77 protein-coding genes, 5 tRNA genes and 1 other RNA gene (1 of these 83 only partly in view) are annotated in these 97,909 nt (G+C 41.9%); 50 read left to right on the forward strand and 33 right to left on the reverse strand.

All coding sequences use genetic code 11. From position 1 onward, the window contains the following. Together I6E83_RS02460 and I6E83_RS02465 are read right to left on the reverse strand one after the other, a co-directional pair. On the reverse strand, positions 1-799 hold the 5' portion of the coding sequence (locus I6E83_RS02460; RefSeq protein WP_197099829.1) for a YgiQ family radical SAM protein. It extends 1,682 nt beyond the left edge of the window; only the first 799 of its 2,481 coding nucleotides appear in the window; it begins with the start codon at positions 797-799; its stop codon lies beyond the left edge, outside the window. A gap of 253 nt (positions 800-1,052) precedes the next feature. Then, positions 1,053-1,727 carry a hypothetical protein gene (locus tag I6E83_RS02465; protein WP_197099901.1) on the reverse strand — a complete coding sequence of 225 codons (675 nt, stop codon included), beginning with the start codon at positions 1,725-1,727 and terminating at the stop codon, positions 1,053-1,055. Between the two features lie 617 nt (positions 1,728-2,344). Here I6E83_RS02465 and I6E83_RS02470 point away from each other — a divergent pair. Together I6E83_RS02470 and I6E83_RS02475 are read left to right on the forward strand one after the other, a co-directional pair. Further along, entirely contained in the window at positions 2,345-3,652 is a 1,308-nt protein-coding gene (locus I6E83_RS02470) for an ammonium transporter (RefSeq protein ID WP_197099830.1), read from the forward strand. 10 nt (positions 3,653-3,662) lie between these two features. After that, positions 3,663-4,286 carry a hypothetical protein gene (locus I6E83_RS02475; RefSeq protein WP_197099831.1) on the forward strand — a complete coding sequence of 208 codons (624 nt, stop codon included), beginning with the start codon at positions 3,663-3,665 and terminating at the stop codon, positions 4,284-4,286. Positions 4,287-4,434: 148 nt separating this feature from the next. On the opposite strand, the gene I6E83_RS02480 is transcribed toward I6E83_RS02475, so the two are convergent. Then, the gene (locus tag I6E83_RS02480; protein ID WP_197099832.1) at positions 4,435-4,902 is read right to left on the reverse strand and encodes an Lrp/AsnC family transcriptional regulator; all 468 of its coding nucleotides are present in this window, start codon (positions 4,900-4,902) and stop codon (positions 4,435-4,437) included. A 259-nt stretch (positions 4,903-5,161) separates the two neighbouring features. On the opposite strand from I6E83_RS02480, the gene I6E83_RS02485 reads away from it, so the two are divergent. Further along, positions 5,162-6,184, forward strand: a complete 1,023-nt coding sequence (locus I6E83_RS02485) for an EamA family transporter (RefSeq protein WP_197099833.1) — start codon at positions 5,162-5,164, stop codon at positions 6,182-6,184. A gap of 228 nt (positions 6,185-6,412) precedes the next feature. Here the strand turns inward: I6E83_RS02485 and smpB are convergent, their stop codons facing one another. Further along, complete coding sequence (gene smpB, locus I6E83_RS02490) at positions 6,413-6,889, reverse strand: SsrA-binding protein SmpB (protein WP_197099834.1); 477 nt, start codon at positions 6,887-6,889, stop codon at positions 6,413-6,415. A gap of 244 nt (positions 6,890-7,133) precedes the next feature. Between smpB and coaD the strand changes: the two genes are divergently transcribed. The 18 genes from coaD (at position 7,134) to recO (ending at position 26,224) form a co-directional block, all read left to right on the forward strand. Continuing rightward, positions 7,134-7,658: a pantetheine-phosphate adenylyltransferase gene (gene coaD, locus I6E83_RS02495; RefSeq protein ID WP_197099835.1), complete on the forward strand. Its 525-nt coding sequence runs from the start codon at positions 7,134-7,136 to the stop codon at positions 7,656-7,658. Positions 7,659-7,718: 60 nt separating this feature from the next. Beyond that, positions 7,719-7,967 carry a YfhL family 4Fe-4S dicluster ferredoxin gene (locus I6E83_RS02500; RefSeq protein WP_021814308.1) on the forward strand — a complete coding sequence of 83 codons (249 nt, stop codon included), beginning with the start codon at positions 7,719-7,721 and terminating at the stop codon, positions 7,965-7,967. Positions 7,968-8,022: 55 nt separating this feature from the next. Then, entirely contained in the window at positions 8,023-9,351 is a 1,329-nt protein-coding gene (bioA, locus tag I6E83_RS02505) for an adenosylmethionine--8-amino-7-oxononanoate transaminase (RefSeq protein ID WP_197099836.1), read from the forward strand. A gap of 50 nt (positions 9,352-9,401) precedes the next feature. Further along, positions 9,402-10,157: a dethiobiotin synthase gene (gene bioD / locus I6E83_RS02510; RefSeq protein ID WP_197099837.1), complete on the forward strand. Its 756-nt coding sequence runs from the start codon at positions 9,402-9,404 to the stop codon at positions 10,155-10,157. A 74-nt stretch (positions 10,158-10,231) separates the two neighbouring features. Next, positions 10,232-10,614: RNase P RNA component class A (gene rnpB / locus I6E83_RS02515), an RNA gene on the forward strand. Positions 10,615-10,760: 146 nt separating this feature from the next. Further along, a tRNA-Met gene (locus I6E83_RS02520) sits at positions 10,761-10,837 on the forward strand. A gap of 239 nt (positions 10,838-11,076) precedes the next feature. Beyond that, positions 11,077-11,889, forward strand: coding sequence for an ABC transporter permease (locus I6E83_RS02525; RefSeq protein ID WP_197099838.1), 813 nt, complete (start codon positions 11,077-11,079; stop codon positions 11,887-11,889). A 35-nt stretch (positions 11,890-11,924) separates the two neighbouring features. Then, positions 11,925-12,596 carry an ABC transporter ATP-binding protein gene (locus tag I6E83_RS02530; RefSeq protein ID WP_197099839.1) on the forward strand — a complete coding sequence of 224 codons (672 nt, stop codon included), beginning with the start codon at positions 11,925-11,927 and terminating at the stop codon, positions 12,594-12,596. Next, a complete protein-coding gene (locus tag I6E83_RS02535) occupies positions 12,565-13,680 on the forward strand; it encodes a capsule biosynthesis protein (protein WP_197099840.1) in 1,116 nt (371 codons plus the stop codon). The genes I6E83_RS02530 and I6E83_RS02535 overlap by 32 nt, the downstream gene beginning before the upstream one ends. 70 nt (positions 13,681-13,750) lie before the next feature. Continuing rightward, on the forward strand, positions 13,751-15,496 hold the full coding sequence (locus tag I6E83_RS02540; protein WP_197099841.1) for a polysaccharide biosynthesis/export family protein: 1,746 nt from the start codon (positions 13,751-13,753) through the stop codon (positions 15,494-15,496). 54 nt (positions 15,497-15,550) lie between these two features. After that, positions 15,551-18,103, forward strand: coding sequence for a capsular polysaccharide biosynthesis protein (locus I6E83_RS02545; RefSeq protein WP_197099842.1), 2,553 nt, complete (start codon positions 15,551-15,553; stop codon positions 18,101-18,103). A 145-nt stretch (positions 18,104-18,248) separates the two neighbouring features. Then, positions 18,249-19,493, forward strand: a complete 1,245-nt coding sequence (locus I6E83_RS02550) for a capsule biosynthesis protein (protein WP_197099843.1) — start codon at positions 18,249-18,251, stop codon at positions 19,491-19,493. 347 nt (positions 19,494-19,840) lie between these two features. Continuing rightward, the gene (gene lepA / locus I6E83_RS02555) at positions 19,841-21,637 is read left to right on the forward strand and encodes a translation elongation factor 4 (RefSeq protein ID WP_110921745.1); all 1,797 of its coding nucleotides are present in this window, start codon (positions 19,841-19,843) and stop codon (positions 21,635-21,637) included. Between the two features lie 101 nt (positions 21,638-21,738). Beyond that, a complete protein-coding gene (lepB, locus tag I6E83_RS02560) occupies positions 21,739-22,641 on the forward strand; it encodes a signal peptidase I (RefSeq protein WP_197099844.1) in 903 nt (300 codons plus the stop codon). 130 nt (positions 22,642-22,771) lie between these two features. Then, entirely contained in the window at positions 22,772-23,164 is a 393-nt protein-coding gene (locus tag I6E83_RS02565; protein WP_227680772.1) for a DUF4845 domain-containing protein, read from the forward strand. A 101-nt stretch (positions 23,165-23,265) separates the two neighbouring features. Beyond that, positions 23,266-24,063 carry a ribonuclease III gene (gene rnc, locus I6E83_RS02570; protein WP_197099845.1) on the forward strand — a complete coding sequence of 266 codons (798 nt, stop codon included), beginning with the start codon at positions 23,266-23,268 and terminating at the stop codon, positions 24,061-24,063. A 284-nt stretch (positions 24,064-24,347) separates the two neighbouring features. Next, positions 24,348-25,391 (forward strand): GTPase Era, encoded by a 1,044-nt coding sequence (era, locus tag I6E83_RS02575; RefSeq protein ID WP_413787045.1) that lies wholly within the window; start codon positions 24,348-24,350, stop codon positions 25,389-25,391. 56 nt (positions 25,392-25,447) lie between these two features. Beyond that, positions 25,448-26,224: a DNA repair protein RecO gene (recO, locus tag I6E83_RS02580; protein ID WP_197099846.1), complete on the forward strand. Its 777-nt coding sequence runs from the start codon at positions 25,448-25,450 to the stop codon at positions 26,222-26,224. A gap of 25 nt (positions 26,225-26,249) precedes the next feature. On the opposite strand, the gene I6E83_RS02585 is transcribed toward recO, so the two are convergent. Then, positions 26,250-26,843 carry a prepilin-type N-terminal cleavage/methylation domain-containing protein gene (locus I6E83_RS02585; protein WP_110922194.1) on the reverse strand — a complete coding sequence of 198 codons (594 nt, stop codon included), beginning with the start codon at positions 26,841-26,843 and terminating at the stop codon, positions 26,250-26,252. 694 nt (positions 26,844-27,537) lie between these two features. On the opposite strand from I6E83_RS02585, the gene I6E83_RS02590 reads away from it, so the two are divergent. From I6E83_RS02590 to mscL, 3 genes are all read left to right on the forward strand, one after another. Further along, positions 27,538-28,815 (forward strand): OmpA family protein, encoded by a 1,278-nt coding sequence (locus I6E83_RS02590; protein WP_110921740.1) that lies wholly within the window; start codon positions 27,538-27,540, stop codon positions 28,813-28,815. Positions 28,816-29,170: 355 nt separating this feature from the next. Continuing rightward, positions 29,171-31,021: a translational GTPase TypA gene (typA, locus tag I6E83_RS02595; RefSeq protein WP_110921739.1), complete on the forward strand. Its 1,851-nt coding sequence runs from the start codon at positions 29,171-29,173 to the stop codon at positions 31,019-31,021. A 279-nt stretch (positions 31,022-31,300) separates the two neighbouring features. Further along, positions 31,301-31,753 carry a large conductance mechanosensitive channel protein MscL gene (gene mscL / locus I6E83_RS02600; RefSeq protein WP_110921738.1) on the forward strand — a complete coding sequence of 151 codons (453 nt, stop codon included), beginning with the start codon at positions 31,301-31,303 and terminating at the stop codon, positions 31,751-31,753. Between the two features lie 129 nt (positions 31,754-31,882). Here the strand turns inward: mscL and I6E83_RS02605 are convergent, their stop codons facing one another. The 6 genes from I6E83_RS02605 to cysM form a co-directional block, all read right to left on the reverse strand. Next, on the reverse strand, positions 31,883-32,323 hold the full coding sequence (locus tag I6E83_RS02605) for a hypothetical protein (protein WP_110921737.1): 441 nt from the start codon (positions 32,321-32,323) through the stop codon (positions 31,883-31,885). Positions 32,324-32,603: 280 nt separating this feature from the next. Next, positions 32,604-33,542, reverse strand: coding sequence for a bifunctional DNA-formamidopyrimidine glycosylase/DNA-(apurinic or apyrimidinic site) lyase (mutM, locus tag I6E83_RS02610; protein ID WP_197099847.1), 939 nt, complete (start codon positions 33,540-33,542; stop codon positions 32,604-32,606). 54 nt (positions 33,543-33,596) lie between these two features. After that, entirely contained in the window at positions 33,597-36,149 is a 2,553-nt protein-coding gene (locus I6E83_RS02615) for a RelA/SpoT family protein (protein ID WP_197099848.1), read from the reverse strand. A gap of 594 nt (positions 36,150-36,743) precedes the next feature. Then, positions 36,744-38,285, reverse strand: coding sequence for a 23S rRNA (uracil(1939)-C(5))-methyltransferase RlmD (gene rlmD / locus I6E83_RS02620; RefSeq protein ID WP_197099849.1), 1,542 nt, complete (start codon positions 38,283-38,285; stop codon positions 36,744-36,746). Positions 38,286-38,358: 73 nt separating this feature from the next. Next, positions 38,359-39,183 (reverse strand): 3'-5' exonuclease, encoded by an 825-nt coding sequence (locus I6E83_RS02625; protein WP_110921733.1) that lies wholly within the window; start codon positions 39,181-39,183, stop codon positions 38,359-38,361. A gap of 107 nt (positions 39,184-39,290) precedes the next feature. Further along, positions 39,291-40,259: a cysteine synthase CysM gene (gene cysM / locus I6E83_RS02630; RefSeq protein WP_413787041.1), complete on the reverse strand. Its 969-nt coding sequence runs from the start codon at positions 40,257-40,259 to the stop codon at positions 39,291-39,293. Between the two features lie 511 nt (positions 40,260-40,770). Here cysM and I6E83_RS02635 point away from each other — a divergent pair. The 10 genes from I6E83_RS02635 (at position 40,771) to tsf (ending at position 54,604) form a co-directional block, all read left to right on the forward strand. Beyond that, the gene (locus tag I6E83_RS02635) at positions 40,771-44,340 is read left to right on the forward strand and encodes a hybrid sensor histidine kinase/response regulator (protein ID WP_197099850.1); all 3,570 of its coding nucleotides are present in this window, start codon (positions 40,771-40,773) and stop codon (positions 44,338-44,340) included. A gap of 332 nt (positions 44,341-44,672) precedes the next feature. Continuing rightward, positions 44,673-45,485: a crotonase/enoyl-CoA hydratase family protein gene (locus I6E83_RS02640; RefSeq protein WP_197099851.1), complete on the forward strand. Its 813-nt coding sequence runs from the start codon at positions 44,673-44,675 to the stop codon at positions 45,483-45,485. 355 nt (positions 45,486-45,840) lie between these two features. Beyond that, positions 45,841-47,100 (forward strand): multidrug effflux MFS transporter, encoded by a 1,260-nt coding sequence (locus I6E83_RS02645; RefSeq protein WP_197099852.1) that lies wholly within the window; start codon positions 45,841-45,843, stop codon positions 47,098-47,100. A 352-nt stretch (positions 47,101-47,452) separates the two neighbouring features. Further along, positions 47,453-48,325 (forward strand): substrate-binding periplasmic protein, encoded by an 873-nt coding sequence (locus I6E83_RS02650; RefSeq protein WP_197099853.1) that lies wholly within the window; start codon positions 47,453-47,455, stop codon positions 48,323-48,325. Positions 48,326-48,514: 189 nt separating this feature from the next. Further along, positions 48,515-50,737 (forward strand): ATP-binding protein, encoded by a 2,223-nt coding sequence (locus I6E83_RS02655; RefSeq protein ID WP_197099854.1) that lies wholly within the window; start codon positions 48,515-48,517, stop codon positions 50,735-50,737. A 63-nt stretch (positions 50,738-50,800) separates the two neighbouring features. Further along, entirely contained in the window at positions 50,801-51,163 is a 363-nt protein-coding gene (locus I6E83_RS02660) for a response regulator (RefSeq protein WP_110921727.1), read from the forward strand. A gap of 29 nt (positions 51,164-51,192) precedes the next feature. Next, on the forward strand, positions 51,193-51,642 hold the full coding sequence (locus I6E83_RS02665) for a chemotaxis protein CheX (protein WP_110921726.1): 450 nt from the start codon (positions 51,193-51,195) through the stop codon (positions 51,640-51,642). 38 nt (positions 51,643-51,680) lie between these two features. Beyond that, positions 51,681-52,130: a chemotaxis protein CheX gene (locus tag I6E83_RS02670; protein WP_197099855.1), complete on the forward strand. Its 450-nt coding sequence runs from the start codon at positions 51,681-51,683 to the stop codon at positions 52,128-52,130. Positions 52,131-52,542: 412 nt separating this feature from the next. Then, positions 52,543-53,334 (forward strand): 30S ribosomal protein S2, encoded by a 792-nt coding sequence (gene rpsB, locus I6E83_RS02675; protein ID WP_110921724.1) that lies wholly within the window; start codon positions 52,543-52,545, stop codon positions 53,332-53,334. A gap of 388 nt (positions 53,335-53,722) precedes the next feature. Beyond that, entirely contained in the window at positions 53,723-54,604 is an 882-nt protein-coding gene (gene tsf / locus I6E83_RS02680; RefSeq protein ID WP_197099856.1) for a translation elongation factor Ts, read from the forward strand. Between the two features lie 279 nt (positions 54,605-54,883). On the opposite strand, the gene I6E83_RS02685 is transcribed toward tsf, so the two are convergent. The 4 genes from I6E83_RS02685 to hflX all read right to left on the reverse strand — a co-directional run bounded on the left by I6E83_RS02685 (position 54,884) and on the right by hflX (position 59,279). Continuing rightward, positions 54,884-55,696 carry a lytic transglycosylase domain-containing protein gene (locus tag I6E83_RS02685; protein ID WP_197099857.1) on the reverse strand — a complete coding sequence of 271 codons (813 nt, stop codon included), beginning with the start codon at positions 55,694-55,696 and terminating at the stop codon, positions 54,884-54,886. A gap of 619 nt (positions 55,697-56,315) precedes the next feature. After that, the gene (locus tag I6E83_RS02690) at positions 56,316-57,005 is read right to left on the reverse strand and encodes an LrgB family protein (RefSeq protein ID WP_110921721.1); all 690 of its coding nucleotides are present in this window, start codon (positions 57,003-57,005) and stop codon (positions 56,316-56,318) included. 31 nt (positions 57,006-57,036) lie between these two features. Next, complete coding sequence (locus I6E83_RS02695; protein ID WP_197099858.1) at positions 57,037-57,462, reverse strand: CidA/LrgA family protein; 426 nt, start codon at positions 57,460-57,462, stop codon at positions 57,037-57,039. A gap of 389 nt (positions 57,463-57,851) precedes the next feature. After that, positions 57,852-59,279: a ribosome rescue GTPase HflX gene (gene hflX, locus I6E83_RS02700; RefSeq protein WP_197099859.1), complete on the reverse strand. Its 1,428-nt coding sequence runs from the start codon at positions 59,277-59,279 to the stop codon at positions 57,852-57,854. A 512-nt stretch (positions 59,280-59,791) separates the two neighbouring features. Here hflX and I6E83_RS02705 point away from each other — a divergent pair. Next, positions 59,792-60,622 (forward strand): lysophospholipid acyltransferase family protein, encoded by an 831-nt coding sequence (locus tag I6E83_RS02705; protein ID WP_197099860.1) that lies wholly within the window; start codon positions 59,792-59,794, stop codon positions 60,620-60,622. A 123-nt stretch (positions 60,623-60,745) separates the two neighbouring features. Here the strand turns inward: I6E83_RS02705 and I6E83_RS02710 are convergent, their stop codons facing one another. Beyond that, on the reverse strand, positions 60,746-61,786 hold the full coding sequence (locus I6E83_RS02710; protein WP_197099861.1) for an aldo/keto reductase: 1,041 nt from the start codon (positions 61,784-61,786) through the stop codon (positions 60,746-60,748). Between the two features lie 20 nt (positions 61,787-61,806). After that, the gene (locus I6E83_RS02715) at positions 61,807-62,304 is read right to left on the reverse strand and encodes an FKBP-type peptidyl-prolyl cis-trans isomerase (RefSeq protein WP_197099862.1); all 498 of its coding nucleotides are present in this window, start codon (positions 62,302-62,304) and stop codon (positions 61,807-61,809) included. 254 nt (positions 62,305-62,558) lie between these two features. On the opposite strand from I6E83_RS02715, the gene I6E83_RS02720 reads away from it, so the two are divergent. Beyond that, a complete protein-coding gene (locus I6E83_RS02720; protein WP_197099863.1) occupies positions 62,559-63,230 on the forward strand; it encodes a DUF1294 domain-containing protein in 672 nt (223 codons plus the stop codon). Positions 63,231-63,337: 107 nt separating this feature from the next. Here the strand turns inward: I6E83_RS02720 and lspA are convergent, their stop codons facing one another. The 4 genes from lspA to I6E83_RS02740 form a co-directional block, all read right to left on the reverse strand. Further along, positions 63,338-63,973, reverse strand: a complete 636-nt coding sequence (gene lspA, locus I6E83_RS02725) for a signal peptidase II (RefSeq protein ID WP_197099864.1) — start codon at positions 63,971-63,973, stop codon at positions 63,338-63,340. Next, positions 63,966-66,809 carry an isoleucine--tRNA ligase gene (gene ileS, locus I6E83_RS02730; protein WP_197099865.1) on the reverse strand — a complete coding sequence of 948 codons (2,844 nt, stop codon included), beginning with the start codon at positions 66,807-66,809 and terminating at the stop codon, positions 63,966-63,968. Before ileS ends, lspA begins: the two co-directional genes overlap by 8 nt. A gap of 455 nt (positions 66,810-67,264) precedes the next feature. After that, positions 67,265-67,816, reverse strand: a complete 552-nt coding sequence (locus I6E83_RS02735; protein ID WP_197099866.1) for a protein disulfide oxidoreductase — start codon at positions 67,814-67,816, stop codon at positions 67,265-67,267. 120 nt (positions 67,817-67,936) lie between these two features. Further along, positions 67,937-69,574 carry a carbon-nitrogen hydrolase family protein gene (locus tag I6E83_RS02740; protein ID WP_110921712.1) on the reverse strand — a complete coding sequence of 546 codons (1,638 nt, stop codon included), beginning with the start codon at positions 69,572-69,574 and terminating at the stop codon, positions 67,937-67,939. Positions 69,575-70,225: 651 nt separating this feature from the next. Between I6E83_RS02740 and I6E83_RS02745 the strand changes: the two genes are divergently transcribed. Continuing rightward, positions 70,226-70,855 (forward strand): BLUF domain-containing protein, encoded by a 630-nt coding sequence (locus I6E83_RS02745; protein WP_110921711.1) that lies wholly within the window; start codon positions 70,226-70,228, stop codon positions 70,853-70,855. A gap of 113 nt (positions 70,856-70,968) precedes the next feature. On the opposite strand, the gene I6E83_RS02750 is transcribed toward I6E83_RS02745, so the two are convergent. Next, the gene (locus I6E83_RS02750; RefSeq protein ID WP_197099867.1) at positions 70,969-72,411 is read right to left on the reverse strand and encodes an FAD-binding oxidoreductase; all 1,443 of its coding nucleotides are present in this window, start codon (positions 72,409-72,411) and stop codon (positions 70,969-70,971) included. Positions 72,412-72,824: 413 nt separating this feature from the next. Between I6E83_RS02750 and serA the strand changes: the two genes are divergently transcribed. After that, entirely contained in the window at positions 72,825-74,051 is a 1,227-nt protein-coding gene (serA, locus tag I6E83_RS02755) for a phosphoglycerate dehydrogenase (RefSeq protein ID WP_197099868.1), read from the forward strand. A 209-nt stretch (positions 74,052-74,260) separates the two neighbouring features. Here serA and I6E83_RS02760 read toward each other — a convergent pair whose 3' ends face one another. Beyond that, positions 74,261-75,259, reverse strand: a complete 999-nt coding sequence (locus I6E83_RS02760; RefSeq protein ID WP_197099905.1) for a rhodanese-related sulfurtransferase — start codon at positions 75,257-75,259, stop codon at positions 74,261-74,263. Between the two features lie 593 nt (positions 75,260-75,852). Here I6E83_RS02760 and I6E83_RS02765 point away from each other — a divergent pair. Then, positions 75,853-76,650, forward strand: coding sequence for a hypothetical protein (locus I6E83_RS02765; protein WP_197099869.1), 798 nt, complete (start codon positions 75,853-75,855; stop codon positions 76,648-76,650). 90 nt (positions 76,651-76,740) lie between these two features. Here the strand turns inward: I6E83_RS02765 and I6E83_RS02770 are convergent, their stop codons facing one another. From I6E83_RS02770 to metX, 4 genes are all read right to left on the reverse strand, one after another. Beyond that, positions 76,741-77,073 (reverse strand): hypothetical protein, encoded by a 333-nt coding sequence (locus I6E83_RS02770; RefSeq protein ID WP_197099870.1) that lies wholly within the window; start codon positions 77,071-77,073, stop codon positions 76,741-76,743. Positions 77,074-77,182: 109 nt separating this feature from the next. Continuing rightward, a complete protein-coding gene (locus tag I6E83_RS02775; RefSeq protein ID WP_197099871.1) occupies positions 77,183-77,764 on the reverse strand; it encodes a tetratricopeptide repeat protein in 582 nt (193 codons plus the stop codon). Between the two features lie 340 nt (positions 77,765-78,104). Next, positions 78,105-78,722 carry a methionine biosynthesis protein MetW gene (metW, locus tag I6E83_RS02780; RefSeq protein WP_110921706.1) on the reverse strand — a complete coding sequence of 206 codons (618 nt, stop codon included), beginning with the start codon at positions 78,720-78,722 and terminating at the stop codon, positions 78,105-78,107. After that, positions 78,719-80,071, reverse strand: a complete 1,353-nt coding sequence (metX, locus tag I6E83_RS02785; protein WP_197099906.1) for a homoserine O-acetyltransferase MetX — start codon at positions 80,069-80,071, stop codon at positions 78,719-78,721. The genes metW and metX overlap by 4 nt, the downstream gene beginning before the upstream one ends. A gap of 435 nt (positions 80,072-80,506) precedes the next feature. Between metX and hemH the strand changes: the two genes are divergently transcribed. Both hemH and I6E83_RS02795 read left to right on the forward strand, forming a co-directional pair. Further along, positions 80,507-81,526: a ferrochelatase gene (hemH, locus tag I6E83_RS02790; RefSeq protein ID WP_197099872.1), complete on the forward strand. Its 1,020-nt coding sequence runs from the start codon at positions 80,507-80,509 to the stop codon at positions 81,524-81,526. A 231-nt stretch (positions 81,527-81,757) separates the two neighbouring features. Then, on the forward strand, positions 81,758-82,573 hold the full coding sequence (locus I6E83_RS02795; RefSeq protein WP_197099873.1) for a BPSS1780 family membrane protein: 816 nt from the start codon (positions 81,758-81,760) through the stop codon (positions 82,571-82,573). A gap of 127 nt (positions 82,574-82,700) precedes the next feature. Here the strand turns inward: I6E83_RS02795 and I6E83_RS02800 are convergent, their stop codons facing one another. The 6 genes from I6E83_RS02800 to I6E83_RS02825 all read right to left on the reverse strand — a co-directional run bounded on the left by I6E83_RS02800 (position 82,701) and on the right by I6E83_RS02825 (position 90,223). Beyond that, positions 82,701-83,033 carry a hypothetical protein gene (locus tag I6E83_RS02800; protein ID WP_197099874.1) on the reverse strand — a complete coding sequence of 111 codons (333 nt, stop codon included), beginning with the start codon at positions 83,031-83,033 and terminating at the stop codon, positions 82,701-82,703. Between the two features lie 245 nt (positions 83,034-83,278). After that, positions 83,279-84,064 (reverse strand): SDR family NAD(P)-dependent oxidoreductase, encoded by a 786-nt coding sequence (locus I6E83_RS02805; RefSeq protein ID WP_197099875.1) that lies wholly within the window; start codon positions 84,062-84,064, stop codon positions 83,279-83,281. 269 nt (positions 84,065-84,333) lie between these two features. Next, positions 84,334-84,888 carry a hypothetical protein gene (locus tag I6E83_RS02810; protein ID WP_227680776.1) on the reverse strand — a complete coding sequence of 185 codons (555 nt, stop codon included), beginning with the start codon at positions 84,886-84,888 and terminating at the stop codon, positions 84,334-84,336. 229 nt (positions 84,889-85,117) lie between these two features. Continuing rightward, positions 85,118-86,275, reverse strand: coding sequence for a hypothetical protein (locus tag I6E83_RS02815; RefSeq protein ID WP_197099876.1), 1,158 nt, complete (start codon positions 86,273-86,275; stop codon positions 85,118-85,120). Positions 86,276-86,562: 287 nt separating this feature from the next. Continuing rightward, positions 86,563-89,553 (reverse strand): DNA polymerase I, encoded by a 2,991-nt coding sequence (polA, locus tag I6E83_RS02820; protein WP_413787042.1) that lies wholly within the window; start codon positions 89,551-89,553, stop codon positions 86,563-86,565. Between the two features lie 256 nt (positions 89,554-89,809). Further along, complete coding sequence (locus tag I6E83_RS02825) at positions 89,810-90,223, reverse strand: organic hydroperoxide resistance protein (RefSeq protein WP_197099877.1); 414 nt, start codon at positions 90,221-90,223, stop codon at positions 89,810-89,812. A gap of 410 nt (positions 90,224-90,633) precedes the next feature. Here I6E83_RS02825 and I6E83_RS02830 point away from each other — a divergent pair, with 410 nt between their 5' ends. The 9 genes from I6E83_RS02830 to I6E83_RS02870 all read left to right on the forward strand — a co-directional run. Next, positions 90,634-92,229, forward strand: a complete 1,596-nt coding sequence (locus I6E83_RS02830) for a peptide chain release factor 3 (RefSeq protein ID WP_110921700.1) — start codon at positions 90,634-90,636, stop codon at positions 92,227-92,229. A 188-nt stretch (positions 92,230-92,417) separates the two neighbouring features. Continuing rightward, positions 92,418-93,272 (forward strand): RsiV family protein, encoded by an 855-nt coding sequence (locus I6E83_RS02835; RefSeq protein ID WP_110921699.1) that lies wholly within the window; start codon positions 92,418-92,420, stop codon positions 93,270-93,272. Between the two features lie 112 nt (positions 93,273-93,384). Continuing rightward, complete coding sequence (locus I6E83_RS02840) at positions 93,385-94,632, forward strand: FHA domain-containing protein (protein ID WP_110921698.1); 1,248 nt, start codon at positions 93,385-93,387, stop codon at positions 94,630-94,632. A 282-nt stretch (positions 94,633-94,914) separates the two neighbouring features. Then, positions 94,915-96,411 carry an anthranilate synthase component I gene (trpE, locus tag I6E83_RS02845; RefSeq protein ID WP_197099878.1) on the forward strand — a complete coding sequence of 499 codons (1,497 nt, stop codon included), beginning with the start codon at positions 94,915-94,917 and terminating at the stop codon, positions 96,409-96,411. 192 nt (positions 96,412-96,603) lie between these two features. Then, a tRNA-Thr gene (locus tag I6E83_RS02850) sits at positions 96,604-96,679 on the forward strand. Between the two features lie 67 nt (positions 96,680-96,746). Then, positions 96,747-96,830 (forward strand) — tRNA-Tyr (locus I6E83_RS02855). Between the two features lie 83 nt (positions 96,831-96,913). Further along, positions 96,914-96,987 (forward strand) — tRNA-Gly (locus tag I6E83_RS02860). A 120-nt stretch (positions 96,988-97,107) separates the two neighbouring features. Then, a tRNA-Thr gene (locus I6E83_RS02865) sits at positions 97,108-97,182 on the forward strand. A 447-nt stretch (positions 97,183-97,629) separates the two neighbouring features. Next, the coding region (locus I6E83_RS02870) for a GTP-binding protein (RefSeq protein ID WP_227680777.1) at positions 97,630-97,909 on the forward strand (280 nt) is incomplete at its 3' end.

Here is a 97,909-nt window from a genome sequence, read left to right on the forward strand (position 1 = left end):
TCATGACGTAAGGGTTGATAATCGGATCAACACGACCGACCGTATCGACATCATTACTGGCGACTTCGGTCATATCGTCTTGCCAATGGCGCCGTGTTGGTGTCAATAGATATGACGTACCACGTAGCTTACTCATTTGCTCAAAGCTATAGCCTTTAGACAAACCATGTACCACATCGACGATGGCGCGTTCAGCATTACCGTACAATAAAACATCGGCACGGGCATCCATCAAGATACTACGACGGACTTTATCCGACCAGTAATCATAATGAGCGATACGGCGTAGACTGCCTTCGATACCGCCTAAGATGATTGGCACGTCAGGATATGCTTCGCGGCAGCGCTGGCTGTAAACGATAGCGGCACGGTCAGGGCGCTTATTGGCCACGTTACCTGGTGAATAAGCGTCATCGCTACGAATCTTGCGATCAGCGGTATAGCGGTTAATCATGCTATCCATGTTGCCTGCGGTCACGCCGTAAGCATAGACAGGTTTGCCCAGTTCCATAAAGGCGTCTTTGCTCTTCCAATCTGGCTGAGCAATGATACCCACGCGAAACCCTTGCGACTCTAATAGACGACCGATGATCGCCATACCAAAGCTTGGGTGATCGACATAAGCGTCACCTGAAATGATGATGACATCACAGGCGTCCCAGCCCAAATCATCCATCTCTTTGCGACTCATAGGCAGATAGGGCGCAGGCTCGTAGCAGCTCGCCCAGTGTTTGTCGTAATCGAAAAGAGGTTTTGTGCCTTGTTTAAAGGCGGTGCGGGCGATGGTATCGGCAGACATGGGCGGACCTGTTGAATAGAAAAATGGCACTAAAAAAAGCCGTTATTTATTAAAAATATTAACGGCTCATTTAAAAGCGCTCATTTTAACATGAATCCAACTCACTATGCGACCTATTCTACGATGGGCGATTAATGATAAGTTATTGATAGTGTGGAATAATCTATAAGTAAAAAGGTTCCTAAATTGTTAGAAACCTTTTTGATTTAACCTGTTATTCTTGATTTACCCTGTCATAAGTACAGAAAACTGACTACTCTAATAGCTGAAACGGAAAGGTAACCACGTCAAATGCTAGGGCAAAAGGTAGCAATACAAGCTTCTGCGCCGTATTTGCGCCGCTACTAGATACGTGGCTCTGCGTGGTTTTTGAATAAAAACTCACCATATAAGGCTTAGATAAAGGACGGTAATTTGACTGGATCATGCTTAGATTACTGACCTGCGGATAGATAGCACCTTTGACTGGGACACTGAAGCAAAAGCGTTGGGCATTGATGCGCTGATCACTGGCTGAGGTACATTCTTTACCACTGTTTTGCAAAAAGAACTGATAGTCAGAGCGCTTAAATTCGTCTTTTAACTTGGCATAAGAAAGCTTCATCTCTCCCTGAAAATAACCATCATTATTTGGCACATAAAAATTCATGTCGTTATCGACTTGGATATTTTTGGGCGTCAAGCTACCCAGTAAGCTGATCATCTCTGTCCCACCTTGGGTCAGCACGTAGCTGTTTTTTTCACCAACGATAACCATGGACGCGTTTGGCATTTTTGGTAATGCTTGAGCGGGACGACCAAAAGCAATGATCTGATCTTCAGACAACACATTTCTGGTGGTACTGGTGCTGGTATGACTGTCACTGTCTAATAATGAGCTAGTGGCACAGCCTGAGGTCGCTAGCAACGCTGCTAGTGAGGCACCCATAATCACTGCTTTTGAGTTGAATTTGGCTGGTAATGCAGTGTGACGCTTATCGCTTTTACTGGTGCTTTCTAGTTTGTCTGCAGGTGTGCCTTTAAGCTGAGTCATGCTCTATTTCCTTGTCTATGATGATTGACTATCGACTATTGATATTGATATCTCTGTTTGATGGTTATTATCAAACTTTCGTTGATATGGTACATGGTTTAGACATGCCTTATCTACTCATTATTTATATTCTATTGAACAAAATACTTGAGCCGCTGCTAATGAAATAGAACAGAAGCTAAGTATCAATTTCGTATTGGGCATCTTACTTTTATCAGTTCGTATCATAGCGTTTATTTGATGCTAGATGAATAATTACAGGTCTGTTTCGATTAAAGGGTGCTCTTTTTTTAGAGTAGCTATTTTATTTTCCCAATGCCCAAAGTACGTTTTGGCATGCGCTTTGCTTTCTCTTTCGTAGAGTCTATTGATTTAGATGGGCTCATAAAAACAATACATATATAAATACCATAAAGTCGATAATTGTTTGGAGAAGTAAAGTGAAAGCATCCTATTTTAGCTTGGGCAAGGTATCTGTTTTATGTACCTCCTTCTGCTCTAAAGTACTGTTGATGAGCGCAGTACTGTTTGGGATTATGTCTAGCGCAACGGCTGCTGAAGAAGCGACTTTGACAGTGGCGCAGTTACTTGAGTATCAGAATATTGCATGGATTATTTGGGGCGGAGTGCTAGTGTTCTTTATGCAGGCAGGATTTGCATTGTTAGAGAGCGGATCGGTACGTGCGAAGAACACGGTCAATGTCATGATGAAAAACTATACCGATATGTGTATCGGTGGTTTGGCCTTTTATTTGGTTGGTTTTGGGTTGATGATGGGTACCAATGACTCAGGGTTCTTCGGTACGGATCACTTTATGCCAGTGAATTTGTCTAATATGGACTGGGCATTGATGTTTTTCCAAATGATGTTTGCTGCCACAGCCGTTACGGTAGCGAGTGGGGCAATGGCGGAGCGAGTATCCTTTATAGGCTACGCGGTGGCTGCATGTCTCATTTGCTTGTTCATTTATCCTGTATTCGCCAGTTGGGTCTGGGGTGGTTATTTCGGTGGTACGGGCTGGCTAGCTGAGCTTGGGTTCATTGATTTTGCTGGCTCTACGGTGGTTCATTCTATCGGTGGATGGCTAGCGCTCGCGGGTATATTGGTCATTGGCCCAAGATTAGGTCGTTTCGCACCTGATGGTACACCACGGTTGATAGCGGGTCACAATATGACATTGGTTGCACTTGGTGGTTTTATCTTGTGGTTTGGCTGGTTTGGGTTCAATGCTGGTTCCACACTATCTATCACTGGCAATATCGGCCTAATTGCCGTCAATACATTCGTAGCAGCGATTAGTGCGGTAGTGAGTTATATGCTCATCTCAAAAGCATTGAACAAAGCCATTTTGCTCAGTGATAGTGTCAACGCCAGTTTGATTGGTTTGGTATCCATTACCGCAGGCTGTGCGACAACGACGCCTATCTTCGCCGTTATCATCGGTGCAGCTGCTTCCGTAATCTATATCTTATCGACACAAGCGTTGTTGAAACTAAAAATCGATGATGTGGTCTCAGCCGTTGCAGTTCACGGTTTTGGCGGTGCATGGGGCACGCTTGCGGCTGGATTGTTTTATTCAGACGACTTATTCAATTTATCACGTGTGGGTGTACAAGCGCTGGGTGTGGGTGTGGCGTTAGTCTGGGGATTAGGCTTGGGACTCATCATGTATAAGTTGATTGATGTCAGCTTTGGATTAAAAGCCAGTCGCTTGCATGAGCAGCGCGGCCTAGATTATACCGAGCATGCAGAGATTGGCTATCCAGAGTTTCAAAAGCAAATGTTCGATGCCAAAAACTTAACAGAGCGACATTTATAGGAGAAAACTGATGAATATCGACACTCAATCAGTAAATCAAACCGTGTCCGCGATGGCAGTTGTACTGGCAAAATACTTAAATCCTGAAGAGGTGCGACTGCTCACCACGCATTGGCAGCGGCACTCGACGGTATCTGTAAAAATGATGCAGCAGTGCGTTTTAGATGCGACGCGACGCTATCCTGAGCTACAAGAACACAAGTCTGATATTCGTAAAGGTTTTTGGAATACGATGCAGACAGACCATCAGCAGGTGGTCGAAGAGAGCGGTAGTAGTGTAGAAATTGATGAACAAAAATCTATTTCTGAAATGCTTCAAGCTTTTTATACGGTGATGGAAGCCATTGGTAGTCAGCTAACAGAATCAGACAAACGCAGTTTTTTTCATATCATGCACCAAACTGTCGCGAAAGAACGCACCTTTAAAGGGCATTCTATCGACATTAATCAGTTCTTGGAAGGTGCGCGGCCAATCGTACCTGACAATGAGCATCTCTTGAATAATTTGATTCAGCTTGCTTATATTTGCTTGTGCGATATTGCTGGCCCTGTAGAAGCAGATGAAATATTTTTTCGGGTTGCAGAGACTGCCAAGCAAACTCATCCGAGGGCCGTGGTCGAAAAGCTTTTTTAATACCTATTTGAATGAGAGCTTTGATATGAGACTGGGGCGTGTCTTTAGTCACTGGATGTGATCTAAAATAATGACATCTATTTATGAATTATGACTGATTAACCATAATTAATAAGTCATGAGCAATCAGCCATGACACGCCTTGAGATTAATCTAACGTAATCTTTGTGCCACTCTTGGTGAAATTCATCACAAACTGACTTTTAAAGTGGCGCACGTTATTTTCATAAGTTAGCAAGCCTGTGGTGAAACGATGATATTCGCTCATGTTTTTGGCATTGACCATCAACATAAAATCCGCATCACCTGATACTTCATAGCAGCTCATGACCTGTGGCTGCGAATGCATTAAGCGCTCAAACCGATGCTGCATCGACGTGTTTGAGCGTGCCATTTCTATCATTACTACTGCTGTCAGTCCATAGCCGACCTTATTAGGATCGACAATAGCGACCTGCTTGGTAATCACGCCATTGTTCGTTAACGCTTGGATACGGCGCTGCGCTGTAGCGATAGACACATGGACATGCTCTGAGACAGTTTTCAAAGGTAGCGTGGCATCCTCTTGCAGCAAATTCAAAATAGCTTTATCAATGTCATCCAAAACTTGGCTCACGGTATTTACCTCCCAAAATTCTACAAAGAACACTGCTAAAAAATCTGTTATTAAATCTATTATCACTATAATTCAAAAACCGATAAATAATTAAATTATTAATAGGTTTTTAGATAATCTTACTCATATAAAGGTAATTATAGAAATAATATATCGTAAGGCGTAAGTAAAATAGAACCTATCAACCAGTAGTTAGCTATGGACCATCACTGTGCTGACCATTGATTTGCTTAACGACTACTATTTTACGGTGCTACCTATGTCTATTTCTATATTATCTAATGCGTTTGCCAATACATTGGCAACCACAGTGTCGCGCATACCTTTACCTGCGATTTGGACAGCGGGCAGCACTCAGCAACGTACGTTAATATTGGGTGTGGTGTTGGCTGTATTGTCTAATATGCTGTTCGGTATTCTTTATGCCTATAGTAGCTTTTTAGCGCCGTTATCAGGGACGCAAGTTTTCATCTGGCGTATGCTCGCGATGTGGGTGGCACTGGTTGGTTATTTGGTTATCAGTGGTCGTTTAGGGTTGCACATTGATAAGTTAAAGGCATTACGAACGGCAAAGCAGTGGGCTTGGCTGTTATTACCGACGCCTATATTTCTGAGTCAATTTTGGCTATTTATGTGGGCACCAGTTAATGGTCAAGGTGTACAAACGGCCATGGGTTACTTTTTATTTCCGCTCACCATGGTGTTGTTTGGTTGCCTATTATTTGGCGAAAAGTTAAGTCGTCTACAGTGGTTGGCAGTAGGCTTTGCAGCATTAGGAGTGGGTAGTGAAATTGTACGCACACAAAGCATATCGTGGGCGACGCTATGGGTCTGTGGCACGTATCCGGTCTATTATATTTTACGTCGGTTGCAGGGTATCGGTGCGGTGACTGGATTGTTGGTAGATTTAAGCATTTGTGCGCCATTTGCGTTGGCTTACTTATTGGTTTTTGCACCGAGTAGTTTGGGGTTGGTGAGTGGTTCTGCCTTCTTTATCATGATGATTGCTGGGCTGGGTGTACTGAGCGTGTGGGCGATGAAAACTAACGTTGACGCCAGTCAAATGCTACCTGTAAATGTCTATGGCATGATGAGTTATCTGGAGCCTGCGCTATTGTTTGTCTTAGCGATTACCGTATTGGGCAATCCATTTGAATCAGCGATGATTTACAGCTATGGTTTGATTTGGGTCGGCATTGCCTGCTTGATTGCTCATGGCATTCGTCAATTGCGCCAAGCTTGTAGAAATATGCAATCTTTGGCAAAAGAGGCGATCTCGTAAGAAAGCGAGTCATTTGCTAACTAAATTAAGGACAAATAAAAGATAAATAAAAATGGACGATTCAGCATAATGTGAATCGTCCATTTTTGTATTAGATTAAACTGGCTTCGTTTAAGAGGCTATCGTTAATTCAATGTAGAGGTGGTACAAGGCAACTGAGCGCAGACGTATATAACATACTTCGAGCGAAGTTAACGCTATAACACCTCTATAGTGGATTTGACTGTATTAATCTAAATGTTGTTTAAAGCCACGTTGCTTATCACGTTCCCAATCGCGATCTTTTAATGTTTTACGCTTGTCATGTTGTTTCTTACCGATGGCAAGACCAATCTGGCATTTCACCAGCGAGTTCTTCCAGTAGCAAGACAACGGCACGCAAGCATAACCTTTTTGGTTGATTGCCCCAGCTAGTTTTTCGATTTCGCGGCGATTGAGGAGCAGCTTACGAGTACGAATGCTGTCTGGGCTAACGTGCGTTGAGCTTGATAGTAGTGGTTGAATGTGCGCACCAAACAAGAAAGCTTCGTTATTGCGAAATATCACATACGCTTCAGTAATGGTCATCTTACCTGCGCGAATGGCTTTGACTTCCCACCCTTGTAGGGCAAGACCCGCTTCAAACGATTCTTCAATAAAGTATTCATGGCGCGCCTTTTTATTGGCACAAATCTGATTCTCAGGTTTTTTTGATTTCTTTGACATGGTTTCCTCGTAAGGATTTCTAAGAACAACATGGTTGTCCTCACCTATAATTCCTCATCCTAATTCGCTTGTTTAGCGTGTTTTTTATTTAAAAAATAAGCAGGATGAGTCGAACCAACCATTGTAGCAAAGCCTCCGATAAAAATGTAAGTCAGCTGTTAGGACAAATGTAGCAGATAAGTATTAAGTTTGAGCAAAATTTGCTAGCATATAGTCCAATATTACCGACTATGTTAGCCATGCTATGAGCCTTCCTGATTCCCCCAATTCTTCAAAGTTACACACCAAAATTTTATATCCAGGTACCTTTGACCCTATTACTAACGGTCATGTGGACTTAGTCACACGTGCGACTAAGCTGTTTGACGAAGTCGTTATTGCCGTTGCCTCAGGGCATCATAAAAAGCCGTTGTTCAACTTTGAAGAACGTGTCGCTTTAGTTGAGACCGTATTCGCTGACTTACCACAAGTATCCGTGGTTGGCTTTGAGGGTTTGCTCGTCGACTTTATGCGTGTTCAAGGAGCTGCTGCTGTCTTGCGTGGTTTGCGAGCCATGTCAGATTTTGAATACGAATTCCAGTTAGCCAACATGAACCGTGAGCTTGATGAAAATTTTGAAGCGGTATTTTTGACGCCAGCACCGAATTATTCCTTTATCTCATCGACCATGATTCGTGAAATTGCCAAACTTGGTGGCGATGTCACTAAATTTGTACCTACTTGTGTGTCTGATGCCTTTACAAAAAAACTGGTGATTCAAGACAGCTAGCCTTTTAATAGGCCAACAGCTGCAGCATATAGGCTAAAAACCAACCGTAAGGAGCCGTTCATGGCACTACTGATTACTGATGAGTGCATCAACTGTGATGTGTGCGAGCCTGCGTGCCCCAATGAGGCGATATCAGAAGGGGATGATATTTATGTTATCGACCCTGACTTATGTACCGAGTGCGTTGGGCATTTTGATGAGCCACAGTGTGTGGTTATTTGTCCGGTTGACTGCATCCCTCATGATCCTAATCATGTCGAGACAGAAAGCGATTTGTTGTCTAAATATAAACGTATTACTGGTCAATAAATAGCCCATACATTATTAATGATATTTGGGTTCGAAGCGCTTTAGGAACAATGTAATGACGATAAATGCAAACCAGATAACGAGCGATTTTGATCAACAACATCTCTGGCATCCATATGCTAGCCTGCCACCTACTTATCCAAATATCGTTATCGATCGTGCCGAAGGTATTTATATCATTACCGAAGATGGCACGCGCCTTATCGATGGCATGTCGTCATGGTGGGCAAGCGTTCATGGTTACAATCATCCCAAACTGAACGACGCTATTATCGAGCAATTGGGTAAAATGGCGCATGTGATGTTTGGTGGTTTGACCCATCAGCCAGCGATAGATTTGGGTCAGAAATTACTCGACATTGTGCCTGCTGGACTTGATGCGATTTTCTATGCGGACAGTGGCAGTATCGCAGTAGAAGTGGCGTTAAAAATGGCACTTCAATATCAAGTGGCTGCCAAGCGATCGAACAAGCAGCAGTTTGCCTCTACACATTCTGGTTATTATGGTGACACGTGGCATGCCATGAGTATTTGTGATCCTATTAACGGTATGCATAGCCTATATGGGAAGCAATTACCAACGCAGCATTTTGTCGCAGCACCACCGTTAGGGTTTGAGCGGGCTTTAACAGAATCTGATCGCGTTGCCCTCACAGCATTTTTTGATGAGCACAGCGATAAGCTGGCAGGTTTTATTATCGAGCCAATTATTCAGGGCGCAGGCGGCATGCGTTTTTATAGTCCTGAGTATCTGCAACTGCTGCGTCAACTGTGCGATGAGCACGATGTACTATTGATTGCGGACGAAATTGCCACTGGTTTTGGTCGTAGTGGTAAGCTATTTGCGTGTGAGCATGCAGCCATCAGCCCCGACATTATGACGATTGGCAAGGCGCTGACGGGTGGCTATATGACTTTTGCCGCAACGTTATGTACCCGAAAAATTGCCGATACCATTCATAATAGTGACTATCCAGCCCTTATGCATGGCCCTACATTCATGGGAAATCCACTGGCCTGTGCGGTTGCGTGTGCTTCGATTGATTTGATTATGTCTTATGATATTGAAGCGCGTATTGCAAACATGCAACGCACGATGGAGCAGCAGCTAGCCCCCGCCGCGTTGTTAGAGGGTGTGACTGAAGTACGTTGCTTGGGTGCAGTCGCCGTCATTGAATTACGAGACGCTGTTGATATGCCTATTTTTCAGTCCTTATTGATTGAGAACGATATCTGGGTCAGACCATTTGGAAGATTGGTGTATATCATGCCGCCTTATGTCATCACCAATACTGAGCTTGAGACCTTATGCCAATCGTTACTACATGTAGTGACAATTTATCTGGCACAAGTTTCGAATTCAGCTTCAAATATTGAAGTTTAGCAAAAACTCCCTGCATTATAGGCCAGTCAATTTCTTGTATAAGGTGTGCTATGAGTGTTTTATTTGTCTCAGGTATCGATACTGATATCGGTAAAACTTATGCCACTGGCATCATTGCCAAATTATTAATGCAGCAGGACGTCAACGTCATCACTCAGAAGCTGGTGCAAACTGGCGTGACAATGAATGCCAATACTGGCGAGATGGGCATTGCTGACGATATCATTACCCATCGTCAACTAATGGATATTCCTCTACAGCCATGTGACCTTGATTTTACCACTTGCGCTCATCGCTATGAAAAGCCTGCATCACCGCACTTAGCCACTCGATTATCAGGGGAAGTGCTAGATCCTGAACTGATTACTAATGCCACCAAACGATTGCAAGCTGATTATGACTTGGTATTACTAGAAGGCGCGGGTGGATTACTGGTACCAATTACAGAGCATTTATTAATTTTGGATTATATTGCTACTCAAGGTTATCCCATTATTTTGGTTACTTCTGGTCGTTTGGGCAGTATTAATCATACATTACTGAGTTTAGAAGCAATAAAAGCCCGTGGGTTATCTGTACATAGCATTATTTATAATCATATCCATGACGATGCTGACAATACGGATACCGAGATTGCGAATAGCACTGTGGATTTTTTGCAAAATTATTTAGCTGCGAATTATACTAAGGCTCATTGGGTACAGATACCAGCTCTAAAAAACCAAATGTCTGTTAATACAGAGATGCTTAATACTGAAACGCTGTCAGAAAATGATTATTTATCTTTGCCCAAAGGTTTTATTTAACCTATTTGTACCGATGCTAAAAATAAATCCAAAAGACGTTCGCACTCTGCCATAAGTTTGTTATACTAGCGCGCTTGGTAGACTAGGCAATCGCCGCTGCACACTGGCAACAGACATGCAGGGGAGGAAAGTCCGGGCTACATAGGGCAGCGTGCCAGCTAACGGCTGGGCAGGGTAACTTGACGACCAGTGCAGCAGAGAGTAGACCGCCTTTGGCTTATATGAGTATCGCAAGATGTTCATGTCATCGGTAAGGGTGAAAGGGTGCGGTAAGAGCGCACCGCGTGGCTGGTAACAGTTCACGGCATGGTAAACTCCACGCGTAGCAAGACCAAATAGGCATCGGCATGGCGCGGCCCGCGTTCGATGCGGGTAGGTTGCTTGAGCGTACGAGCGATTGTACGCCTAGAGGAATGATTGTCCACGACAGAACCCGGCTTATCGGTTTACCAAACCTTTTTTAATGGCCTAACATAGTATTAAAAAATCTCGCTGTTAATTATTAATGACGATATTTTTAATATTAGGTCAAGTTTTTTGGAAAAAGTGCTTATTAGGGGTTGACGATAGTCATCTGCTTAGGCATAATAGCCAACCTAAAATGGCGATGTAGCTCAGCTGGTTAGAGCGCATGACTCATAATCGTGAGGTCAAGAGTTCAAGTCTCTTCATCGCCACCATTTATAGATACTTTATTAGTATCAACTAAAAAACCAATCTATTGAGATTGGTTTTTTTTTGCCTAAAATAAACGGCAGAAGTACGTATTGATGGTTAAGTAAATCGAATTTTTGTCTATCATTACTTACTGATTTCTTACTAAATCATAGGCTTATCTGTTTATACACAGATTAATTGTTGTAACTTATGTCGCGCTTACTTATCATAGGGGCTGTTTTCGGTAAAGTCCTGTAACGCTATGTCTGTACAATTGCCCCCTTATCGTCCTATTAAGCACCGTAGTGGCCTCAAAGTCATGGGTGCTGCGTTCCATGCTTTGCTGATGCGTGAGCTACAAACGCGCTTTGGTGGCTATCGCTTGGGCTATCTATGGGCACCGCTAGAAGTTATATTCCAAGTACTAATTTTTTTGGTTATTTTTGGTACGATTCGTGAACGCTTAGTACCGGGGATGGATTTTTCTTTGTTTTTGGTTGTAGGAATGGTGCCATTTCGTATGTTCCAAAGAATTGCTGTCAGAGCGTTAGGCGCAGTTGATGCAAACAAAGGCTTATTGATGTACCGATCAATCAAGCATATTGATGTCATTATTGCCCGTTCATTTTTAGAGTTAGTCATTTATTTTTTCACTTCTATATTACTACTCGCAGGCCTAGCTTTTTTTGATATATATGCCAATTTAGAAAACTTGCACATTGTCTTGTTCTGTTGGATAACACTTTTTATATTTAGCTTTGGTATTGGTTTAATCATGATGGTGATAGGTTACTACGGTGGTGAGATTAGTAAAGTAATTACAATATTCTTTACGATACTATACTTCTTATCAGGCATCATTTATCCAATTCATATTATTCCCGAACCTTATTTTAGTTACTTACTTTATAACCCTTTTATTCATAATATTGAATTAATGCGGCATGCCTTCGCGCCTAATTATCCTGCATATCATATCGATATGGGATATTTCCTAAAATGGATGTTTGGGGTGAATTTTCTAGGATTATTGTTCTATAAGTATGCTGAGCGTGACATGATGCGTTCTCGTTAGAATTAACTACACAAGCTAGATGAAAAGGTAAATAAATGATTGAAATTAAAAATGTTTCTAAGTCATTTATGACCAAGAAAGGTCGACACTATCTGTTCAAGGATTTAAATCTGACCATTGGCGATAAACAGAGCGTTGGTTTGCTAGGGCGTAACGGTGTCGGTAAGTCAACTTTGCTCCGTATTATCTGTGGTCTTGATGAACCAGATCACGGAGAGATTATTACTGACTCGGCGATTTCGTGGCCAGTAGGAGTAGCCGGTGGTTTTCAAGGCAGTTTGACTGGTCGTCAAAATGTACGTTTTGTCTGTCGTCTATATTCAAGCGGTCCTTATATTGACGAAAAAATTCGGTTTGTCGAAGAGTTTGCAGACATCGGTAGTTATTTTGACATGCCAGTTAAAAGCTATTCGTCAGGAATGAAAGCACGCTTAACGTTCGGTTTAAGTTTGGCTTTTGATTTTGATTATTATATGCTCGATGAAGCCAGTGCTGTCGGCGATGCCGCTTTTCGGAAGCGTAGTGAAGAGATATTAGCTGCCCGCCGTGAACAAGCAGGATTTTTAATAGTGTCGCATAATATCGGTGATATTAAACGTAACTGCGATATTGGTATTGTGTTAATGGATCAAACAGCACACGTCTTTGACGATACAACAGAAGCGATTGAAGTTTATGAAAAGCATATCCACAAAGCAAAAAAGTAAGGTCATTAGCTTCTCGCTGTTTACTGGCTTGGTGATTATTCCTTGGGTGTTAGTGATATTTTATGTCATAACCCTTGCGCACCCGCGCTTTATTTCGACGGCTGACGTGGTGGTCAAACAGGTCAGTGATACTACTACAGCTTCAGGTGGCGGTTTGTCTGCATTACTTGGTGTCAATAGTACTAGCAAAGAAGACGCGACCTATTTGACAGAGTATATTTTGTCAAATGATATGGTAAAGCGCTTAGATAAGAAATTCAAATTTCGTGAGGCTTACCACATTGATGGTTCAGATCCGATCAATGAGCTTAAACCTGACGCGACGCAGGAAGAACTGCTTGAGTATTTCAAACAACGAGTTCATATCGATTTAGACGAACAAAGCTATATACTTTCAGTATCAACAGAAGGGTTTGATTCGAAGTATGCTTTTGAGCTCAATAAAACCATTTTGGATGAGTCTGAGCAGTTCGTAAACCGTATCTCACAAGAGGTAGCTCGCGATCAACTTGTTTTTGCAGAAACACAGTTGGGTGAGTCAGAGAAACGTCTCAATGAAACAAAAGAGAAGTTATTAAATTACCAAAATGACAATGAAATTTATGATCCAGAAGCTAATGCACAAATTGTTAATCAGCTGATTGGTAGTCTGCAGGCACAGTTGAGTTCACTACGTACGGAAGAGCGTCAATTGCTCAGTTATCTGAATCCAGATGCACCGCAAGTGGTGTCATTAAGAAGTCAGATTAAAGCGATTGAGGAGCAAACACGTCAAGAACAAACCAAGTTAACATCACCAAATACCAGTAAGTTGAATCGTCAAGCAGTAGAATTTGAAACTATCAAAGCTGACGTTGAGTTTGCGACTGAGCTATATAAATTATCGTTATCATCACTTGAAACAGCACGTTTAGAAGCCTTCAAAAAGATGAAAAACCTGATTGTAATTTCAACGCCTTATGAAGCTGAAGAAGCGTTATATCCACGCCGTGGCTACATCATTTGGACATCATTAGCATTGCTATTGATACTCTATGGGTTTGTTCGTTTAGTTATGGCAGTGGTCCGTGACCATCGTAGCTAGATTTGATCAAGGCAACTTTGACAAACCAGATATCAATAATGATCGATAGATCAGCAAAGGAATACAACGCATGAATACGAAACCACGTTCTATCGTGATGATGATTAGTTTGGCAATGGCCGCGACGAGCTTGCCAGTCATGGCAGCAGACAGTGCTGCTAATCAGATAGCTGGATCTAGCTTTGGTACGAGCAACAATACTATCAATGCCTCAACGCAAGCATTCTCTGGTAGTGTTCCGGCTCAGGCAACGATGCAAGAAGCAGTGAATGCAGCGAGTTTGCCCAGTCAGTCGGTTATCAATACCACGCGTCCGTATCAAGATATCAACACTCAAGATATGATGTTTGGTGAGCAGCTGTTTCGCGGTGCATTCTCGACCACTTCTGGCTCTACTTTTAATGACAGCTATGTGATAAACCCTGGTGACAACGTTCAAGTAAGGATGTGGGGTGCCTATCAATATGCAGCTACTACCACGGTTGATCCACAAGGTAATATATTCTTGCCCAATGTTGGTCCAGTACGCATCTCTGGTGTACAAAATGGTAATTTGCAAAACGTGGTCAAAAGCGCTGTCAGTCGTATTTACCGCTCTAACGTCGGTGTCTATGCATCACTAGAGCAGGCACAGCCAGTGAAAGTATTCGTTACTGGTTTTGTCAAACAACCTGGTTATTATGGCGGTTTGGCAGCAGATTCAGTATTGTCTTACTTAGACAGAGCAGGTGGTGTTGATCCAACTCGTGGTAGCTATATTGATATTCAAATAAAACGTAATGGTCAGATGTTACAGCAAGTCAATTTATATGATTTCCTATTGGCGGGTAAGCTACAGTCATTCTCATTTCGAGATGGTGATGTGATAACGGTCTCTCCGCAAAAGAAAACTTTTGCAGTTAGTGGCCAAGTTCAGAACGAATACACGTTTGAGTTTGATGTAAACGATTTGACCGTAGGTGATGTATTACAAGTAGCCAGTCCAGCAGCGAATGCCACTAATGTTAGTATTACCCGTAGTGCAGGCCGTGCGCAGACAGCAGAGTATTACTCATTAGCTGATGCTCAAAACGTGCCTGTTTATAATGGGGATCAAATGGTAGTCACGTCAGATCGCTATGCAGGTACCATTGCTGTTCAAGTTAAGGGCGCGCATACGGGGAATGGTGCGATGGTGGTACCCTATGGCGCTCGCCTGAAAGATATTATTCCACAGTTGCAGCCCAGTCCACTAGCGAAGCTACCAAGTTTGACTATATATCGCGAATCTGTGGCTGAGCAACAAAAACGTATGATTAATGAGTCGCTGGATCGCTTAGAAGAGCTAACGCTTGCGACGCAGTCGACCACTCGAGAAGAAGCGGCCTTGCGTCAAGATGATGCTGCTTTGGTGAAAGAGTTTGTGGCTAAAGCACGTAAAGTACAACCTGATGGTCAGATAGTCGTTGTACCAAACTCGTGGCAAGACATCATTCTGCAGCAAGGTGATATCATTGAAATACCTGCACAAACATCAGTGATTACTGTCAATGGTCAAGTACGAGCACAAGGTGCGCTAACTTTCAATCCAGATTATACCGTTGGTGATTATGTTGCTAATTCGGGTGGTTTCTCTGATAACGCTGATGCTAAAGATATTCTAGTTATTCATCAAAATGGTGCCAGTGAAGTCGTCAATACGGCTTACCGTATCCAACAAGGTGATGAAATTATGGTATTGCCGAAAGTCAAAACTAAGCGTGTGGAAATTGCACGTGGGTTGTCGCAAATTGTTTATCAACTAGCCATTGCGGCTAAAGTTGTCCTAGACCTATAACGGCTAAAGCTAGTTGTATTGGTCGATGTAAAATAATGACTAAAGGTATCAAAGATGGTAAAGAGCGCAGAAGATAAAGTCAGGACATCAGTTGTATCTGCCTCTGATACCACATTGTATTTGTCATCAGCCCAGTATCAGCTGCCCAAGCAACTGGCTCTTGTGGGAAAGGGTATACGTCATAACAATGTGTTGTTGCCGCACATGCTACAAGCTGATATTCAGCGATGGTACCCGTGGTCAGGATTAGCCTATCGCTTGGTTGATGATAGCTCATCCTTTTTACCGTTACCACGTATTATAAAACAGAAAATTATGCATTCATCAATACAGCAACCGGATGCATTTATTGGATGGGGTCACAAGAAAAGCTATCAACGAGCCAACAAGGCGGCTACACGGCAGCAGCTTTCAACCCTTAGCATTGAAGATGGCTTTTTACGCTCACTAGATTCGGGTACTAGTAGCCGTCATGGTTTGAGTGTGGTTGTTGATGATGTTGGTATCTACTTTGATCTGACACAGCGTTCACGCCTCGAGCAGCTGATAATTGAGCGTACTAAAAATGCTACTATCGATAAGAGTGGAACAGAGGAAGCACGTGCTCAGCAATTGATAGCACGTATTTGTGATGAACAGATTAGCAAGTATAATGCAGTCATTGATTGCCCTTCATTAGACGACTTGGTTAGTCAAGAAAATACAAACACGCTCAAAATACCTCTAAAATCTCATGTTTTATTAATTGATCAAGTGGCTGGTGATGCCTCTATTAGAGGTGCTGGCGCTAACAAGCGTCAATTTAAGCGAATGCTGAAAGCTGCTTGCCGTAATCATCCTGATTCTCATATTTGGATAAAGGCTCATCCTGCATCAAAATCAGGATACCTGACCAGTCTTGGACTATTTAAAAACGTTCGACTATTAACGCAAGCGCTTAACCCAATTGTACTGCTTTCTCAAGTGGAGCATGTCTATACAGTCAGCTCACATATGGGTTTTGAGGCATTGATGTTGGGGAAGAAGGTGCATTGTTTTGGTGTCAACTGGTATAGCGGTTGGGGGCTTACCGACGATAGTGGCGCACCAAAACGTTTGCTTAAAGAGGTTCAGCATCGTCGTGAATTGTCTGCCAGAGCATCAGTGAGTACTAAGAAAAAATCAGGCTTGTCACTATTTTCTATAGCGTCTAATAAGACAATAAATACAATGCTAGAAACACTGTTTTATAGCGCTTATATTGACTATAGCCATTACGTAGATCCTGCAACCAAAAAGGCTTGCGACATAGATACGGCGATTGAGTGGTTGGTGACCAATCGTCATTGGCAATCACGTCTGGAAGGTGATTTTACAGTATATGAGTTTAGCCGCTGGAAGTTGCCTTTTGTGAGAGATTTTATCAATCTGCCACGTACAACATTATTCGTTAAACCTAAGCCACGCTTAAAGAATTTACTGCATCCAGATCATTTTCGAGTCAACTATCAGCGGTCTTTACTCGTATGGGGCTTAGCCAAACGACAGCAAGTACAACAGAAGCGCCAGAAAAAGCTAGTAGTGCCATCTTCTGAAATGCCTTCTATTTACTGTATGGAAGATGGATTTATCCGTTCAAATGGTTTAGGTGCCACCCTACTAGCACCATTATCAGTGGTAATAGATAAGCAGGGCATCTATTATGATGCGACTCAGCCCTCAGATTTAGAAACATTGTTATGCAACTGCGAAGCGCTGAATCCATGTCAAAATACACGAGTAAAGCTGCTGCAAGAAAAGCTACGTACTCAGCGCGTGAGTAAATACAATGTGGGCACTGATGTTAATAGTTCTAATAGCCAGCATAGCTCATGGATGCAGGAAGCAAAGTTATCTGGCAAACGCCGAATTCTCATTATCGGTCAAGTAGAAGATGATTTATCAGTTCAGTATTGCGGTTCAGCCATCAAGACTAATAGTGGCTTGATTGATCGTGTATGCCAAGACAATCCTGATGCTTATCTGATTTATAAGCCGCACCCTGACGTTGAGGCAGGGTTGCGAGCAGGCAAAGTAGCGGCAGCAAGTTTACGTCAAGTAAATGCTGTCGCCTATGATACAGCGATGCCTGACTGCTTAGAATGTGTCGATGAAGTGCACACTATCAGCTCGTTGACGGGTTTTGAGGCATTGTTACGTGGTTTACAGGTTACCTGTTATGGTTTACCATTTTATGCAGGATGGGGGTTAACGGCCGATATTGACGCACAGTTGTCACCCAAGTCTGAATACTTGGATAGACGCAAACGAGACACAGCGTTGACGCTCGAGCAATTACTGTATTGCGTGCTCATTCGATATCCACTCTATCGTTTACCAAATGGCTATGGGCTTGCGCAAGTAGAACAGGTTATTGATTATCTGTATCCACCTAAAAACGAACATCGGCTAGAAGATAGTGGTAGTCAAGGTTCTGAGAATACAACGCCTAGCAATATAGATCGTTCAATTCAGACCTCTGACTCAGCAGTATCGACTTTGACTACACAAATTAAGCGTCATGCTGCCACACGTTTTATGCAGCAGCGTCATCGATTTCAGCAGCTCTTGCGTAAAGTATCCCGTTGATTGGCTTCAGCATCGTGGCATGATTCCACTGCGACAAGCAGGTTTTTTTTCGGTATAATATTTTTTATTTTACGTGTCTTCACACGGTTTAACGACCACTCTCGTTTTTATTTATGACCCTTTCACTTAATGGTAGCCCAATACTATGGCAGCTTCGATGTCTCACTTGCTTACTCATCGACACGTCTTGCTGTTACAAGGGAAGATGGGCGGATTTTTTAATCGCTTTTCGACATTTTTACAAACCCAAAATATCAAAGTTAGCAAAATCAACTTTAATGCAGGTGATGCTTTTTTCTATCATCATGATAATACCTATGAATATACGGAAACATTAGCGCATTTCTCTTCTTGGTTGCAGGCATTCATTAAAGAAAATGCCATTGATGCGATTGTTTGTTTCGGCGATTGTCGCCCACATCATACGCAAGCTGCCTATATTAGTGAGCAGTTAGAGACCTCATTTTTCGTATTTGAAGAAGGGTATTTGCGTCCTGACTATATTACTTTGCAAGAACATGGGATTAACGGCTATTCACGCTTAAACATAGAAGACATCAAAGCACTCAAAAAGGCCAATGACCAGCCGCTATATACACACAATCGTTTTTATCGGTTGAGTATCGCTGCTATTGTTTATTATATTATTGCCTGGATGTACAAAGGTCGCTATCCACACTATTCGCATTACCGTGGCATGACAGCATGGCAAGAGGCGATTGCTTGGCTGAGAGCACCATGGCGAAAATTGCGAGATTACATACCTGATAAACAAATGCAAAATAGATTGACTAAGAACGAAAGTAATAATTACTTCTTGATTAGTTTGCAAGTGCATAATGACTCACAGATTACCCATCACAGTGATTATCGAGATGTGGTACAGTTCATTGATGAGTCTATTGCAAGTTTTGCGACTTATGCTGATAAGCAGCAGTTGCTGGTACTGAAGCATCATCCGTTAGATCGTGGTCATCGAGACTATCGTGAGTTGGTATCTAGCTTGGCAGTGCGCTATAAAGTAGCTAACCGTGTTTTTTACGGTTGTGATATGCACTTGCCAACTTTAATGAAACATAGTATTGGTATGCTGACTATCAACAGTACTACGGGTCTGCAATCGGTATATCATAAAAAACCAACCAAGATCATGGGTCGTGCGATTTATAACACGCCTAAGCTAACCGATCAAAAACCACTTAACGATTTTTGGCAACAGCCTAAAAGTCCAGACAATGAGTTTTATCTAAGATTTCGTGAATATTTGATAGAGCAAACTCAGTTGAATGGTGCTTTTTATGGTAAGTCATTGTGGATGTATAAATATTTGGGTCAAGCAGGAAGTAAGTCTGTAGAAAAGAATTACCCTAAATCCAATAGATCTCAGTAGCCTTTACTTTCGATTTATCTTAAGTCGTTTTGATGAATTATTAGCACCACAGAAGACAATAAAGTCCTAATAAGCATCATACTTTCTCTCTGTATGGTTATCAGCTCGTAACTTCACTTGTAAATCATCTCTCTGCTCACAAAATCGCCTTACTTTGTAGTGGAAAACTGCTAGAATACTCTTTTACATCTGCACGTAAGTAATAGCCTGTTTGACTATTGATTTGAGATAGCAGTTTTAGTGTATAAGCTATTTTCAGCAATAGACAGTTATTGTATCGCTTGCGTCTGACAGCATTTATTCTTTTAGTTTCATTATTCTATCACCCTTAATTTAGTAGGCGCTTTGTGACTGCATTAGCCAATATTCGTAACTTTTCAATCATTGCCCACATTGATCATGGCAAGTCGACACTTGCTGATCGTTTTATTCAGATGTGCGGTGCCTTGCAAGATCGCGAGATGCAGGCGCAAGTACTTGACTCCATGGATATTGAGCGTGAGCGCGGTATCACTATTAAGGCGCAGTCGGTAACGTTGTTCTACGATCATCCTAATGGTGAGCGTTATCAGCTCAACTTTATCGATACACCAGGACACGTCGACTTTTCTTATGAAGTATCGCGTTCATTAGCCGCTTGTGAAGGTGCGCTTTTGGTCGTTGATGCCGCGCAAGGCGTCGAAGCGCAATCAGTAGCTAACTGCTATACGGCAGTTGATCAAGGCCTAGAAGTTATGGCTGTACTGAATAAAATTGATTTGCCACAAGTTGAGCCTGAACGCGTTATTCAAGAAATTGAAGATATCATTGGTATTGATGCGGTTGATGCACCACGTGTATCAGCCAAGTCAGGTTTAGGCGTTGATAAACTGTTAGAAGCATTGGTTGCGTTTATTCCAGCACCGACTGGTGACCGTGAAGCACCGCTGCAAGCCTTAATCATTGATTCGTGGTTTGATAACTATTTGGGTGTGGTGTCATTGGTTCGTGTGCGCGAAGGAACTATACGCAAAGGTGATAAGCTCTATATTAAATCAACTCAAGAGGCGCATTTAGTGGGCTCTATTGGTGTGTTTACGCCAAAGCCTGTAGATACGGGTATTTTAGAGGCGGGTGAAGTTGGTTTCATTATTGCTGGTATTAAAGACATTGCCGGCGCACCTGTTGGTGATACGATTACCCACGCCAAAACGCCTGATGTCGATCGTATTCCAGGTTTCAAGCAAGTAACCCCGCAAGTCTATGCAGGCATGTTCCCTGTAGAGTCTACTGACTTCGAAAAATTCCGTGAAGCCTTACAAAAGCTGCAGATCAATGATGCGTCTCTATTTTTTGAGCCAGATACGTCAGATGCACTTGGTTTTGGTTTCCGCTGTGGCTTCTTGGGTATGCTACACATGGAGATTATCCAAGAGCGTCTAGAGCGTGAATATGATCTAGATTTGATTACGACAGCGCCCTCAGTTATCTATGAAATTGAGAAAAAGAATGGCGATGTTATTTATGTAGACAACCCATCACATCTACCTGAGCCAAACAACATCGAAGAGTTTCGTGAGCCGATTGCCCGCTGTCAGATATTAGTACCGCAAGAGTACTTAGGTAATGTGATGACCTTGTGTATTGAACGTCGTGGCGTTCAGGTTGATATGCGCTTTATGGGTCGACAGGTACAGCTGATATTTGACATTCCAATGGGCGAAGTGGTCATGGATTTCTTTGATCGCCTAAAGTCGGTCTCACGCGGTTTTGCCTCGCTCGATTATAACTTTGAGCGTTATCAAGCCGATAAACTGGTGAGAGTCGATGTGCTAATCAATGGCGATAAAGTCGATGCCTTAGCGATGATTGTGCACGAAACCCAATCACGTTATCGTGGTAATGCACTAGTCACTAAGATGAAAGAGTTAATTCCACGTCAGATGTTTGATGTGGCCATTCAGGCGGCTATTGGTAGCCAAATCATTGGTCGTAGTACAGTAAAAGCTATGCGTAAAGATGTACTAGCAAAATGTTATGGTGGCGATGTTTCGCGTAAGAAAAAGCTATTGTCTAAACAGAAAGCTGGTAAAAAACGTATGAAGCAAGTGGGTAATGTGGAAATTCCACAAGAAGCCTTCTTGGCTGTACTGCAAGTAGAATAAGTCGTGAATATTCATTGTTAGTGTGAAATTGACAATCATGAATACAATTAATTGATGAATAGCAACCGTTAAAGCAGCAGCTCGTTAATAGGCAAACTAGTATGGATTTTGATTTTAATTTAATTTTAGTGCCATTAACCGTCGTTTTGGGTATTGTTTGGCTATTAGACAAATTGGCACTCAAACAACGTAAAACTCGTGGGCGTGGTCAAGAAGGCTTACTAGTACGCTGGGCTTATGATTTTTTCCCTGTATTGGCAGTGGTATTGATTGTGCGCTCATTCTTGATTGAGCCTTTCAATATTCCATCATCTTCTATGGTACCGACGCTTTATACGGGCGATTTTATTGCTGTAAACAAGTATTCTTATGGCGTAAGACTACCGCTAACTTATAATAAAATATTGGATACAGGCTCGCCTGAGCATGGTGATGTTGCTGTATTTCGCTATCCTGAAAATCCTAGTATTTATTATATCAAGCGTGTGATTGGGTTGCCTGGTGATACTGTCAGCTACGATCAAGGTGTACTTGCGATTAACGATGTTCCGATTGATACTCAGCCAGTAGATTTTTCGGCAAGTGCTGAATTGACTTCACAGCTTTATCTGCCGGGACAAATTGCTCCAGGACAAGAGCTGACCGAAGAAAGTGCAGCTGCGATGGGCCAACAAGAAGAAGGCGAGGCGCAGTACTTTGAGGAGACACCAGGTGAGAACAAGCATCTTGTTCGCTACTTAACTGGTATGAATAGTGCTCAGTACGCACCATTTCTACAGCAGCAGTCACCAGAAGTGGTTAGCTCAGAAGGGACAGAATGGCGTATTAATGTGCCAGAAGGTCATTATTTTGTGATGGGTGATAACCGTGACCGTAGTGCTGATGGTCGGTTTTGGGGATTTGTACCGGATGAGAACTTAGCGGGCAAAGCAGTTTATATTTGGATGCATAAGCCACCAGGACTTAACTTACCAACTTTTCAACGCAATGGTGCCATTAACTAAGATGTTAAGAATCTCTATTGGTTGATTTTTCGATAATAGTTTTGTGCTAATATTGTTGCTATCTAATAAACGGATATCTAATGTTTAGGTATTCACTATAATAGCAACTTATCGGTAGAGGAATACAATAATGCAGCAATTATCTGGATTGGCCACGCAGCGAGGCGCTAGTGTGACAAGCATCGTGTTCATCATTATGGTGTTGGGCATTGCTGCTAAGTTGACAGTTGCTATTGTGCCAGCTCAGATTGGTGATTATCAATTGACTAAAACTTTGAGTACAGAACTTCTCGAGTCAAATAATAACAACGAAACGGCCAAGCAGTTTGTTGCACGTGTTAATAGGCAGTTATCTATCAATGCTGACTATAATACTACCGCAGAAGAAGTTTTTACTTTTACCAATAAGAAAACCGGTCAGTTAGCTATTTACAAGCAATACGCAGTAACCAATAATTTCTTTAGCAATATTGATATCGTCAATCGTTTTGAAGGTGATATCGATATGGCAGCAGCAGAGTAATTGAAAGAGGTGTTAATATCCTCTTAAATTTTCCTTATAACCTTAGTCGATAAATATTATGACTAAATTCGTAAAACAGAAGGGATAACCACAAGCCACGCATGAAACCAACTTCGCAGCATTCCCAAGCGGTTCCTACTCCTCAACAAAATAGCACGTCTGTCGACACGCTTGTTGTTAGCTCAGAATTTATTCAGCGGCTAGCGGTCTTAACGCGTAAGTTGGGCTATGTGTTCAACGACTTGAGCCTTCCAAAACTCGCATTGACGCATCGCTCGTTTGATAGCAAGAAAAACTATGAGCGTTTAGAGTTTTTAGGTGATGCCTTACTAGGTATGATTGTCGGTGAGGCTTTATATCATCGCTATCCTAGCCAAAATGAAGGCCGATTAACTCGTATGCGTGCAACGTTGGTACGGCAAGAGTCACTGGTCATCATTGCGCAAAACTTAGAGCTCTCTAATCACCTTATACTAGGAGTGGGCGAGAGGAAGGGTGGTGGTCGCAATCGTGCTTCTATACTGGCCGATGCGGTAGAGTCTCTGATAGGTGCTATATATTTAGACAGTCAAGATATGGATATTACGCGAGATTGCGTGCTCTCTTGGTACGGAGATTTGATTGATAACGTCAATGATCGCAAAGCATTAAAAGATGCAAAAAGTCGTTTACAAGAGTGGCTTCAATCTAAGCAGTTTGACTTGCCACATTACGAGTTAATGGAAACACGTGGTAATGCACCGTATCAAATTTTTGTTGTACGTTGCCATGTCAATATCATTAACTGCCCTGATATTACTGAATCTGGTGAGAGCCGTCGTATCGCTGAACAAAAAGCGGCAGAGCTTATGATCAACCAGTTGCACAAACTTCCAGGCTCAGTTAAAAAGCGTACATAACTAACATTTAGAGATTTACTACTAACGCAATTTTAAACTGACGACTCATATTAAGTGACGTTTGAAAAACTGCTTATTTGCTTTCTATTAAACGTCATATACTTTCAAACCTCAAATATTTCTCAACCGACAACGGTTTCCCTTTTTTAGTGCTGATAAAACCACTTCATCATTAACTGCCGTTTGACAGGTTATAAAACTTACAGGATTACCCTATGAGCAATCATGCTGATTTGCCCTCAAATAATGAAGATAACGCCGAAAATATGACTGAAAAAAAAGATATCAACTTAAGCCAAGATAATACTGATATAACGAATGATGGTATCGCTCACTCAGAAGATGTTACGTCAGAAAACGATATAGCAATTGAAGAGTTCTTCTCGCCTAGCAGCCATAAAGGTATGGCTGATAACTTTAAAACGGGCTACGTTGCTATTGTGGGACGTCCAAATGTCGGTAAATCGACACTAATGAATCACTTGTTAGGTCAAAAGCTGTCTATTACGTCACGTAAACCGCAAACGACTCGTCATCGTATTCACGGCATTCTGTCAAATCATGAGATGCAGGCCGTATTTGTAGATACACCAGGTATTCATCGTAATGAAGTGCGTGCTATCAATGAGCGTATGAACAAAGCCGCCGTATCTGCATTAGTAGATGTTGATTTGGTACTATTCGTTGTTGATTCAGACCAGTGGCGTGACGATGACTTGTTGACCTTGCAGAAGCTCGGTGAGACTGATTTAACTGTAGTATTGGTCATTAATAAATCAGATACCTTAAAAGATAAAGGCAGTGTATTGCCACTTATCGAGACTTTTAATGCCAGTTTTGATTTTGCTGACATTGTGCCTGTATCTGCTCTAAAAAATCAGAATCTAGACCGCTTAGAAGAAGTGATTGCGTCGCATCTACCAGTTGCGGCACCTATTTATGATACTGAACAAATTACCGATCGATCAGAGCGTTTTTTAGCCAGTGAGATTATCCGCGAAAAAATCATGCGTAGTTCAGGTGATGAAGTGCCATATGATTTAACGGTACAGATTGATGCATTTAAAGATGAGCCTGCACATACTGATCCAAAAACAGGTCGTCCACGTAAAGCTTGTACTTTTATCGATGCGACTATTTATGTTGAGCGTAGCGGTCAAAAAGCGATTGTCATTGGCGACAAAGGACAACGTATCAAGCAAGTTGGTATGGATGCTCGTAAAGATATGGAGCAGCTTTTCGATAAAAAAATCATGCTCACATTATGGGTGAAAGTGAAGCGTGGTTGGTCTGATGATGAGCGTGCATTGACCAGTTTGGGATATTGATTGGACACTAGCATTTTGAAAGTTTCTTTACGTGCTAAATGCTGAGGTAATAAAAAATGCGTAATGAAGCGCTAGTCGGTTACTTATTACATCAGCGTCCCTATCAAGAGAATCGCGCTTTATACTATTTATTTTCTCAACAGCATGGTGTGATACATGGTATTGGGAAAAAAGGTGCGCCATTATTTATGCCGTTACAACTCTTTGCTACCGGCAAGCGTGACTTAAAGACGTTCAGTCAAATCAGTATCACGTCACAAATTGCCATTCCAAGAAGTATAGAAGATAAGGGTAATATCACTGCTACTCTAGAGTCAGTCCCTTATGAAAATATCACTGGCCAGCAGCAATACTCTGCACTGTACTTAAATGAAATATTGTGGCGATTGTTACCCACTGAAGATCCTATGCCTATATTGTGGCAGCATTATCAAGACAGTCTACATCAGCTTAGAAAGCCCTTAAATACCGATGAATTACGATTGTGTCTGCGCCAATTTGAGTCTCACTTATTTAATGAGTTGGGTTTTAGCTTAATTTTGACCCACGATAGTATCCAAGATATTATCAAACCGAATTGTTCTTATTGCTTTTTACCTGATGTGGGATTTATGCCTGTCTTACAGAATGAATCACAGTCTGAACATTTAGAAAGTACCACTATGAAAACTATATTCATGGGTGCCGATCTTATTAAGATGGCAGAGTTGGGTATTACTAAAACGACTCTGAATCATTGGTCGAAGTTATATCGACACCTCATTGATCATTTGCTTGATTATCAACCGTTGCAAAGTCGTTTGTTATGGCAGCAGCAGCGAAGTTATCAGTAATCACTAAAAAATATCGTATATCGCCCTAATTATTACATTCAGTAGGATGGTCTTCATTGAATTTTTGGGTAATACGGCCTGTCTGGCTAAATGATATCAAGTACATCGCGTCATTATAGTCAACGGTTGGACAGTATTTGATATGTCCAAAGTGCCCTCGAGGTTGACCACTATCTCCCCAAAACTTAGTGTAATGACGTTTAGCTCCAACTCGTAAACTTAGCTTGCTATATTTAAGACTCAATGCATGCTGAGCGATTAAAAAATCGACTTGAGTATCGAAGTGCTTGTTGTCATTTTTGTCTACAAATAGCAAAAGTGTCTTGTCGCTATCTCTATAGCAGCGACCTCCACTATCAGATAAACAGACAATCACATTCTGTCTTCTAATATAACTCTCAGCCTTCGCTAGGGTCAGCGAGCTTTCTAATTGACTTCTAATACGCTTGGCTTCCATATGTGCTAATTGTGTTTGTATGAATGGCACGGCAATCGCCACCAGAATCCCTAAAATAACGATAGTAAAAATAAGCTCGACAAGCGTAAAACCTTGTCTATCTTTAAATATGTTTGTCTTTATTGTGACTTTATCAAACGTAGATTTGTCAGAAAACGACATGTAAAGTTGCATTACGAAAAAGGTAAATCTCTTATGGACGTGCTTATACTGAATCAATATCAATAAAAGTGACAAAAATGCAAATAGCTTTCTATAACTTGATAATATTCTATATAGCAGTGTCATAAGGTCTTATTACCTATAGTGAGTAACTTGTTTCAATAAAACAATCTCGCTTTTTGTCATTGGCTGTTCAAGTATTTTATAAAGACCTTATAGCTTCAGTGTCTTGATCTCATAAAAACTTAAAAACAGGTTAGCGTTTCACATATACAGAATAATGTTGGCTATCTTAATATATACAGAATATATGTCTACTGTCAAAATTTGTTTCAATTAGTGAATGAAGAGTTTTAATAATAGAGAAAAATTACTTACCGTATTAAAATATGCTCAGGCAATAGGTGCTATTCAGTTTACTATCTATGTGAAACTGACATACAAAAGATAGAATGCGTAAGGCGTGTTAGTTCTAGGTAACTCCAGCAAGCTATTGTGTTTTAGTTACAACATTATCGTGTAATAATGTGTAGCTCCTTAACGAAAAAAGTTGTAAACTGAATCGATAATCGCTAAGCTACTCCTTAATTGGTTTTGCTTTGTCACTTGAAATTCGTAAAAGATGTCTATTTGAAGCATCTTGAGAAACGGTTTTGCTTAATGCATCACTAAAATTATCCTTTGGAGGAAGTCCATGAAATTGAATAAAATAGCTCTAGCATTGGTTGCAGTAGCAGCAGCACCTTTAGCTGCTAACGCTGGTGTAACGATTAGCCCATTATTACTAGGTTACCATGTTACTGATGATATCAGTGATACAGCTGACAAGCAGCGTGATATCCTTCGTACCGGCAAAAACTTGCAAGAAAACACGGATCGTGATGGCAACTCTAACGGCGGTGTAGCTAAAGAAAGTAGCCTATATACTGGTGCTGCTCTAGGTATCGAGCTTACTCCTTCTACTCAGTTCCAAGTTGAGTATGGTGTATCAAATGCTAATGGCGAAGCTTCTGAAGATTCAGCTAAATCTGGTGCTAACCGTTTTGATGTTGAACAAACCATGCTTTCTGGTAACTTCTTAATCGGTACTGAAGAGTTTACTGGTTATACTGATAGCGCATTCAAGCCATATGTATTGGTTGGTGCTGGTCAATCTAAGATCAAAGTAGAAAACCAAGAAACTTATGTTTCTGATGTAACTGGCGAAACAGTTACTGCTGGTACTGAAGTATCAAGCTCTAAAGATACTATCGGTAACCTAGGTCTAGGTGCTATGTATCGTATCAACGATGCTTTAAGCCTACGTGGTGAAGCTCGTGCGATTCATAACTTTGATAACAACTGGTGGGAAGGCATGGCTTTGGCCGGTCTAGAAGTTGTACTTGGTGGCCATCTAGCACCTACAGTAGCAGTACCGCCAATGCAAGAGCCAATGGTTGACACTACTCCAGTAGTAGTAGTTGAATCTGATCTTGATTCTGATGGTGATGGCGTACCTGATAGCATCGATGCATGCCCAGGCACTCCAATGAACGTCGTAGTAGATGAGCGCGGTTGCCCAGTACCAGTAGATATTACTGATGAACTGAAAATGGAACTACGTGTATTCTTTGATAACGATAAATCAGCTATCAAAACTCAGTACCAGCCAGAAATCGCTAAAGTAGCAGAGAAGATGCGTGAGTATCCTAACTCTGTAGCACGCGTAGAAGGTCATGCTTCTAAAACTGGTCCTTCAGCACGTTACAACCAACGTCTGTCTGAAGCTCGTGCCGTTGCAGTTAAATCTATGCTAACTAACGAATTCGGTATCGCTCCAAACCGTCTATCAACTGTTGGTTATGGTTATGACAACCCAATCGCTCCAAACGACACTGAAGAAGGTCGTGCTATGAACCGTCGCGTTTATGCCATCATCACTGGTGACAAAACAATGACTGTTGAACAAACTAAAGATATGGTTGTTCAATAAGTAATAGCCAATTGGTTATGTGATTAAATATATAGTTACAAAAAAAGCTACCCACTGGGTGGCTTTTTTTTGTTTATGTATTGAGAAAAGTGAGTTATTACATAAATTTATGAATCAATAATGTTATACTAGCTGCCCAAACATTCTGTAAATTGACAGAATGTACATTAGCATAGCTATCTGTATGATGAATTTATCAGTGTAGATTCTTGATTATATTGAAATTATTTGATTAACAGCACTTATGGTGCAGTCGTCTAAAAGTAAGTATTCAATATCTATCTGGTTGATGATAAAGGTTTATCCGGCGGCGCTTACTGCTACTGCATTTTTTAAGACGAAACGAGCATTTTATATGGCGAACGATATCAAACACCTGCGTAACATTGCAATTATTGCCCACGTTGACCACGGTAAAACAACTTTGGTTGATAAGTTATTACATCAGTCTGGTACTTTTGGCGACCGTGCAAACGTTGCTGAACGTGCAATGGATTCAGGCGATATTGAGCAAGAACGTGGTATTACTATTTTGGCTAAAAACACAGCTATCCGCTGGACAGATCAAACTGTAGATACAGAATACCGTATCAACATTGTTGACACCCCAGGTCACGCCGATTTCGGTGGTGAAGTTGAGCGTGTTATGTCAATGGTTGACTGCGTATTACTAGTTGTTGACGCTGTTGATGGTCCAATGCCTCAGACTCGTTTTGTAACGCAAAAAGCATTTGAGCAAGGTCTAAAGCCTATTGTTGTTATCAACAAAATTGACCGTCCTGGTTCGCGTCCTGATTGGGTAATGGATCAAATCTTTGATTTGTTTGATAACCTAGGTGCGACTGATGAGCAGCTTGATTTCCCAGTTGTTTATGCATCAGCATTGAACGGTGTTGCAGGTTTAGAAGCTGATAATTTAGCTGATGATATGACGCCACTATTCAAAACTATCGTTGATGTTGTACAGGCTCCACAGGTTGATGCAGATGCACCATTCCGCATGCAAATCTCAAGCCTTGACTACAACAGCTTTGTTGGTGTTATCGGTATTGGTCGTATCCAGCGTGGTAAAGTTAAATTGAACACGCAAGTAACTGTCATTGACAAGCATGGCAACACGCGTAATGGCCGTATTCTAAAAATCATGGGCTATCATGGTCTTGACCGTATTGATGTTGAAGATGCACAAGCTGGTGATATCGTTTGTATCACTGGTATTGACGCACTTAATATCTCAGATACGATTTGTGATCCAGCTAATGTTGAAGCATTACCAGCACTAACGGTAGATGAACCTACCGTATCAATGAATTTTCAAGTAAACAACTCACCGTTCGCTGGTCGTGATGGTAAGTTTGTGACGTCACGTAATATTCGTGAGCGTCTTGAGCGTGAATTGATTCATAACGTAGCACTACGTGTAGAAGACACAGAGTCTCCTGATAAATTTAAAGTATCAGGTCGCGGTGAGCTTCACTTATCTGTACTTATCGAAAACATGCGTCGTGAAGGTTTTGAGATGGGTGTTTCAGGCCCAGAAGTTATCGTTAAAGAAGTTGATGGTAAGTTACAAGAGCCGTATGAAAACGTTGTGTTCGATATTGAAGACGGGCATCAAGGTTCTATCATGGAGCAAGTTGGTCTACGCAAAGGCGAGATGACTAACATGGAACTTGATGGTAAAGGTCGTATGCGTATTGAAGCGACTATTCCTGCTCGTGGTCTGATTGGTTTCCGTTCTGAGTTCTTAACTCTGACTTCAGGCAGCGGTATCATGACTTCTAGCTTCTCACATTACGGTCCGCAAAAGATCGGTGATGTTGGTGGTCGCTCTAATGGTGTATTGGTTTCTATGGCTAAAGGTGTTTGCCTAGGCTTTGCACTATTTAACCTTCAAAAACGTGGTAAGTTATTTGCTGAGCCACAGCTTGAAGTTTACGAAGGTATGATTGTCGGTCTGAACTCTCGTAACGATGACATGACTGTTAACCCAACGACAGCTAAACAGCTAACCAACGTACGTGCTAGTGGTACTGATGAAGCATTGACGTTGACGCCAGCAGTTAAGTTTACGCTTGAGCAAGCACTTGAATTCATCCAAGATGACGAATTGGTTGAAGTAACCCCTAAAGCGATTCGTCTACGTAAGCGTTACTTGACTGAAAGTGAGCGTAAGCGTCACGGCCGTGGTAAAAAAGGTGCTTAATATCAATAAGTGGGTTACTTAGTAATTCATATCATTGATGTTTGACGCTGAAATTCAATGTCAGTAAAAATTTTCTGACATTGAAGCCGTTAAAAAATTAGCAGTATAAGGTGAGCGAATAGTGCTTCACTTTATACTGCTTTTTTTTGTGTTGTAATTTTGCAAAAATAGAGACAGAATGAATAGTCATATTAATATATTCAATAATTACTATTAAAGCCAATTGTGGCGATAACTAGACAGTTATATCTGTTTATAGATAAATTTTGGGGAAAAATAATGAGTATGGTATCTGAGTTTAAAGAGTTTGCGTTAAAAGGTAATGTGATGGACCTAGCAGTTGGTGTCATCATTGGTGGTGCTTTCGCAACCATCACAACTTCTCTCGTGGCAGACATTATCATGCCTATCGTCGCCTTTATATTCGGTGGCGAAATTGACTTTAAGAACATGTTCTTAGTATTAGGGGACGCACCTGAAGGTATTGCTATGACCTATGACGCACTTAAAGAATCGGGTGTTCCAGTATTAGCATACGGTAACTTTATTACGGTGCTTATTAACTTCCTAATTTTAGCGTTCATTATCTTTATGATGGTCAGAACGGTAAATAAAATGCGCCGTGCTCAAGAAGTAGAAGAAGTGGTAGAGGCCATTGTGGAACCTTCAGAAGAGGTACTATTACTTCGTGAAATTAGTGCCAAGTTAAGTAATACTGACATCTCTAAATAAAGTCATTTAATGTAGTGAATAAAACAATAAAAAAGGCTAACGTCGCGTTAGCCTTTTTTATTGTCAATTTACAAACAAATTAGATTTAGTATCTATATATTATAATGCAATATACTTAAAAATAACTGCTTATGGATTAACGATTACGTAGTCGTTTGTATTGATTAAAATTTCTGATGGTTGGTCGACGACGATACGCACAAGGTTGTTATCATTTGCTTGTGACTTATAATAGTTGTCTTCAGCAACAGAGCAACCTAAGCAACGGCCCATCGCATCCCAAGGCTCGACGAATAGCTTCTGCTGCGCTTGATCTGCGTTACCACCGATTAGGGAGAAAGGCAGGCTAACAAGGTAGAGTGCAGTACCAGCAACGGCACCGACCAGTTGAAGAGGCTTACCTACGGTAGCATCCGCAACCATGGTTCCATAGGAAGGCCCAAAGTCAGTTTCATCAATCTCTATTGCGGCCAAGGCTGGCTGCATGCTAGCGACCAACAGACTTAAGCTGGTAGCAACAGTAAAAGCTTTTTGCTTAACTGTGCGTTGTTTCTTGGCTTTAACAGTCATAACGATATCCTAAAATTCACAATTGGTATGATTAGTGGCTGCTGATATTTCTACAAAAAAATATCCTCGCAGCGATAGGTAAGCTAAATATTACAGATAAATAAACCGTATGCACTATTTATGTAAGTGTTATTACTATTAAAGCAAGATGTGCGTTAATAAGCAACAAAAATGCGCATGATATGCTGGTTTGAATGAAAAAATATAAGACATTCAAATGAAATTACTACGCTGTTGATTGTAGATCGAAACGGGTAGGTAAAATTACTGAAAATTATGGTTAACCCATTGGTTGACAACTAGGGCAAAAGACACTGGCTCGGCCATTAAGCTTGATATTCTCAAGTGTTGTCTGACAATGTGGACACGCTTCACCTTGTCTACCGTAAACGTTTAGTGTCTGCTGAAAGTAACCTGTTTGACCGCTAGCAACGGTAAAATCTCGTAGTGTCGAACCGCCAAGTGCTATCGCTTTTTTTAGGATAACTTTAATGTGATCAACTAAAATGACAATCTGATCATACGATAGTTGATGAGAAGGTGTGGCCGGGTGGATGCCTGATAAATATAAGCTTTCTGTGGCATAGATATTCCCTACACCTACTACCACTTGCTGTTCCATGATAACTGACTTGATAGGGCGGGAGATAGGTTGCTTTTTTGATTTAGCTTTATTTGTGACTGTGGACTCGGCGTTTTCACCAGATACGCTTGTACGTTGAATCAAGTGGTATAGATAGTCCGCAGTAAATTCATCTGAAAGTGGCTCAGGACCTAGGTGGTCCAATAGCTTAGCACTATAATCTTGATACCATAATACCGAGCCAAATCGTCTTGGGTCATAATAGTGTAGCTGGGATTTGGTATTATCAGCATTATTGAACACTATTACTAAATGGTCGTGCTTGCGTTTATCCGTGCCATAACTATGCTGCTGTAAGCTACCTGACATGCCTAAATGAACTAAAAGCTGTCGAGGTGCTAGCTTATTAGATTGCGCCACTGAGCTACTATCATTAGATGACGCAGGTAAAAAGTTCAGTATTAAATATTTTGCTCGGCGCTCGACACTATCTAGTGTGAAATTAACCAAGATATCTAAGTCATCGGGCATCGCCCAGCGTAACTTCGGCTGGAATATTTTTACATCGATAACCTGTTGCCCTAGTAATGGCGCTAGGCTAGTTTTGGTCGTTTCTACTTCAGGCAATTCAGGCATGATATTTCTATGGCAACTTTATGATTAAATGGATATGTATAGCTAGGCTTGTATTTAAACGACGGCGCGGCGAGCATGCAAGATGCCATGCTGTTGCTCTAACTTAGCCAAGAGCTTAGACAAATGAGCCAGTCCCGAAACTTCAATATGAAATTTCAAAAAGGCAATATTATCGTCATTACTAAGTGTCTGAACCTGACGAATATTGACGTTTTCTTTATCAATAATTTGTGTCAAGTCACGCAATAGTCCTCGTCTATCATAAGCCTCTACATGGATGTCAACCGGTTGATAACGACCAGATTGTACTCGCCAAGCGGCTTCTATCGCACGCTCAGGGTCTCGCTCGATGAGACGCGAATACTCAGGGCAGCCACGATTATGGACACTGACCCCTCGTGACAAAGTAATGTAACCAGCAATTGGCTCACCGTGTACAGGGTGACAGCAACCTGCTAAATTAACTTCAATATTATCCAGACCGTCAACGTGAATCTTATAGGCATCAAGTTTGCCAGTGTCTCTATTATCTACACTGGGTATAAAGTCTTCAGGAGGCCTTTCAGGCTCTAGATGTAGCTGTCGCGAGATATGGCTGGTTAACTGGTTTAGACCGATATCACCGGTGACCAGTCCGACGATAATATCATCGGTAGTATTGGCATTGAAATGCTGAAGATAATCGTTCAAATCGATACTGTTTGGATGTACCGATAGTCGTTCCAGCTCTTTGCTGAGCATTTGACGGCCAATCTCAATATTCTTATCACGGTCTTGTTTGTTAAACCATTGTCTTAATTTCGAGCGTGCACGGTTGGTGTGAATATAACCGAGCGAGGCAACCAGCCAATCGCGATTAGGTTCACGTGATGCCTTAGTGATGATTTCAACTTGTTCACCCGTTTTGAGCTGATAGGTGAGCGGTACATAGCGTTGATTGACTCGAGCAGCTTGTGCACGATTACCAACTTGCGTATGCACGTAGTAAGCAAAATCAAGAACAGTCGCACCTTTTGGCAATTCAGTAATATCACCATCACGGCTGAAGATATAAATACGTTCTAGCTCATCAAAATCAACGAGTTGCTCTTCTTCGTCGAGCTCTATCTCATCGAGATCCTCACCTGTTAATGACGATGACCGTAGCTGATTGCGTGTTTCATTATTAATAGATAAGAGCTGACGCAGAGAGCTGATTCTTTGATTAAGGTAATTATCCTTTTTATTCTTCAGACCTTCTTTGTAGTTGACGTGCGCACACATGCCAAGCTCTGCTTCAAAATGCATCTCATGTGTACGAATCTGTACTTCGAGAGATTTATTTTTCGCAATCACGGCAGTATGTAGCGAGCGATACCCGTTAGATTTTGGATTGGTAATATAGTCATCAAACTGTTCAGGGATATAGCGCCATAACCCATGGACCAAACCTAAGACGTGGTAGCAGTCTGAAGGGTTGGTAACCAGTACTCGCAATGCACGAATATCATAAAGTTGATCAAATGATAAGCCTTTGAGCTTCATTTTTCGGTAAATCGAATAGATATGTTTGACACGCCCAGAAACCTCACCTTCGATGTTGGCTTCTGCTAACGCTTCATTAAGTTTGTTTTGCACGCGCTGAATATAGGACTCACGCTCACTGCGTTTTTCGGATAGTAGCTTAGCAATCTCTTTGTAGCGATCAGGCGCAAGATAGCGAAAAGCTAAATCCTCAAGTTCCCATTTTAGTTGTGCGATACCCAGTCGATGCGCTAATGGGGCGTAGATAGTCATGACTTCACGTGCGACACGATTTTGCCTGGCTACACTAGAGAAAGTCAGCTCACGCATGGCAAAGGTACGCTCAGACAGCTTAATCAGTACGACGCGTACATCGTTAGTGACAGAGATAAGCATGCTATAAATATTGGATAGCTGGTCACGCTGATTGTTCACGAAGTGATCTTCTAAGCGCTTATTGCTCTCGATAATCTCAGACAGCTTACCCATTGCCAAGGCATCTTTGACTAAAGTAGATATATCAGACCCAAAGTTTTTTTCTATCTCAGCGAGACTAATGATAGATTTACGCGCACTACGATAGAGCATGGCAGCAACAAGTGCATCTTCATCTTGATACAGATAGGTCAATATGTCGGTCATACCAATACCAGTGACATAAGCGCCTGAGCGTTCAGACTCGCTAGTATTCATATGATTGCGAATAAATTCACAAGCAGCATGCAGGTTAGGGACAGAGTCTTGACCAATACGTTTGGCCACATTGTCCAGCCAAGTGGGAACGTCGATATTAACCTGATCCAAGTCAATAGCTTCAATTTCTACTTCAGAGAGCGTATTGTTTTCATCCAACAGCGGATTGTCAGAATACTCGTTCTCAAGCTTTGGATCATGGCTATGAAAAGCATGTAAGGCTGAGCGATCAAAAGTGGTGTGTAGCTTATGAGTTGCTAGCTGGTATTTGATATCGAGCGGGATTTGGGCATAGCTATTGGCAGACTGATGAGAGCGTTGGCTCGCAACTAGCTGGGCTGCAAGCGTTGCACTATCGGCTTGTGTGGTCTGTCCATCCACTAGCGGTAATCCTTCACGAATTTTTACCATAGCCGACTCCTCTTAGCTATTTTGAATTGAGTATAACCCCGTCTACTGTACACACATTTCAAATTTGCACTTTCATAAAGTATTAGATATAAACCAATACGACTGCTAAAAAGCGATTTTTAGCAGTTATAAAATGCGTGTAAAATATATAAAGCTATGAGTATGAACGTTTACTAAGTTCTGATTTTCTAAACATAGAAAAGTTGTTTACTATTATCCCATTTTGAGATGACAAATCAAGCAAGGCTATGTAATGTCTGCTGTTAATCAAGGCAAATAGCTGTTATTTATTAACGCTGCTGCATCCAAGTTTTGGATGCAGCATAAATTGCTATAATCATTCCACTATAAAAGTATTACTGCGTTAACCTCGCTTGACGTATTTAATATATAGTTAATTCTCTATAAACTAGATACGGTGTCAGTCTTGCTTAGTCTACTATTTGTAGTATTTTCACTCGACTTCCTTTTATCCAAATTATATTGAATCTACTATACGCCGACACTCGATTGCCTTGTACTACTTTTAAATTGAATCGATTATATAAATACAGCTATTTTGCACGCTCAGTAGCTCACTTAAGAAGCAAGAGATTAAACGGCTACTTTTTCAAAGCGAGCGATTGATTCAACATGACCAGTATGGCAGAACATATCCATCACGCCAGCATGTGTCAGACGATATCCTTGTTCTAGTAACGCTTTTGTATCACGGGCAAGTGTTGCAGGATTACAAGAAACGTAAACGATTCGCTCAGCATTAAATTTAGGTAAATACTGCATAATCTCCCACGCACCAGAGCGCGGTGGATCGATTAGTAACGCATCAAACCCTTGGTTGGCCCAAGGTTTATCAGTGCAATCATGTGTCAAATCTTGGCTATAAAACTCAGTATTATTGATACCATTGCGACGTGCATTATCTGCTGCACGTGCGGTCATGGCTTCGCTTCCTTCCACGCCGACTACGGAACCTGTCTCACCGACGAGTCGCGCAAGTGGTAAGCTAAAGTTACCCAAGCCGCTAAATAAGTCTAGTACGCGTTCACCTGCTTTTAGGTCTAATAAATCGCAAGCGAGCTTGGTCATTTGACGATTCACAGATAGGTTAACTTGAGTAAAGTCAGTCGGGATAAATTCAAACGTCAGATCGTACTCTGGCAACTGGTAATACAGACGTCCAAACTGCTGGCTCATGTCATCAGCATCTGTTAATGCAATGCGTTGGATGCTATCAGCACCTTTAGACTGTAGATATAACTGCCAATTACGTGCTGCAAAAAATACTTTTAGCTTTTCTACATCACCGTCTGATAATGGCTCTAAGTTACGCACAATAAGGGCAACTGGCTGATTGCCATCTGGCAACTCAGGTATCTGCTCACCCATGGCCAATTCAAGCTGAGCAATCTTATTACGACTCTCTAACGTGCTGATCAACGCTTTTAAGTTTTCAATCTCAAACCCAATGCGTGGGTCTAAGATATGACATTCATTCAACTCAGCTAAAAAGTTACTTGAGCGCTCACGGAAACCAACCAAAGCCGTTTCTTTTTTGGTGACATAACGTACACCCAATCTTGCTTTGGTACGATAACCAAGGCGATCACCAACGACTGGTGCAAGCCAATTGTCAGGCTCTATATTGGCTTGGTGTATAAGCATCTCGGCTAGTACAGATTGCTTAAAGCTAATTTGACTTTCTGGCTGCCAATGTTGCAAGTTACAGCCACCGCAAACGCCAAAATGAGGGCAGGGCGGTACAGTACGTTCAGGATTTGGGTTGGCAGTGATGCTGACTGCATCGCCTTCCTCAAAACTGGCACGGCTATTGGTGATTTTGACCAATGCGCTTTCACCTGGCAGCGCAAAACTGACAAAGGTTGTTTTGCCATGCTTGTCTTCAGCATGACCATCGTCAACCCCAAAACCATTGCCATAGATAGCAACACCGCGACCATCATGCGACAATCTATCGATGGTAAAAGGAATCGGTTCTGCATCTTTTAGGCGACGACGTGTTTTTGATGATGGCTTAGATTTTTTCTTATTTGGTGGAACGACGATGGATTGTCTATCGTCAGTTTGTGGCACTGCGTCAGATGCTATAGACGTTTTTGAATCGGTGGGTTGCATAAACCTGCCTTAATAATAAATGATAAATAACAAAGAAATAAAAGTAAAAGTGACTGCTTAAAATGCGGTATTTTTATGAGTTGGGTGCAGATGACCAGTCAGCTATGAAGGCTTGATGACGTATGCTGCCATCTGCTTGGGTATGTTTTACTAAATAGTCATAGCTCTGCTGCTGCCAACTATCAAAGTCTTGTGAGGATAATTGCCCCGTTAAACGCAACCAGCGCAGATATATGAGCCACGTATTCATGACGTCAGACTCGCAATAGATGGATAGCGCTTGCCAGTCCTCATTAGTAACGAGGTCACCAACCATGCTGCCATCAATATTAGTTTTGCCGGGTAGGCCATAAAGGCTTGCGACGATATCCATGGCTTCGCGGTGGCTGGCACCGTACTGACTGAACCTGTCCATCAAATCAAGATGACGAGTGTGGAAGCGGTTAATATAGTTATCAAAGCGCATGTTTTTGATGCGATCGCCTTCTTCAAATAACCATGGCGCTGACAAATCGTACTGCATGGCGCGATATATCAACACAGGGATATCAAAACCTGAGCCGTTCCAACTGATCAGTTGCGGTAGTTTTTCAAGATCGCTGAATGCTCGAACGAATTTAGTGAGAATATCTTTTTCGCTAAATTTATCTGCAGTCAACGAAAACAAGGAGAAATTACCGTCTTTGATATATAAAGCAGAGATACAGACAATACGCTGCAGTGGCAGGCGCATAAAATCGTGACCAGCTTCTTGCATACGGATAGCTGTCAAAGCACTTAGCGTATCCGCATCATTGAGTTCAGCCAATTGCGGATAGATACGGCGCGCCGCATCCGTATCGGCGACAGTCTCGATATTAAAGACCAATATAGGGTCGGAAGGTCGGGCTTGTGACATAGTTAATCCTGACTATTTATCAACTTATCGTCAATCCAGTATATAAGAGTGACAGCATTAATCTCTCTTAAATTGAACCAACGATATTGAGCAGCGTTGTCTGTTCGTTACTTAACTTCTAGGCTGTTATCAACATCGCTATCATCAACGTTATACAAACCCGTTGATAAGTAACGATCGCCACGATCGCATACGATAAATGCGATAACGGCATTAGGATTTTCTTTAGCGACCTGTACTGCTGCCCATGCCGCTGCCCCTGAAGAAACACCTGCGAAGATACCTTCGGTTTTGGCCAGTTTGCGCATATAGACCTCTGCGACACGCTGATTAATATCCATGACTTCGTCGACTAAGTCCGCATCGAAGATACCAGGCATATAAGCGGCAGGCCAACGACGGATACCTGCAATCGCAGCCTCTTCATCAGGTTGCAAGCCGATGATTCTGATATCGGGATTTTGTTCTTTCAGATATCGTGAGACACCTGTGATAGTACCAGTAGTGCCCATTGAGCTAATAAAATGCGTGATTTTACCCTCAGTTTGCGCCCACAGTTCAGGCCCTGTAGTGAGGTAATGTGCCTGACTATTATCAGGGTTGTTGAACTGATCTAATACAATGCCTTCACCCGCTGTTTGCATTTGCAATGCCAAATCACGCGCCGCTTCTATCCCTTCATCAACCTCGATTAACGTTGCACCATAGGCAATCATCGCATCTTTACGTTCTTGGGTTGAGTTGGTTGGCATCAGTAGTGTTATTGGATAGCCACGCATCGCTGCGACCATGGCTAAGGCAATACCCGTGTTGCCGCTAGTCGCTTCAATCAACATGTCACCAGGCTTTATATCACCACGCTGTTCTGCTTGATAAATCATGTTAAAAGCAGGACGGTCTTTGACAGAGCCAGCAGGGTTATTACCCTCAAGCTTGGCCAATAACGCAGCGCCATTGGTTAACTGCTCTGTCTCAGGTAGACGTTGCAATTTAACCAACGGCGTTTGACCGACGCAATCAGCTAGCGTCGTCACTTGAGTAATATAGTTAGCCTTTAACATAGCCGGAGCGGACATAAAGTATCCTTATTAATTTTAAAATTGATTTTTGAATAATAGTGTATTTCTTAAATATAATTTTAGTTTTTGAGTCAAGATGTTAATACGGTTACTATCAAGGTAAGCTAATGATTTCGTAGTTGATTGTATTGTGACAATCACAAAAAAATAGCAACCGGTAGAAAGTTGCGTCATTATATCATTTTGTTTTTGGCTACGCTGATGGCATCAGCAGATTTTGGTAAATGAGTGGTGTCTAAAAATAGCTAGACAGTTAAAAGTCGGTTGCGGCATCAATTATTAGCCATATCACCTTCATCGATTAGAATCTATAAATGCTGTTAAAATAGCTGAAATATTTATAAAAATTATTCTTAGGCAAGATAGCTTGCCACTGCTATTGATATAGTCGGTTCAATATAATTTGGATGTCAGAAAGCCGAGTGAAAGTACTATAAGTAATAGACTAAGCAAGACTGATACCGTATCCATATACATAGCAAAGCCCCCAATAGAGAGTGACGACAGCATGGCATACAAAAAACGTTTTGATACTAGCAGTGCGTATGACCAATTAATCATATTGGTGTTTTTACCAATTTGTGTGTTGGCAGCCGTCGGCGGTATTTTGGTGTTTTATGAAACCATGCGCGCCAGTAATTCAGAGCAAGGCGTCTTGGCTGAGGCCGTGCTGATTCGTTATACACCAGTGATTGCAGACCTCATTCCTGAACTGTTAGAGCAAGAGCGCAATCAAGACATCAGTGAAATTCATGTAGGTGAAACACCGCAAACTGTGATTACAAAGCTAGAGGATATCCAAGATAAATTGGGTCGTATGCAGTCTGAGCAGCACGTACAGCGTATCGCTATTATTGATGAAAACAATCAAGTGCTCGCAGCAGTCGGTTATGGATTAAATGAATCGTGGCCTGCAATAGATATCAACGCAAAGTTTTTATCGCAAGAGTTAACGCCTATTGGTACGGCTTATGGCAGTGTGTTGGGTGAATTTGAAGGGCAAAGACTGTGGTTGCTCGTCGATATGGACAATGAACCGCTGTATATTGCGCGTTATCGTATTGCCATGGCGCTAGTGATTACAGGCTTATTCACTATTCTAATTCTATTACTTAGCCTAAATATTTATTCAAAGCGCTGGATAGCACCTATCTATGAGCTGCGATTACAGCTACAGCGTACCCATGTCGACAACTTATATTATCCAATTCCAGTTGAGTCAGATGGTGAGCTAAATCTACTACAGCAAGATTTGGTTAGGACGTTGCGCCGCTTGCATATGAGCTTTCAGGAGCTTAAAGATCATGCTGAGCAAACCGAAGACGATTTGCGTCTAGCGTTTGATGAGATGGAGATGCAAAACATCTCTATTCGTAATGCGCGTGATGCGGCTATCTCAACCAGTCAAGCCAAGTCAGCATTTTTGGCCAATATCAGCCATGAGTTGCGTACACCTCTTAATAGTATCGATGGTTTTATCAATCTGCTGGCACGTCATGGTGAGTTAAACCCTGAGCAAGATTTGTATGTGCAAACCATACGTAAGTCTTCTGCGCATTTGCTTGCATTGGTCAATGATGTGTTGGATTTCTCCAAAATTGAAGCGGGTAAACTGGTACTTGATCGCCATGAGTTTGATCTCTATGACACCATCTATGATGTGGTTGATATGCTCTCACCAGTTTCGGCTGAGAAAGGTTTGCGCATGGCCGTGCTCTTTTATAATGATGTGCCGATGCGTATCAACGGTGATGCCCTGCGTCTCAAGCAAGTACTGACCAATATCGTGGGCAATGCGATTAAGTTCACCGATAGCGGCGATGTAGTCGTGCGCGTCAGCTTGGACGATCACCGCGACAACTACCTAATGATTAGCGTACAGGACAGTGGCAAAGGTATTTCTTTAGAAGATCAGAAAATGCTGTTCCAGAGCTTTAGCCAAGGCGACCCATCAATTACCCGTCAATACGGCGGTACAGGATTGGGTCTGGTCATATCTAAGCAGCTGACACGATTGATGGGCGGTGATATTGGTTTTCATGACAATGCACAAGAAAACATTGCCAATCAAGGCGCAACGTTTTGGTTTCGTATGCCAGCACATGTTGACGTGCTAGAGGCCGCTACTGGTCAGACGATTGAGCTACCAGTCTTGGCGCCGCTTGCGAGTGAGACTGATGAGTTTAACGTGTTGGTATGGATCAATCATACGGCATCTATTCAAGTGCTCAAAGCCAGCTTACAGTATTTACCGATTACCCTTACTCAAGCGAACTCATTACCCGGCGTGCTCGAATCATTAAAAGAACGCGGCAATTATTGGGATTGGGTCATCGTTGATGATGATACACAAGACGATATGATGGCATTGCTAAAACAAATTCGTCTACATTATCAGGGCAAGCTTGCCGTGTTTGGCTACCAAGTGGCGGCCGACCAAGCGCTCTTAAATCGCTATCACGCCAACATATTGTATGAGCCATTAGATAAAAGACAGCTCTATGCCATGCTAGATACGCAGAAACGCAGTGTTGCCAAAAGCCTGCAAGAGCCACGGTGGAAAGGGGTGACAGTACTGGCAGTCGATGACCATCTACCCAACTTACTAGTGCTAGATGCTTTGCTGAGCGAGCTTGGTATTCAAGTGGTGACAGCGAGTAGTGGTTTTGATGCCATAGAAATTATCAGTAAGCAACAAACCAAACATACCAAATCATCGAAAAATGATAAGCAAAGCTTGTCAAATAAAACCCAGATATCTAAAGCAGAAGCTCGCGATGAAGTGAATAAAAAATCAAACAGTGCGCTTTATGAAGAGGCAAATACTGAAGATAAAGCGGCTACTCAGGATAAAGGCAGTATTGATTTAATCTTTATGGATATTCAAATGCCGCGCATGTCAGGGCATGAGGCAGCCCGTCAAATTCGTAATATTGAGAGCGATGATAACCGTATTCCTATCATTGCTCTGACGGCACATGGATTGGCTGACGAGCGTGACAAGCTCATCGCCAGCGGAATCAATGATTATGTTGGTAAGCCTATTAGCCAGCCGCAGTTACTGCAAGTACTACAGAAATGGCTTGGGCGTACAACAACATCAGAATCGATGCTGCTGCCTGACACTGGTTTACAACGTATTGGTTTGAATGAAAGTGATTTGTCAGAACAGAGCTTAGGCGCTATCGATTCGGTAATCGGTCACTCGATAAGCGGTAATGCGCAATCTAGCGATTGGCAAAATAGAGAGATCGAAAACCAGTCAACTTGGCCTACTGATGCAACTGTCACGACAGGTTCTATGTCAAAAAGTAATGGGATTACTAGAGATGGCGTATCTGATAGCGTAAATCCGCAAAAGATTACTCGTCCTTTATCATTGAAGAAAATTCGTGATGACTACCTGCGAGATAGTCAGCCTCGTGACGATCATAGACGAGAACCACCGCGTGAGACTCAGCCTCGTTATGAAGGATTACACTTAAATAAACATGGACAAGTGCCACTATTATCAGCACCAAACAAACCGGTAGGTAGCTCTGACAACAGAGTAATCGCTCATACCGATTCGGCAGCATATGAACAAAGCAGAAAGGCTCTAGACGGCAGTAATTATCCCAGTAAACATAACCTACATGATGGTCATGTTGGGGCTAACGATATTAACGCTTCAAATATTCTAGATTGGCAAGACGCGCTCAATCGCTCAGCGAATAAACCTGATTTGGCAGCCAAGCTCATTATTATGATGCTTGACACCATAAATGATGAAAAGCACGCATTAACTCAGGCATGGGAAGCTGGGGATCGTAACATGCTAGCGCAAATTGCTCATCGCATATTAGGTGGCAGTCGTTATACAGGTGTACCGCAGTTACGTCAGGCCAGTCAAGACCTAGAAGATAAATGCTTATTGAATGTGCAGCATACGACTCCCGCTCAGTTTGCTATGCTTGAGCCGTATTATGAGGGATTAATAGCAGCGTTAAATAATTTGCAGATGTTAGATTTATCTGGCTATCCTCAGCTTAATTATCATCGTTTAAGTGAAAATGATATGACGTGGAAAATGATCTAATCAAATAATAAAATAAATTATTAATTATAACGTCCGTGATTTTTTGATAAGTGGCTTTTTGATAAATGGCTTTGTGATAGTTCATGAGCGTTTTATATATGAGACTTTATATATAGTCGATTCAATGTAATTCGGATATAAAGAAGGCGAGTGAAAGTGCTACAAGTAGTAGACTAAACGAGGCTGACACCGTGTCCAGTTCATAGAGGATTGAAAATAGTACCGTCGCAGTCAGTTATTGCTGCGGTAGGGTAGAGACAAGCCTGTTAATATTGAGGTCTGTTGAACATTAAAATATTAGCGCTATATTTTATTCATTAATAAGGATTGTTATGAGCCCAATTGCCACTGACCAGTATGAGACCTTAAAAGTTGCTATCACTGATAATATAGTAACGGTGACTCTGAATCGCCCACATAAAAAAAACGCCATGAGTTTCAAAGTAGTGAGTGAATTGATTGCGTTGGCAGGCCGTATTAGCAAAGATAAAATGATACGAGCGGTTATTTTAAATGGCGCAGAAGGCACGTTCTGTGCAGGTATCGATTTGGGTGATTTAAACCATCCAAAAAACAAAGCATTTGCCTTTTGGGAACTCATAAAACCATGGCAGAGCTCGTTCCAACGTGTTTGTCTTGCTTGGCGCGATGTACCTGTACCAGTAATTGCTGTATTGGAAGGCTATTGTATTGGTGCAGGGCTGCAATTGGCACTGGCTTGCGATGTGCGCATCAGCCATCCCGATTGTCAGCTGTCTATTATGGAAGCCAAGTGGGGCCTAGTGCCAGATATGGGCTTGACCCAATCGGCGTTTGGCGTGGTGCGAGAGGATGTGCTCAAAGAGTTGGCCATGAGTGCACGTATCATCGATGCTAATGAAGGTAAGGCGCTAGGGCTGGTCAGTCATTGTAGCGAGACACCACTTGAACAGGCTCAGCAGCTTGCCGCTGAATTTGCAGAGCGCTCTCCTGATGCCGTACTAGCCAGTAAGCGAATCATCAATGCTATGCATCATCAGCCAGCGACAACCTTATATAAAGAAAAAGTATGGCAGCTCAAAATGATGCTCGGCCAAAACCGCAAACTTGCGCTCAGAAAAGCCAAGCAAGCCAGTACTGCATTTGGCAAACGTCAGTTCCGCTAATCGATTTTTTATTAAACAAATCGTCATTCATATTTTAGGCATTCATTGTATAGTCGATTCAATTTAAAAGTCATATAAGGTAACCAAGTGTGGATGTATATTAAATACGTCAAGCGAGGTTAACGCAGTAATACTTTTATAGTGAAATGACTATAGTGATTCGTGATTGTTTTATTAACGTTATACTTCCATTGAAATACAAGCAGATAGTGCGATATAGCATTGTCTGTTTGTACAGATGTATGTAACTATACACTATTGTTGTTAATAGCCTTTGCTAGCGGTATTAAGTAAAGGCTAAAACAATGCAAGTATGAATAATAAAATAAAAATCACTATATAAAATGGCCTAAATATGTCTGCTCAAAAATCCTCCTTGCCTAACAAACCTATCGATTCTGAGCGTGTACGCTCTGCTGATTTGCCCGTTGCATGGATTATGATGCTCGGACTTATCGTCGCGGTAGGGCCGTTGTCTATTGATATGTATCTGCCGGCACTACCGTCGATGGCAGATGACTTTGGTGTCTCCACTGCTTTTATGGCCAACTCTGTACCAGCTTATTTTTTAGGTTTGGTATTTGGTCAGCTGTTTTATGGGCCCTTTAGTGATCGTGTTGGTCGAGTAAAGCCATTATATATAGGCATGACGTTATATGTCATCGCCTCAATTGTCTGTGCGACCACTGATAATGAGTATGTATTATTTGTTGGACGTACGATGCAAGCACTTGGCGCTTGTGTCGGAGCGGTAGTCACTCGTGCAGCGATTCGAGATCGTTTGACTGCTAAACAAACAGCCAAAGCATTCTCTATTATGATTTTGGTGATGGGGTTGGCACCAATATTAGCACCATCATTGGGTGCGCTGTTTTTACAGTTCTCTAGCTGGCACTCTATTTTTTGGTTTTTGGCGGCCTTTGGTACGCTTAATTTGTTGCTTACGAAGTTTTTCTTTTTTGAAACACTGACTGAAGAAAACCGAAATGTACGCCCTGCAAAAGAAGTACTTAGTCAGTACTGGGACTTGTTAAAAGACAAAACATTTAACTATCCAGCGATTGGTGGTGGTTTGCTGATGGGAGCCATGTTTGTCTACATCAGCTCAGCTTCTGAATTAATTATGGATACTTATGGCGTATCGGCAACGCATTTTGGTTGGTTGTTTGGTATGAACGCAGCAGGCTTTGTGGGCCTGACTCAGCTAAATCAATGGTTGACCAATCGCTTTCGTATTCTAAGTATTTTACGCTTTGGTGCGATGATGCAGGTTATTTCTGCAGGCGTACTTTTCGTCGTAGGACTGTTTTTGGGTACAGATGCTTGGCTACCATTGGTACTTGCCTGTATCTTCTTTTGTATTTCAGGTTTAGGTCTGACTCAGCCAAATGCTTCTGCTATTGCCCTTGCTTTCCAAAAGCGCCGTGCTGGTATGGCAAGTGCATTACAAGGCTCACTGATGTTCTCTGTTGGTATTTTCGGTGGATTATTATTAAACCTATTTCCGGTCAATCCAGTACTCAAAATTGGTATTGCCATGTTTGCATTAATGGGTCTCGGTTGTTTCTTGATCTGGCAAATAGATCGTAACTTAAATTTGGATGATGCTGAGTAGGCATAAAATATGCAATATTTTTTTAATTGTGTTTTAAGAAGCATTTATACGTTCGGTACGTATAAATGCTTTTTTTATGTCTCGTAAGTTCTTTAAAATATATAAAAATCAATTATTAAACATAGGGTTATTGAAAATAGAATCCTAAGAAATAAACTTATATATATGGAGTAGCTTTCTTTTTGCAGAGCGTATTTTATGAATTACTAAACATAGTTATTGCAATCATAAATTTAGATAAGTATTATCAATACGTAACTTTCTGTAAGGAAATATTACGAACATATTGTATAACCTTGCTAAATTATTTTTCACTGAAATGTATAACAACGTTAAGCGTAAAGGGTAGATTATGATGCAGTTATATCGAGTGTTACCAGTTGTATTGAGTGTCGGCCTATTTGGCTGTGGTAACTCTTCCACTCAAGAAAATACTAATTCGGCTGATGCGCCAGTAACGGAAAGTAAGAATGACTTTGTTAGCAATCTGCCTGATACAGCACCAGTTATTAAGGTTGGTACTGAAGCCAATTACGCTCCCTATGAGTTCAAAGATGAATATGGAAATGTAACGGGCTTCGATATAGAGCTGATGCAATATATTGGTGAAAACCAAGGTTTTAAAGTTGAAGTTTATAATGATCCTTGGGAAGGGTTATTTGACAACTTGGATAATAAAAGTCGAGATATGGTAGCAGCAGGTCTCACTTATAGCAGCGAGCGTGCTAGCAAATACCTACTTTCGGATGCTTATGCACCTCTTCCTACTAGCCTTGTATATTTAGACGACTCATTAAATATTAAATCATTAAATGACTTGAGTACTTTAAGAGTGGGTGTGTTGACCAGTTCAGAACCTTATGAATACTTCGCGCAAGGTACGTATAAGCTAGGTTCTTTAGAGCAGTATCCGACTACGTTTGCAGCAGTAGAAGCGATGGCACAAGACAAAGTTGATGCTGTAGTTGATGATTCTGGTGTACTGCGCTATACGTTAAATGATTTGCCAAGTTTGCAACCACGATATTTTGATTATGAAAGTATCAGAGCAGATGGTGCTCGCAAAGTGTTTTTAGTTGATAAGAGCCAACCTGATTTACTCAAAAAAGTAAATACAGGATTAAAAGGCCTAAAAGAAGATGGTACGTACGCAAAGTTAACCACCAAATGGTTCGGTACTGATTTGACCAAAACCTCTTTGGAGCAACAAGAAATGTTGCAGTAGCCTCAAGCGTAGTCGTTATGGAACGTATTATTTTTAAATAAACCATAAATATAAATTTATCTATAGTCAATTCAATATAATTTGGATACAAGAAAGCCGAGCGAAAGTACTACAAGTAGTAGACTCAGCGAGACTGACACCGTATCCAATTTATAGAGAATGGACTATATACATTGAAAGGATTCTGCTATGACTATATCAACTCACAACGGTAACTCCCGTTATCGGGGTTTGATCTTGTCGATTGCTGCCTTCTTGGCATTGATTGGAATACTGCTCGCCTTTACGTTTTATACCTCAAGTGTTCTTGAGCGCAATACCACATTAGTAAATATATCGAATAAAACAGCCAATAATGCTCAGGCTATTATTAAAGATTTGTTCGATTTACAAGGTAGTGTGGGTGAGCATATCAATTCTCCTCACCAAAAACGTGTAAGAGAAAGACTAGAAAACAATACACAAGGTATTGATCAACTACTTGCGAGTATGCGTGAAGGTTCTGAATATATTGATGCTTCTGGTAATGCTCATCAGATCCCTAGTATCAAAACGGCAACGGAATTGGCTGCATTGGAAGGGGCACAGCAAGATTGGAGTGAACTAAAACCACTGATCGCAAAATATCTCGAAGGCGCTGGTGATATCCGGGTTGACTCTTCAGATGAGTTGGCATTGGCTTATGAGCAAGCGAAAACCTCTAGCTTGAGTATGAACGATGCGCTAGACCAGTTGACTAATGAAGTTTATGAAGAAACAGAACGTCAAGCGACGACCATTCGTCTTATTCAGGTACTTGGTGTTGCCGCTATCTTCACATACTTTCTAATCTTCGTATTCTTCTTTGTACGCCGTTTGCGTGAAACGGATGCTGAAGCATTTGCTGCTCGTCGCGAGACACAAGAAATTATGGAAACGGTAAGTACGGGTCTATTCTTGCTTGATAAAGATCTGAATATTGGTCAACAGCATTCTAAAGCACTAAACGGTATTATCGGTTCTGATCAGTTATCAGGAGAGAACTTTGCCAATGTTTTACGTGGCCGTATTTCTGATAAGGATTTGAAGACAACACAGCAGTTTATTGAGCAGCTCTACAATCCACGAGTTAAAGAAAAATTGGTGAATTCTCTCAATCCTTTGCATAAGGTGATGTTGCATAATGCGTCTGGCAGTAAAGCAACAGATAATCGCTTCTTAGACTTTAAGTTTTCACGAGTTTATGATGATAAAGACATTGCACGTATTTTGGTTAACGTCAATGATGTATCAGATGCCGTTTACTTAGAGCAGCGTTTAGAGAAAGAGCGCTCACAAAATGATATGCAAATTGAGATGTTAACCACTATCTTAAATGTAAATCCGAAGATTATTAATGAGTTCATTATTAATACTCAGATGCATATCGAAAAAATGAATAATATCTTGAAAAATCCTGGTAGCTCGCAGTATGAGCTTGAAGGAAAATTAAAAGCTATTTACCGCGAGATGCATAGTTTAAAAGGTGAGGCATCTGCGCTAAAACTACACAGCTTTACGAAGATTGCCTCTGATGCGGAAGATAAATTGCACGCATTACAGAACCAGGGTCAGCTATCTGGCAATGACTTTTTGCCATTGGCAGTACATTTAGATGACTTATTAAGCTTATCAAATACCATCTCGACGTTAGGTGAGCGTATCAACCGCTCAGCACCAACGACGTCAAAACCTGCAGAAGAATCGCTTATACTAAGTGATGATATTGCTAAAAATAGCACATCAAAAACAGTCATGGTCGAGACGTCAGTATCAACTGACTCAGTCGATAGTGTTGATATCGATGGCGGTCAGGATATTGATTTAGATAGTGACGACGATGATAGTCTTTTGTCTTTTTATGAAGGATTTGTAAAAGATATTGCTGAAAGACAAGGTAAGCAAGTGCAGGTAAAGAGTAGTACACTAACGCAAGTGCATATACCAGAACATGTAGCAAAGCCATTTAAAGAAATGAGTATTCAACTGCTACGTAATGCTGTGGTGCATGGTATCGAAGCGCCAAGTGTTCGTCATTTGACTGGTAAGGCTGAGGTAGGAACCATTGATCTAGAAATACAAAATAATGATTCGAACTTCATGCTGATTGTACAAGATGATGGTCAAGGTATCGATTATGATAGCATTCGTACTAAATTAAGCACAGAAGGTCGTTTTAGTATTGAAGAAGCCAATAAGTTGACTAAAGGTCAGTTACTTAAGCAGCTGTTTTCTTCAGGATTTTCTACCAAAGATGATGCAGATGAAGACGGCGGCCGCGGTGTCGGTCTTGATATCATCAAAGCGAAAGTAAAAGATTACGATGGTAAGCTTAATGTGAATAGTGAGCTGGGTCAGATGACACGGTTTGTTATTACATTGCCTAAAGCTTAATTAAAAATAGCAGGTTATATTGTCAGGGACGACAAGCACTTCATTAAAGGTAATAAGTCAGTTATGTATAAATTAATGATTGTTGATGATTCAAATATTATTAGAAATCGTATTCAGCGCGCGTACGATTCAGGGCAATTTATGTTGGTTGCTACGGCCACCAGTGGTGTTCAAGCTATCGAAAAGTTTAATATTCATCGTCCTGATGTGATCACGATGGACTTGACTATGCCACAAATGGATGGTCTCGAATGCATTGAAAAAATCATTGAGATTGATCCTGATGTACGTATTTTAGTAGTGTCAGCGTTATCTGACAAAGCCACTGGCATTGAAGCGTTGTCGTTGGGTGCCAGCGGATTTTTATGCAAGCCTTTTTCTGAAGAAGAGCTTGTCGAGTCTTTGTATGAATTGATGCAAGACTAAACCCTTCAACGACTTAAGTAGATGTTATTATGAAAGAACAAAAGCTACAGATTTTTTTAAATATTATCAGTAACTATTTTAATCAGTTTGGTGGAGAGGAGCTCGTCGCAGACACTCCTTATTTGTTAGAAAACAAACAGCCAAAAGTTCATGACTATACGGGTGTCATCGGTATATCAGGTGGGCAAAAAGGCGTGGTGTATTTTTCGGCAACCCGTCAGTTATTGTCTTCTATATTAGACAGCATGGGTGAAACGGACAAAAGTGATGAAAATTATATAGATTTGGCTGGCGAAGTGGCCAATACTATCGCAGGCAATGCGCGCAAAGAGTTTGGTCCAGAGTTTCATATTTCTGTGCCACTTGTGTTTAAAGGCTCTCCGCAAAGTATTGTGTTGCCGAACAATGAGCGTTCTTTTATTATTCCCATCACTTGGCATTCACAAGTTGGCGAGATCGTGGTTTGTTTACAAGATTAACGACACTGCCGCGTAATAAAGACGGATATTAATATATTATGGTCAAAGTAGAAAAACTAGGTGTGTTTCTTAGCTCAATCAATGCATTTTTTGCACAGATTGATGGCTCAGAAGTATCTATTGATACCCCTTATCTGAATCATAACAGAAGTGCTATTGGTTATGATTATAGTGGTGTGATTGAAATATCTGGCCCTCTCGAAGGCTGCGTGTACGTGAGTGCACCAAGCGTGATGTTACGAGAGGTGTTAAAAGTCATGGGAGAGCCTGACTCATCAATTATAATGATGAAAGATTTGCTGGGTGAAATGGCCAATACTATCTCTGGTAATGCTCGTACAGAGTTTGGTTCTGAGTTCATTATCTCTCCACCGCATATTGTAGAAAGTGCACCTAGCGTGTCTTATTTGCCTAAAGACCGTCAAAGCTATGTCACGCCATTTACTTGGCATGGTCATAAAGCTGTGATAGGTATTTGCATTGCATAACCTAAGATAGCGCAAATGATATGCAGCCAAAGTAATTCCCGAAAAAGCGACGCATCTGTGTCGCTTTTTTTGTCTGTTAATATGGTGATATCTCACTTTTACTTTGCTGCGTTATACTGATAAATTACTGGCGATTACAGTAAGTTATATGATAAAATACGGCGCAGCTATTTTATAATTTGCTTTATAGTTTAGGTTTGAGAGTATTTCTGAAATCTGAGCATAGCTTCTTTTTTAAACCAACCAATGACACACACATCATGGCAAAGAATTGCTGGGTGTTTGGCGACTTGATTAATTTGCAAAAAAGTTAGTGCTGTCTCAATAAACATTAACCGTTAGCAGATGCGTGTCGCTAGATAGGCAGTTTTTGTGATGTGGAGGCATAACCCAACCAATAGGAATATTTCACATGGCTACAAAGAATCCAACCAAAATCGAAATGCGCGACTTACTACAAGCCGGCGCTCACTTTGGTCACCAAACACGTTTTTGGAACCCAAAAATGGGACCATACATCTTTGGTGCACGTAACAAGATTCACATCATCAACTTAGAGCACACAGTAAAAGCGTTTAACGAAGCATTGACTTATGTAAACGGCCTAGCTGCTAAGAAAAACAAAGTATTGTTTGTTGGTACTAAACGCGCTGCAAGCGGCATCATCCGTGAGCAAGCTGCTCGCGCTGGCATGCCATACGTTGACCATCGCTGGTTAGGTGGTATGTTGACTAACTGGAAAACTCTACGCCAGTCAATCAATCGTCTAAAAGAGCTTGAGAAGCAAGCAGAAGACGGTACTTTCGCTAAGCTAACTAAGCGTGAAGCGTTAGAGCGTACTCGCGATATGGAAAAACTTGAGCGTTCACTAGGCGGTATTAAAGACATGGGCGGCCTACCTGATGCTATCTTTGTTGTAGACGTAGATCATGAAGCGATCGCTATCAAAGAAGCTAAAAATCTAGGTATCCCAGTTATTGGTATCGTTGATACTAACTCTAGCCCAGATAACGTTGATTACATCATTCCAGCTAACGATGATGCTATCCGTGCTGTGACTTTGTATGTTACTTCTATGGCTGATTCTATCATTGCCGGTAAAGAATACGCACAAACTCAAGCTGGTGGTAAAGCTGAGCAAGAAGCACCTGCTGCTACTGAAGAAGCTCCAGCTGCAGAAGAAGCTGCTACTCCAGCAGAATAAATAGCTGACCTGAAAGGTTTAACGTTGTAAGGATAACTTGATAGTACCTCTATCAGTATCCATATAACGTTATTAACAGCGTACAAGCTTACAATAGGCATGATGTAGTTTTACTCGTCATGCCTTGTTGTTGATGGATAGCTCGTTAATAGGCGAGTATTATCGCTTATACCTTCTGTCGCTATATACAGTTCCTGTGATAACGACATAACGAACGCTTTCCTCACAACAAGAGCGACATCGTACAACTTGATTGTATAGCTAGATAGTAAAGCAACATCATCAAAAATTAAGCACGATAGTTGAATTCAAATAATTCTGATACAACGATGTAGCGGATTTATATGGACTTGACTGTACCTCACATAACAATACTAAGGTGACTCTTATGTCAGAAGTAAAAGTATCTGCCAAAATGGTAAAAGAATTGCGTGACCGTACTGGTCTTGGCATGATGGAATGTAAAAAAGCGTTAGAAGAATCAAACGGCGATGTTGAAACTGCCATTGATAACTTGCGTAAATCTGGTCAAGCCAAAGCAGCTAAAAAAGCGGGTAACATCGCAGCTGACGGCGCAATCATCATCGCTCAAGGCGAAAGCAAAGCATTTTTGTTAGAAGTTAACTGTCAAACTGACTTCGTTGCAAAAGACGAAAACTTCAACGCGTTTGCAGAGCAAGTAGCTAGCATCGCTCTAGAAAACAACGAAACTAATGTTGCTGCTATCGCTGAATTACCATATGGTAATGGCCAAAGCGTTGAAGAAGCACGTGTATCACTAGTACAAAAAATCGGTGAGAACATTCAGATCCGCCGTGTTGAAGTACTTGAAGGTGCAAACATCGCTGCATACCGTCATGGTCTACGTATCGGTGTAGTGGTTTCTTTCGAAGGCGGCGCTGCAGACACTGGTAAGAATCTTGCCATGCATATCGCTGCATTCAACCCTGTTGCGATTGATGACGAAGACGTTGCTGCTGATTTGTTAGCGCGCGAAAAAGACATCATCGAAGCAAAAGCTCGTGAGTCTGGCAAGCCTGACAACATCGTTGAAAAAATGATCGAAGGTGGCCTACGTAAGTACCTAGAAGAAGTTACTTTATTGCGTCAGCCGTACGTTATGGACAACGACAAAAAAGTTGGTGACGTACTAAAAGCTGAAGGCGTAAAAGTACTTGGTTTCAAACGTCTAGAAGTTGGCGAAGGCATCGAGAAGAAGCAAGAAGATTTTGCTGCTGAAGTTGCGGCTACCCAAGCAGCTAACAAGTAATTTTTTACATTGGGAAGGGCTATGCGTGTGGAGTAAAATTTTATTCAGCATTCGTAGTCTGACTCTATCACCTACATTATCAGAGGTATAGTCAAATCCATATAAATCCGCTACATCGTCATCCTCGCTAAGCATACTCATGTATAGCTTGCACTCGATTTCCTTGTATCGAAATTATTTGAATTCAACTATAAAATAGAGTCTCCAAGCATAAAAAAGCCCGTTAATTTATTAACGGGCTTTTTTTATGTCTGATTGTTTGTACATGGTTTTTATGGTTTAACGTAAGGCAGCATAAGCAGAATTGGTATAACTGGCATTATTACTACTGGTGCCATAACTAACATTTTTTAGACCACCGTTCGTATTACTAGTTTGGTTACTGGCGCTCATGCTCGCACCAGACAGCCCTGAGTCATTTTTATATAAGCTATGGTAGCGGCTCATGACTTTTTTAACATAGTTCTGTGTTTCTTTAAAAGGAGGAATGCCGCCGTATTTATCGACGTTGCCTTCACCCGCATTATAGCCTGCGACTGCATACTCAATTCTATTGTCAAAACGGCGCATGAGCCAAGCAATATATTTGGCTGAGCCTTCAATATTATCAGCAGGGTTCCAAGGGTTGCTCACTTTGAAACGGCGAGCTGTCGCTGGCATAAGCTGCATCAGACCTTGGGCACCGACTGGTGAACGCGCGTTTGGATTAAAAGCTGATTCTGTATGCATCATTGCTTTCATGAGGGCAGGGTCTACGCCATGACGTTGGGCAGAGTCACGAATATAGCTATCATAAGCGTTGCGGGTACCACTGTTACTAGCAGCGCTGCTACCGTAATCATTATTGCTGTTATAACCGTTATTACTACCATCATACAACTTAGAGCTTTTGTAGTAATTCACCTGAACTTTTTTAGTAAATTGATCAAAATTACCACTGGGATTGACGTTAGTCAGTAATACCTTTCCACTTTCATCCTTATAAATCGTTATGTTTCCTGCTTGAGCAACGATAGGTAGGCTAGAGAGGACGACGGTAGTAAGTAGAACAGGAGACAAGCAGCGAGTCACTAAGGTTGCAACGTTTATCATACGGTTATCACTTTTTATCGAGTAATAGCAAATTACTTTGCCTATAGGCGCTTCGTTTTTCGCATTTAAGCGGTTATTGGGCTTGTCGGATTTTATAGCTATAAGGAATATAGCAACCTAGAAAAACCACGTTTAACTAGAAACCACTCGTAATAGATACAAAAAATAATAGTTGTTTACTATAGCATACAATAACTTTTCATCGCATAGGATTGTCAAAATAAGATGTAAAAATAGAGGTTGTATCTTAGGATAACTTTAGACAAATCAATATGCTATGATTTTTTAGTCTGTGTTTTAAGCCAGTAAGTCAGTATTTATATAGCTTTGTATGCATGAAAAATTAGCCATAAAAGACCGCTTAGATAATTTGAGCAAGAGCCTTTTGAGCAAGAGCCTTTTGAGTAAGAGACTTTTGAGAAAGGGACTTTTAAGCAAGAGACTATAGTCATTCCACTATAAAGGTGTTGCTGCGTTAACCTCGCTTGAAATACTAAATATAGATCTACAGTCAGTTACCTTATACGACTTTTAAATTGAATCAATTGTATTTAAATACTGGAAAACAGGAGGGGCTGTTCTAGATAACTAGTTCAGCCCCTACAATATTACTGACGGTTTAACTGATGAGTGCGCTGATAAAAATAGGTACCCAGATGGCTGTTACCAGACCGTTTACTGCCAACCCAAATGCAGCGTAACGTCCGGCAGTATGACTGATTTGCCAAGCTTCCACGGTACCAAAAGCATGAGCGGCTAAGCCAAGTGCTAGGCCTTTAGCACGGTCATCATCGATACCACGAAACAAAAAGCGTGCTAAAGCCCCACCGATAAGCCCTGAAACAATAATAATTAAGTTCGCCATGGCAAGTGGTGCTTTAATCAAATCGGCGACACTCAGACCAATCGGTGTGGTCACTGAACGTGTCGCAAAAGCGAGTATGGTGTCGTGGCTTAACGAAAACAGATACGCCAATGACATAGGTAATAATGCACCCACGAGACTCGCAATAGTGACGATTAACATGAGTTTTTTGACAGGCAATCCTTTAAAGCTCATCGCTGCCAAAGGCACTGCCAATAATACGGTGACATACCCTAACAGACGATCAAATACCGGCTTTGCCGCACTATAGTAATCATTGTAATCCCATTGCAAAAGGAACAAGAATAAAAGAACAAGTGCTAACGCGGTAATCACCATTGGCAACCATGAAATCTTACGTGCCAGCAATCGAGCAATGACATGCGCCGCCAAGGTTAATACGATGGCTGCTAGGGTCGTCACAAATACACTGTCAAAACTCATACCTTTTCCTTGTTCATATTGCTCACAGCTATTATTTGTGCTCTTCAACAGAGGTAGTGTTAGTACTAACATTGTCGTTTAGCCAGCGATTGGAAAGAATCGCCAAGCCCCACAGTGGAATCAGCACACTGATAATCATCGTTGCCATTACGCCCCATAGCTCATCACCTAAGGCAAAGAGTAGCAATCCTGCACCAGCAGAGACGGGTAAAAAAGCAAAGCCACTATCGACCAATAGGGTGTTACTGGCTTGCGTTAGCCAGCTTGGCAAACCTTTGAGCAATCGCCAGGACATCAAAATACAAAACATAGCGACCAGCCCGACAATATTGGCGGCTTTTTCGATGCCTGCCCATTGGCAGAGGATAACGGCTGATTCACGGACAAGAATAACTAGCGCCAAAGTCAAGATTACGGCGAGCCATAGAGGCATACTAGATAAGTGAGTAGATTTCATAAGAAATGCTGGCCAAGTCAGAGATAAATAGAATGAGCGCAAAGTCAGTATAGGTAATAATGCCTTATTAAGCGTGTACTATGTCTCAATGTTTGTTGAATGTATAACAGGCGATTATATACAGAGTAAGCAAACTAATAAAGTCTATAAGGTAATACCGTGCTTTGTTGTTTGGACTAGATATAGTCAATCCTCTATAAAAGAGTGACAGCGTTAACCTCGCTTGAAGTATCACATATACATCTGCACTCGGTACTTGTATCTCTTTTAAACTGAATCAACTATATTAATTATCACGATACATAGTCCATAAAAAAGGATGATATCGATTGATATCATCCTCTTATTATTTATAACTTAAATGCTTAAAACATTGTTTTAGAATTTAGCTATTTCGATGGATTTTCTACTTCAGTATTCAGCGCATCAAATTCGTCAAACGCTTTTTCTTCTGCTTCAGTCATTGTCTGCTCTTCAACGTCATCAGGCTGCTCAAACTCTTCAAGTACAGGCATCAGTAGCGTTGCTTGGGCAAGCGGCAGGACATCTACTGGGTCTAGATCTGCTTGACCAAGTAGTTGTCTCAATCTATCACTTGGGAGGCGAATCGTTAAGCACTCATGACCACTGTCATCATAGCTTTCTTCTTGGATAACACCGAGCTCGTACAAAGCGTTTTTTAATTGCCCTGCATGATAAGGGAGTGTCAAATCAAAAGTGGTCAGTGTACCTGTGAGTAACTGCTGCACGGCTAATGATAGCTCTTCCATGCCCAAGTTCTCTCTAGAAGAAACATAGACGCGGTTAGGTTCACCTTCGCTGGCATAGCCGATACGTGCAGGCTCATCAGTTAAATCAATCTTGTTGTAGACATTGAGCACTGGCACATCATTATCGATTTCAGCCAGTACATCTTTGACTGCTTGAATTTGCTCATGCATGTCTTCGCTAGAGGAATCGATAACATGTAATAATAAATCTGCCTCTAACGTCTCTTCTAGTGTGGCATGGAAAGATTCGACCAACTCATGTGGTAAATGACGGACAAAACCTACCGTATCGACCAATACCACACGGCCCACACCTTGCCAATCTAAGCGGCGTAGCGTTGGGTCGAGCGTTGCAAATAGTTTATCAGCAGCATAGATGTTTTCATCGACCAAACGATTAAACAAAGTGGACTTGCCGGCATTGGTATAACCGACAAGCGAAATGGTCGGCACGTCTGATTTTTGGCGACGGGCTCGACCTTGTGCACGTGTCTGTCTGACTTTCTCAATTCTACTCTTAAGCTGCATGACGCGGACTTGTAGCAAGCGACGATCCGTCTCAAGCTGAGTCTCACCTGGTCCGCGCAGACCAATACCACCTTTTTGACGTTCCAAATGCGTCCAACCACGGACCAAACGCGTCGATAAATGATTAAGCTGTGCCAACTCAACTTGGAGCTTACCTTCATAAGTACGAGCACGCTGAGCAAAAATATCCAAAATCAGACCAGTACGGTCTAACACGCGGCACTTCACCAACGCTTCGATATTACGCTCTTGTGAGGGCGATAAACTATGGTTGAAGAGCACGATATCAGCATCATGCTCGCGCACCAATTCTGCTATTTCTTCTGCTTTGCCGCTACCAACGAAATATCTGGCATCGGGACGTGCACGTGAGCCGGTGACCAGTGCCAAGCGATCTGCACCTGCTGAGTCTGCCAATAGCTCAAATTCACCCAGATCGTCAGGATCCTGAATTTGGCGGATGTCTAAATGTACTATAATGGCGCGTTCGCCACCTTCATGTCTTTCAAAATAATCCAAAGAGTGTCACCTATTTAATAAAGTAGATATATCGCTATTATCAATTTAATAAACGTTTTAACAAACGTCGAAATAGCTTTTGTATGACCTTCTATATGTGGTCTTATCACTTGATGTTAAAGCGTATTAGCCTAAATATCGATGCTTTTATGTTACAAGGTTGGTAATTAGGCCTCTTTCATTGAATATATGCGTACTATAGCCAATCCTTTATAAACTAGATGCGGTGTCATTCTCGCTGAATCTACTATTTGTAGCGCTTTCGCTCGGCTTGCTTGTATCCAAATTATATTGAATCGACTATACCATCAATTCGTTTAGTGGACTTTTAATCATGCTGAGATATTTAATGTGAGTAGCATCGAGGAGAGGGAAAGATGATGAGTGTCCAGTGCTAACAAAAGGCACCCATAACTCAGTGAACAAATCATCACTGAGTTCATAAATTTTGTTATACTCACTGCGTTTATTTAAGATATACAATCATACGTTTTTAACCACGAGGGATACAGATGAGCCAATCTAAGTCAGGCTTTTCACTCAGACAGCAGTTCGGTCGCGGTAAACAAATCGCTGGCATGACTACCACTATTGCTGGTGGACTACGCGCCGCTCAACGTATTGGTGCTTTCAAACAGCCACCACGCGAAACACTACCACGCTATATTCAGGCCTTTTGCCGAAAAATGGCAGGCTCTTTCGGTGTAAAAGTCATTGCAGTCGAGCGAGTCGAGCAGCACCATGGTCTGTGGGTATCGAACCATGTGTCATGGATGGATATTCCTGTGGTAGGCACTTTGAGCCCAGCCTTTTTCTTATCCAAAGCAGAAATCGGTGATTGGCCAGTATTTGGTAAATTGGCTCATGCGGCAGGTACGGTGTTTATCGAGCGTGGGTCCGGTGATGCAGGCACGGTCGCGATGCAGATTGCCAATTTCCTGAGTAAGGGATTCTCGGTTATATTTTTTCCAGAGGCAACCACTACCGATGGCAAAAAAATCAAGCGTATCCATGGCACACTATTACAAGCTGCTATAGATGCTGATGTTCCTGTACGTCCTCTCGTGATTGCTTATGTCAATAAAGATGGCACGTTGAGTGAAGAGCTGCCTTATTATGGCAAGCTGACGATGAAAGATAGCCTGAAAAAAGTACTGGATAGTAAGGATGTGACGGCTTATGTATTGCCACTTGAGCCAATAGATCCTAAAGGCTTAAATAAGAGTGAGATTACCAATATTTTGCAAGCACGTATGCAAGAAGGATTGGTTGAATTGCATTCGAGAGTACTGACAAAAGCATCTCAAGAAAAACTGGTTCAAGAAAAAACATCTAAAGCATAAGTTTTCTTAAGTATCAGGCTTGCTTGAATTGATAAGTAAGCAGAAATAAAAAAGGCGCAAATCGCAGTGATAATTCTCGCGATTTGCGCCTTTTTCTTTTAAATAGCTATAAGTTAGATTAAGTTAAGGTGACGGATTGGGATGCTGCGTATGTACCGCTTCGATCGCCTCTAACACATCTGCGCCTAGGGTCAAATTAACACTGTCGATGTTGGATTTAAGCTGCTCTAGCGTGGTTGCCCCAATGATATTACTGGTGACAAACGAGCGTGAGTTAACGAAAGCCAATGCCATCTGCGCCATATCTAAGCCTGCATCAGCGGCAATCTTGGCGTATTGAACGGTGGCTGATATTGCCTCTTCATTGGTATAGCGGGCAAAGCGGTCATACATAGTGAGGCGCGCACCTGTTGGGCGTTTGCCGTCCAGATATTTACCAGATAAGACACCAAAGCCGAGTGGAGAGTAGGCCAGCAAGCCAACATTCTCACGATGGGCAATCTCCGCCATGTTTATTTCATACAAGCGGTTTAATAGACTATAAGGGTTTTGCACGGTAAGAGGTGGTATTAAACCATTTTTATCCGCTTCCCAGAGATAGCGCATGAGTCCCCATGCAGTATCGTTCGATAGACCATAAGCACGAATGCGACCTTTTTTAATCTCATCGTTCAATGCTTGAATAGTCTCTAGAAAAGGTGTCAAATCATCTAGCGGTTGCGATGCCATTTCTTCAGTATAACCAAGCTGACTAAAAAAGTTCGTTTGGCGTTCAGGCCAATGCAGCTGATAAATATCGATATAGTCTGTTTGCAGACGTTTAAGATTGTCATCAATAGCGCCACTGATTTGCTCAGCGTTGAATCGCGTTTGCCCATCACGCAAAAACCCCATTGGTGATATTTTGCTGGCAAGAACGACCTTGTCACGCTGTTTGGTTTTATTAAACCAAGTACCCATGAAACGTTCGGTGTCACCTTGCTTGTCTTTGTCCGGTGGCGATGGATACATCTCAGCAGTATCCCAAAAGTTCACACCTTCGCTCAATGCCATGTCCATTTGCTCATGCGCTTCGGACTCAATGTTTTGCTGTCCCCATGTCATCGTACCCAGACAAATTTTAGAAACATCTTCATCGATTTGTGGCAGTTTTTGATATTGCATGTTGTGTCCTTATTATTGTATTAGATGAGCTTTATGCCAGTCACACCAGGTGGTGTCACTTTAAATATTTTTACTTTAAACAGCAGCGATTGCCCGGCGAGTGGGTGATTGAAGTCCACTTCAACTTGGTCTTCATCGATGGCGCTAATTGTACCAGGCAAGGTATTTTTGCCTTTGTCTTCAAACTCAACCATCATGCCAATCTCAGGATTGTCAGCGATCAGTGCAAATTGAGTACGGCTAAAATGCTGAATATTATCAGGATTCCAATCGCTAAACGCTTGCTCTGGCTCAAGATGAGCGGAGCGTGTATCGCCAGCGCGTAGATTCATCAGCACTTGCTCAAAGCCTGGTAACAAGCTCTCATCGCCAATGGTCAAAGTCACAGGGGCGTCGCGGCTAAAAGTAGAGTCAATCACCGTGCCATTTTCTAGTGATACTTCAAAATGTAGCTTTACAAGACTGCCGTGAGTGATACGGGTGTCTTCATTGGGATTGATAAATTGTGAGTCGGTCATAGTTAGCAGCCATCTATTGCGGAATTGGGATATTAGAGTAGGAAATAATATGAGAAATGATAAGTCATCTGACAGTGTATGTAAGCGTAAAAAGTGTAACGCAAATAGCGTGTAGTCAAGTCCATATAAGTCCGATACATCGTCTTCCTCGCTAACCATACTAATGTATAGCTTGCACTCGGTTTCCTTGTATCAGAATTATCTGAACTCAACTATACTATATTTAGCGAATTTAAGAGAGAGCGGGCATATCGATGGCTAGTAAACAGCAGGGGCAAGTTAAAAAGTGGCAAGAGGATAAAGGTTTTGGTTTTATTGAAACTGATACTGGTGACTCAGTCTTTTTTCATATTAACGAGTTTAAAGCGCGTCGTCGTCCGGATGTCGGTGAGCAAGTAGTTTTTACGCTTGGGCAAGACAATCAAGGACGCATGCAAGCAAAGGATGTGCAAGAGCTCAAATTTGTACAACAGAAAATATCGCAAAAAAATAAGCAAATCCGTCAGCGTAATCATAAGCGTAGTGCCCAAGCTGATTTTGAAGCAGGGCAAAAGAAACGATTGTTTTTAGGTGCTGGATTTTATGGTGTCTTAATCTTATTGGCCATAATGGATAAACTGAATTGGTTGGTGGTTGGCTGGTATGCCGCATTGGGCACTATCACCTATGCGATGTATGCCAAAGATAAAGCAGCAGCCCAAAGTGGCAACTGGCGTACACCTGAGTCGACACTGCATCTACTCAGTGCGCTTGGCGGCTGGGTAGGGGCAATGGTTGCGCAGACTTATCTTCGTCATAAGTCACAAAAGGCTGAATTCCGTGCCGTGTATTATTTGACTGTCGTCATTAATATGGCAGGGTTGTTATTTTTGATCGCTGGTGGTGACATGTCATTCTTAAAAGGTTTGCTAGATTCTTTAATATAAAGGGACAGCAGCTTGCTAAGAAAGAGTAAGAAAAAAAAGGTGGCTTACGAATGCGTAAACCACCTTTTTTATTTATAAGTTAAACCGTTTTATTTAACTGCTTTCAACTATGCTCGTAGCATTTCACGCTTCTTTTCCAAGAACAGCATATCAATGACAATCATCGCCACGCCAATACTGATGCCCATATCTGCAATATTGAAGATAGGATAATGCCAGACATCGGCATTATGCACATGGATAAAGTCAATGACATGACCATGTAGCAGTCGGTCAATGAGGTTGCCAACGGCACCGCCAAGCACCAATGCCAGCCCTAATGATAATAGCGTGGCTTTGCGCGGAGCCTTAATCAGATACACGATTAAAAATAGTGACATTACCAATGCTAAGCCCGAAAAAAACCACTTCTGCCAACCGCCAGCATCTGCTAAAAAGCTAAAAGCGGCGCCATAGTTGTATGCCAACGTCCAATTAAGGAATGGCTCAATCACCGGCACTGGCTCATGAAAAGTCAGCTTGGTTTCAGCCAGCCATTTCGTCCACTGATCGATGATAACCACGACCAATGATAGTAAGTACCAGGTAAAGGCGCGACTGCCATTAGCGAGAACTTTTGGTGTTTTCGTCAGGCGACCTTTCGGCGTTGATGAATTCCCTATCGTCGCATGAGCAGGCTCAGGTGAGCCATCGCTCTGAGTATGCACCTGCTTTTGCTCTAATGGGTCTGTTGAGTTAGGCATAATGACGCACCTCGCCATCACCGCTGACGTTAGTCACACAGCGTGCGCATAGCTCAGGGTGTGCGCTATCTGTGCCGATGTCATCACGGATATGCCAGCAGCGTACGCATTTGGTGCCAGTAGCAGCACTGATATCTATCACTAAATCTGTAGATTCTTCTGCATTGCCTTCGGTTTGACTTTCTGCATTTACTTTTCCAGCAGGTGCATCGCTCATCGGCTTTAAGGTGGCACTACTGGTAATGAGTACAAAGCGCAGCTCTTCGCCAAGCTTGGCTAAGCTTTCATGCATCGCACCATCAGCATATAAGTTCACATCAGCTGATAGGTTGGCATTGATGATTTTCTCACCACGTGCGGTTTCGATGTTTTTATTCACCATATCTTTAGCGCGCATGATACGTTGCCAGTCGTCATTACTAATAGCACTTAGCTCAAGAGCTGGGAACTCGTACCAGCCTTCGGTAAACACATAGCTGTCAGCACCATGCAATACTTCCCACGCTTCTTGCGCAGTAAATGACAAGATTGGTGTAATCCAGCGAATAAGCGCTTGAACGATATGGTAGATAGCCGTTTGCGCAGAGCGGCGCGGCTGACCATCAGTCTGTGTCGTGTATTGACGGTCTTTAATAATGTCTAAGTAGAAGCTACCCAAATCTTGCGAGCAAAACGCAGTGATATGTTGAGTGACTTGGTGAAAGTCCATCGCATCATAAGCGCTGATGATTTGTGCTTGTACTGTCTGTGCGCGCTCGATGATGAATTTATCAAGGCTTACTAGCTCATTGATATCAACACTGTTGGTCGCCGGATCAAAGTCATCGGTATTGGCAAGCAAGAAACGTAGGGTATTACGGATACGGCGATACATATCGATCGCACCTTTAAATACCGTTTTACCTGCGCTCATCTCATAACGATAGTCGCTAGAAGCAATCCACAAACGCAGCATATCAGCGCCTGTTTTATTGATCTCTTCTTGCGGGGTGATGATGTTGCCGAGTGACTTACTCATCTTGCGACCGTTTTCATCGACCACAAAACCATGGGTTAATACTTGCTTGAATGGTGGGTGCTCGTACATGGCTTCTGAGGTTAGTAATGACGTCTGGAACCAACCACGATGTTGATCAGAGCCTTCTAAGTACATGTCAGCTGGATTGGTCAATTCATCACGCTGATCAAGTACCGCAAAATGCGTCGTGCCTGAGTCAAACCAAACGTCTAAGGTATCAGTCGCTTTATCATAGTCAGCGGCTTCACTGCCTAAGAAGTCTTCACAGCTGGCATCAAACCAAGCTTCAACGCCGCCTTCATTGATTTTTTGTGCCGCGACTTCCATCAGCTCAAGCGTGTTTGGATGCAACTCGCCTGTTTCTTTGTGAGTAAAGAAGGTAATTGGCACGCCCCATGTACGCTGACGTGAGATACACCAATCTGGACGACCATTCATCATAGATTCGATGCGGTTCTGACCCCATGCTGGCGTCCAGTTGACTGAAGGAATGTCAGCAAGCGCACGATCACGTAGGCCTTTGGCTTCCATGCTGATAAACCATTGCGGTGTTGCACGGAAGATAATCGGTGACTTATGACGCCAGCAATGTGGATAGCTGTGTTCAATTTTGGTGTGGCTGATTAAGTGACCATTGTCTTGTAAGGCGGCGATGATTTTTGGATTGGCTTTATAGATGTGCTCGCCAGCAAATACGGCTGCGCTTTCTAAATAAACACCAGTACCGCTCACTGGATTTTCAACTGGCAAATTATATTTAAGACCAACGATATAATCGTCTAGACCATGACCAGGAGCCGTATGGACTAAGCCAGTACCACTATCAGTGGTCACGTGATCACCTAAGATAAGCGGTACTTGGCGGTCTTCAATCAATGGATGCTGGGCACGCAGACCTTCAAGCTCACGGCCTGATACCGTCGCTAGGACGCCTTTATTTTCTAGCTTAAGTTCTGTTACTGCCGTTTCGACCAGATCGGTCGCCAATAAAAAGTTGCCTTTTTCAGTCGCGACGACACTATAGTCGCTGTCAGGGCTGACGGCGATGGCTTGGTTAGCAGGCAATGTCCAAGGGGTCGTTGTCCAAATGATGGCGGCAATATTGCCTAAGTTGGCCAATGCAGCCACTTTGTCAGTATCGAGCACATCAAAGCTTACATAAATAGCGTCTGATACTTTGTCTTGATATTCGACTTCGGCTTCTGCTAATGCAGAGCTACAGTCCAAGCACCAGTTGACAGGCTTCATACCGCGAGTGACGTGACCATTGTCATAGATTTTGGCAAGCGCACGTACGATATTGGCTTCTTGATGGAAGTTCATGGTCAGGTAAGGATTGTCCCAATCACCAAAGATACCCAAACGTTTGAAGTCAGTTTTTTGGAGCTCGATTTGGGTGCTCGCGTACTCACGGCACAGACCACGGAATTCTGTTGCTGAGACTTTTTTGCCGACTTTACCGACTTTGGCTTCGACCTTTTGTTCGATTGGTAGACCATGACAGTCCCAACCGGGTACGTAAGGCGCATCAAAGCCTGATAAGGTTTTTGACTTTACGATAATGTCTTTTAGCACTTTATTAACCGCATGACCTAAGTGAATCTGACCATTAGCGTATGGAGGGCCATCGTGCAAAATATATTTGGTTGCGCCAGTACGTGCCTGACGAATTTTACCGTAGACGTCATCTGCTTCCCAAGCTGCCAGCCAATCTGGCTCACGTTTGGCAAGGTTTGCACGCATCGCAAAAGGCGTGTCTGCGAGGTTTAGTGTGTCTTTGTAATCTTGGCTTGGTGTGTCGGTACTTTTATCAGTCATAGAAGGTATCTTTTTAAAGGTAGGTTTGTGTGTCGGTTCAAAACCGGATACAAGGCTCAATGTTCAATATAATACTGGGATTTATGCTGAGTTATTACTGCTTAATTGCTAATATAATAATAGGTATATTGCTCATCATAGTCGGTTTATCAACCATCATGTCAATAAATAACCATTGTCGCTCATTAGTCCGCAAATAGTGACGTCAATAATAAATGGTAATGAGACGATTGCAACATAAAATGTGCTGGTAAAAATAATGAGAAAAAATATTTGGATCGGCAGCTATTATATGACAAAAAGGGTAGGGTAAAAAGAGCTGGTCCATTTCACTCTAACTTTAGCAAAAATCAATCATGCCTATCAGTCATATGTCTTCTATTAAATCATACGTATTAGAATATTGATTATCTATTTGTTACGATTACATGAACTGTTTACTTATTAATTAAACACTAAAAAATAGATGATAACCACAGCCGTAACTTTAATGACCAAAGCGGCTGAATCCCCGTTAGTCCTTGCGTCATCTCACCATCTTTTAGAATGACATAGGAGGGTGTGACTTGTCCTTGCCAATCATCAAAGATATAACCTTCTTGATCATTTACCGTTGTAAAGTTAAAGTCTTTTTCAGTCAGGTAACTTTGCAACTCTTGGTTAGAACCTGATTGAACAGCGATAGTAACGACAGGATAGTTATTTGCGGCGGCCAGCTTGTTTATCGTTGGAGAGGTGAAGCTACAGACTGAACACCACGTACCCCAAAAGTATACCAGTGTCGGCTGCTCATTACTCAGCGCGGCTAAATCAACCGCTTGCCCTTGATAGTCCATCAATTGCAACTGTGGATTAGCTGGCATGACAGGTTGTCGCCACCAGTTAACCGCTGTGTAAATCACAATAAACATCAGACCGTATAACAGCACCGTCTTAAATGCAGACATTACTTTTTGTCTGGTTGTTTTTGTAGGAGGGTGCTCTTTATTATCAATATCAGTCGTCATAATGGCTACTTGGCTATCCTACATGTTTTTAGTAGATAAAATAAACGGCTGAAATATCAGCCGTATTATTCACAAATTTGATTATATGATTGTTAATAGATGGATTATCTACCCACTTGATTAAGGCTTTTGCGCGCGGTCCTGTAATGGGTTGCCTATAAGTACGCTGCCTGAGTTTTCACGGCGTTCTTCATCAGTCAGTTTGCTGGCTGGAATTTTGGCTTTCTTTTTCCATTTTAGACTGAATAAGTCATCACGGCGGTCAATCAGGTTATGAACCGAGCCTTCGTTACGCACATGGGTTAGTTTGTCTAGGTTCAAATCAGAGAAAAACACCATTTCGGTATTGGCTGTGGTTTCTGCCATGATCGCATCGTGCGGGAATGCAAAATCTGATGGTGAAAAAATAGATGATTGAGCATACTGAATATCTAGACTTTCTACCTGCGGTAAGTTACCAACTGAACCACAAATCATCACATAGCATTCGTTTTCTATAGCGCGTGCTTGGGCACAATGACGCACACGTAAGTAGCCGTTTTTCGTATCTGTCCAAAAAGGCACAAACAAGATATCCATGTCATCAAGTGCTAAGAGACGAGCAAGTTCGGGGAATTCAACATCATAACAAACCAAGATGCCAATGCGCCCAGCATCAGTATCGAACACCTTAACTTCATCACCGCCCTCGATGACCCAAGCGCTGCGCTCATGTGGGGTAATATGGATTTTACGCTGTTCTTCAACCGTACCATCACGGCGGCACAGGTAGCTGACATTATATAAGGTGTCATCTTCATCTAGTAACGGCATAGAGCCACAGATGACGTTTACGTTGTAGCTGACCGCTAGATGCGATATCTCATTTTTGAACCACTCGGTATATTCTGCCAAAAATCGAATGGCAATGTTTTGATCCGTTGACTCGCATAGACCCATCAATGGCGCATTGAAAAACTCTGGCAAGCAGGCAAAATCTGAGTTGTAATCAGCCATGATATCGACGAAGAACTCGACTTGTTGTAGTAGCTCTTCTGGTGACTCTACTTCGCGCATCTGCCACTGGATACCACCGATACGTACTTCAGACTTACGGGTGTTTGGCTTGTAGTCCTTTGGCTCATAATAAATATTGGCCCACTCAAGCAGGGTGGCAAAACCTTTAGACTGAGCATCATCTGGCAGATAAGCAGTCAAGATACGTTTGACAATAAAGCCGTTTGACAATTGGAATGATAGCGCAGAGTCATGGATTTCACGAGCAGCAACCGCATCGATATAGTCGCCAGGGGTGAGGTCTTGATGATTATGATAGTTAGGAATACGACCACCGGCTAAAATCGCACGGAAGTTCAGCTGACGACACAGCTCTTTGCGCGCATCATATAATCTACGTCCTAAGCGATAGCCACGATATTCTGGATCAATCAAGGCATCTAGACCATAGATTGCATCACCTTCTGGGTTGTCTCTAATAATCTCTTTTTGACCAATCAAATCGTCATAAGTATGTGGGTTAGAGAACTTGGCATAGTCCACGCGCATAGAGAGAACGATACCGATCAGCTGATCATGATCAAACATTGCAATCTGCCCTTCAGGAAAGGCATCAATCAAAGTATGGATAGTGGTTTTTGACCATGCGCCGCCTAAGTTGACATAAACACGGTCCATCAATTCTTTTAATTGAGGGTAATCTTTTTTCTTGATCTCAGCAATCGTTAGGTGAAGGTCATCTAGTTTTTCTATCTTGCTCATAATGTTCCTGTTTTGAATATTTATGGGTATTAGTCATAGCTAATAGGGCAGCGTAAATTCTGTATTGACCTGATAGGTGGTCAGTCTGGCCGAGTTTACTACTTGTAGTATTTTAACTCGCCTTCCTTGTATATGGATTATCTTAATCGAGTTTAGCAGTCACGTTGGCAAGTTTTTATATAAAAAAGTGATAAAAACATTCCAATCGCAAAACATTACCGTTACAATAATTTATCATTGTATTTACAATAAGTTATGAGTGTATTTTATCTTGTTTTGCCTGTTAAATTCAGCGTCGCCAAAGTGGTTTTTAAAGTTAATATCGCTTAAAAATGATTGTTTGAAAATGACGATAGGAAGTCGCAAAATTTGTATGTGACTATCTTCACTATCGTTTATGACTATTTTCAGGTAATGCGTATGAAGAAAACATCATATTGATTCGATAGCATTTTTATATAGCATTTCTTACTTGGTAGCTTAGTCGCTTTATGTCGCTCGTTATCATAGCAAGCTACACAAGCAATGACAGTCTAACGTGGTAACTATTTGCTACGTTTTTGTGAGTCAGTATCTTTTTTATTCGGGCATCGTTTCCCTTTGCTTGTTTTGTTTAGCCGTATTTAAACGGTTTTTTAGGATTGTTTTATTATGCCCTTAAGTCACACCGATAGAATCAGTACGTGGGACGAGATAGAAGACTCAACTCTGGTCCAATTGGTTTATGTCAGTAGCCTGACGATTGCCTCACGCTTAAGCGCCTCTATATTTGACGAAGTAGAAAGCCATGCACGTGACTATAATCAGCAGCATGGCATCACAGGTACGCTATGTTATGGTAGTGGCCACTTTTTGCAATGCATCGAAGGTGAGAAGGCTCACGTATATGCACTAAAGCAACGTATTTTTGCAGATAGTCGCCATAAAGATGTTGAGGTGCTGCTCTTGCAGACCATAGAACATCGTAGTTTTGCTGACTGGCGTATGCGTTTGCTGTTTTTGGAACGTTGGTTATGGTCACCAGCGACCAAAAATCAAGCCACGCAATTGTCACCGTATTTGCCATTCGCACCGCATGGTTGGTCTCCTGATCGTACTGAGCAATTTCTGCATATCATAAAAACCTTCGACAGTCCGCCGCATGTGAAAGCCGCAGGTATTACCTATAATGCACTGGGTAATATGTTTCGCCATATCGCCGCGCCGCATCAAGCCTTTTTGATTATTCAAGGGTTTTTAAGCGTATTGCTCGTGGTGGCACTGATACTACTATATCTATAAATTATCGCTTTTATAAGCCAAAAAAAGACGCTAACCTTCATGGATTAGCGTCTTTTTTATTGAGTGTAAGTTAAACGTTCAGCACTCACTCAGGCAGGAGGGTAAGCAGCTCATTACATATCAAAAATCTTACCACGGTTCATGATATTGTTTGGGTCAAAGACTTTTTTGACCTCTCGTAAATAATCAATCTCCGTCTCGCTGCGGCTATAACTCAGATACGGTTTCTTCGTCATGCCCACACCATGCTCAGCAGAAACCGAACCGCCATATTTTTGTACTGTTTCGAACACATATTTATTGACAACCTGACACTCGGCAAAGAAATCATCTTTGCTCATGTTTTCAGGCTTTAAGATGTTGAGATGCAAATTACCATCACCGATATGACCGAACCAACACACTTCAAAGTCAGGGTAGTTGCTACTGACGATATGATCAATCTCAGTGATAAACTCTGGCACATGACTAATTAAGACAGACACGTCGTTTTTATAAGGGGTAAATACTGAAATAGTCTCAGAGATATACTCACGCAATTTCCACAGCTCTTCAGCCTGTGCCAAGCTCTGACTCATGACACCATCAACGACCCAACCTTGCTCCATACAATGCTCAAATATTGCCATGGCCTTGTCCATAATTGGCTCATAAGGCGCTTCGAACTCTAGTAGCGTATAAAACTTGGTACGTGATTCAAATGGCTCTTGTACTTGACCGTGTGCCATTAGCTTGTCAATCGCGACATCATCAAAGAACTCAAACGCGGTCAAATCAATCTTCGCTTGAAATGCTGCCAGTACATTCATGACATCGTTAAAGCTATCCATGCCCAGCACCATGACGTTTAAGTCTTGCGGCTGACGCTCCAGCTTGATTTGCGCGTGGGTGACTAAACCTAGCGTGCCTTCGCTACCGATGAACAATTGGCGCAGATCATAACCCGTGGCATTTTTCACCATACCGCGGTTGAGGTGCAAGATATCACCTTTACCAGTGACGACAGTCAGCCCCATAATCCATTGACGGGTCATACCATAGCGAATGACTTTAATACCGCCTGCATTCGTGCCGATATTGCCACCGATTTGACTTGAGCCTGCTGAGGCAAAGTCGACAGGGTAGTACAAGTCTTTAGACTCTGCGAATGCTTGCAACTGCTGCGTAATGACACCAGCTTCGACTTCAACTATTCGATCGGCCTGATAGAACTGCCCGATACGGTTCATCTTATCCATACTGACGACAATCTCACCATTAGCGGCGACTGCGCCAGCTGATAGACCAGTACGACCACCACTTGGCGTTAGGACGACATTGTGCTCATTGGCAAGTAGGACGATAGATTGCACTTGCTCGGTGGTCTTTGGAAAGACGATGGCGGCAGCGGCAGGTGCAAAATGCTTGGTCCAGTCTTTGCCCCAATGCTCTAAACTCTCAGCATCGGTTTTGATTTGGCTAGTGTCAAACTGATGAGTCTCAATCAGAGTGCTTAAGATAGTTTGGACAGCTGCGGTATGGGTTTCAGATGTGCTTTGGCTAGATAAAGAAGTCATGGTCAAATCTCGGTATAAACAAGCGCTATGTATAAAGGGGTTATTATATCGCTAAATTGATAGAAACATACTTATTCTAATTGTAGTGACTTACGCATTGTTGTGATATCTGCACTTTTAGGTAAGTGTGTTCAGCTAAATAAGCGTTGGTGATTGTGGTAATTATAGAGCGATATGATGGCATGTGCATGCAAAAGCGTAAATAGTACATATAGTAAAGAAACTATTTAATAAACACTGAAGGATATAATTTACTATAGCATAAAAAAAATTCAGGATAGATAATCAATAATTCATCTAATCTGCTAACATCGGTGTCGAATTTTGTGTAAGATATCTAGACTGTTTTCGTTTCATCCATCATAGATTATCGCGCAGATAATTTTATAAGACAATTATAGGACAGTTCCCACATGGCGTTATCACTACAAAAAGACAAAATCCGGTTTTTATTGCTTGAAGGTCTACATGCCAATGCTCTAAAAGTATTGGAAGGTGCTGGCTATAATAACATCGAAAATATCAGCCAAGCTTTAGATCAAGATGAGCTCATTGAAAAAATTAAAGATGCCCACTTCATTGGTATCCGTTCGCGTACTCAACTGACACGTGAAGTACTTGAGCATGCACACAAGCTGATCGGTATTGGCTGCTTCTGTATCGGCACCAACCAAGTAGATTTGGAAGCAGCTCGCGACCTAGGTATCCCTGTCTTTAACGCGCCATACTCAAACACCCGCTCGGTGGCTGAACTGGTATTGGCTGAAGCTATTATGCTGTATCGTGGTATCCCTGAAAAGAACGCCACCGTACATCGTGGCGGCTGGGGTAAGTCTGCGACGAACTCACATGAAGTACGTGGTAAAACCATCGGTATCGTTGGTTACGGCTCTATCGGCTCACAACTGTCAGTATTGGCAGAAAGCTTCGGTATGAAAGTCATTTATCATGATGCCGTGACCAAATTGCCACTAGGTAATGCCGTGCAAGTAAGTAACTTAGAAGAGTTATTATCAACTGCCGACATCGTGACATTGCATGTACCTGATGTACCAAGCACCCGCTATATGATGAAAGCTGAGCAGTTCGCACAAATGAAAGAAGGCAGCTACTTCATCAATGCCGCACGCGGTACTTGCGTAGAGATTGATGACCTCGCTGCTGTGCTAGAGTCTGGTAAAGTATTGGGCGCGGCGATTGACGTGTTCCCGAAAGAGCCAAAATCTGCTGACGAAGAGTTCGAATCACCACTGCGTAAGTTTGACAATGTTATCTTGACGCCGCACATCGGTGGCTCAACGCAAGAAGCACAGGCTAATATTGGGTTAGAAGTAGCGGATAAGTTTGTTCGATATTCTGATCAAGGTGATACGGCGACGGCTGTGAACTTCCCAGAAGTATCTGTTCCGTTCAAAGAAAATTCGCATCGTCTGCTGCACATTCACAAAAACGTACCGGGCGTATTATCACAAATCAACCGTCTGTTCGCTGAAGCGCATATCAACATTCTAGCGCAAAGCTTAATGACTGAAGGTGATGTTGGTTATCTGGTGATGGATGTGGATTATAACGATTCAAGTGCCGCTTTAGATCAGCTAAAAGACGTAGAAGAAACGATTCGCGTACGTATCTTATTCTAGTATAGTCAACCCAATTTAAAAGAGTCACAGCGTTAACCTCGCTTGAAGTATTGCATGTACATCTGCACTCGGTTGCCTTGTACCACTTTTAAATTGGATCAACTACGTCAGCGTTGATTGTTTCGATAAGCACTGATAATTTGTCATAAAAAAAGAGAGGCTCTAATTAATAGAGCCTCTCTTTTTTGTTTAGCCTGAAGTAAGACTGTTTATTTTTTTTTGGCTTGATTTGCTGCATCAGCTAAACGTTGTGCTTCAACCTTAGCGGCTTTGCGTTTCTCTATCACATCTATCACGTCGCTGCCGATATGCGCTTCACCACGTTTTTTGGCCAATTGCATTTGGTGCTCACGCTCACGAAAACGCGCCTTTTGCTCTTCAGTTGCTTTATCGATACAGTGTGGGCATGACTCGCCTTTAATATAGGCGCTACTTTGCATCTCTTCTTGAGTAATGGGCATGCGGCATGCGAAACATTGCTCGTAACTGCCTTTTTCTAAGTTGTGATTGACCGATACACGGTTGTCAAAGACAAAGCAGTCGCCTTCCCACATAGAGTCGCTAGCCGGCACTTCTTCTAGATATTTTAGGATGCCGCCTTCTAAGTGATAAACCTCTTCAAACCCTTGCTCACGCATATAGGCAGTAGATTTCTCACAGCGGATACCACCAGTACAGAACATCGCGACTTTTTTATGCTTAGCTGGATCCATCTTTTTTGCCACGTATTCTGGGAACTCGCGGAAGGTCTCAGTATTTGGATTGACAGCATTTTTAAAGGTACCGATTTGTACTTCGTAATCGTTACGAGTATCGATCAGAATGACATCAGGATCAGAGATTAGTGCATTCCAATCGCTTGGTTTTACATAGCGGCCGACTGATTGCAAAGGATCGATATTTTCAACACCCATGGTAACGATTTCTTTTTTGAGCTTCACTTTGGTGCGATAGAATGGCTGCTCATTGGTATATGACTCTTTAAAGGTAAACGTGCCAATCGCTTCGATACTACGCAGATATTCAAGGACAGTATCAATACCTTGGCGCGTACCAGAAATCGTACCGTTAATGCCTTCGCTTGCAATTAACAAAGTACCCTTGACGTCGTTATCGAGCATGGTATTTAAGATTGGCTCACGGTATTGCTCAAAATCACTAAAGCGTGTGAATTTATAGAGTGCCGCAACGACAATATTATTGGTCACGCTATCGTAAGCGGGCGCTGATCTGTTGTCAGTTGTAGTAGGGCTGTGAGTGGTGTTATCTTGGGTATTGCTACTTTGAGTGGTACTCATGTTTTTCTCCTGCTGGCTAGGTCGTAAACCTAGTGCGTTGGGTTAACAGTTTGGTTCAAATAAATACGCTATTGTATCATCCTCGCTTGATGTACTTTGGGTACAATCTGCGCTCGGATTCCTTATATCGCATTCATTTGAAATAGACTTTGTCAGTTAAAATGGGCGATAACACTAGTCTAATTGTGGAATTAAATAATGCGCGCGTAGTGTAGCAAATTTTAGGGAAGTTTTGAATATTTTTAAGGAATGGCATCGTTAAGCGTATACATAACTCATTAAGTGATCTGCTCTAAGCTGTAATAGCTTTTAGGCATTTATCCTATGAGTAGAGCTTGCTATAGTAGACATTTCTCATTATCTGTTCTGTTTATTTCATAATAAAGGCAACTAATTATATTTATTTTAGCCATCACCATCGAAAATATATTAACAAGATCCATAGTTCCTTATAGAGCTATAAATCTTGCAAAATTTGTGACGAGTAGAAAATAAGAGATTGCATGCCAAAAACAAAACCTAATAAAGTTTTAAACCTCACTTGTCCTCATGAAAGTTGTCATGAGTCGTTTGCTGTCCCTTTAATCGAAAAAGGAATACTATTTTGTCCACATTGTAATCACAGTCTTTTGACGGAAAAACCAGTTGATGTAGCTCAAATCAACAAAGTAAGTATCGTTGAAAATAAAAAATCTAAATCATTGTTACATCACTGGCCCTATTTCGCATGGCTGTCGCTATACGCAATTCTTTTAATTATGGCAAAAATATATAGTTGGACAGATATCATGGACTTATATCTGATCGCGATATTTTTGGTAGGTTCCATAATATTTGAGAGGTATAAATCTCACTATAATAGTGTGTTATACGGATTGAAGCATAATAAAGTGAATTTTGAGGCTGGTGTTGATACCTTATCTAACATTAACAAGTTTTCTGAAATTAATACTGACTATGTAAATGATGATGGTGTACTCAAGCATAGCAAGTGTCGCTTCAATAAAGTAGAAATGCCAGTTCTAAAAAACTGTCCTCACTGTAAATCGCAAATGGTTGTAAAGTTGCAGCAGATGGTTGATTGGCAGAAAAACCTTTACTCTAAATACGGTATTTCTCGTCCAGAGGGAGTTCCAGATAGTGAGTATTGCAGGGTCACAAATCGTTATGTGTCGAGCGATACTACACTGGCTAATATATTCCTGTGTTTGAATTGTCACACGCATTATAGTTGGTTATATATTGCAAATAAGCATTCAATTATAGATGAGGAAGGTGCACGACAGTTATGCAAAATGTAGGCGTAAAATCCAAGATTTAAAGGTGGCTATCAAATAGACGTTATCGTTCCTCATTATTGTGGAATGTAGAATAATAAGTCTTGTCCTAATCTACCTTCCGATCGGTATGAGCATGGCGGTAGAATATATCGATAAAACCAAAGCCAGCACACCGGTGAGACTAATAATGAGTGTTAAAGCTGACAAAAGCTTTGATGGGCGTTGTAGTGTAATGACCGCAAGTATTAAACACACAACAGGAACTATCGACCACCATTCAATGGTACTAAAAACAAACTTAGTATAGGCTGTTTGTTCGACATCAAAGCTTATCCAAAGTGAGATAAAACGTTCAATGAATTGCGGTTGTGCGATGAAATAGATAAAAAATGACTGTATTGTGATACAAGTCATGATGAAAATCCAAAAAATTACTTTTTTCATAATATGGTTCAGTGCTGTTGAGAAATAATATTAAAGGGTGTAATACCTTAAGTACAAAAAATCCAGCTCAAAGGCTGGATTTTTTATTGTTCAATATCTGCTTTAAAATTTATTTACTCTGGAACCACGTATCCGCTTTGCTACGAGCGCTAGCGATGTCTGAGCTTGATAGGTTCAACGCCAACTGACCAATTTTACCACGAGCTTTGTTGCGTACTTTTTCATCTAGCATGCCATCACGGGCAGCCAAGTCATACCATTTATAAGCATCGACCAAATTCTTTTGCTTTTCATCTAACAAAGCAAGCGTATAGCTGGCACGGTTATCACCACGCATAGCGGCTTTTTCTAACCAGCCACGGGCTTGTTGTAGGTTAGGCTGTACACCTTCGCCACGCAAATACATGATAGCCAAATTCAACTGAGCAGGAGCAACGCCTTGTTGAGCTGCTTTGGTATACCACTGAATGGCTTGTTGGGTGTTTTGTGCAACACCTTCACCTTTCTGTAAGCGCTTGGCTAAATAGAACTGAGCGTGATCATTGCCTTGTGCAGCACGACTAGATAACTCACTGATTGGCATTAGCTCAAAACGTGACGTATCAAGTGGTACGTTTGATATTAACTCAGCGTTGGCAAGACCTGCAGAAGAGAACAATGCAGTAAACAACGCAGCTTTTAATAATTTCATAGCAGCTCCAAAATTAGGCAGTTAATAAGCAAAAGAGTTGCACCGCTAAAGAGGTTTAGACGGCGATAACAATTAGGGGACGTCCAGCGAGACTAACTGACCTAATTATTAGCAATATATTTAATGTTTGAGGGTTGGTTAACCTTAATTGACACGATAAACGGTCGGAATTAGGGCGTGGCCAACATTATTTTGCTAGCTTAACACCCAAGTTTACGAAACTCAAATACTAATTACCTAAGTTAACGGTAATTTCCCCAATATTGTTTGTAACAAAATCATACAGTTACTCAGATATCAATATTTTGAGACTAAGAGGCAAGCATCTGCATTGATAATATTAATCTGATGTACGTTTAGTCACTCTGTAAATAGCGACGTCTGCTAACAGGTTGGGAGCTTGTCGAATCAATGCTTTCATCAGTGGCGTATGGCCTTTTTCAGAATCACTGACGGCAAAGCGATTGACGATATGAATGTCATGCTTGGCACAGAGCTGCTCAAAATCTTTAAACGTACACAGATGAATGTTTGGGGTGTTATACCATTCGTAAGGTAGCGCTTCTGATACAGGCATCATTCCTTTCAGCCCTAGATGTAGGCGGTTTTGCCAGTGGGCAAAATTAGGGAAGGTGATGACGGCTTCACGGGCCACACGTAGCATATCAAGCAATAGCACATCAGGCGATTTCACTGCTTGCAGCGCTCGTGCCATGACGACGGTGTCAAAACTGTTATCAGCGAAGCGCGCTAGACCATCATTGAGGTCTTGCTCGATAATAGATAAGCCTTTCGCGATACCATCGTTGATTTTTTCTTCGTCAATCTCAAGGCCATAGCCAGTCACGCCGCGATTTTGTTGTAAATGAGCGAGTAGTTCGCCATTACCACAGCCTAAATCTAGCACATGCGAATGCGGGGCAATCCAACGCTCAGCCAATTGATGATCCATTCTCATGAGCGTGCTCCTGCTTTTTGATGGCTGTTTTTTGACTGACTATCCGTGATAAATGGCGCCGTTAAAAATCCTCTGACCGCACCCATATAACGTGGAATATCAAATAAGAAAGAATCATGGCCATGCGGCGCATCAACATTGATATAGTTGACGGGTTTGCCAGTCGCCATCAGTGCATCGACAATCTCTTGTGAGCGCTCCGGTGCAAAGCGCCAATCAGTGGTAAATGAGATCACTAGGTACTGGCATTGAGTATGAGCAAAGGCCGCTTTGAGTGCAGACAGCTCTTGCTGACGATCAGATTCAATATCTTCAATCGCCGCTACTGCATCTTCTAGCTCAACTTGCGTACTGTTCTTACTAGATTCAACTGAAGCCGCGATTGAGTCTTCAAGTTGTGCTGCTGATTCTGTAGGGTCTTTTGTTACGGCAGATGGATAGTCACGTGTTGGGTCGAAATAATCTAAGGCTTTAGTCATGAGCAAATAAGTGTTGGCATCGAAATTTTCGCTAAAACGTTCGCCTTGATAGCGTAGATAGCTTTCGACTTGGAACTCGACATCGTAGCCATACATGAACTTACCAGATTTTAGATCACGACCAAATTTTGCCTTCATTGCATCATCGGTCAAATAAGTAATATGGCCAACCATACGCGCCAATATCAGCCCGCGACGAGGGTAGGTGCCTGCTTGTAAGTAGCGACCATCTTTGAAGTCAGGGTCAGACAATATAGACTGACGCGCCACTTCATTAAAAGCGATATTCTGTGCCGAGAGTTTCGGTGTACTAGCAATCACCACACAGCGTTTTAGCCGCTCTGGATAGTCGACTGACCATTGCAGTGCTTGCATGCCGCCCATGGATCCGCCAACAATGGCATGCCACACGTTAATGCCGAGATGATCTGACAGCATGGCTTGCGTTTTTACCCAGTCTTTAATCGTAACGAGTGGAAAGTCAGGGCCATAAACTGGCGGTTCAGTGCTATTGCTTTCGTCGTCTGGGCTTACACTTTCTGGATTAATAGAGGTCGGGCCTGTCGAGCCAAAACAACTGCCAATGTTATTCACGCAGACCACATAAAATCGATTGGTATCGATGGCTTTATTAGGGCCAATCATATTGTCCCACCATCCTGCCTTCTTATCATCGGCACTATGGAGTCCTGCCGCATGATGGCTACCAGATAAGGCATGGCAGATAAGTATGGCGTTTGATTTATCGCTATTGAGCGTGCCGTAAGTCTCGATGATTAAATCGAATGAGGGCAAGGTGCGATTGCACTCTAAGGTCAATGGCTCAGCGAAATGAAAAATCTGGGGCGTGACGATTCCGACTGAGCCCACCGTGCCAGCTGCACTGGTTGAGTCAATTGAATCGGATGTATCTGTGGGGAACTGGTCACTGGTATTATCAGGGCGTGCGTTCAAAGCTACCTCGCAAGACAACAATCATCAATAAAATAAAAATGGCAACACATCGACAGACTATTGTGCCGATACCGTCTTACCTACACTGTGTTTATAATGCGCCTGCCTATTGTATGGCGATGCGCATATGAGTACAACCTTCGATCTAGGTCTTTCGTGCTTGGTTGTTATAGCAGATGCGTAATAGATAGATAATAAACAAATAGCAACTGAGTATCAAATTGTATAAGTGCGCTTTTACCCTGCGTTATTAATGGATAAAATGCTACACTAATAAGGCATTTATTTAATAATGACTTAATAATCTTTCACCTGAACTCTTTTTAATTAACCTAATAAAATAGTGCTGCTATGAAACCTAAACTGCCACCACGTATTGCCGTCCTATTAGTGAACCTAGGTACACCAGATGAGCCAACAGCACCTGCTGTACGTCGTTACCTAAAACAGTTTTTGTCAGACCCGCGTGTGATTGAGATTCCTAAATTTTTATGGGCGATTATTCTCAACTTGTTTGTATTACCCAGCCGTCCTAAACGTGTGGCAAAAGCATACGCCAGTATCTGGGAGGGCGACTCGCCGATTCGTAAGATTTTAAAAAGCCAAGTTGAAATGTTAGAGCCACGGCTAGCAGATACTGCTGCGCCGTTTCGCGTGTCTGTGCATCCTGCGATGAGCTATGGCAATCCTGGTTTGCCTGATGTCATGGACGCGCTACGTGGTGAAGGGGTTGATCATTTTGTTATTTTGCCATTGTTTCCACAGTATTCAGCTTCTTCAGGTGGTGCGGTCTATGATGCATTGACGAAATGGACACTGAAGCAACGTAATTTGCCGAACTATACGATTGTCAAAGATTACTTCGCGCATCCACTTTATATCCAAGCATTGGCAGATTCGATTCGTCGCTTTCAAGCCGTACATGGCAAGCCTGAAAAGCTAATGTTTAGCTTTCATGGTATTCCGCAGCCCTATGCTGATAAAGGTGATCCGTATCCCAAGCGTTGTAAATGTACCGCAGCACAGGTTGCTCATGCGCTTGGTCTAACAGAAGATGAATGGATTATTAGTTTCCAGTCGCGTTTTGGTAAGCAAGAGTGGGTCAAGCCGTATACCGATGTGGTACTAGAAGAGTGGGGCAAGTCTGGCGTGCGCTCGGTACAAGTAATTAGTCCGGCATTTTCAGCGGATTGCTTAGAGACACTAGAAGAGCTGGCGATTGAGAATCGTGAAAACTTCCTTGAGGCGGGCGGGCAAGAATATCACTATATTCCAGCATTGAATCTTGATGATGCGCATATTGATTTACTTGAAGCGCTTAGTGCACCATTGGTCAAAGGTTGGGCGGGCACGTTGGATGGTTGGGCCTAATCACTGAGTTTGACTGCTAGATGTCATTGATGTAATGGCTATAATGAATAAATGATAAAAAATACCGGACATAATGTTCGGTATTTTTTTTGTATGTATCATATCAATAGAATAAAGTTGAGATTTTTTGTTGCTGGTATGTAACAATGTGCCAGGCAGATTTTTGTTATTTGTTATTTTTACATATTTGCTTGATTTTATATTTGTACCACTTTATTTTTGAGGATAAGCATGTCTAGCTTGAACGATTCACTGAATCCTATATCATTGCAAAAGCCTAACGGCCAACCACCGAATTTACCGCCAATGGATGAATATGGTAATTTGTTGCCACAGTTATTAGCAGAACCGCGAGTTTGCCAAGCAGGATGGGGTGTAAACTGGATTACCAAGGCATTTGCAATATTTAAAGATCAATTCTTATTGTGGTTAGCGATTGGTGTCGCTTACCTAATCATCGCTGTTATTGGCAGTAGTGTCCCCGTGGTAAACTTTATTTTCCCTTTCATATCTTTTGTATTTGTTGGCGGCATCATAAAGGGCTGTGCCGACCAAGCTACGGGCAGAGAGTTGAAATTTGATCATCTCTTCTCAGCCTTCAATACGCATCTTATGCCATTAATTATTTTATTTGTATTGTATCTAGTGGCTATGATTGTCATGATGATACCGATGCTGATCGTATTCGGCAGTATGTTTGCATCCTTAGCTCAAGAGTCAAGTAATGTTGCGATTGTAGGCATAGTAATAGGGACTTTATTGGTTTTTTTACTGTTATTCCCTGTATTAATGGCCATTTGGTTTGCACCTGCTTTAATTGTACTTCACGACATTGAACCTGTTCGAGCGATGAAAATGAGCTTTAAAGGCTGTTTAAAAAACATTCTACCGTTTTTGGTTTTTTGGATAGTTGCTCCCATAATTATGATATTAGCCGTCATCTTTACATTGGGACTGGGTCTTTTAGTGCTACTGCCAATAGGTATGATTACTTATTACACCAGTTATCGCGATGTGTGGACCGATCAGCCGTTATCAGCGGCGTAAGTCATGTTTAGTAAAGGTGGTTTTTAGCAAAATCTAATCTATTTTATGATCGATAAAAAAGCACGCTTAATATAATTAAGCGTGCTTTTTTTTGACCAAAGTGTTGTATCAACAGTCGTATTAATTGCTAAAAATCATCATCGTTGCTACGTTCAGCCGCTTCTCTATCAGCGATATCCATCGCATCTGGATAATCGCTATCATCAAGATTGTCTTGGACTAAGATCTCATCGACACGCGACTCATCGATATTTTGACGATGCACAGGTGTCAGTCCTTGGGTCGCACCACTGCCTGCTTCGGAGTTATTAAACCCTACACTGTTATCAATCGCATCATCGTTGTCGGTGGTATGCAACATAGGATTGTCTAAATCAATTTCTTGGCTGTTATCATTGATACTGGTATCGCCTTCTATGTGATCCATTTCTTCTGGTAATGGGCTTTTAATGTTATCCATAATGCTTTCCTTATTATTATTGATCATTGTGATTTGTCTTATTTATCATGTTCAGTGTGACGCGTTATGCGTATCACTGATAGTATTAAGGTGTCACAGGATGTTCAAAAAATGTAAGGCACAATTTATAAAATAAGGCGCAATTTATAAAATGAGGACACGCCCTAGTAAGCAAAATGGCCACCGAAATTCGGTAGCCATTTTTTATACTTTAATGAGCGTAGTGTTGCTAGCTTGATGAGCTACTATGCACCCACTTTAGTATTTACCCAACGTATCAATGAGTCAGGGGCCACTTGTGCTAGTGTCTGAAATAACTTAGCTGGCAGGCCGACAGAGTAATGCGTGCTTCTAAGCTTGCGATTAGGACTTGTGGTGAGTTTGCATAGGGTTTTTGCGACATCATTGACGTCTAGATTGATGCCCAGGCGATCAATACTGGTTACTTCGATGTCCACTGTCATGTCAGATTTGACCCATAGCGGCATGACATCGATAACCTTGATGCCCAACTTTTCATACTCGATATTAAGTCCTTCCGTAAGACCTCGTACAAAGAACTTACTGGCAGCATAATTCGCAACTTCAGGCTGACCATAAATAGCAGACGCAGACGATACATTAATGATTTTGCCGTTTTTATTATCGGCTAAATAAGGTGCCAGTTTATGACAGCCAATGAGTACGCCTTTACAGTTGACGTCAATGAGAGCCAGTTGCTCATCTAGGTCAGTCATCGGTAATGCGCCAGTGACCAGTACACCAGCATTATTAACCAACGCATCGATACTGCCAAAATTATCGATCATCTGAGTAATAGCATTGTCCCATGAGTCAGGCTGAGTAACATCAAGCTGACCCGTTATCACACGCTTTTGTTTCAGCGATTTTTTAAATGCTTTATCGGTAATCGCCTGTTCAAGCGTAGTGGTGTTAGTAGCAAATAGCCCAACATTATGGCCTTTTGCCGCCAGCTTTTTTGCTGTTGCCAGACCAATGCCTCGTGATGCGCCTGTAATCAATATGTTCATAGTCATTCACTCAATAGTTATTCAGATGCTGTAAATTAAAGGTTAATGCCAGACGTCAATACTGAGCGACAACACTAACAGGATGGCCACAATTGTCATTGTTTTTGGTGTTTGCATTTCAGTATAGCAAACTATGGCTCAAACACTACAGCAGTACTGATTTGATACTTTGCGATGAACATACGGCAATACTTACATGATGATAACTATATCGTGATGACTTCTAATAGAATTTAATTGCATCACAAATTAATAGGCATTATCTGCCGTTATTGTCGATTTAGCACAGTGAATTTTTGCTGATTGCTTGGTAGGTTGTCAAACGTCGATAATTTGAATTGTAATAAGTAAATCAGCGCAATTATATAGATAATATTCTCTGACAGCTCTTCGACGACCTCGCCAAACTCATGTGGGAACATAATCGCATTTTCACCCATATATTGCAGTACTGCTAAGACAGCAACACCTAGATATAACGATTTTGGGACATTTTTCAGAACGCTCCAAAAATAATGGCGCGCACGAACTAGCAATATAAGCGTCGCCACAATGATGACCAGTAATACCCTGTCTTCCCACCAGTCGTAAGAATGGCCGAGCAGCACAAAGTCTTCTGGTACCAATAAATCAGACAAATAACTCAGCTCTCTGCGAATAACACTGAAGAAAACTAAAACGGAGGCAAGCCAAAAGTGGCGACCCTGTAGGACGCGGCTTTGCACTGAATACTGTAAGCAGCGTAGCAAACATAAAGTTAAGATAATGGCTTCACCAATTTCGATAATACTATTTTCAGTGATAATGGTGATCTCCTGATTCATAAAATACAAAAAAGTGAGCCCAAGGGCTCACTTTAGACGAAAATTATTTGGCTATATATAACTCAATAGGCCGCTACTATAACGCCAAATTTGACCTGATGTTGTTAATTAATATAACTAATCGGTCATAATACATTGTTAATTTAGGTAGCCTGATGCTCTTAAATTTAAATATAACTAGCAATTGTTGTTATTGATTCTGGTTCAGAAAACTTGACTGGTAGTAGGGTTAGAACAAAGCTTCCATGCGTAGTAAGGCAGAAGGGTAATGGTCTTTATCTTCTGTTTTGTCATTATAGTAATTTAGCTCTGTCTGCATATATAGCCATTCGCGCCAAATGGGTTGGCGATAACTAATGGCAGGACCATAACTGTTTAAGGTTGACTTGTCACTTTCAAAATAACCACTGGCAGAGAGTCCGTAGGCTAGCTGTTTCTCATTACCTAAATAATGCACCTGTCTCAGGTCGTTATCCCAGTCTTTGCGCTCTTCTTCATCTTGATTGCGATAGCGAATAGTGGTGTTATTATTGATAAATCGATTGGTATCTGCGCCATATTGTAGATTTAATCCACCTTTGACATAGTGCTCACTATCAAGTCCATAGCGATAAAAACTGTCACTAGTCACTTCTATTTTTTTGCTTTTATACCAGTCTTTGTCGATACTTACTTTTAGATAAGGATCATCTAGTGAACGAATCCCGATATCGACATCTGTATTCACCCCCAACTGATCTTCGAGCTCGTCATTAAAACGCGTCCAACGTAGTGCAATAGAGGCGTTGTCTTCTCGCGTTTTTTTAGTATTAATAAGTCTATCTTGGTTGTTGGAGGTTGCTTGATAAGTATTGTCTGTCGTGCTTTGTTTTAAAAAAGTATCTTCATCCAGCTCTTCATCACCGATAATCAGGCTTAACCGTCTTTCCAACACAGGTAACTGCAAGCGGCCACGAATCCTAGGTTCAACGGTAACATCGCTACCTGTTTTGGGATCGTTGGTCCAACGGGTGTCTAATACCACTCGTAAGCTGGCTTTGGCAGGCTTTTTGGGATCGGGTTCTCCAAACCAGCCATCCATTTTATGTGCCCATTCATGCAATTGGTCTTGAACATCTTCACGGCGTTCATCTGTCCAGCCTTGCTCTTCTTGTACCAATTGAATAGGTTGCTCGACAAGTTCTTCAGTAGGTTGATAGCCAAGTTGATCAAGAGTTTCATCGCGATTGGGATCGTTATCATTAGATGACGAAGCCGTTTCTGTATTTACAGATTCTAGCAATTCTGAATCTGTAATGGGCGTAGCATCTGCCCATACTGGCGTGCATAAACCTAAACTGGCAATTATATAAACGGTACAGGTATTAAAGTTTGCTGGTTTCGTCATGAAGGGTTTCAATTGTTTTGGTCTCTGAAAATGGTAAACAAAAGTATTATGCCATAGGTTGTTAATTATAGGGAAGTTGTGGCTAGGAATGCTTTACTTCTGATGAGCGAGGGATGACTTTTACTTATAGTTGCATAGCAAGGGAGTTTATCTTTCATGATGAAGAAAGGGGCTATTACTGATATCAAGGCATTACTTAATAGATCTTCGAATGTAAAAAAGGCTAAGCAAAATGCCTAGCCTTTTTCTGATAAACCGTACGTAGAATAAGTTCTATGCTTTAGTTATTAATGCGCCTCATCCCAGTTCTGACCACTATCAGTCTCAACCAATAGCGGCACTGCAAAGTCTACATTCCAGCCTTTCTCGACCGCGGTAACTGTCAATACATCTTGCATCGCATTAGTAATCAACTGGCTAATCTCATCAACTTTATCTGCATCGACTTCGAACACCAATTCATCGTGGACTTGTAGCAGCATTTTAGCTTGATCTTTTGGCAATACCTTATCCACGGCAATCATAGCAAGCTTGATTAAATCTGCTGCTGAGCCTTGAAGTGGCGCATTAATCGCTGCACGTTCAGCGCCTTGCTTGACCATACGGTTGCTGTGAGTGATATCAGGGGTATAAAGCTTGCGGCCCAGTATTGTCTCGACATAGCCTTGTTCGTGAGCGCTTGCACGAGTATTGATCATATAGTTTTTGACACCTGGGTAGCGGTCAAAATACATATCGATATAGTCTTGCGCTTCATTACGACTCATTTGCAATTGCTTGGCCAGACCAAAGGCACTCATGCCATACAGTAGTCCAAAGTTAATGGCTTTGGCATTACGGCGCTCAGTTGACGTAACCTCTGCAACATCCTTACCCAGTACTTCAGCGGCAGTCGCAGCGTGAATATCCAAACCTTCGTTAAAGGCATGCGTTAAATTATTATCGCCTGAAAAATGCGCCATGAGACGCAATTCAATTTGTGAATAATCCGCTGCGAGAATCACACGACCTTCTGGAGCAATAAAGGCTTGGCGAATTAATCGACCAGTCGCGGTACGAATAGGAATGTTTTGTAAATTGGGATCAGTAGAAGATAAACGACCAGTGCTGGTCAGTGCCTGATGATAACTGGTATGCACACGATCAGTTTCGCTATCTGCCACATTATCAAGCGCATCGGTATAAGTGCTCTTTAGCTTAGATAGGCTGCGATATTCCAATGTGATATCGACTAATGGGTGGTCTATTTTTGATAATACTGCTTCACCAGTAGAGTACTGGCCTGATTTGGTTTTTTTGCCACCAGCAACGCCAAGCTTTTCAAACAACATCTCACCAAGCTGCTTCGGTGAGCCAAGATTGAATTCTTCGCCAGCGATTTCATAAGCGCGTTTTTCAAGTGCAATAATTTCTTCATCAAAGCGTTTTGATAGCTCGTTTAAGAATGGACGTTTAATCAAAATACCATGTGCTTCCATTTGGCAAAGTATCTCTGCTGTTGGAATTTCTAGCTCGTGTAGCAATTTAGCATTATTGGCATCATTAGCTAGCTCAACGCTAAATACCTCAAATAATTGATAGGTAATGTCGGCATCTTCACAAGCATAGTCACTGGCGATATCAATGGCGACTTGATCAAAAGTGACTTGCTTAGCGCCTTTACCAGCGACGTCTTCATAGCTGATGGTCTGCGTCTGTAGATAATGACGTGCCAAGTCATCCATACCGTGACGAGTGGCGGCAGCGTTAATCACATAGCTGGCAAGCATGGTATCCATGGCCCAGTTATTGGGTTGTTCATGAATGGCACCGACCAAATCGATATCATAATGACTGAGAATATGAGCATCGTATTTTAGATGTTGACCGATTTTACCGATGTTTGAATTTTCTAAAATTGGCTTTAGGCATGTCAAAACGGTGTCACAGTCGAGCTGTTTAGTTGTTAGCTCGTCACCTTCTAGACTATGCGTCAGCGGAATATAATAGGCTTCGTGGGCTTGCACAGCAAAGGAGAGACCGACGATTTCAGCTTGACGCCAATAGATGCTAGTGGTCTCGGTATCGATGACAAAATGCGGTACAGACTCTAATAGCTTAACCAGACTCTCAAAAGCTGGCTCGTCAAGCACTGTATGCCATGCTCTATCATGCGCTTTGCTATCTTGGATATTCTCAATACTGCTTGATTGTAGCGACTTAGCCACTTGCGCTTGTGATTCGGCATTCGCTTGACTGTCAGCGACACTTTGTGAGCCGTTCCCATTAGCATTGGCAGGATGATTTGGGTGGTCGAGAGACGCCAGCTCGTTTCTAAACTCAAGCTCATTATACAGTTCACGTAACTCGTCTATATGAGCACAAGGATCGGTATTGATTTTCAAATCATTCCAGTCTTGACCGATACCTAAATCTGTCACGATGGTAGCTAGCTTTCTATTAAACGGAATATCATCAGCATGTTCAATCAAACCTTTGGCACCGCGACCTTTGATAAAACCAATATGCTTTAACATATTGCCGATATCGCCATACTCAACGAGTAAGTCTTTTGCGGTTTTTTTACCGATACCAGGCACACCTTTGATACCATCTGAGGCATCGCCCATTAACGTCAAGAAATCAATCATCTGATTTGGGTTAATACCGAATTTTTCAATAACGGCTTCGGTGTCCGTAACTTTACCAGTGAAGCTGTCTTCTAAGATAACGCAGTCATTGACCAGTTGCATCATGTCTTTGTCACCCGTTGAGATGACGACATGATGACCTTCAGCGACAGCACGATGGGCAAGTGTACCGATGATATCATCGGCTTCTGCGCCTTCGATACGCAACAGGGGAAGACCTAACGCGGTGACCAAACGATGGATATAAGGAATCTGCTCTACTAGCTCTACGTCGATGGGTGGACGCGCCGCTTTATAATCAGCAGACATATGGTGACGAAAAGTCGGTGACTTGGTATCGAAACAGACGGCCATATGCGTAGGGTGATAACGGCGCATCAGCTTGAGCAGCGCATTGAGCGTGCCACGGATGGCATTGGTTATCAGGCCTTGCGAGTTTTGCATGGTTTTTGGTAAGGCATGATAAGTGCGAAACAGATAGTAAGAGCCATCAACCAAGATAAAAGGTGGCTGGTTTTTATCAACGTGACTGGTGTCCATCGTCGCTACATTGGGCATGGTTTCAAAGTTTGGTAATGCGGCAGGATCAATCGCTTGATGGGAGTTGTGGTCACTGTCGGTGATGGAGTCGGTCATAGGATCAGTCATAAAGGTCACTTATCAGCTATTAGATAGAAATATGTGCTTATTATAACGATAAAATCAGTGTGTGCCGAACTGCTTAACCGTTACGAGATGTTCAGTATCACCTATTGAATTGCTTATTGATATGAATGATGCGTGTCATAAGACAGTTGAATCACACATAAAAAAAGAACCCAGTGTGAACTGAGTTCTTTATTTCATAACTTACCTAACAATCAAACAGCTTTAATGATCAAGCTGCTTAACCGTCGAGCTTGTATTATTTTACTTCTGAAGTCAATTCTACATCGATGTTGCCACGTGTTGCTTTTGAGTATGGGCATACTTGATGTGCTTTTTCAACCAGTTGCTGGAACTCATCAGCAGACAATTCAGTGTTTTCACCAATGACATGGATTCTAGCTGCTAGCTTATAATCAGGACCTTCGCCTTGTAATAGGTCTACTTCAATCGACGTTTGTGAATCAAACTTTGCTTTTTCCATTTGCTTAACAGCGCCAAGTGCACCGTCAAAGCAAGCGCTGTAACCTATCGCAAACATCTGCTCTGGGTTATTGCCATCTTTGCCTGAGCCTGGCGCTACCATATTGATAGTGAGATCGCTGTCGCTCAAGCTGGCTGAACCTGCGCGGCCGCCAGTAACAGTTGCTTTGGTAGAGTATAGAGTTTTCATAACACATCCTTTTTTGTTGTCAGTTTTTATAGTTACTTTATATTTAACGGGTACGTTTTGATACGAGCTTCAGCATAACAAACCATTAAGTCAACTGTATAGCCCCGTCGTAAATATATACTGTGTATTTGTAATTGAAGGATTCTGTGATGAATTTCATATCTAGTATTCGCTGAAAACATAGATGTAGTAGGCATTCGCTTGGTCAATGACAGAAGATTTATCAGCGGCCCAAATTGAACGCCACTATTAATTCAAAAATTGCGCCAATAGGCTCTATTTGACTATTAGGGCGTGTTTTTTTATGCGCTATTTCTGCACCTTGACGCTAAATCGGCTACAATACGTCCATTATTTATTCTATTTATTTAGATTGATTTCTAAATGACTAACTGTTGAAGCCGAAAACTATGAGCGTAGATCCAAAGAAATTAAACAAAGAAGTGGCCAAACGCCGCACCTTTGCCATTATCTCGCATCCCGATGCTGGTAAAACCACCATGACTGAAAAACTGCTATTGTGGGGACAGGCAATTCAGGTAGTGGGCGAAGTAAAAGGCCGTAAGACTGATCGTCATGCTACCTCAGATTGGATGAGTATGGAGCAAGAGCGTGGTATTTCTATTACCACCTCAGTCATGCAGTTTCCGTATCAAGATCATATGGTCAACCTGCTAGATACCCCGGGTCACGCTGACTTTAGTGAAGATACTTATCGTACTTTGACCGCAGTAGACAGTGCATTGATGATGGTCGATGGGGCAAAAGGCGTCGAAGAGCGAACCATCAAGCTGATGGAAGTCTGCCGGATGCGTGACACACCGATTATCTCATTCGTCAACAAGCTCGATCGTCAAATTCGTGAGCCACTTGAGCTGCTTAGTGAAATCGAGTCAGTTTTAAAGATTAAATGTATTCCAGTGACTTGGCCTATTGGTATGGGACAGGATTTCGTGGGTGTGTATCATTTGACCGAAAACAAAACTTACTTTTATGAAAAAGGTAATGGCGGCAAGATGACGGTCTCTGAGACCCGAGAAGGTTATGATTATCCTGATATACGTGAGCGTCTAGGGACGTTGATGTTTGATGCCTTTGAAGAGTCGCTTGAGCTCGTACAAATGGCGCTAGAAGAGTTTAGTGTTGAAGCGTTCTTAGCAGGCGAGATGACGCCAGTATTATTTGGTACAGCGCTGGGTAACTTTGGTGTCAATATGGTACTTGATACTCTGGTTAAATATGCACCACCACCCAAAGCGCATCCGACCAATGAGCGTGAAGTCGCCGCGACTGAGACCGACTTTAGTGGTTTTGTCTTTAAGATTCAGGCCAATATGGATCCGCGTCACCGTGACCGTATTGCATTCTTACGAGTCTGCTCGGGCAAGTATGAAAAAGGTATGAAGCTAAAGCATGTACGTTTGGGTAAAGATGTACGTATTGCTGATGCTTTGACCTTTTTGGCAGGTGATCGTGAAGCATTAGAAGAAGCGTATCCAGGGGATATTATCGGCTTGCACAACCACGGAACCATCTCAATCGGTGACAGTTTCACAGAAGGTGAAGAGCTAAACTTTACCGGTATTCCACATTTTGCGCCTGAATTGTTCCGCCGTGTGATACTCAAAGACCCGCTAAAATCTAAAGCGCTACAAAAAGGTCTTCAGCAGCTAAGTGAAGAGGGCGCAACACAGGTCTTTATGCCGCAGATTAACAACGATTTAGTCTTGGGTGCAGTTGGTGTACTACAGTTTGAAGTGGTCGCACATCGCCTCAAAGAAGAGTACAAGGTTCAATGTATCTTTGAGCCAGTATCGATTGCAACGGTACGCTGGATTCACTGTGATGACGAAGTGGCACTGGCCAAGTTTAAGAAGAAAGCCCATGACCAGTTATCGCTCGATGGTGGTGGCTATCTGACGTATCTTGCACCGTCGCGGGTTAACTTGCAGTTAATGCAAGATCGCTATCCAGAAATCACTTTTAGTAATACTCGTGAGCATTAAAATTCATTATCCCACGATATGATTCATCTCTAAAGACACGCTAGCCGTGTCTTTTTTATTACCTATAATTTACGTAATAAACGCTTGAAAACTGGTAATTTCTTAAAACACAAACAGTGTTCCTACAATACATCATTATTGTTACGGTAAAATGTTAAGCAATGTTGTATGTTTATGAAAGAGGCTATATGAACGCTACGAATCCATTTAATATTAATAACTCATCATTACGTCTGCGCTCATCGATGAAAGCGAGTCATGCACGTCTGATGGGTCTATTGGCTAGTGGTTTTTTGCTAGTGGTCGTCGCTATACCTGCAAATGCAGGTAATCTCATTAGCAGTACCGATTATTTGAATTATGAGTTGCCAGAAAACATACAAGCACAATGTGTAGAGCGTGATAACTGTCCAGAGATTGATATTAAATATTTGAATACCAATCATCGTTGGATAAATGATATGACGAATGAGCGTATCAATGCGTTAGTCGTCAATAGTAAACCGACTGAGTCAGCACCTATCAAAATGAAACTGAATCAGGCAGCGGTAAACGCAGCGATTGATGACTTTGTTGGCTCACAATTTATAGATATTCCTGAAGGCAGTTCATGGGCTTATAGTTTGATGGTCACGCCTGAGTATTTGGGGCATGTGAGTGATTTTGAATTGTTCGAAATTGCCTCCTATGTCTTCACTGGTGGTGCTCATGGCATGCCTTATAGTGAGTATTTAGTATTTGATCTAAGCACCAAAAAACAAATTAAACTTGATGATATGCTTCAATCAGGTAAAAAATCAAAGTTCGAAGCACTTGCATACGATGCTTATAAAACGTGGGTTAAAACGGTGGACGACGATGTCAGTAGTTATGAAAAAAACTGGCCGTTTACATTGAGTGATAATATAACGATGACGGATGAAGGTATCGACATTCGCTATCAGCATTATTCTATCGGTCCATATGCTTATGGTATGCCTGTATTAAGCATTCCATATAGCAAGCTTAACGGTATTATCAAGCCTCGTTTTATCATTAAATAGCGCAAATAGACACGGTATTATTTATAACGGTTAATATCAAAATCGCTTTAAAAATTGGCAATAATTTAGCTAAAATCATTTGAAATTTAATAGAAAAATAAGGAATGGCATCATGACAAACAATATAGACAGCGGAAACCCGACAGCATCAACGAGTACTTGGCAGCTTAATGCATTGACAGAAGCGCTTGGAGAACTGACCCTGACGGTCGATGACAGCCTATCTATCGGACGTGGCAGTGATAATGATGTGGTACTCGGCAGCAAGCAAGTATCGCGCAATCATGCCGTGCTCAGCGTATTAGATGGTCAGTTATATGTAAAAGACTTGGACTCATCGAACGGTACGTTTATCAATGAGCAGCGTATCGAAGGCAACCAGTCAAGCCTATTGCAAGTAGATGACACGATTGGCTTTGCCAGCTTTAGCTTTTTGGTAAATGCGCCTGTGGCTGCTGTAGAAAATGTTGAGTCGTTAGCACCTGTAGCGGTAGAGGATGCAACGGCTAATATGAATACTGCTGATGACAGTAATACTGAAGCTGCTGTTACTGAGACTACTACCAAAGCAGATGAGTTCGAAGAATACATCATCGAACACCCAACCATCGATGAACCTGTGGTGAAAGAAACAGGTATTGAAGATATGCTTCCTGCTACAGACGAAAGTGTTGAGACAGTAACTGTCGATACAGCGTCAGAGGCAGTAGTAGAATCAACAAATGAAACACCTGATACTAGCCTGCCTATAGAGAATGCCACTGAAACAGTTGAACCAGCCCCACAAGAGCCAATTGTCAAAGAAACAGGTATCGAGGAAGTCTTATCTGCCGCAGAAAGTATAGAGTCTGCACCAGTAGAGGATACTCCAGAGCTTGTAGTAGAAGAAGAAACACTAGAAGAGCCAGTGGTCGCAGAAGAAGTAGCTGAGCAAGAAGTAGTAGCGACAGAGCCTGAATCGCCAGTAGTGGACGAGAGTGAGCCATTAGTAGAGCAGTCGGCTGTACATGAAGAAGCCGTGCATGAAAAAGTGATACACGAAGAAGAAGTAGTGAATGAAGAGCCAGTAGTCGAACCAGAGCATGATAAAACGACGACGACTGAGCTGCAAGAAGAAGCTGACCCTGATGTCTTACGTGCTAAGCAAGCAGCCACTGCACAGTTCTCAGGTACAGCCAATCTAGGCCAGTCTCGTGATCTTGGTACCGAAGGCAACAACGCGGCAAATCAGGCAGTCAACAACCCAGCCAATGCAGGACATATAGAGAAAAAACCAAGCGGTGGTTGGTTTATATGGGTATTTGTTGCCATTCTCATCGTTGGGTTAGCTTTATGGTTGTTTAATAAAGGCGTTGTATAGCCAATAGTCGCTTATACAACACTAGCCAGATAGCTCATATCTTTCGCGGTTAAGCTGTAAAAGCGAGTTTCTATAGCGTCAGCATTCAGTAGAGTGTTGACGCTATATTTTATCTATAGTCAATCCTCTATAAATTGGATACGGTGTCATTCTCGCTTAATCTGCTATTTGTAGCACTTTCACTCGCCTTCCTTGTATCCAAATGTCATTAAACCGACTATACCTTTTTATTGTTTCTATTCTTTTTATCTTTTGCCAATATGTTGCTAAGAGAGCCTTACTATGATGACCTTTGAAGAATATCAGTCTTTTAAAGACCGTGGCTTTAGTCATGCACCACTGGTAAAAAAACGTCTAATGGATTCGCAAACGCCAGTATCTGTGTTTTCTAAGGTACGTGATCTGAATGGTTCAGCGTATTTATTTGAGTCAGTTGTAGGCGGTGAACGCTGGGCACGATATTCGATGATTGGCTTGGGTAGTGATCTGATTTTGCAATATACAGATGGCAATATGACGGTCAAAAGAAACGATCAGACGGATGTAAATGCAGTAGATGATCCATTTGATTATATTCGTCAGCTGATGGCTCAATACAATATGCCCACAGCAGCCGATATCGCTATGCTACCGAGCTTTAGCGGTGGTCTGGTAGGTTACTTTGGCTATGACATGGTACGCGTCATTGAGCCAAGCGTGGGCTTGTCTGATGCACCCAATCCAATGTCGATGCCAGACATGTGGCTGATGCTTTCGATGAGCGTAATAGTTTTTGATAGTTTAGAAAACACGTTATCTATCATCGTCTATGCCGACTGCAATAGTGAAGATGGCTACAGTAATGCTATCCGTGAATTAGAAAAAATTGAAGAGAAGTTAGCAGAGATGCCAAATCTAAGCGCGCCAGTGATGCCGACGCCGACGTTTACCTCACAAACAGGTGCAGAGAAGTACTGTAGTGACGTCGATAAGATTAAAGACTACATCTTAGCAGGTGATGTCATGCAAGTCGTTCCTGCGCAGCGTTTGACAGCTGATTATACCGGCGACTCACTGGCTGTCTATCGTGCTCTACGGTTTTTAAATCCATCACCTTATCTGTTCTTGGTGCATGGCTACACCTTAGACGATCATAAACGCTTTGACATCATTGGTGCATCGCCTGAGATATTATCGCGTATCGAAAATGGCAAAGTAACAGTGCGACCATTAGCAGGCACTCGTAAACGTGGCAAAAACCAAGCAGAAGATGAAGCGCTCGAGCAAGAACTGCTCAATGACAAAAAAGAAATTGCTGAGCATTTGATGCTCATTGATTTGGGTCGCAATGATATTGGCCGCGTTTGCGAGTACGGTAGTGTTAAGGTGACCGAAAAGATGTTTGTTGAGCGCTATTCACAAGTGATGCATATTGCTTCTAACGTTGAGGGTACGATATTGCCTGATAAAGACGCACTGGATGTCTTTTGTGCGACGTTCCCAGCGGGCACCTTAACAGGGGCACCCAAAATCCGCGCCATGCAAATCATTGATGAGATAGAGCCAGTACGTCGAACGGTCTTTGGTGGTGCAGTAGGGTATTTGGGCTGGCATGGCAACATGGATACCGCTATTGCTATCCGTACGGCTGTCATGCGCCGCGGAAAAATCCATATCCAAGCAGGTGCGGGTGTCGTCGCGGACTCTATTCCAGAAGCTGAATGGGATGAGACCAACAAAAAAGCACTTGCCTTGTTAAAAGCAGTAAAAATGGCGTGTAATGGTTTGCACATTCGCTAGTTAAATAGCCATCTGTGTGGCAAAAACAAATGCTTTGAGCAAAAAGCCAATTTAATGCCATATCTTTATTTATAAAAATGCTAATTTAATCAATAGCTTAAATATTTTTATTAAAATAATTGAAAAAAAGATGAAAAAGAGCTTGCGCATCTCAAAATATTTGATAGAATAGCCACCACTTTAAGAGAACAAGCCGACTTAGCTCAGTTGGTAGAGCAACTGACTTGTAATCAGTAGGTCGCCAGTTCGATCCCGGCAGTCGGCACCATCTCTCTTAAAGTAGCTTTTTATGAATATGTCTTAAACTAAAGTCATTTTTGTTTAAAGCAACCTAAGGTGGGATTGGGGAGCGGTCAAACCCAACAGACTGTAAATCTGTCGCGAAAGCTTCGAAGGTTCGAATCCTTCTCCCACCACCATATTTTCTAAGTTTGTCATAGCGCCAAGCATACTCTATATATTTAGAGACTCTCGATTAGAGTCCTTTAGAATAAGAGTAAATGCGGGTGTGGTATAATGGTAACACCTTAGCCTTCCAAGCTAATGACGCGGGTTCGATTCCCGCCACCCGCTCCATATATACACCATCGCAAAAATTATCAATAATACATCACGATAATCAGTTTATGATAACTGTGTCGTGATATTTTTTTAGTAAATCTACAATATTATTTGTACTGTAGTTATTAAAAACATGCTCATATAGCTCAGCGGTAGAGCACTCCCTTGGTAAGGGAGAGGTCTCGAGTTCAATTCTCGATATGAGCTCCATTTATTGTTTAAGCTTTTTGTGTTTGCTTTGCTATTTTAAACAGCGTTGCATCGATATCGAAAGCATAGGATATTGAACATTATAAATACAGTACAGCAATTGATGATTTAAGGGTGACACTGAGGTGTTGCCCTTTAGTGCTGTCAATTTATTAATAAATACTAAGTTTATTTGTAGATAAGCTACAGTAAGATAAATTAGTGCAACAGCGATGTTATATAATAGTTGGCAATGTTCAATAGATTGAAAAGTAAGTATAATATTTATCTGTATGAAGTTGAAATGCATGGTTTGAATGCATAGATTTTAGCAAGATTACAGAACAGTTTTAGTAGATAAACCATAGCGTCAACGGTTTGATGGTCTTACCTGCATCATGAGCCGTCAAACAGCTATTCACTGATCTTTGATTGATAAAGATTCACCAAAAAAAAGAGGAAATACCCATGGCAAAGGCCAAGTTTGAACGTCTAAAACCGCATGTCAACGTTGGTACCATCGGACACGTTGACCACGGTAAAACAACCCTAACAGCTGCTATCGCAACTGTAGCTGCAATCACTTCAGGTGGCGAAGCTAAAGACTACGCGTCTATTGACTCAGCCCCAGAAGAAAAAGCACGTGGTATCACCATCAACACCTCACACGTAGAATATGACACAGATGCACGTCACTATGCTCACGTAGATTGCCCAGGTCACGCCGATTATGTTAAAAACATGATCA

Source organism: Psychrobacter sp. SZ93C1 (assembly GCF_015864635.1).
GTDB lineage: Bacteria > Pseudomonadota > Gammaproteobacteria > Pseudomonadales > Moraxellaceae > Psychrobacter > Psychrobacter fozii.

Coding starts and splice junctions, on each gene's coding strand:
- polA (WP_413787042.1), bottom strand. CDS start 89,553: ATGACTGATCCTATGACCGACTCCATCACCGACAGTGACCACAACTCC.
- rpsB (WP_110921724.1), top strand. CDS start 52,543: ATGGCTACAAAGAATCCAACCAAAATCGAAATGCGCGACTTACTACAA.
- I6E83_RS02665 (WP_110921726.1), top strand. CDS start 51,193: ATGAAAGAACAAAAGCTACAGATTTTTTTAAATATTATCAGTAACTAT.
- I6E83_RS02605 (WP_110921737.1), bottom strand. CDS start 32,323: ATGACTGTTAAAGCCAAGAAACAACGCACAGTTAAGCAAAAAGCTTTT.
- I6E83_RS02685 (WP_197099857.1), bottom strand. CDS start 55,696: ATGATAAACGTTGCAACCTTAGTGACTCGCTGCTTGTCTCCTGTTCTA.
- typA (WP_110921739.1), top strand. CDS start 29,171: ATGGCGAACGATATCAAACACCTGCGTAACATTGCAATTATTGCCCAC.
- I6E83_RS02705 (WP_197099860.1), top strand. CDS start 59,792: ATGAGCCAATCTAAGTCAGGCTTTTCACTCAGACAGCAGTTCGGTCGC.
- recO (WP_197099846.1), top strand. CDS start 25,448: ATGCGTAATGAAGCGCTAGTCGGTTACTTATTACATCAGCGTCCCTAT.
- I6E83_RS02660 (WP_110921727.1), top strand. CDS start 50,801: ATGTATAAATTAATGATTGTTGATGATTCAAATATTATTAGAAATCGT.
- hemH (WP_197099872.1), top strand. CDS start 80,507: ATGAAACCTAAACTGCCACCACGTATTGCCGTCCTATTAGTGAACCTA.
- smpB (WP_197099834.1), bottom strand. CDS start 6,889: ATGTCAAAGAAATCAAAAAAACCTGAGAATCAGATTTGTGCCAATAAA.
- I6E83_RS02470 (WP_197099830.1), top strand. CDS start 2,345: ATGAGCGCAGTACTGTTTGGGATTATGTCTAGCGCAACGGCTGCTGAA.
- I6E83_RS02830 (WP_110921700.1), top strand. CDS start 90,634: ATGAGCGTAGATCCAAAGAAATTAAACAAAGAAGTGGCCAAACGCCGC.
- I6E83_RS02550 (WP_197099843.1), top strand. CDS start 18,249: ATGGCAGCTTCGATGTCTCACTTGCTTACTCATCGACACGTCTTGCTG.
- mscL (WP_110921738.1), top strand. CDS start 31,301: ATGAGTATGGTATCTGAGTTTAAAGAGTTTGCGTTAAAAGGTAATGTG.
- I6E83_RS02690 (WP_110921721.1), bottom strand. CDS start 57,005: ATGAGTTTTGACAGTGTATTTGTGACGACCCTAGCAGCCATCGTATTA.
- I6E83_RS02500 (WP_021814308.1), top strand. CDS start 7,719: ATGGCACTACTGATTACTGATGAGTGCATCAACTGTGATGTGTGCGAG.
- I6E83_RS02590 (WP_110921740.1), top strand. CDS start 27,538: ATGAAATTGAATAAAATAGCTCTAGCATTGGTTGCAGTAGCAGCAGCA.
- I6E83_RS02805 (WP_197099875.1), bottom strand. CDS start 84,064: ATGAACATATTGATTACAGGCGCATCACGAGGCATTGGTCTGGCAACA.
- cysM (WP_413787041.1), bottom strand. CDS start 40,259: ATGTCCGCTCCGGCTATGTTAAAGGCTAACTATATTACTCAAGTGACG.
- rlmD (WP_197099849.1), bottom strand. CDS start 38,285: ATGCAACCCACCGATTCAAAAACGTCTATAGCATCTGACGCAGTGCCA.
- I6E83_RS02525 (WP_197099838.1), top strand. CDS start 11,077: ATGTCTGTACAATTGCCCCCTTATCGTCCTATTAAGCACCGTAGTGGC.
- I6E83_RS02815 (WP_197099876.1), bottom strand. CDS start 86,275: ATGACGAAACCAGCAAACTTTAATACCTGTACCGTTTATATAATTGCC.
- coaD (WP_197099835.1), top strand. CDS start 7,134: ATGAGCCTTCCTGATTCCCCCAATTCTTCAAAGTTACACACCAAAATT.
- I6E83_RS02765 (WP_197099869.1), top strand. CDS start 75,853: ATGCCAAAAACAAAACCTAATAAAGTTTTAAACCTCACTTGTCCTCAT.
- bioD (WP_197099837.1), top strand. CDS start 9,402: ATGAGTGTTTTATTTGTCTCAGGTATCGATACTGATATCGGTAAAACT.
- I6E83_RS02545 (WP_197099842.1), top strand. CDS start 15,551: ATGGTAAAGAGCGCAGAAGATAAAGTCAGGACATCAGTTGTATCTGCC.
- tsf (WP_197099856.1), top strand. CDS start 53,723: ATGTCAGAAGTAAAAGTATCTGCCAAAATGGTAAAAGAATTGCGTGAC.
- I6E83_RS02655 (WP_197099854.1), top strand. CDS start 48,515: ATGACTATATCAACTCACAACGGTAACTCCCGTTATCGGGGTTTGATC.
- I6E83_RS02710 (WP_197099861.1), bottom strand. CDS start 61,786: ATGCAATATCAAAAACTGCCACAAATCGATGAAGATGTTTCTAAAATT.
- I6E83_RS02810 (WP_227680776.1), bottom strand. CDS start 84,888: ATGAATCAGGAGATCACCATTATCACTGAAAATAGTATTATCGAAATT.
- mutM (WP_197099847.1), bottom strand. CDS start 33,542: ATGCCTGAATTGCCTGAAGTAGAAACGACCAAAACTAGCCTAGCGCCA.
- lepB (WP_197099844.1), top strand. CDS start 21,739: ATGGATTTTGATTTTAATTTAATTTTAGTGCCATTAACCGTCGTTTTG.
- I6E83_RS02795 (WP_197099873.1), top strand. CDS start 81,758: ATGTCTAGCTTGAACGATTCACTGAATCCTATATCATTGCAAAAGCCT.
- I6E83_RS02670 (WP_197099855.1), top strand. CDS start 51,681: ATGGTCAAAGTAGAAAAACTAGGTGTGTTTCTTAGCTCAATCAATGCA.
- I6E83_RS02695 (WP_197099858.1), bottom strand. CDS start 57,462: ATGAAATCTACTCACTTATCTAGTATGCCTCTATGGCTCGCCGTAATC.
- I6E83_RS02540 (WP_197099841.1), top strand. CDS start 13,751: ATGAATACGAAACCACGTTCTATCGTGATGATGATTAGTTTGGCAATG.
- I6E83_RS02800 (WP_197099874.1), bottom strand. CDS start 83,033: ATGGATAACATTAAAAGCCCATTACCAGAAGAAATGGATCACATAGAA.
- I6E83_RS02640 (WP_197099851.1), top strand. CDS start 44,673: ATGAGCCCAATTGCCACTGACCAGTATGAGACCTTAAAAGTTGCTATC.
- I6E83_RS02475 (WP_197099831.1), top strand. CDS start 3,663: ATGAATATCGACACTCAATCAGTAAATCAAACCGTGTCCGCGATGGCA.
- I6E83_RS02585 (WP_110922194.1), bottom strand. CDS start 26,843: ATGTCGTTTTCTGACAAATCTACGTTTGATAAAGTCACAATAAAGACA.
- serA (WP_197099868.1), top strand. CDS start 72,825: ATGGCGTTATCACTACAAAAAGACAAAATCCGGTTTTTATTGCTTGAA.
- I6E83_RS02740 (WP_110921712.1), bottom strand. CDS start 69,574: ATGAGCAAGATAGAAAAACTAGATGACCTTCACCTAACGATTGCTGAG.
- I6E83_RS02750 (WP_197099867.1), bottom strand. CDS start 72,411: ATGACTTCTTTATCTAGCCAAAGCACATCTGAAACCCATACCGCAGCT.
- I6E83_RS02625 (WP_110921733.1), bottom strand. CDS start 39,183: ATGTCACAAGCCCGACCTTCCGACCCTATATTGGTCTTTAATATCGAG.
- I6E83_RS02775 (WP_197099871.1), bottom strand. CDS start 77,764: ATGAAATTATTAAAAGCTGCGTTGTTTACTGCATTGTTCTCTTCTGCA.
- I6E83_RS02770 (WP_197099870.1), bottom strand. CDS start 77,073: ATGAAAAAAGTAATTTTTTGGATTTTCATCATGACTTGTATCACAATA.
- rnc (WP_197099845.1), top strand. CDS start 23,266: ATGAAACCAACTTCGCAGCATTCCCAAGCGGTTCCTACTCCTCAACAA.
- I6E83_RS02565 (WP_227680772.1), top strand. CDS start 22,772: ATGCAGCAATTATCTGGATTGGCCACGCAGCGAGGCGCTAGTGTGACA.
- I6E83_RS02635 (WP_197099850.1), top strand. CDS start 40,771: ATGGCATACAAAAAACGTTTTGATACTAGCAGTGCGTATGACCAATTA.
- I6E83_RS02825 (WP_197099877.1), bottom strand. CDS start 90,223: ATGAAAACTCTATACTCTACCAAAGCAACTGTTACTGGCGGCCGCGCA.
- I6E83_RS02840 (WP_110921698.1), top strand. CDS start 93,385: ATGACAAACAATATAGACAGCGGAAACCCGACAGCATCAACGAGTACT.
- I6E83_RS02745 (WP_110921711.1), top strand. CDS start 70,226: ATGCCCTTAAGTCACACCGATAGAATCAGTACGTGGGACGAGATAGAA.
- I6E83_RS02650 (WP_197099853.1), top strand. CDS start 47,453: ATGATGCAGTTATATCGAGTGTTACCAGTTGTATTGAGTGTCGGCCTA.
- I6E83_RS02735 (WP_197099866.1), bottom strand. CDS start 67,816: ATGACGACTGATATTGATAATAAAGAGCACCCTCCTACAAAAACAACC.
- I6E83_RS02485 (WP_197099833.1), top strand. CDS start 5,162: ATGTCTATTTCTATATTATCTAATGCGTTTGCCAATACATTGGCAACC.
- I6E83_RS02465 (WP_197099901.1), bottom strand. CDS start 1,727: ATGGGTGCCTCACTAGCAGCGTTGCTAGCGACCTCAGGCTGTGCCACT.
- ileS (WP_197099865.1), bottom strand. CDS start 66,809: ATGACTGATAAAAGTACCGACACACCAAGCCAAGATTACAAAGACACA.
- I6E83_RS02720 (WP_197099863.1), top strand. CDS start 62,559: ATGGCTAGTAAACAGCAGGGGCAAGTTAAAAAGTGGCAAGAGGATAAA.
- I6E83_RS02835 (WP_110921699.1), top strand. CDS start 92,418: ATGAACGCTACGAATCCATTTAATATTAATAACTCATCATTACGTCTG.
- I6E83_RS02645 (WP_197099852.1), top strand. CDS start 45,841: ATGTCTGCTCAAAAATCCTCCTTGCCTAACAAACCTATCGATTCTGAG.
- I6E83_RS02715 (WP_197099862.1), bottom strand. CDS start 62,304: ATGACCGACTCACAATTTATCAATCCCAATGAAGACACCCGTATCACT.
- bioA (WP_197099836.1), top strand. CDS start 8,023: ATGACGATAAATGCAAACCAGATAACGAGCGATTTTGATCAACAACAT.
- metW (WP_110921706.1), bottom strand. CDS start 78,722: ATGAGAATGGATCATCAATTGGCTGAGCGTTGGATTGCCCCGCATTCG.
- I6E83_RS02535 (WP_197099840.1), top strand. CDS start 12,565: ATGAAAAGCATATCCACAAAGCAAAAAAGTAAGGTCATTAGCTTCTCG.
- I6E83_RS02530 (WP_197099839.1), top strand. CDS start 11,925: ATGATTGAAATTAAAAATGTTTCTAAGTCATTTATGACCAAGAAAGGT.
- lspA (WP_197099864.1), bottom strand. CDS start 63,973: ATGCCTAACTCAACAGACCCATTAGAGCAAAAGCAGGTGCATACTCAG.
- I6E83_RS02615 (WP_197099848.1), bottom strand. CDS start 36,149: ATGGTAAAAATTCGTGAAGGATTACCGCTAGTGGATGGACAGACCACA.
- trpE (WP_197099878.1), top strand. CDS start 94,915: ATGATGACCTTTGAAGAATATCAGTCTTTTAAAGACCGTGGCTTTAGT.